Annotated in this window: 95 protein-coding genes and 4 pseudogenes (2 of these 99 cut by a window edge); 88 read left to right on the plus strand and 11 right to left on the minus strand. The window is 47.9% G+C overall.

Going from position 1 to position 115,343, the window contains the following annotated elements; translation table 11 throughout:
* The 4 genes from argH to E8L90_RS00585 all read left to right on the plus strand — a co-directional run.
* A protein-coding gene (argH, locus tag E8L90_RS00570; RefSeq protein WP_137027541.1) for an argininosuccinate lyase crosses the window boundary here: on the plus strand, positions 1 to 1,055 show its 3' portion. It extends 454 nt beyond the left edge of the window; 1,055 of the gene's 1,509 nt are visible here — the last part of the coding sequence; its start codon lies beyond the left edge, outside the window; its stop codon occupies positions 1,053 to 1,055.
* Complete coding sequence (locus tag E8L90_RS00575) at positions 1,055 to 2,071, plus strand: N-acetylglucosamine kinase (protein ID WP_137027542.1); 1,017 nt, start codon at positions 1,055 to 1,057, stop codon at positions 2,069 to 2,071. The genes argH and E8L90_RS00575 overlap by 1 nt, the downstream gene beginning before the upstream one ends.
* Before the next feature lie 10 nt (positions 2,072 to 2,081).
* Complete coding sequence (locus tag E8L90_RS00580; RefSeq protein WP_137027543.1) at positions 2,082 to 2,819, plus strand: PIG-L deacetylase family protein; 738 nt, start codon at positions 2,082 to 2,084, stop codon at positions 2,817 to 2,819.
* Between the two features lie 142 nt (positions 2,820 to 2,961).
* Positions 2,962 to 5,487 (plus strand): SEL1-like repeat protein, encoded by a 2,526-nt coding sequence (locus E8L90_RS00585; protein ID WP_137027544.1) that lies wholly within the window; start codon positions 2,962 to 2,964, stop codon positions 5,485 to 5,487.
* Positions 5,488 to 5,547: 60 nt separating this feature from the next.
* On the opposite strand, the gene E8L90_RS00590 is transcribed toward E8L90_RS00585, so the two are convergent.
* Positions 5,548 to 5,928 (minus strand): RidA family protein, encoded by a 381-nt coding sequence (locus E8L90_RS00590; protein ID WP_137027545.1) that lies wholly within the window; start codon positions 5,926 to 5,928, stop codon positions 5,548 to 5,550.
* Between the two features lie 66 nt (positions 5,929 to 5,994).
* Here E8L90_RS00590 and E8L90_RS00595 point away from each other — a divergent pair, with 66 nt between their 5' ends.
* From E8L90_RS00595 to E8L90_RS00605, 3 genes are all read left to right on the plus strand, one after another.
* Positions 5,995 to 6,255 carry a hypothetical protein gene (locus E8L90_RS00595; protein ID WP_244297117.1) on the plus strand — a complete coding sequence of 87 codons (261 nt, stop codon included), beginning with the start codon at positions 5,995 to 5,997 and terminating at the stop codon, positions 6,253 to 6,255.
* 81 nt (positions 6,256 to 6,336) lie between these two features.
* The gene (locus tag E8L90_RS00600; protein ID WP_137027546.1) at positions 6,337 to 6,894 is read left to right on the plus strand and encodes a nitroreductase family protein; all 558 of its coding nucleotides are present in this window, start codon (positions 6,337 to 6,339) and stop codon (positions 6,892 to 6,894) included.
* A 162-nt stretch (positions 6,895 to 7,056) separates the two neighbouring features.
* Entirely contained in the window at positions 7,057 to 7,671 is a 615-nt protein-coding gene (locus E8L90_RS00605; protein ID WP_064202702.1) for a PH domain-containing protein, read from the plus strand.
* A 240-nt stretch (positions 7,672 to 7,911) separates the two neighbouring features.
* On the opposite strand, the gene E8L90_RS00615 is transcribed toward E8L90_RS00605, so the two are convergent.
* Positions 7,912 to 9,606 (minus strand): PucR family transcriptional regulator, encoded by a 1,695-nt coding sequence (locus tag E8L90_RS00615; protein WP_137027548.1) that lies wholly within the window; start codon positions 9,604 to 9,606, stop codon positions 7,912 to 7,914.
* Between the two features lie 216 nt (positions 9,607 to 9,822).
* On the opposite strand from E8L90_RS00615, the gene E8L90_RS00620 reads away from it, so the two are divergent.
* The 8 genes from E8L90_RS00620 to E8L90_RS00655 all read left to right on the plus strand — a co-directional run bounded on the left by E8L90_RS00620 (position 9,823) and on the right by E8L90_RS00655 (position 18,983).
* Entirely contained in the window at positions 9,823 to 10,431 is a 609-nt protein-coding gene (locus tag E8L90_RS00620) for an ankyrin repeat domain-containing protein (RefSeq protein WP_064202704.1), read from the plus strand.
* An 8-nt stretch (positions 10,432 to 10,439) separates the two neighbouring features.
* Entirely contained in the window at positions 10,440 to 11,351 is a 912-nt protein-coding gene (locus tag E8L90_RS00625) for an oxamate carbamoyltransferase subunit AllH family protein (RefSeq protein ID WP_137027549.1), read from the plus strand.
* Complete coding sequence (gene fdrA, locus E8L90_RS00630) at positions 11,333 to 12,877, plus strand: acyl-CoA synthetase FdrA (RefSeq protein ID WP_015892751.1); 1,545 nt, start codon at positions 11,333 to 11,335, stop codon at positions 12,875 to 12,877. Before E8L90_RS00625 ends, fdrA begins: the two co-directional genes overlap by 19 nt.
* Positions 12,878 to 12,879: 2 nt before the next feature.
* Complete coding sequence (locus E8L90_RS00635) at positions 12,880 to 14,307, plus strand: YlbE family protein (protein ID WP_137027550.1); 1,428 nt, start codon at positions 12,880 to 12,882, stop codon at positions 14,305 to 14,307.
* 79 nt (positions 14,308 to 14,386) lie between these two features.
* Entirely contained in the window at positions 14,387 to 15,868 is a 1,482-nt protein-coding gene (locus E8L90_RS00640) for a cytosine permease (RefSeq protein ID WP_137033210.1), read from the plus strand.
* 18 nt (positions 15,869 to 15,886) lie between these two features.
* On the plus strand, positions 15,887 to 16,837 hold the full coding sequence (arcC, locus tag E8L90_RS00645) for a carbamate kinase (protein WP_137027551.1): 951 nt from the start codon (positions 15,887 to 15,889) through the stop codon (positions 16,835 to 16,837).
* Between the two features lie 27 nt (positions 16,838 to 16,864).
* Positions 16,865 to 17,323, plus strand: coding sequence for a nucleoside deaminase (locus E8L90_RS00650; RefSeq protein ID WP_137027552.1), 459 nt, complete (start codon positions 16,865 to 16,867; stop codon positions 17,321 to 17,323).
* 202 nt (positions 17,324 to 17,525) lie between these two features.
* Positions 17,526 to 18,983 (plus strand): YcdB/YcdC domain-containing protein, encoded by a 1,458-nt coding sequence (locus E8L90_RS00655; RefSeq protein WP_137027553.1) that lies wholly within the window; start codon positions 17,526 to 17,528, stop codon positions 18,981 to 18,983.
* A 214-nt stretch (positions 18,984 to 19,197) separates the two neighbouring features.
* Here the strand turns inward: E8L90_RS00655 and E8L90_RS00660 are convergent, their stop codons facing one another.
* Positions 19,198 to 19,623 carry a hypothetical protein gene (locus E8L90_RS00660; protein ID WP_137027554.1) on the minus strand — a complete coding sequence of 142 codons (426 nt, stop codon included), beginning with the start codon at positions 19,621 to 19,623 and terminating at the stop codon, positions 19,198 to 19,200.
* A gap of 279 nt (positions 19,624 to 19,902) precedes the next feature.
* Between E8L90_RS00660 and E8L90_RS31460 the strand changes: the two are divergent.
* The 3 genes and pseudogenes from E8L90_RS31460 to E8L90_RS00670 form a co-directional block, all read left to right on the plus strand.
* Positions 19,903 to 20,008 (plus strand): annotated as a pseudogene (locus tag E8L90_RS31460) (SLOG family protein); the annotation flags it as partial.
* Positions 20,009 to 20,086: 78 nt separating this feature from the next.
* Entirely contained in the window at positions 20,087 to 20,971 is an 885-nt protein-coding gene (locus E8L90_RS00665; RefSeq protein WP_137027555.1) for a sugar nucleotide-binding protein, read from the plus strand.
* Between the two features lie 6 nt (positions 20,972 to 20,977).
* Positions 20,978 to 21,670, plus strand: coding sequence for an aspartate/glutamate racemase family protein (locus tag E8L90_RS00670; RefSeq protein ID WP_137027556.1), 693 nt, complete (start codon positions 20,978 to 20,980; stop codon positions 21,668 to 21,670).
* 89 nt (positions 21,671 to 21,759) lie between these two features.
* Here E8L90_RS00670 and E8L90_RS00675 read toward each other — a convergent pair whose 3' ends face one another.
* Positions 21,760 to 22,230: a pentapeptide repeat-containing protein gene (locus E8L90_RS00675; RefSeq protein ID WP_137027557.1), complete on the minus strand. Its 471-nt coding sequence runs from the start codon at positions 22,228 to 22,230 to the stop codon at positions 21,760 to 21,762.
* Between the two features lie 245 nt (positions 22,231 to 22,475).
* On the opposite strand from E8L90_RS00675, the gene E8L90_RS00680 reads away from it, so the two are divergent.
* The 7 genes and pseudogenes from E8L90_RS00680 to E8L90_RS00710 all read left to right on the plus strand — a co-directional run bounded on the left by E8L90_RS00680 (position 22,476) and on the right by E8L90_RS00710 (position 29,509).
* A complete protein-coding gene (locus E8L90_RS00680) occupies positions 22,476 to 23,552 on the plus strand; it encodes a putative 2-aminoethylphosphonate ABC transporter substrate-binding protein (protein WP_137027558.1) in 1,077 nt (358 codons plus the stop codon).
* 17 nt (positions 23,553 to 23,569) lie between these two features.
* Positions 23,570 to 24,619, plus strand: coding sequence for a putative 2-aminoethylphosphonate ABC transporter ATP-binding protein (locus E8L90_RS00685; protein ID WP_137027559.1), 1,050 nt, complete (start codon positions 23,570 to 23,572; stop codon positions 24,617 to 24,619).
* 5 nt (positions 24,620 to 24,624) lie between these two features.
* Positions 24,625 to 26,334 (plus strand): putative 2-aminoethylphosphonate ABC transporter permease subunit, encoded by a 1,710-nt coding sequence (locus tag E8L90_RS00690; protein ID WP_137027560.1) that lies wholly within the window; start codon positions 24,625 to 24,627, stop codon positions 26,332 to 26,334.
* A gap of 3 nt (positions 26,335 to 26,337) precedes the next feature.
* Complete coding sequence (gene phnX / locus E8L90_RS00695; protein ID WP_137027561.1) at positions 26,338 to 27,132, plus strand: phosphonoacetaldehyde hydrolase; 795 nt, start codon at positions 26,338 to 26,340, stop codon at positions 27,130 to 27,132.
* Positions 27,129 to 28,247, plus strand: coding sequence for a 2-aminoethylphosphonate--pyruvate transaminase (gene phnW / locus E8L90_RS00700; RefSeq protein ID WP_137027562.1), 1,119 nt, complete (start codon positions 27,129 to 27,131; stop codon positions 28,245 to 28,247). Before phnX ends, phnW begins: the two co-directional genes overlap by 4 nt.
* A gap of 15 nt (positions 28,248 to 28,262) precedes the next feature.
* A pseudogene (locus E8L90_RS00705) lies at positions 28,263 to 28,697 on the plus strand (saccharopine dehydrogenase); the annotation flags it as partial.
* Positions 28,698 to 28,723: 26 nt separating this feature from the next.
* On the plus strand, positions 28,724 to 29,509 hold the full coding sequence (locus E8L90_RS00710; protein WP_137027563.1) for a DeoR/GlpR family DNA-binding transcription regulator: 786 nt from the start codon (positions 28,724 to 28,726) through the stop codon (positions 29,507 to 29,509).
* 52 nt (positions 29,510 to 29,561) lie between these two features.
* On the opposite strand, the gene E8L90_RS00715 is transcribed toward E8L90_RS00710, so the two are convergent.
* Positions 29,562 to 31,208, minus strand: coding sequence for a helix-turn-helix domain-containing protein (locus E8L90_RS00715; RefSeq protein ID WP_137027564.1), 1,647 nt, complete (start codon positions 31,206 to 31,208; stop codon positions 29,562 to 29,564).
* A gap of 101 nt (positions 31,209 to 31,309) precedes the next feature.
* The gene (locus E8L90_RS00720) at positions 31,310 to 32,266 is read right to left on the minus strand and encodes an ABC transporter substrate-binding protein (RefSeq protein ID WP_137027565.1); all 957 of its coding nucleotides are present in this window, start codon (positions 32,264 to 32,266) and stop codon (positions 31,310 to 31,312) included.
* Between the two features lie 273 nt (positions 32,267 to 32,539).
* On the opposite strand from E8L90_RS00720, the gene E8L90_RS00725 reads away from it, so the two are divergent.
* The 9 genes from E8L90_RS00725 (at position 32,540) to E8L90_RS00770 (ending at position 43,716) form a co-directional block, all read left to right on the plus strand.
* Positions 32,540 to 33,514, plus strand: coding sequence for an ABC transporter substrate-binding protein (locus E8L90_RS00725; RefSeq protein ID WP_137027566.1), 975 nt, complete (start codon positions 32,540 to 32,542; stop codon positions 33,512 to 33,514).
* Positions 33,515 to 33,645: 131 nt separating this feature from the next.
* Entirely contained in the window at positions 33,646 to 35,238 is a 1,593-nt protein-coding gene (locus E8L90_RS00730; protein WP_137027567.1) for an AraC family transcriptional regulator, read from the plus strand.
* 119 nt (positions 35,239 to 35,357) lie between these two features.
* Entirely contained in the window at positions 35,358 to 36,413 is a 1,056-nt protein-coding gene (locus E8L90_RS00735) for a FecCD family ABC transporter permease (protein ID WP_137027568.1), read from the plus strand.
* 2 nt (positions 36,414 to 36,415) lie between these two features.
* The gene (locus E8L90_RS00740; protein WP_137027569.1) at positions 36,416 to 37,447 is read left to right on the plus strand and encodes a FecCD family ABC transporter permease; all 1,032 of its coding nucleotides are present in this window, start codon (positions 36,416 to 36,418) and stop codon (positions 37,445 to 37,447) included.
* 205 nt (positions 37,448 to 37,652) lie between these two features.
* Positions 37,653 to 38,687 (plus strand): VOC family protein, encoded by a 1,035-nt coding sequence (locus tag E8L90_RS00745; RefSeq protein WP_137027570.1) that lies wholly within the window; start codon positions 37,653 to 37,655, stop codon positions 38,685 to 38,687.
* A gap of 36 nt (positions 38,688 to 38,723) precedes the next feature.
* Positions 38,724 to 39,797, plus strand: a complete 1,074-nt coding sequence (locus E8L90_RS00750; protein WP_137027571.1) for an NAD(P)H-dependent flavin oxidoreductase — start codon at positions 38,724 to 38,726, stop codon at positions 39,795 to 39,797.
* Between the two features lie 33 nt (positions 39,798 to 39,830).
* Positions 39,831 to 40,994 carry an N-acetylglucosamine-6-phosphate deacetylase gene (nagA, locus tag E8L90_RS00755; RefSeq protein WP_137027572.1) on the plus strand — a complete coding sequence of 388 codons (1,164 nt, stop codon included), beginning with the start codon at positions 39,831 to 39,833 and terminating at the stop codon, positions 40,992 to 40,994.
* Positions 40,995 to 41,135: 141 nt separating this feature from the next.
* A complete protein-coding gene (locus E8L90_RS00760; RefSeq protein ID WP_162309024.1) occupies positions 41,136 to 42,227 on the plus strand; it encodes an alpha/beta fold hydrolase in 1,092 nt (363 codons plus the stop codon).
* Between the two features lie 562 nt (positions 42,228 to 42,789).
* A complete protein-coding gene (locus E8L90_RS00770) occupies positions 42,790 to 43,716 on the plus strand; it encodes a serine/threonine protein kinase (RefSeq protein ID WP_137027575.1) in 927 nt (308 codons plus the stop codon).
* On the opposite strand, the gene E8L90_RS00775 is transcribed toward E8L90_RS00770, so the two are convergent.
* Positions 43,697 to 45,736, minus strand: a complete 2,040-nt coding sequence (locus E8L90_RS00775) for a VWA domain-containing protein (RefSeq protein WP_137027576.1) — start codon at positions 45,734 to 45,736, stop codon at positions 43,697 to 43,699. The two genes, E8L90_RS00770 and E8L90_RS00775, sit on opposite strands and share 20 nt — an antisense overlap.
* 549 nt (positions 45,737 to 46,285) lie before the next feature.
* Between E8L90_RS00775 and E8L90_RS00780 the strand changes: the two genes are divergently transcribed.
* The 23 genes from E8L90_RS00780 to E8L90_RS30520 all read left to right on the plus strand — a co-directional run bounded on the left by E8L90_RS00780 (position 46,286) and on the right by E8L90_RS30520 (position 69,690).
* Complete coding sequence (locus E8L90_RS00780) at positions 46,286 to 48,454, plus strand: transcriptional regulator (protein ID WP_137033212.1); 2,169 nt, start codon at positions 46,286 to 46,288, stop codon at positions 48,452 to 48,454.
* Positions 48,455 to 48,604: 150 nt separating this feature from the next.
* Complete coding sequence (locus E8L90_RS00785; RefSeq protein ID WP_015892720.1) at positions 48,605 to 49,030, plus strand: hypothetical protein; 426 nt, start codon at positions 48,605 to 48,607, stop codon at positions 49,028 to 49,030.
* Between the two features lie 102 nt (positions 49,031 to 49,132).
* Positions 49,133 to 49,585, plus strand: coding sequence for a J domain-containing protein (locus tag E8L90_RS00790; RefSeq protein ID WP_137027577.1), 453 nt, complete (start codon positions 49,133 to 49,135; stop codon positions 49,583 to 49,585).
* Between the two features lie 332 nt (positions 49,586 to 49,917).
* Positions 49,918 to 50,472, plus strand: a complete 555-nt coding sequence (locus E8L90_RS00795) for an FHA domain-containing protein (protein WP_137027578.1) — start codon at positions 49,918 to 49,920, stop codon at positions 50,470 to 50,472.
* 71 nt (positions 50,473 to 50,543) lie between these two features.
* The gene (locus tag E8L90_RS00800; protein WP_137027579.1) at positions 50,544 to 51,074 is read left to right on the plus strand and encodes an FHA domain-containing protein; all 531 of its coding nucleotides are present in this window, start codon (positions 50,544 to 50,546) and stop codon (positions 51,072 to 51,074) included.
* A 5-nt stretch (positions 51,075 to 51,079) separates the two neighbouring features.
* A complete protein-coding gene (locus tag E8L90_RS00805; RefSeq protein WP_137027580.1) occupies positions 51,080 to 51,919 on the plus strand; it encodes a PP2C family protein-serine/threonine phosphatase in 840 nt (279 codons plus the stop codon).
* Between the two features lie 20 nt (positions 51,920 to 51,939).
* Entirely contained in the window at positions 51,940 to 53,862 is a 1,923-nt protein-coding gene (locus E8L90_RS00810) for a PP2C family protein-serine/threonine phosphatase (RefSeq protein ID WP_137027581.1), read from the plus strand.
* On the plus strand, positions 53,859 to 55,136 hold the full coding sequence (locus E8L90_RS00815; RefSeq protein ID WP_137027582.1) for a normocyte-binding protein: 1,278 nt from the start codon (positions 53,859 to 53,861) through the stop codon (positions 55,134 to 55,136). Before E8L90_RS00810 ends, E8L90_RS00815 begins: the two co-directional genes overlap by 4 nt.
* Positions 55,127 to 55,822: an iron-dependent peroxidase gene (locus E8L90_RS00820; RefSeq protein ID WP_137027583.1), complete on the plus strand. Its 696-nt coding sequence runs from the start codon at positions 55,127 to 55,129 to the stop codon at positions 55,820 to 55,822. The genes E8L90_RS00815 and E8L90_RS00820 overlap by 10 nt, the downstream gene beginning before the upstream one ends.
* 51 nt (positions 55,823 to 55,873) lie before the next feature.
* Positions 55,874 to 58,546, plus strand: a complete 2,673-nt coding sequence (locus E8L90_RS00825; protein ID WP_137027584.1) for an acetate and sugar kinases/Hsc70/actin family protein — start codon at positions 55,874 to 55,876, stop codon at positions 58,544 to 58,546.
* A gap of 44 nt (positions 58,547 to 58,590) precedes the next feature.
* Entirely contained in the window at positions 58,591 to 59,370 is a 780-nt protein-coding gene (locus tag E8L90_RS00830) for a DNA and RNA helicase (protein WP_137027585.1), read from the plus strand.
* A 14-nt stretch (positions 59,371 to 59,384) separates the two neighbouring features.
* Positions 59,385 to 60,053, plus strand: a complete 669-nt coding sequence (locus tag E8L90_RS00835) for a hypothetical protein (RefSeq protein ID WP_137027586.1) — start codon at positions 59,385 to 59,387, stop codon at positions 60,051 to 60,053.
* On the plus strand, positions 60,050 to 61,474 hold the full coding sequence (locus tag E8L90_RS00840) for a contractile injection system protein, VgrG/Pvc8 family (protein ID WP_137027587.1): 1,425 nt from the start codon (positions 60,050 to 60,052) through the stop codon (positions 61,472 to 61,474). The genes E8L90_RS00835 and E8L90_RS00840 overlap by 4 nt, the downstream gene beginning before the upstream one ends.
* Positions 61,475 to 61,546: 72 nt before the next feature.
* Positions 61,547 to 62,692, plus strand: coding sequence for a pentapeptide repeat-containing protein (locus E8L90_RS00845; protein WP_137027588.1), 1,146 nt, complete (start codon positions 61,547 to 61,549; stop codon positions 62,690 to 62,692).
* Complete coding sequence (locus E8L90_RS00850; RefSeq protein WP_137027589.1) at positions 62,689 to 63,240, plus strand: imm11 family protein; 552 nt, start codon at positions 62,689 to 62,691, stop codon at positions 63,238 to 63,240. The genes E8L90_RS00845 and E8L90_RS00850 overlap by 4 nt, the downstream gene beginning before the upstream one ends.
* Positions 63,227 to 63,652, plus strand: coding sequence for a DUF4280 domain-containing protein (locus E8L90_RS00855; protein ID WP_137027590.1), 426 nt, complete (start codon positions 63,227 to 63,229; stop codon positions 63,650 to 63,652). The genes E8L90_RS00850 and E8L90_RS00855 overlap by 14 nt, the downstream gene beginning before the upstream one ends.
* A 10-nt stretch (positions 63,653 to 63,662) precedes the next feature.
* The gene (locus E8L90_RS00860; RefSeq protein ID WP_244297118.1) at positions 63,663 to 66,317 is read left to right on the plus strand and encodes a contractile injection system protein, VgrG/Pvc8 family; all 2,655 of its coding nucleotides are present in this window, start codon (positions 63,663 to 63,665) and stop codon (positions 66,315 to 66,317) included.
* Between the two features lie 38 nt (positions 66,318 to 66,355).
* Positions 66,356 to 66,718: a hypothetical protein gene (locus tag E8L90_RS00865; RefSeq protein WP_162309025.1), complete on the plus strand. Its 363-nt coding sequence runs from the start codon at positions 66,356 to 66,358 to the stop codon at positions 66,716 to 66,718.
* Between the two features lie 187 nt (positions 66,719 to 66,905).
* Positions 66,906 to 67,283, plus strand: a complete 378-nt coding sequence (locus tag E8L90_RS00870; RefSeq protein ID WP_244297119.1) for a hypothetical protein — start codon at positions 66,906 to 66,908, stop codon at positions 67,281 to 67,283.
* 90 nt (positions 67,284 to 67,373) lie between these two features.
* Positions 67,374 to 67,496, plus strand: a complete 123-nt coding sequence (locus tag E8L90_RS31045; RefSeq protein WP_279633642.1) for a hypothetical protein — start codon at positions 67,374 to 67,376, stop codon at positions 67,494 to 67,496.
* Between the two features lie 295 nt (positions 67,497 to 67,791).
* Positions 67,792 to 67,968 (plus strand): hypothetical protein, encoded by a 177-nt coding sequence (locus E8L90_RS29830; RefSeq protein ID WP_162309026.1) that lies wholly within the window; start codon positions 67,792 to 67,794, stop codon positions 67,966 to 67,968.
* 131 nt (positions 67,969 to 68,099) lie between these two features.
* Positions 68,100 to 68,609 (plus strand): HGGxSTG domain-containing protein, encoded by a 510-nt coding sequence (locus tag E8L90_RS00875; protein WP_137027592.1) that lies wholly within the window; start codon positions 68,100 to 68,102, stop codon positions 68,607 to 68,609.
* A gap of 187 nt (positions 68,610 to 68,796) precedes the next feature.
* Positions 68,797 to 69,690 carry a recombinase family protein gene (locus E8L90_RS30520; RefSeq protein ID WP_244297120.1) on the plus strand — a complete coding sequence of 298 codons (894 nt, stop codon included), beginning with the start codon at positions 68,797 to 68,799 and terminating at the stop codon, positions 69,688 to 69,690.
* Positions 69,691 to 69,778: 88 nt separating this feature from the next.
* Here E8L90_RS30520 and E8L90_RS31280 read toward each other — a convergent pair.
* A pseudogene (locus E8L90_RS31280) lies at positions 69,779 to 70,151 on the minus strand (endonuclease V); the annotation flags it as partial.
* Between the two features lie 41 nt (positions 70,152 to 70,192).
* Between E8L90_RS31280 and E8L90_RS00890 the strand changes: the two are divergent.
* From E8L90_RS00890 to E8L90_RS00960, 14 genes and pseudogenes are all read left to right on the plus strand, one after another.
* Positions 70,193 to 70,501, plus strand: a pseudogene (locus E8L90_RS00890) (DNA/RNA non-specific endonuclease); the annotation flags it as partial.
* Between the two features lie 18 nt (positions 70,502 to 70,519).
* Positions 70,520 to 70,975: an immunity protein YezG family protein gene (locus E8L90_RS00895; protein ID WP_137027593.1), complete on the plus strand. Its 456-nt coding sequence runs from the start codon at positions 70,520 to 70,522 to the stop codon at positions 70,973 to 70,975.
* A gap of 377 nt (positions 70,976 to 71,352) precedes the next feature.
* On the plus strand, positions 71,353 to 71,616 hold the full coding sequence (locus E8L90_RS30425) for a hypothetical protein (protein ID WP_244297121.1): 264 nt from the start codon (positions 71,353 to 71,355) through the stop codon (positions 71,614 to 71,616).
* Between the two features lie 17 nt (positions 71,617 to 71,633).
* Positions 71,634 to 72,608 (plus strand): hypothetical protein, encoded by a 975-nt coding sequence (locus tag E8L90_RS00905; protein WP_137027594.1) that lies wholly within the window; start codon positions 71,634 to 71,636, stop codon positions 72,606 to 72,608.
* Between the two features lie 22 nt (positions 72,609 to 72,630).
* Positions 72,631 to 73,086, plus strand: a complete 456-nt coding sequence (locus E8L90_RS00910) for a DUF6630 family protein (RefSeq protein ID WP_069848054.1) — start codon at positions 72,631 to 72,633, stop codon at positions 73,084 to 73,086.
* Positions 73,087 to 73,294: 208 nt separating this feature from the next.
* Positions 73,295 to 75,382, plus strand: coding sequence for a polymorphic toxin type 15 domain-containing protein (locus E8L90_RS00915; RefSeq protein ID WP_244297122.1), 2,088 nt, complete (start codon positions 73,295 to 73,297; stop codon positions 75,380 to 75,382).
* 19 nt (positions 75,383 to 75,401) lie between these two features.
* The gene (locus E8L90_RS00925) at positions 75,402 to 75,938 is read left to right on the plus strand and encodes a T6SS immunity protein Tdi1 domain-containing protein (protein ID WP_137027595.1); all 537 of its coding nucleotides are present in this window, start codon (positions 75,402 to 75,404) and stop codon (positions 75,936 to 75,938) included.
* 163 nt (positions 75,939 to 76,101) lie between these two features.
* Complete coding sequence (locus E8L90_RS00930; protein WP_137027596.1) at positions 76,102 to 76,680, plus strand: suppressor of fused domain protein; 579 nt, start codon at positions 76,102 to 76,104, stop codon at positions 76,678 to 76,680.
* Positions 76,681 to 77,026: 346 nt separating this feature from the next.
* Positions 77,027 to 77,482 carry an SMI1/KNR4 family protein gene (locus E8L90_RS00935; RefSeq protein ID WP_137027597.1) on the plus strand — a complete coding sequence of 152 codons (456 nt, stop codon included), beginning with the start codon at positions 77,027 to 77,029 and terminating at the stop codon, positions 77,480 to 77,482.
* A gap of 2 nt (positions 77,483 to 77,484) precedes the next feature.
* Positions 77,485 to 77,949: an SMI1/KNR4 family protein gene (locus E8L90_RS00940; protein WP_137027598.1), complete on the plus strand. Its 465-nt coding sequence runs from the start codon at positions 77,485 to 77,487 to the stop codon at positions 77,947 to 77,949.
* A gap of 33 nt (positions 77,950 to 77,982) precedes the next feature.
* Positions 77,983 to 78,438 (plus strand): immunity protein YezG family protein, encoded by a 456-nt coding sequence (locus E8L90_RS00945; RefSeq protein WP_137027599.1) that lies wholly within the window; start codon positions 77,983 to 77,985, stop codon positions 78,436 to 78,438.
* 406 nt (positions 78,439 to 78,844) lie between these two features.
* Entirely contained in the window at positions 78,845 to 79,312 is a 468-nt protein-coding gene (locus E8L90_RS00950) for a DUF600 domain-containing protein (RefSeq protein WP_137027600.1), read from the plus strand.
* Positions 79,313 to 79,616: 304 nt separating this feature from the next.
* Positions 79,617 to 79,961 carry a hypothetical protein gene (locus E8L90_RS00955; protein ID WP_137027601.1) on the plus strand — a complete coding sequence of 115 codons (345 nt, stop codon included), beginning with the start codon at positions 79,617 to 79,619 and terminating at the stop codon, positions 79,959 to 79,961.
* Positions 79,962 to 80,404: 443 nt separating this feature from the next.
* Positions 80,405 to 81,100: a hypothetical protein gene (locus tag E8L90_RS00960; RefSeq protein ID WP_137027602.1), complete on the plus strand. Its 696-nt coding sequence runs from the start codon at positions 80,405 to 80,407 to the stop codon at positions 81,098 to 81,100.
* A gap of 316 nt (positions 81,101 to 81,416) precedes the next feature.
* Here the strand turns inward: E8L90_RS00960 and E8L90_RS00965 are convergent, their stop codons facing one another.
* Positions 81,417 to 81,671: a hypothetical protein gene (locus E8L90_RS00965; protein ID WP_137027603.1), complete on the minus strand. Its 255-nt coding sequence runs from the start codon at positions 81,669 to 81,671 to the stop codon at positions 81,417 to 81,419.
* 120 nt (positions 81,672 to 81,791) lie between these two features.
* Here E8L90_RS00965 and E8L90_RS00970 point away from each other — a divergent pair, with 120 nt between their 5' ends.
* From E8L90_RS00970 to E8L90_RS01000, 7 genes are all read left to right on the plus strand, one after another.
* A complete protein-coding gene (locus tag E8L90_RS00970; RefSeq protein ID WP_137027604.1) occupies positions 81,792 to 82,208 on the plus strand; it encodes a hypothetical protein in 417 nt (138 codons plus the stop codon).
* A 241-nt stretch (positions 82,209 to 82,449) separates the two neighbouring features.
* The gene (locus E8L90_RS00975; RefSeq protein WP_137027605.1) at positions 82,450 to 83,919 is read left to right on the plus strand and encodes a contractile injection system protein, VgrG/Pvc8 family; all 1,470 of its coding nucleotides are present in this window, start codon (positions 82,450 to 82,452) and stop codon (positions 83,917 to 83,919) included.
* A gap of 17 nt (positions 83,920 to 83,936) precedes the next feature.
* Positions 83,937 to 85,040, plus strand: a complete 1,104-nt coding sequence (locus E8L90_RS00980; protein ID WP_137027606.1) for a pentapeptide repeat-containing protein — start codon at positions 83,937 to 83,939, stop codon at positions 85,038 to 85,040.
* A 15-nt stretch (positions 85,041 to 85,055) separates the two neighbouring features.
* Positions 85,056 to 85,577, plus strand: coding sequence for an imm11 family protein (locus E8L90_RS00985; protein ID WP_137027607.1), 522 nt, complete (start codon positions 85,056 to 85,058; stop codon positions 85,575 to 85,577).
* Complete coding sequence (locus E8L90_RS00990; RefSeq protein WP_137027608.1) at positions 85,574 to 86,203, plus strand: hypothetical protein; 630 nt, start codon at positions 85,574 to 85,576, stop codon at positions 86,201 to 86,203. Before E8L90_RS00985 ends, E8L90_RS00990 begins: the two co-directional genes overlap by 4 nt.
* A 26-nt stretch (positions 86,204 to 86,229) precedes the next feature.
* Entirely contained in the window at positions 86,230 to 86,511 is a 282-nt protein-coding gene (locus E8L90_RS00995) for a hypothetical protein (protein ID WP_137027609.1), read from the plus strand.
* A 39-nt stretch (positions 86,512 to 86,550) separates the two neighbouring features.
* Positions 86,551 to 86,823 (plus strand): hypothetical protein, encoded by a 273-nt coding sequence (locus tag E8L90_RS01000; RefSeq protein ID WP_137027610.1) that lies wholly within the window; start codon positions 86,551 to 86,553, stop codon positions 86,821 to 86,823.
* Positions 86,824 to 86,907: 84 nt separating this feature from the next.
* On the opposite strand, the gene E8L90_RS01005 is transcribed toward E8L90_RS01000, so the two are convergent.
* Positions 86,908 to 87,516: an MptD family putative ECF transporter S component gene (locus E8L90_RS01005; protein ID WP_137027611.1), complete on the minus strand. Its 609-nt coding sequence runs from the start codon at positions 87,514 to 87,516 to the stop codon at positions 86,908 to 86,910.
* A 451-nt stretch (positions 87,517 to 87,967) separates the two neighbouring features.
* Here E8L90_RS01005 and E8L90_RS01010 point away from each other — a divergent pair, with 451 nt between their 5' ends.
* The 6 genes from E8L90_RS01010 (at position 87,968) to E8L90_RS01040 (ending at position 109,919) form a co-directional block, all read left to right on the plus strand.
* Complete coding sequence (locus E8L90_RS01010) at positions 87,968 to 88,735, plus strand: thioesterase II family protein (protein ID WP_244297123.1); 768 nt, start codon at positions 87,968 to 87,970, stop codon at positions 88,733 to 88,735.
* 675 nt (positions 88,736 to 89,410) lie between these two features.
* Positions 89,411 to 92,371 carry a salicylate synthase gene (locus E8L90_RS01020; RefSeq protein ID WP_137027613.1) on the plus strand — a complete coding sequence of 987 codons (2,961 nt, stop codon included), beginning with the start codon at positions 89,411 to 89,413 and terminating at the stop codon, positions 92,369 to 92,371.
* 29 nt (positions 92,372 to 92,400) lie between these two features.
* Positions 92,401 to 101,475: a non-ribosomal peptide synthetase gene (locus E8L90_RS01025; protein ID WP_137027614.1), complete on the plus strand. Its 9,075-nt coding sequence runs from the start codon at positions 92,401 to 92,403 to the stop codon at positions 101,473 to 101,475.
* A gap of 106 nt (positions 101,476 to 101,581) precedes the next feature.
* Positions 101,582 to 102,697, plus strand: coding sequence for a saccharopine dehydrogenase family protein (locus E8L90_RS01030; RefSeq protein ID WP_137027615.1), 1,116 nt, complete (start codon positions 101,582 to 101,584; stop codon positions 102,695 to 102,697).
* Positions 102,698 to 102,706: 9 nt separating this feature from the next.
* Positions 102,707 to 105,034, plus strand: a complete 2,328-nt coding sequence (locus tag E8L90_RS01035) for a bifunctional Gfo/Idh/MocA family oxidoreductase/class I SAM-dependent methyltransferase (protein ID WP_137027616.1) — start codon at positions 102,707 to 102,709, stop codon at positions 105,032 to 105,034.
* A 16-nt stretch (positions 105,035 to 105,050) separates the two neighbouring features.
* Positions 105,051 to 109,919: a non-ribosomal peptide synthetase gene (locus tag E8L90_RS01040; RefSeq protein WP_137027617.1), complete on the plus strand. Its 4,869-nt coding sequence runs from the start codon at positions 105,051 to 105,053 to the stop codon at positions 109,917 to 109,919.
* A gap of 117 nt (positions 109,920 to 110,036) precedes the next feature.
* Here the strand turns inward: E8L90_RS01040 and nfi are convergent, their stop codons facing one another.
* Positions 110,037 to 110,723 (minus strand): deoxyribonuclease V, encoded by a 687-nt coding sequence (nfi, locus tag E8L90_RS01045; RefSeq protein WP_137027618.1) that lies wholly within the window; start codon positions 110,721 to 110,723, stop codon positions 110,037 to 110,039.
* A 167-nt stretch (positions 110,724 to 110,890) separates the two neighbouring features.
* Here nfi and rbsK point away from each other — a divergent pair, with 167 nt between their 5' ends.
* From rbsK to E8L90_RS01065, 4 genes are all read left to right on the plus strand, one after another.
* The gene (rbsK, locus tag E8L90_RS01050; RefSeq protein ID WP_137027619.1) at positions 110,891 to 111,793 is read left to right on the plus strand and encodes a ribokinase; all 903 of its coding nucleotides are present in this window, start codon (positions 110,891 to 110,893) and stop codon (positions 111,791 to 111,793) included.
* A 176-nt stretch (positions 111,794 to 111,969) separates the two neighbouring features.
* Complete coding sequence (locus E8L90_RS01055) at positions 111,970 to 112,566, plus strand: TetR/AcrR family transcriptional regulator (protein WP_137027620.1); 597 nt, start codon at positions 111,970 to 111,972, stop codon at positions 112,564 to 112,566.
* 64 nt (positions 112,567 to 112,630) lie between these two features.
* Entirely contained in the window at positions 112,631 to 113,770 is a 1,140-nt protein-coding gene (locus tag E8L90_RS01060; RefSeq protein WP_137027621.1) for an MFS transporter, read from the plus strand.
* A 118-nt stretch (positions 113,771 to 113,888) separates the two neighbouring features.
* Positions 113,889 to 115,343: the 5' portion of an ATP-dependent Clp protease ATP-binding subunit gene (locus E8L90_RS01065; RefSeq protein WP_137027622.1), read on the plus strand. Its footprint extends 678 nt past the window's final position; 1,455 of the gene's 2,133 nt are visible here — the first part of the coding sequence; the start codon lies at positions 113,889 to 113,891; its stop codon lies beyond the right edge, outside the window.

Here is a 115,343-nt window from a genome sequence, read left to right on the forward strand (position 1 = left end):
TGGATACGATTATGATTGGCTACACACATACACAGCAGGCACAGCCGACGACAATGGCGCATTATATCATGGCGGCTACTGACATGCTCAGCCGCGATATCAAGCGACTGATCCAAGCCTATCACACAGTCAATCGCTCACCAATGGGGGCAGCAGCCTTGACGACTTCTGGCTTTGCGATCAGCCGGGAGCGGATGTGCGAATTGCTCGGATTTGATGAGTTGGTGGAAAATTCCTATGATGCAGTCTGCGGCGCGGATTATTTAGGGGAGGTAGCGACAGCCGTACAATTGGCAGCCATTAATTTGGGGCGTACGGTTCAAGATATGCTGCTCTGGTGCACACAGGAATTCGCGGGGTTAAAAGTCGCGAGTCCATATGTGCAGATCAGCTCCATCATGCCGCAAAAGCGCAATCCGGTTTCCTTTGAACATATGCGCTCTCTGTTGTCCAGCGCAGCAGGCAATGCGACGACAGTGCTTACGATGATGCACAATACGCCTTTTGGCGATATCGTGGATACCGAGGATGACATGCAGCCATACGCATGGCGGAGCATGGGCGTGCTCGAGCAGATGTATCGCTTGATGGCGAGCGTTGTGGGGACGATGGAAGTGAACAAGGACGTCCTATTGGAGCGGGCAAAGGGTAGCTTTGCGACCGTCACTGAGCTAGCGGATACATTGGTGCGCACGGATCAGCTTTCATTCCGCAAATCTCATCACATCGTGAGTCGTGTGGTAAAAGAAGCGATGAGTGAGCAACTCGCTGCAAACCAAATCAGCTTGGAGCTGGTAAACCGTGCAGCCGTGGAAGTAATCGGGCGGGAGCTGTCGCTCACAGCAGAAGAGCTCAGACTGGCGCTTGACCCGGTTCATTTTGTAATGATCCGCAACCTTCCTGGTGGACCAAATCCAGAGGAAATGAAGCGCATGATCGCCGCTCGCCAAGCTGTTCTCCAGCAGGAAACAGAATGGCTGGCACAGAAAAAACAGGCGATTGCGAATGTGATGAAAGGGCTTGATCATTTGACAGCTGAATGGAGTGTGGGGTAATGGCAGTGGTGCGAATACCTCTTCTGGCAGTGGACGGAGGGGGCACCAAGTGTCTGGCGGTACTGGTGGACCGCTCCAGAAATGAAATCGGTGCAGGACGCTCCGGTTCATGCAATTATCAAGGGATCGGGGAGGAAGCGGCAGCTCGTGAGTTGGTTGCAGCGATCAACCAAGCTCTGGACGATGCGATTGCTCGTCAAACAGTTGCCCCCTTTATGAGCAGCACACCGACACCAGATGAACCAATCGAATGGGAAATCGAGTGCGCGGTGTTCGGGATCGCTGGCCTCGACACAGAGTATGATCGACAGGTAATCTCGCGGATGGTGAGCAAGGTGCTGCACCAGCTCGGCATTCGCGTCCAGCACCTGATTGTGGAAAACGACGGGTTTGCGGCATTGCTCGGTGCGACCGGAGGCAAACCCGGCATTCTGGTCATCGCAGGCACAGGCTCGATTGCCTTTGGTGTAAACGATGAACAGGAAACAGCGCGAGCAGGAGGCTGGGGGCATCGGGTCGGTGACGAGGGCAGCGGCTACTGGATCGGCAAGCAAGCGATTATGGCGGTCTTAAAAGCAGCGGATGGCCGCGGCGAGCCGACCGTACTGAAGGAGCTGCTCCTTCCACACGTTGGACTCGGACGCGTAGATGAATTATTTAACTGGACGTACAGTGAGCATTATTCCGTAGAGAAGGTAGGAGAGCTATCGCCGTTGGTCAGCCAGGCTGCACTTGCCGGAGATAAGGTGGCAGTAGCTATCTTACAGGTCGCAGGCGAGGAGCTTTTCGATGCTGCTCGGGCGGTCATTGATACGTTGCAAATGAAAGCCAAGCCGTTTCAGATGATTATGCAGGGAGGCGTTTTGCAAAACGATGATCGCGTGCGAGAGATCGTCGTAGAGCGCGTCCGAGTGTATGCTTCGCAGGTCGTCATCGAAAATGCGAAAAACGATCCGATTTACGGTGTCATAGCAAAAGGATTGGCTTATCTAGAACGCCAATCGGGCGGTAAGTGAGGTGCCAGAAATGAAAAAAGTAATGGTTGTGTTTCCCCATCCGGACGATGAGTCTTTTGCCTGCGGGGGAACTTTGGCAAAGTGCAAGGACGCCGGACATGAAACGTGTTATTTGTGCATTACTTCCGGCTGCAAAGGACGCAGCGGTCCATTCGATATCGATTGCAGAGAAAAGCTGGCAAAACATCGAGAGCTAGAGCTGAAAACAGCGGCGGAAGTGCTCGGAATCAGTCGTCTCGACTTGTTCCGGTACCCGGATGGTTCCTTGCAAAATGCCGATTTGGATGAGCTGGTGGCTAAGATTCAAGAAGCGATAGAGGAATGGAAGCCCCATGTCGTCGTTACGTTTCCGCCGGACGGGGTAACGGGTCATCCCGATCATATCGTCACGTGCGAGGCGACGACACGAGCGGTCGTACAAGCGGAAGCGAGCTTGACGCAGGCAGAATATCCAGATCTGTACTATGTTTCGATCCCGCACTACTACGATCATTGCCCGGATCATGGTCCAAAGCCAGCGGTTCCGATTACAGGCAAGGTCGATATCTCGGGCTATCGGATACAAAAAGGGGAGGCGCTGAAGGCTCACTTAAGCCAGGAGTATTCCGTGAATCGCGCTTATCCGGGTGTGATCGATGGGGACTTTGGTGTCATTGGCTGCTATGAGTACTTTACATTGGTGCGGTCGGCGGGCAAGGCGATCGAGCCCGTTAGTGCGGGTGGGAGTATTCCTCTCATTGATCTGTAACTAAAAAGTAGAAAGGGCTGACCAGCATGATTTTTGCTAGTCAGCCTTTTTCATTGGATAGACCATCCGTCGGATTGTTTTGCCCTGCTAGATTTGCTTACAATGTTGTCAGAAGCAATTGGAAATCAAAGGGAGAGAAGACATGTCACACAGAGTCTATGTATATAACGTCAGTGAGCCTTCTCAAGCACAAGACAACGATACGATGATGGTGGAATGGGGCTATGAGGTTCCCCTACTCTTGCAGCCGCTCTTCATAGAAGGTGGTTCAATCGCCGGAAATAATTACAACAACCATACCGAACCGGACAATTCCGGACTCTATTACGACGCACAGGCAGGCATCGAAAACGTGAAGCGATTCTACGATTTCCTGGAGAGACAGGAAGGTTTAATCGGTAACAAAGAAGCATTTTCGGAAGCGAGAAATCAGCTTCTGAGCTATCTGGAAAAACGAACGCTTCCGTATTTTCACATCGATGCCTGGGACGTGTTCAATATGGATGACATCCCTCATGACGAGCAGGCGGAAACCTTGCGCGCCATTATTGCCCATAACAACGAGATCATGACAAAGGCAATGGACAACGATGACATCTCACTGCTGAACTACTCCGAATTGTTGGATGTGAACCCGGGCTTCCGTTCTTTTGCCGAGCTGCTCAATTATGAGGACTACCAATACGGCTGGGGACACATCTGGCGGCCTTATGAAGAACAACCTGACGTGGAGATTTTTGAGGAAGCTGGCTTGCTTGGTCTCAAAGACGCAGAGGGAAACGTAATGCTCGCCCCTCAGTTCGATGCCTTTTACGAATTCGCTTCCGAAGATCTCGCCGTGGTTGCCCGAGATGGCAAATACGGCTATGTACATAAATCCGGGAGAATCGTCATTCCATTGGAGTGGGAGGATGCCTACGATTTTGAATACGGCTCTGCTGGTGCCATTGTCAAACGAAACGATCGATATGGTCTGATCAATCTGGAAGGGAAAACGATTTTCCCGACCCACTATGAAGAATTGGAACCGCTCGATTACCAAGGATTTTATACGGCAAAGAAAGACGGAAAGTGGGGCGTACTAGACGAAGCTGGTTCTGTAACGATAGATTTTGAGCATGAAGAAGCTTTCAAGTGCGGGGACGGCTTTTACCATACGGCGGTCAAAGGCAGGAAGAATCGGAAAATTTTTAACGAATATTGGAAATACGTCGGGGAATTTCCTCTGGCGGTGGTGGAACGGATCGATGAAGGGCTAATCCTTGTCAAACCACACAAGGATACAAATCATAGCACCTTGTACAAAAAAGACGGCACTGTCGGCGCATCCGGCTTCGATAAGCTGAATCGGCAAACCCATTCTCCGAATCTGCTCGTTCTGCGCAAGGGGAAAAAGTACGCCGCTTATGGCAAACAGCAGGAGAGCCTTTTGTTGCCGTACGAATACGATGAACTGATTGATTTGCAGGTTTATACGGAGTCTGGACATGGCGATCAGGTGCTGGCGAAAAAAGATGGAAAGCTAGGTGTTTTTCATGGAGATGCCGATCAACCAGCGTGGTTATTCCCTTTAGACGATTATGAGAACATTTTTTGGCTGCATCAGGATGCGTATGCTTTGAAGAAGTATGGATTATGGAGCATTGCCTTATCGCCGGAAAAGCGATGCAGTGATTTCGAATTCGATCTGGTGGTGAAAAAGCCACTGGTCGAGGGTTTTGCTTATGCCTTCAAGGATCACGACGTTTATTTAGTAAGCGAGTACGGCCTGTCGAGGGCAGATAAAACGCTCGTTCTGGAGGAAGTCTGCGATCGTTATTACAGCTATTATTTTGATGCCGAGATTCGCAAGCGACTGCTGGCCTATGCCAAAGGAGAGCAATCCGATGGTGACAGCGTAGATCAGTACACGCCGGTAGAAACGTTGTACAACCTGGGCATGGAAGCGTATGAAGCAGGTGACTATGAGAAAGCCATTCTGTACGATACGCTTGCGGCTAAAAAGGGCTATGACCCCTCCATGAACAACCTTGCCCATATGTATTACAGTCTGGAAGGCTTCGAGGATGCTGATAAAGCTTTTTACTGGTATGAATTAGGGGCTGCGGCAGGCAACCACCATGCTATGAATGGATTAGGCTGTTGCTATCGACACGGGATAGGCACGGAGCCTGATGCCGATCAGGCTATTTACTGGATGGGCAAGGCGGCAGAATACGGTCATGCTCTAGCTCACAACAATCTTGGCGCCACCTATTATGAGGGGGAGCTGGTGCCACAAGATTTGGACAAAGCCCTCTGGCATTATGAACAGGGAGAGGTATTAGGCTCTCCGGTTTTTGATTGGCTTGGCTATTTGCATGATTCAAAAGGGAATTACGAAAAGGCGCTGCATTATTATCAGCAGGATTACGAAGCAGGCAGCGATTTCAGTGCCTATAATTTGGGGATTTTCTACAGTAATGGGTATGGTACAGCCAAAAATATCGACGCCGCCATCACTTATTTTCATGCTGCTTTGGAAAGAGATTACCCGCATGCACATATCGAGCTGGCAAGAATTTACCGGAATGAAGCTCAATATGTGGACGAGCTTCTGGCGAAACATCACCTCGAAGAAGCAGAGAAGGCAGGGCTTGATATCCCTGAGGAGCTTGCACAATCGTAGAAAAAGCAAAAAGCGGATCGACAGGAAAAGTCGTCGGTCCGCTTCCAACTAATCAGCATGCTAAACAATGGCTTCTACTTCAATTTCAACGAGCAGACGCGGGTCAATCAATGCCTTGACCTCAACCATTGTAGCGACAGGCTGAATCTCGCGGAAAAACTCTCCATGTGCTTTTCCGATCTCTTCCCACTTGCTGATATCCGTCACAAACATCCGTGTTCTGACCACATGAGACAAATCAGCATCTAATTCTCGCAATGCTTTTTCAATCGTCTCCAGGATGAACCGCGTTTGTTCATAGGCATCGTCCACACCAACGACTTCCCCGTCCTTCATGGCCGTAGTGCCAGCCACTTCAATACGGTCGCCGACTCGAATTGCGCGGCAATAGCCCACGACAGGTTCCCAAGGTGAACCCGTGAACACTTTCCTTCGATTCATGCTAGAAAGCCCCCCTCTTTTCCGCAATAATTGGAATATACTACAAAAAGAAGGCGAGTGGGGCGGATGATGGACTTTTTTCTCACCCTTTTTTCCAAGTACAAGTGCTTGATCCACACTGCGTTTGGTCATGAAGCATACATACGCGTGGTAAACAAGCTAAGTGCTCATGGCATTCGTTTTCGCACACGCATTCATTCTCATGCAGTTCGTCATTTAGGAGGAGACATGGCGATGTTGCCCCAAGAACAAGATCATAAGCAGTATGACATCTACGTGGCGAAAGAAGACGAACACCAAGCACATTTGGCGATTCATTCTCGGTGATGGATACCTATACGATCATGACAACCTCTTATATAATGAGTGGGATCAGTAAGAAAATGGTACATCCGAGGAGGAACCAATATGTCCGTACTAGAGGCACTCAAAAACAGAAGAGCCGTGCGTAACTATATTCCAAAAGAAGTAGAAACCGAAAAAATCCAAGCGTTGCTAGATTGCGCAGTGTTAGCTCCGAACGACCGCTTGCGTCAACCGTGGCATTTTTATGTGATCAGAGGAGAAGCGAAGCTGCGGTTCGAGGAAATCGCGAAGGAGTTTTTGCTGGAGCGTTTTCCGACCAAGCCGAATCTCGTACAGGATTCCTTGGCCGTCCTGGAAAAAACACCGCTCGTCATTGTTGCCACCGCTGATGTGATCCCAGGGGATGAAGCATCCTCAGAGGATAATGAATACGCGGTTTGCTGCGCGATTCACTCCATGTGGCTGGCAGCAAAGGAACTGGGACTGGGCATGGTTTGGCGCACGAGAGGAGTCGGCTTGGTTCGCGACGAGCGCTTGCTGCAATTCCTCGGATCGCCTGAAAATAAAAAGGTCGTGGGCACGCTATTCATTGGCTATCCCGAGGCAGATACTCCTGAAACCAGTCGGGTAGCAGCGGAAGAAAAGACGACCTGGCTGTAAAATGACACCCAAGGGATGAAGATTCATTCGAAATGGATGTATTTGTTTTTCAAAAGGAAGATCATCTTCAAAAAAGAGTGAAGCACTTTGCAACTAAGCTTCCTCATGGACGTATAAATGGTAAAGGTTACACCGTACATATCGAGGGGAGTTGTTTCATTCATGTTTGGAAAGCTTGCAGCAGACGCGCTCGGCTTGAGCAATGTGGGAATTGTGGTAAAACCAGCGGATTACGACAAGGTGGACGCTGATGATTACATCATGCATGAGGACAATGAGAAAATCTATTTTTTGATCAAATCAAAGTCCGACGAATATTGCTTCACCAATCTGGGACTAGTGCATCTGGATGGAACGAGTGCCACCAGCAAAAAACGCATGTTGCGCCGCTATTCCTACCATACACACCCGATCTCTAACGTGTATCTGGAAACAGCCGGAACCGTCGATTTGGATGTGGAAATCAAGTTCACGATGGGCAATGAGCACTACTCGATCGATGTAAACAAAAAGCATTTGGAGGAATTAAAAGACCTCTACAAAGCACTTGTGAAGATCGCCTCGACTATGCACGATAACGAACTTGCGCTCCAACATGCAAAAGAAAGCCTCCACGTCGCCCAAAGCACACTGGGGCGCGTAACTGGGCAACAAGCAGACGTAGCTTCACAATTCAAGTCCATCAACCAATACACCTTCGATTGGCTGGAGGACATCCGATACAAGTATGTCGTCAAAGATTTTGGTAAAGTCTTTGAAAAATATATTCATAACTAAACAGTAGCAACTAAGAGAAAAGAGCCCCTTTAAAGAGGCTCTTTTTGTATTCAAGCGAAATCTTCGGCAAGCCCCACTCCCAATGCAGTTCGAAACGAGTGCCCCATCAGCTGTACGGGAAGGTGTGTCACATGTTTGGAAGGAGACCGCCCGAACAAAGTGAGGAAAAAGGCGACTGGAAAACATGTGGCACGCCTTCCTCCCGACCACTACAGCCTGATGACCAAGCCCTTCCGAGTTTTACTCCTTATGCAAAAGCTTACCGATCTTGAGCGCCAGCTGGATTTGCAGTAGTTCCTCCGAGTTTTTCAAATCCATGTTCAAAATCTCCTTGATCTTCTCAATTCGGTAAATAAACGTATTGCGGTGAATGAACATCGCTTTCGCCGCTTCACTGACGTTTTGATTGTACAGAAAATAATTGTCCAAGGTCACCATGAGGCTCGTACCGAACTCTTGATCATGCTCGTACAGCTTCCCCAGACGCTTCAAAAAGAAGTCTTCCAATTCAATGTCCTTAATGTTGGAACCCAGGAAATGATAGACGGAGTAATCATCGAAATGAGAGACTTCGCCCTTGCTGTTGAACTTTTGCATTAGGCGGATCGCTTCATGTGCTTCGGTAAAGCTCTTATGGAGAGAAGCGATGTTTTTATACTGACGTCCGACCCCAATAAAGAACAAGGTTTTCTTGATTTTATCCACGAGAGCGCTGTACAGCTCATTCGCGAATTGCTTGGCTTCACTTGCAGACACCACGGGTTTTTGCTCGTTTTGTCCGATGAGGATAATGATTCGATTGTTCCGATAAAAGCAGGTGATTTCTCCAGGAGCTTTACTCGAATTGTCATAGACGAGGTCAACACACTTTTTGGCGATCCGATCCAGCTCGTATTTGCGATCGATGATATCCTCCAAATTTTCCAGCTCAATCGGCTCGATATTCATGACCATACAAAAATACATGTAGCTCGATTGCAATCCGTGCAAATCACACAAGGTTTGCAGCGAGTCAGAGGACGTAATTTTACCTGTGAGCAAGTCATCGAAAAAGTCTTGCCTGATCTTCAGCTTCACTTCCTCGATTTCCCTCGCCTTGATCCGCTCCAGCGCCACGATCGTGGATGCTTGCTCTAACACGATGTAGTCAAATTCGGTAAGCTCCCAAACGGTTTGCCAGACGACGATGTATCCATAGATGTGGTTAGCTACAGCAACGGGTAGAATCCTGCATTTAACTTCATAATCCTTCGCATGGTAGATACGCTTGATCGACTTTTTGATCTGGCTAATATTTCGCGGAACGGACTCCGTGAAGTCACGGGTAAAAACAGGCCTGTTTTTGCTTAAGGTCAGGCAGGAGTCAAGCGGAATCGGATTGTGCCAGATTTCCGTGTAATGAAGCAGATGCCAGTCCTGGTCCAGTATAAGGATCGGGTTGTTGATCGTCTCAGACAGCTCGGAGGCGATGCGATCCAGTCCGCCACCTTCCAGCGCAATGCGAAACAGGGCGTTATGCATGTCCAATGTTTTGCGATTCAACAAATCGTAGCGCCCGGAGGCTTTTTCGTTAATAATGGCAATCACTTTCGACAGCGTGTATTCAAAAGGCAGGGCCAAAAGCGGCAGTCCATACTTGTTGGCATGATCAATCATGTTTTGCGGGATTTGATCGAAATAGCGATGCATCTTAATGCAGAGCCCGGAGCAGTTGATCTCCGCCAATTCCTTTATGATTGTATTTTGCAGCTCGGAATTGTCCTTGAAAATATATCCGGTGGAGAGCAGTAATTCATTAGAAGACAGCCAGTCAAAAGCATCCGGGTTCTCCATGATATTGACGATGGAGATGACGTTGTTAATGCCTTGCTCTCCTGCGATGATTTTGATGCCGTCTATGGATTGAATGGTAAGCAAATCTTTGATGGTCAGCACCTTGTTCACTCCTTTGCCACAAAGGGATTCCTGTAATTGTGCAATGTGCACAAGTGAACCTCAATTTTTTTAGTTTCCATACACAATGACGATTCCATCCACCCTGTCTAAAATAATGATGTAAGTACGTGGTGCTTGTCTAATTGTTTTTTAAAAGAGCAAGCACCGAGCCAATCTTGGCGGGTTGTTCAATCACGAGATCATGGAGGGCTTACTATGACAGACAAAAGCGTAGTACAAGCATTTCTCGAGGCAGCGGCTGAGGGGAATATCGAAGCACTGAAAAAGCATCTGGAGCAGGGCGTAGATATTAACGCAAGAAACAGACAAAAGCGTACAGCGATTCTGACTGCTGCGATGAACGACAAATTGGAAGCGGTATCGTTTTTGGTAGAAGCAGGTGCAGATGTAGATTTGCAGGATGAGACATGCTTCAACCCGTTCTTGTTCGGTTGCATCAACGGCAAGCTGGAGCTCGTCAAAATGATGATCAAGGCAGGAACAAACCTGGAGCTGTTGACTCGTTTTGGTGGCGTAGGGATTACCCCAGCGTCTGAAAAAGGTCATGTGGACATCGTACGTGAGCTCGTAACGACGACTGACATCAATGTAAACCATACGAACTTTGTGGGCTGGACACCACTGATCGAAGCGATCATCTTAGGTGATGGCGGTGAAAAGCAACAAACGATCATCAAGCTGTTGATTGAGCATGGCTGCAATGTGCACATGGTAGATAAATACGGCGTAACACCGCTTGAGCTTGCGAGAAGAAAAGGCTACACCGAAATCGAAAACATCTTGCTGGAAGCAGGAGCCAAGTAAAGCGTCCCATGTACATCCAGGCGTTGTCTGGCGATGCTGGTTTCCTTGAGCGTTTGGCACGATCAAACTTTAGCGGGACCGTACACAGTACTTTTGAGCGCACGATCAATCTGAAATGCAGCGAAAACGGGGAATTGTACACCATTGGCAACCATCAGCTAGACAATGCACCGAACACGCTCATTATTGATGTAAAAGGCTTTTCAGAGCTGGGGCTGCCCGTTAATACTCCGGTCATCACCGAAGATGGCACGCTCGTTATCGGAGCGGATTTGCGAATATGGATTCAGCAAGCAGCAAAGTGGGAAGGGGTCCTTCCTTCCTATCCTTGTGACATAGAAGCCGTAGAAGTATTGCGCCGAAATGTGGCGTTCACGAAAAACTACGTAGACGAATACGGCAAGACGGGGGGCATGAAGATGTCCTCCCAACCTGCCAGTCCGTTTGAGAAAGAGATGTCCCGTATGCTGATCCAGCGTGCAGGTATGCTTTCCAACGATCTGGCGAACAAACGCATAGAGTCAGCTACTCAGCATGCGATAAGTCTTATCGGACTGGGGCCGGGGTTAACACCATCGGGTGACGACTTTTTAGTGGGATTGTGCAGTGTATACAAGATGCAAAACATTTCCTCTTGTTTGTCATGCCCATTTTTCGATGAAATCGTCCGTTCGTCCCAAGCATTAACGAACGAAATCAGTGCGATCACGCTGAAAAAAGCAGCACATGGACAAGTAAGAGAGTCGCTAAATGACCTGCTTTCATGCATGATATCCGGCTCCTTGGAAGAGCTTGTCCCTGCTTTAGACAAAATCATCAGGATCGGCTCGTCGTCGGGTACGGATATCCTGCTTGGCATCCTATGTGGTTTGGAACGAAATCTAGAAGCTGGAGGTAATGTATGTCTACCAAAGTCGTAATCAAGCAAAGCACGTATTTTGACTCGGTATCCCTGATGTCTCTCTCTACAAAAGCGAATCAAATTGAAGGTGTCGAACAAGCGGTTATCGCGATGGGCACCGACATGAATAAAGAGGTATTGAAAAACGTCGGTTTGCTCACACCTGAGCTAGAAGCAGCGAAAACGAGCGACTTGATGATCGTGGTGAAGGCAGCGACAGACGAGCTGTGCGAGAGTGCTCTCATCGCCATCGAAGAGTTGTTCAAGAAAAAAGGCGGCAGCAAATCTGCAACGGAGATCAAATACTCCACGATTGATTCTGCGGCAGCCAGCATTCCAGAGGCAAACCTGGCTGTCATCTCGGTAAACGGCGCATTTGCAGCGAGAGAAGCGAGAAAAGCATTGGAAAACGATCTGCATGTCATGCTGTTCAGCGATAACGTGAGCATCGAGGAAGAAATCGCCCTCAAGCAATTCGCGCATGAAAAAGGTCTCTTGATGATGGGGCCTGACTGCGGTACAGCTATTATCGGCAATGTGGCGCTGTGCTTCGGAAACGCTGTGAGAAAAGGCAACATCGGGATCGTAGGTGCATCTGGTACAGGCAGCCAAGAGGTGAGCGTGCGTATCCACGACTTCGGCGGCGGTATCACGCAGCTGATCGGTACAGGCGGTCGCGACCTCTCCGAGCAAGTCGGCGGCATCATGATGCTCGATGGAATCAAAGCACTGGAAGAGGATGAGGCGACAAAGGTCATCGTACTCATTTCCAAGCCACCAGCAGCAAGTGTACAGGAAAAAGTGTTGGCGCAAGTGAAAAGCTGCAAAAAACCTGTCGTTGTGTATTTCATTGGTGGAGAAGAAACGCCAGTTCTGGAAGCAGGTGGACATTTTGCGAAGACGAGCAAGGAAGCAGCCATCAAAGCAGTTGTGCTGGCTGGTGCCAATGAAGACGAGCTTAACAAGCGCGCACTCAACTGGCCGTTGATTGAAGAAGTGCGGGCAAAGCTGACACCGGAACAAAAATACGTCCGCGGGCTGTTCTGCGGCGGTACGCTGTGCGACGAAGCCATGTACCTCGCGATGGACAAGTATGAAGACGTATACAGCAACATCCAAAAGAAAGCAGACTACAAGCTGAAAAACATCCATGAGAGCAAGGCTCACACGTTCCTCGACATGGGCGATGACGACTTTACAAATGGCAAACCGCACCCGATGATCGATCCTTCCACGCGCATCGCAAGATTTTTGGAAGAAGCAAAAGATCCTTCTGTCGGTGTCATTCTGATGGACTTCATCTTGGGCTTCGGTTCCCACGAAGATCCTGTCGGCGTGATGCTGCCAGCGATCCTGGAAGCAAAAGCGAATGCTGCCAAGGAAGGCAGACACCTGGAAATCCTGGGCTACGTGCTGGGTACAGACCTCGATACACCGAACTTTGATGAGCAAGTGAAGAAGCTGATGGATGCGGGTGTCACGATTGCAAGCAGCAGCACGAACGCAGGTCTTCTGGCTAGAGAATTTGTTGCGAAAGGGGAATAATCATGAGCAAAATCAACGAGCTGTTTAACGGGAAAATTCATGCGATCAACGTAGGGATTGAGTTTTTCAAAGACGATATCATCAAGCAAAATGCGAATGCATCTCATCTGGATTGGAAGCCACCAGGCGGCGGAAAGCCTGAGCTAATCAACGCTCTCGACAAACTGGAAAACGCTGCTGTCGCTGAGAAAATTGCTGCGGCAAACAAGCTGGCGGTAGAGCGTATCATCAACTCCCAGCCGATGCTTGTTGGCTTCGACCAAGCGATCAATGTGGTACCAGGCATGACGAAAACAACGATTCTGCACGCAGGTCCGCCGATCACTTGGGACAAAATGTGCGGCTCAATGAAAGGTGCTGTAACCGGAGCAATCGTATTCGAGGGCTTGGCAAAAGACATCGAGGAAGCTGAACAGGTAGCTGCTTCTGGCGCAATTACGTTCTCTCCATGCCACGAACACAACTGCGTAGGCTCCATGGCAGGTGTGACATCCGCTTCGATGTTCATGCATGTGGTGAAAAACAAGACGTATGGCAACGTCGCTTACACCAACCTGAGTGAGCAAATGGCTAAAATTTTGCGCATGGGTGCCAACGATGAAAGTGTTATCGCCCGCCTGAACTGGATGCGCGATGTATTGGGACCAATGCTGCGTGACGCAATGAAAATCGCTGGCGAAATCGATCTTCGTCTCATGCTGGCGCAGGCGCTGCACATGGGTGACGAATGCCACAACCGCAACAACGCAGGTACGAGCCTGTTGATTCAAGCGCTGACTCCTTACATTTTGGAGACGGATTTCACAAAAGAACAGAAGCGCGAAGTATTCGACTTCGTCGCAAGCAGCGATTACTTCTCCGGTCCGACATGGATGGCTCTGTGCAAATGCGCACTTGACGCAGCGCACGGCATCGAGAATAGCACGATTGTTACCACGATGGCGCGTAATGGCGTTGAGTTCGGTATCCGTGTAAGCGGTATGGCTGGCAACACCTGGTTTACTGGGCCAGCTCAAAAGGTAATCGGTCCGATGTTTGCAGGCTACAAGCCAGAGGATTCCGGCTTGGATATCGGGGACAGTGCGATCACCGAAACATACGGGATTGGTGGCTTCGCGATGGCGGCAGCTCCAGCGATTGTTGCACTCGTAGGCGGAACGGTTGAAGAAGCGATCGGCTTCTCCACCACGATGAAAGAAATTACGACAGCAGAAAATCCAAACGTAACGATTCCACTCCTAGACTTCCAAGGTGTCGCAACAGGAATCGATATTCGTCAGGTGATCCAAACTGGCATCCTGCCGATTATCAACACGGCTATCGCGCATAAAGACGCAGGTATCGGCATGATCGGTGCGGGTATTACCTATCCGCCAATGGAAGCTTTTGAAAAGGCATTGCTCGCAGTGACGGAAACGATTAGCCAATAGCTTTTCATCCTAGGTGACTCAGCTTTCGCAGCAAAAGAAGGTTGCGGAAAGCTGGGTCGAATGAGGAAGGTGAATGAACATGGGACAGGCAAACGTAAAGGAATCATATGAAGAATTCAAGTCCTATGGATACGCGGACGATATTTTGCCAAAGACTTCCGAAAATCGAGATTGGGGCACCTTTAACTACGTGACCGTATGGATGGGCGCTGTGCATAATCTCATGTCGTACATGACGGTAGCCGGATTCTTTGTCCTCGGATTATCCGTTCCGCAAGTCTTGTGGGCGGTCATGATTGCTGCCTTGATCGTTTCGGCGGGCTATGTGTTGAATGGCTATGCGGGAACAAAGTACGGGATTGGCTATTCGATGCTGTTGCGCAGCTCCTTTGGTGTAAAAGGCTCGATCATCCCTGCTATATGTCGTGGGCTCATCGCTGGGGTCGTGTTTTTTGGGACAAAAACAATTATTGGCGCACAATCCTTTAATGTCATTTTTGAGAAAATATTCCCTGGCTATAAGAGTATGGTTCCAGGCTTTGATTTTCTCGGATTAGATTTCCCGACCATGCTTTCTTATGTGATCCTCTGGGTCATTACTGTTGGATTGTTTTTAGGTGGAATGAAAATTCTCAGTCTGTTTAGTAAATGGTCTTCACCGATCATCTATATTTTCATCGTTGGTGCAGCGATTTGGGCGATCAGCGTTGCTGGCGGATTTGGTCCAATCTTTGCTTATGCTCCTGCCAAACCGATGGAGAATTGGCTTGTATTTATCGCATGTGTAAGTGCATTGGTATCGAACTGGGGTGGCCCGATTGTCAATATCGCAGACCTTACGCAAAGGGCAAAACACCCGAAAGCTCCGATGATTGGTCTGCCGCTTGGAATGATTGCATCCTACATCTTGTTTGGAATTACTTGTGTAGGATTGTTGGTTGGGACGCAAATCGCGTTTGGCATCAAAGACTTTAATGTCGTCGTTGCCATTGATCAAATTGGGAATCCTGTTGCCGTCATTATCTTGTTGCTGGCACTGAATATAGGTTCGACGAGCTATGTTGTATTTGGTAATTTGCTTCCATCTGGACTGCAAATGACAGCGCTTCTTCCGAAAATGTTTACAGTGAAATCAGCAGCTATCTTGACAGCTGTATTGGGGACTGTCATTTTACCTTGGAAGCTGGTAAATGGTACGGCCGCGCTGTATATGTTCTATAGCTTTATCGGCTCCATGTACGGTCCAATTACGGGGATCATGCTAGTCAGTTTCTTCATTGAAAGAAAAAGAAGGCTAGATTTATCTGCGATCTACGTAAAACCGGGTGAAAATGGAGAATTCAAGAACGGCTTTAATATGGTGGCATGCGGCGTATTGATCGTCAGCTTCTTGATTACGCTATCCGGCTCTTTCCTGCCAAATGTGCCACTATTGGCAAACATCAGCAAGTCAGCATTCCTTAGCGGGACGATCATATCCGGCGTCTTATATGCGCTGTGCTATAAATGGAACAAACCAAGCACGATCGCGCAGAGTGAAACAGCTGCAAAAGCATCTTAACAAAGGGAGAAGTGCCCAGTGGAAAAACTCGTTATTGTTGCTATCGGCGGCAACTCATTAGTTAAGGATAATGGTCGCAACACGATTCAAGACCAATATGAAGCCGTATGTGAAACCGCAGTAAATATAGCAGATATGGTGGAGGAAGGATACAACGTTGTCGTTACTCACGGCAACGGACCGCAGGTTGGATTTGCTTTGCAACGATGCGAAATCGCCAATGAAGTGTCCGGGATGCCTACGATCCCGCTGGTCAATTGCGTGGCGGATACGCAGGGCGGAATCGGCTACCAAATCCAGCAGGCACTCACCAACGAATTTGCCAAAAGAGGAATCAATAAAAAGGTTGCCAGCGTCATCACACAGGTAGAAGTCAGCAAGGATGATCCGAACTTCCAAAATCCAACGAAGCCAGTCGGCTCCTTCTTCACGCTGGAGCAAGCGGGAGAGATGCGCAAAGAGCATCCGGACTGGGTATTTATCGAGGATTCCGGTCGCGGCTACAGAAGAGTGGTTCCATCCCCTAAGCCAATCGACATCGTGGAAAAAGACGCAATCAAATCGTTGATCGAAGCGGGATATGTGGTAGTCGCTGTTGGCGGCGGGGGTATTCCGGTTGTGAAATCGGGCGAAAATACGTACGATGGGATTGATGCTGTCATCGACAAAGATTTTGCCACCAGCTTGCTGGCAGAACAAATCGATGCACAGACCTTGATCATTACGACAGGTGTTCCGCAGGTATGCATTAACTTCGGCAAGCCGAATCAAAAGGCGCTGGAGCGCATCACAGTAGAGGAAACGAAGCAATACGTTCGTGAAGAGCATTTCGCAAAAGGCAGCATGCTGCCAAAAATTGAGGCAAGCCTGAGCTTTTTGGAGAAAAACGGGTCAAGCGTGATCATTACGAATCCGGAGAGCTTAAAGGATGCAATTACGAACAAAGCAGGGACACACATCGTAAAATAAAGGCCTCTTAAGGGAGGATGCAAGGCAATGGATTACATGAAGCTGGCAGTGGAAAAAACGCTGGAAGGTATGAACAACAAGCTCGGCGGACCTTTTGGAGCGGCTGTCGTGAAAGGGAACGAAATCATCGCCGTATGCAGCAATCGCATGATGGCAGATATGGACCCGTCCCAGCACGCAGAGATGGTAGCCATTCGCGAAGCGTGCAAGACGCTCGGCACGATGGACCTGACAGGCTGCGAAATTTACGCGACATGCGAGCCTTGCCCGATGTGCGTAGGTGCTATCATTTGGTCTGGCATCAAGGTCGTTCATTACTGCTCGACTGCGGAGGATGCGCACGAGCACGGTTTTTCGGACAAGCATCTACGCGACTATTTTTCCGGTAAGGATCAGAGTGTTTTGAACATGATCAAGGTCGAGAAGCGTGAGGACTGCGATCAGTTGTTTGCGCACTATCACAAGCTGAACAAGAGAAGTAGGTAACTGAATAGCAGACAAGAAACACGGATGAAAGGGCCTTATAAGGGCCCTTTTTCTCTTTGTTATTTTCCCTGGATCTTACGCCATGATTGCTTGTCTATTAAAGGTGCGTAGGCTTGTCTCACGTAAGGCGAGGTGACAATTTTTCCCTAACGTCGTCTTATTGTGTGAGCTTCAACGACAAGTAAAGATGGAGGATATGCATATGACCTCGACCTCTCAAAGGTGTTATCCTGTACTGGCAAGTAGTGCACTCCTAACAGCCACACTGCTCCTGTCACCAGCCTCGGGCACAGTCATGGCAAATCAGGCAGGCAACCAACAAGCAGCCGCTCACCTTCAGGAAAATCAGTTAAGCGAAAAGGCAAAACGAACGGAGCAAAAGCTGCAAATGCTCTTCCCAGCGCTCGATGACACATCAAGATATATTACCTTGGAAACGAAAGACCAGCCTGTGTACGAAATTCGTTATGAAAAAAATAATGAATTCTTTGCCAGAGCCGATATCCATGCAGAAACCGGGAAACTGCTTACGTTTTATTGGGATAGCAAGGTTCAGGATGACAAGCTGGCGTATAAGAGCGCCGATACCTTCATGAAGGGTTTGATCGGTGAAATGGTCAGCCAGTACGAGGTAACGCGGGCTCCTGTAGGCGATGTCATCTATCGTCGCTATGTAAATGGCATCGAGGTATATGGCGATGATTTTCGGGTGGCGTTAAACAGTGCGGGACAGGTAACCGCATTTTGGGCAGGTGAAAACACGCTGACCAACGTCAATCCCGCTGACTTCCTCCCTCCAGCCCAGGCGATGAAGAAAGATCAGCTCAGTCGCTGTATCTCACCCCTACTACAACTCATGTACACCACTGGTGAAAATCAGACCGATCTCGTTTACTCAGCTGTATTCTCCGGTTTTGTGGACGCAGTAACAGGAGCTGAGCTGATCACTAATCAGCAGTACGTAACCTGGAGGTGGAAACCAATCTCCCTCACGCCTGGTGGAAAGGTAGTAAAGGTGAAGAATGAGCAGGAGGCAACGCGGATTTACGAAAGTGAGTTTGGTATCAGCTTGCAGGGTAGGACCTTCAACAGCAATATCGGCAAAGGCGAGATGGAAAGTTTTTATTTTTCCCCTGATGAAAAAGAGTTTTTATTTATGAAGGATGACGTTGTGATCGGATTTAAAAGCTATGCGAACGGCCAACCCCAAAAAGGGAAGGCAACATTGTCGGAGAAGCAGGTTCTTGAGAAAGCTGTTCAGTTCCTGCAAACCTATCTCAAACGGGACGAAAAGGAGTTCTACTACATGGTGCATTCTGATACGGAGAATCCACATAAGTACGAAGTAACGTTTGTGCCATCTATTGAGGGACTTCCGCTGAAACACGGACGAGGCATTGATATTAGTGTGAATGGAGTCACGGGGAAAATCATCGAGTACCATCAAAAACTTGATCAAAAGCCTACCAAGCTCCCGGATAAGAGAAAGGCTGTCTCCATAGATGCAGCAGCCCAGGCATTGCTGGCGAAACCCACTAAACTCGTATACATCTACCCATTTATTAATGGAAAGAGGTTGGCCAAACCGGTTCTTGCCTATCAAATTAATCTTAACGATATCGATATCAATGCCCTGACAGGTAAGTTTAAAGAGGATTGACCCAAATTAAAAAGCCGAATTACCCCACGGTAATCCGGCTTTTTTGACGATAACGTTCTTTAGGCCTTTGTAGGCTGAGCGGAAAGACCAGCAATATCAGTTGAACCAAATATCAGCAATGCAAGTAAAATAAGGAATAATACGGATTCTGAAAAACTTTCACCATCAAAATTTTTCACCATTGAATTCACCTCATTCCTTTCTTAAAAATTCATTAGGTACTCATTTTCTTTTTAAGAGCCGAAATGATATCATCTACGGTCATGCTCCCGTTATCATTAAGGAAATTCAGCATATTATCGACATTTTTATTATTGAGATCGCCAAGTGTAATGTACTCTCCTGTTAAGCCGACAATCATTGTAGCTTGTCTAAACAATTGAACAGAATCCACTCTTAGCTTTCCAGTTAAAAGAAGAACAGCCACGAGGATTTCTAAATTTGGGCCTGTTAGGCAATGTAAGGCCGATTGATTATTGGTTGTTGGCTTCTTCTTTTTGTTATTTGATGAACCATTGGTAGACTGCTTCTCTTTTGCATTATTATTTGATGAACCATTGGTAGACTGCTTTTCTTTTGCGTTATTTGATGAACCATTTGTAGATTGCTTCTTTTTTGCGTTATCTGATGAAGAATCCATCTACTCTTCCCCCCACCTAACAAGAAGTTGCTCATACATATTGGTGTGAGGTGAGACTGTAAACTACTATTTCCCAAGTTTCACCCTTTAGTCCAAAGAAATCCAGCGAGCTTACACACTGACTGTTTCACATAACAATCTTATTCAGTCAGCGGATTTATTGTGCCTGGTAAAATTTTTTCGTGGCGTCAGTGTGGGATGCATGATGAACAGTATAGACCTAAAGTGTACTTCCGGTTTTATGATGAACTACGAGGTGTGCAACTTCTTCAACCCACTCTAAGTAAGCTCGCCGCAAAAAATGGATATGGGCAATTATCAGTTATTTCGAATGAACGCATATGACTTACAGAACATTGCAGAGGAACAGCAGCAAGAATTTTTCTTCCATAGTCGCTCCAAATGGGACATAGTGGTATATTTGATCATAATGGAAATGGTAAGTGTTGGAGGGGGACATCTCATGGAGGAGAAACGCCGCGTATTGTTGCTAGGGGCTAGCGGCTACTTGGGAAGTCAAATCTATCAGGAGCTTTTGCGGGATAATACCATTGATCTGATAGGTACATGCTTTTCTGCACAAGCTGTCCATCAATTGCTTCGGGTCGATGTGACTGACACCCTTTCTTTTTCAGCGATCCTACATGAATTTTCACCACATGTTGTCATTTGGGCGTTGATGAGTGCTACAGATGAACGCGAGCTAATAGAAAAAGGCTTGGATGTACTGCTTTCTCAGTTGCCGGAAAAGAGCAAATTGATCTTCATCTCCACAGACGGTATTTTCGGAAAAGGAACAGGCTCTTATCGGGAAGAAGATCCGCCTGAGCCATTAGATGGGAGAAACCTGATAGCAACTTATTCGAATGCCAAAATACGAGGGGAAGCACGTATTCGCGAGCGGCATCCCAATCATGTCATCGTGCGAGTCGGCCCTATCTATGGTCGCAATTGCGTTGGGCAATGGGATAAACGCGTCGCTTCGATGTGTGCAGACCTGGAAGCTGGCCGTGAAATAAGCCGGACAGGTAATTTGTACAAGACGTTTGTCCATGTGGAAGACGTGGGGAATGCCATCCACGAATTGCTGCACGGCTCTTACCACGGAACGCTTCATCTCGGTCCAGCAAAGAAAGAGAGTTATTATTCTTTTTACAAAAAGATGGCTCTGGCATTAGGGCTGAATGCTGATGGTGTAAAAGAAACCTTGTTAACAGAAGCAGAGGCGCTAGAACGAGGGATTCCCTTGGATACTTCGTTGCGTACGAAAAAGGCGCATGAACTGCTTCAGACCCGTTTTCGTCAGGCGGGATGGGAAAACGGCAACGAGAACGACAAAGGAGTGTAGAAAACAATGAAAACAATCGGATTAATTGGCGGCATGAGCTGGGAGTCCTCCTTGGTCTACTACCGCTTGATCAATGAAACGGTCAAAGAGCGGCTGGGTGGTCTGCATTCGGCAAAAAGCGTCCTGTATTCCGTTGATTTTGCGGAGATCGAAGAAATGCAACGAGAAGGGCGTTGGGAAGAAGCAGGCGAGCGGATGGCGCTTGCCGCGAAAAGTCTGGAAGCGGCAGGAGCCGACCTGATTGTTCTCTGTACAAATACGATGCACAAGCTGGCATATGCCATCGAAGAAGCGACTAGCCTGCCTTTTCTTCATATCGCGGATGCGACAGCGCAAGCGATCATAAACCACGGGCATAAACGAGTGGCACTGCTTGCGACGCGATTTACGATGGAGCAGGATTTCTATACAGGGCGTCTGCGTGATATTCATGGATTAGAGGTACTGCTACCGGATGAACAAGAGCGAACACTCGTCCATGAGATTATTTACAATGAGCTGTGTGTCGGGATCATTCGCGAAGAATCCAAGCGTACATACCAGGCGATTATTGAACGACTGGTCAAGGAAGGCGCTGAGGCAGTCATCCTCGGTTGCACGGAAATCGGTCTATTGATCACAGCCCAAGATTGCACGGTCCCGGTCTTTGATACGACTGCGATTCATGCAGAGGCAGCTGTGGAGGCTGCTTTGCGGTAGAGCAAAGGCAAAAAATAAAAGACTGAGCTCATCCCATTTGCTACTAGAATGGATGACTGAGTCTTTTTTTGTGCAAACGTACATGTCTTTTACTTGTCCTTGATTAAATCCGAAATCAAGATACCGTTTATTTTCAATCCAGTAATGTCGCAATCCGTTATTTCCACATTAGATAAATCACAATTTCTGAATTGCCCATTTGAAAGATTGCAGCTATGAAAACTTACGGGTTTGTATTGTCCATCGGGATTATAATTTCCGTCTCCCTCCATAGGAAGAACCACATTGTGAAATTCTGTTCCAAACAAATGGACGTGGTCAATAACAGCGTGGCTGAAATCCGCATGCTGAATGCCTGCACCTGACAAGTTTGCGTTGGAGATTTTGAGTCCACCCATATTCACATCATTCAAAATCATTTGACTTATATTTGCGTTATTTATTCTGGTCTTCGCCAAGCTGACATTATCCATGTCAAGTTCCTCAGCTTTAACCTCCTGCCATTTAGACCTTGATATATCAGCCATTTGCAAGTCTAACGGTTCCGCCTTCAAGTTCATACTCATATCCCCCTTTGCATGATAATAATGAGGCATTTGTAACTTCGACATACACCTCATTTTCCCTTTATTACCCAGTTGCGTTTTCTACTCTTCCAAGGAATCTTCTGAAACCAAAAAATCACAACCAAATACACATAAAAACAATCAATTTACGTTGCGTTCATATCTACTTAATATTTTCCCCGTAAGATTGGTTTCGTAGGAATTAGGAAATGAACATTCCGCAAAGAGGAGAGGTTCTCATGAAGAAATGGCATTATCCTTTACTTGCTTCCATTCTATCAATCACGTTTTTAGCAGGATGTGGACAATCACCAGGATCACAACCAAACACACAATCTTCCACAAAGGAAAGTACAAAGGCCTCAGGAGAGATTACGGTTTATACGGCGCTGGAGGATGACCAGATCAAAACGTATTTGGAATCCTTCAAAGCGAAATATCCAGATGTAAAGGTCAATATCGTCCGCGATTCTACAGGGATCATCACAGCAAAGCTGCTGGCGGAAAAAGATAATCCACAAGCAGACGTCGTATGGGGAACAGCAGCGACAAGCCTGCTGGTACTCGAACAGCAAGGCATGCTCGAAGGGTATTCTCCGAAAGGAATCGAGAAGGTATCCCCGGAGTTTAAGGATTCCAAGGAACCTGCCAGTTGGGTAGGAATCGATGCGTGGGAGACTGCGGTCGCGGTCAACACCAAGGAGCTAGAAAAACGCAATTTGCCCATACCGCGCTCATACGAAGACCTGATCAAGCCGGAGTACAAAGGATTGGTCGTGATGCCAAATCCAGCCTCTTCTGGAACTGGGCTTCTCACCATCAACGGAATCATGCAAGTAAAAGGAGAGAAAGAAGGCTGGGCGTACCTCGACAAGCTGCATGAAAATATGGCGATTTACACGCATTCCGGCTCGAAGCCAGCCAAAATGGCCGCATCGGGCGAATATCCAATCGGCATTTCCTTTGGCTACCGTTCGATTACCGAGAAGAAAAAAGGCGCGCCTATTGAAGTCGTCTTTCCAACAGAAGGCTCGGGTTGGGATGTAGAGGCGAATGCTTTGATGAAAAAGAGTGAGATCAAGCCAGAAGCCAAGCTGTTCTTGGACTGGGCTATCTCCGATGAAGTCATGAAGGCCTATAACAAGAACTTCGCCATCGTCAGTGTCAAGCAAGAAGGAGCGACACTCCCGGAAGGCTATGCAGTAGATCCGATCAAGCAACTAATCAAGCTCGACTTGAATCAAGCCGCACAAAATCGTGACAACATCTTGGGTGAGTGGGAAAAACGATACGCGACCAAGAGCGAACCTAAGTAAGCAGCGAGGAGAACAGCATGACACAATCCTATCTATCCATTCAAGGGGTCAGTAAACGCTTTGGTTTGTTTGCCGCATTAGAGCACATTTCCATCGGAATTGACAGGAATGAATTTGTTTGTCTGCTCGGTCCCAGTGGCTGCGGTAAAACGACATTACTGAGAATGCTGGCTGGATTGGAACAGCCGACAACAGGCAAGATGATTCTGGGAGGCAGGGAGATTACTTCTCTGCCTCCTGCAAAACGAAACATTGCGATGATGTTCCAGTCGTACGCCTTGTTTCCCAATTTGACGGCTGCCGAAAACATTGCTTTTGGCCTGCAAGAAAAGAAGCTAGGGAAAAAAGAGATCGCAGCCAAAGTAGAAGAGGCGCTAGACATGGTTGATTTGTCTCATGCCGCCGCCAAATATCCCAGCCAGCTCTCAGGCGGTCAACAGCAGCGAATTGCCTTGGCGCGAGCGATTGCACTATCGCCGGATATCTTGCTTTTAGACGAACCACTATCCGCATTGGATGCAAAGGTAAGACAAAAGCTGCGCCGGGAGATTCGGCGTTTGCATGAGCAGTACGGCATGACAACAGTGATGGTCACCCATGACCAGGATGAGGCATTGACCATGGCAGACAAGATCGTCGTCATGGATCACGGAGAGGTCGTTCAGGTAGGTACACCCGAGGAGATCTATAACAGACCAGCGACTCCGTTTGTTGCTGATTTTATCGGAGCGATCAACTTTTTTGAGTACAGTCGCTTTGAGAATGCGCAATCTGATCCGAATCGCTTACTTGCGATCAGACCGGAGCATGTGCGGCTTTTGCAGCAAGAATCCGAATGCACCATGCCTGCGACTATTTCCGAAATAGAATTTCGCGGTGCTTTTTACCGAATCTTTCTGGAGTGGCAAGAGGAAGGGCAGAGAAAAAAAGAGCTTCTTACCATAGATTTAATAGCGGCCGAGGCACAAAGACTTGGAATTGCCCGAGGCAAAAAGGTGTGGCTGGAGTTTCCGCTGGAGAATTTGCTGACATTTGAGCATGCGCCAACCATAGAGGAACAGGGGTGAGCAGCATGAAGGAAATGACATCGATCTTCGATGGAAAAGCCATGCAAAAGTGGCTCATCGCTCTTGTCGTTCTTGGATTGTCAGCGAGTGTCCTGTTGCCACTTGGCCAGCTGTTTTCCAAAGCATTCTATAACAAGAACGGTCAGTTCATCGGCCTGGACAATTTCGTTACGTACTTTTCCACCCCCGCACTGGCAGGGTCGCTAACTAACACTTTGTATATTTCTGCGATGACGACGCTGATTGCAGTCACACTCGCTTTTCTGTTCGCGTATGCCTTGACGCGCAGCGGGATTCGCGGAAAACGAGTCTTTCGGGCGATCGCGCTGTTGCCGCTGTTTGCGCCCACGATGATGCACGGAATCGCCCTGACCTACCTTTTTGGGAATCAAGGGCTGGTGACGACAGGAATCTTCGGGTTGCTCCCGTTTCATTGGGACATCGATCTGTACGGCCCAGTGGGGATTATTTTGGCGGAGATCGTCTATGTTTTCCCACAAGCGTATTTGATTCTTGCTGTTTCCCTTGCTTTTGCCGACTATCAATTGTACGAAGCGGCGGATACGCTCGGGGCGAACCATTTGCGCAAGTTTTTTGTAGTGACGGTTCCCAGCGTGAAATACGGTATCGTCAGCGCCTGCTTTGTTTGTTTTACTCTCTCTTTTACTGACTTTGGGGCACCAAAGGTTGTCGGCGGACAGTTTTCCGTACTGGCGACAGACGTCTATAAGCAGGTCATCGGTCAGCAAAATATGACGATGGGCGCAACGGTTGGGCTGCTATTGATCATTCCTGCTCTCGTAGCGTTTGTCGTGGACCGGATTGTTGAGCGAAAGCAGCATGCGGCTGTAACAGCCAAGTCCAAACCGTATCGAATCAAGGAAAATCGTTTGCGCGACTTGTTTTACCTCATACTTTGTGTGAGCGTCAGCGGATTTTTGCTGCTTCTCATGGCTGCGGTGGTACTGGCTTCTTTCATCAAAGTATGGCCGTACAATCTGACTTTCGGCTTGGATCATTACGACTTTTCCAACGTAGCCGGAGAAGGGATCGAGCCACTGTGGAACAGCATTCTCGTCGCCTTGCTGACGGCAGTGATCGGGACGGCTGTCACGTTTATTACGGCCTACACGATTGAAAAGTCCCAAGTGTGGAAGGGGCTTCGCCAAGCTGGATACTTCCTGTCGATTCTCCCGCTGGCATTGCCGGGGATGGTCATTGGGCTCGCGTACATTTTCTTCTTCAATAATCCGTCGAATCCATTTCACGGCATGTACGGGACGATTTGGATTTTGATTTTGGCGAACGTCATTCATTTTTTCGCAGTCGGCTTTATTACAGCAACGAGCGCGTTGAAAAAGCTCGATCCCGAGTTCGAGCAAGCGGCAGAGTCCATGGGGATCTCGCAGACAAAGCTATTGTGGCGCGTCACGGTTCCCGTCTGTATGCCAGCGATTGTCGAGATGGCGGTGTACTTTTTCATCAACTCGATGGTGACGATCTCGGCGGTTGTTTTTCTGTACGCAGCGGATTTCAAGTTGGCATCTGTCTCTATCGTCAACATGGATGACGCCGGGGATGTGGCTCCAGCAGCAGCGATGTCGGTATTGATCGTCATCCTCAACATCCTCGCACGTGCTGTTGCAGAATGGATCGCATCCAAACTTCGCAAGCGGACAACAGGGTCCTACCAAGAGAAAGGTCAGGTGGCATAAAGCATGAAAGCAGTAGTATTTGATTGGGCAGGAACGATGGTAGATTACGGATGTTTCGCTCCTTTAGCTGTCTTTTTACAGGTGTTTAAAAAACGGGGGATCGAGCTGACAGCAGCAGAAGCGCGCGAACCGATGGGGATGCTCAAGCGCGATCATATCCAGGCGCTTTGCAAAATGGAGCGGGTAGCAGCGCTATGGCAAGAGCGTTACGGTCGACTTCCAAATGAAGCGGATGTGGACGAATTGTACGCTGACTTTGAACCGATGCTGATGGCTACGCTGCACGAGTACGCCACTCCTGTTCCGGGAGCAATTGAATTGGTAGGGCGCCTGCGTGAGCAAGGAATTAAGATCGGCTCGACCACAGGCTACACAAGAGAAATGATGAATGTTGTAGCAGCATCGGCTAAACAACAGGGCTACGAGCCGGACGCACTTGTCACTCCGAGTGAAGTGCCAGCTGGACGTCCCTATCCATGGATGTGCTATCAAAATGCGATTCTGCTGGACGTATATCCAATGAACGAGATGGTCAAGGTCGGTGATACGACGAGCGATATGAAAGAAGGCAGAAACGCCGGAATGTGGACCGTTGGCGTTCTGAAGGGTGGAAGCGAGCTCGGTTTGTCCTTGGAGGAAGTGACGAGCATGCCACAGGAAGAGCTGGATAAAAGGCTGGCTATCGCAACGGAGCGACTGATTTCAGCAGGTGCCCACTATGTCATCGAGGAGATCGGATGTTTGGATGAGGTGCTGAAAAAGATCGAGATGCGTCATGCAGGAGGAGAGAGACCATGAATCAGACAAGACCAACCGACAATCCGTACTTGCTGCTCACTCCCGGACCATTGACCACTTCCTCAACCGTACGCGAGGCAATGCTGCGGGACTGGTGCACGTGGGACCGTGATTACAATGAACTGGTGCAGGCAATCCGCCAAAAGCTCGTCCGATTGGCAACCTCCCAGGTAGAGGATTATACGAGCGTCTTGATGCAAGGCAGCGGGTCGTTTTGTGTGGAAGCGGTTGTGAGCAGTGCGATTCCCGCAGATGGCAAGCTGCTCGTCTTGACGAATGGCGCATACGGGGATCGGATCGTGGAAATGGCACAAGTCCATGGAATCGCGACGGAGGTCATTGATTTTGGCGAAGTGACCAAAGCCGATGAACAGGTATTGGAGCAGAGACTAGCGGCGGATGCCACGATCACGCATGTGGCTGTCGTGCATTCAGAAACGACTACCGGCATGCTTAATCCCATCAAAGAAATTGGTGAAGTCGTCAAGAAGTACAGAAAAGTCTATATCGTAGATGCGATGAGTAGCTTCGGTGGCATTCCAATGGATGCAGCAGAGCTCTCGATCGACTTCCTGATCTCAAGCGCGAACAAATGTATCCAAGGCGTACCTGGCTTCGGCTTTGTCATTGCCAAAACGTCTGCGCTCATCAAATGCAAAGGGATTGCCCGTACGTTGTCTCTCGATTTGTACAGCCAGTGGAAGACGATGGAGGAGCAAAACGGAAAGTGGCGCTATACTTCTCCGACTCATGTCGTGCGAGCCTTTTATCAAGCCCTGATAGAGCTTGAGGCAGAGGGCGGAGTGGAAAAACGTTACGAGCGTTACCAGCGCAATCAGCAGCTACTCGCAGAAGGCATGGAGCGCATCGGTTTTCGCGTCCTGTTGCCAAAAGAATCGCAATCGCCCTTCATCACTTCCTTTTATTATCCCGAAAGCGAGGCATTTACCTTTGCAAAGCTGTATGAGCGGCTAAAGCAGGCAGGCTTCGTCATTTATCCAGGCAAAATTTCGCAAGCGGACACGTTTCGGATTGGCAATATCGGAGAGGTTTACCCAGAGGATATCGAGAGATTAATCACCGCAATGGAAAACAATCGTTTCTGGCTGGAGTAAAGAAAGGGGGCGCTCGTTAGCCACGGTTCCTTTCGCCCGATTGCCTTTTCCAAATCAATCACAGAGACGGCGACCTAAGAGTATGATCCAGACTGGCCAGGGCGCGTCGTCTATGAAAATGGCGCGTTCATTCACGTCCCGCCATTTGCTCGCCCACGTATGGAAAACAAAGGTGGGAATCCTTGATTGTATCTCCCAATACCTCTACAATTCTAGAGAGGGAAAAGAGATCCGGCATCTATCGGCTCTGTAGCTGACCGGGCTGGGCTGCGTACTTATACCCGGAACATAGGAATCCCACTGGCGATTGCGACTGAGCAGATCGCAAAAGGAAACGTAAAAGCTACTGGCGTCATTACACCAGAAGAAGCATTTGATCCGGCAGTGATTTTTCACGAGCTGGCAAAACGTCAGATTTACATCCACGAAGTGAAGATCGTGCTGGCGTAACGTTATGATATAGGGGGACATTCGGCGTGTCGTTGTTCGGGGAAGAGCGTAAGCAAATCATTTTGCAGTTGGTCAATTCAAATGGCAAGGTGCGGACCAATGAGCTGGTCGAAAAGCTGCAAGTCTCGTCTGAGTCGATCCGCAGATATTTGGAAGAGCTAGAGACGGAGAAAAAGCTGAAGCGTGTTTATGGCGGGGCCGTAAAGCTGACAGTGGAGCGCTCTGAGCCCTCTCATATTGCCCGTGAAGTCTTGCGTGCAGAAGAAAAGAAACGGATTGGGCGGCTGGCAGCGGACTTGGTGCAAGACAACGATACCATTGTCATCGATGAAGGGACAACGCCTTTGCAAATGATCAGCTTTCTCGTGACGAAAAAAGATTTGACGATCCTCACTAGCTCAATCACGGCGCTGAATCGATTAATCGAGTACCAAAACAATGGAATGCTTGCAGCAGACATCTACTTTCTAGGTGGAAAGGTGAGTGCCAAGCATCATCGGGTAAGCGGGACCTATGCAGAGAAAATGATGAAGCAATTTTATGTGGACAAGGCGTTTATCGCAGCCGACGGTATCTTGCTCCATAAAGGCTTGACCTGCTATGAGCCGGATCGAACGGAACTCACCCGTTGTTTCATCGAAAATGCCAACGAAAGCATTGTGCTAGCGGACCACTCCAAGATCGGGGTCAGCACATTGTGCAAGATCGCAGACTTGGGAGAGGTCGACATCGTCATTAGCGATATGGCAGCACCAGCAGAATGGAATAAAGGACTCCAAGCAAACAACGTAGCATGGATGGTAGCAGAGTAGCAGTAATAAGCAGGCCAGCGATCCCCATGACAGGGAAGCTGGCCTGTTTGCTTCAGGAAGAATGGCACAGCAAAAGTGGCAGCATATGCAGTAATCTCTCTCTGGTAAGAGCAGCGCCCCAATTCCATTTTTGCGCTTCTACAAAATAGACATAACCATTTTGAACGGCAGGCAGACTGTGCCACTTATCACTTTGCATGAATTCGGCAGTAGCCTGACGCGATTCGGGGTTTTCGGACAGCAGCATAAAGATCCGATCACCCGCGTACAGGTGAATGTCCTTCTCTTGAATTTCGATAAAGCCGTAGCCAGCTTGCAATACTTCTTGCATTTTATCCACAGGAGAAAAACCGTTTGGATGGTAGAGGGCGGAGGAAAGTCCTGAAGTGCCCATTACGAACAGACTCCCGCCATGCTCATGGATAAAGACGGATGCAGTCTCACCAGGCACAAGCTCGGAGCGGAGCTGATTCCACATGGTGGCAGCATTCGTGTGGTATTTCCTGAGCCATTCTCGCGCCTCGGTCTTTTTCCCCAGCCAATCCCCGAGTGTATGCAACCGTTCCTCCAGCGAAGCAAATGAATTAAACGTGAGCGTTGGGGCAATCCGGCTCATCTGCTTGTATTTATCTTCTTCTGCGTTCGCGAAAATGATCAGATCTGGCTTCAATGTCGTCAAATGATCATAGTCAACGGGAAAGGCGATATCCTGCATGTGTCTTACCTTGTCTCGATAGATCGTTCGTTCCATCCAGGTAAAATTTCCGCCGACGATATTTTCAACATGGAGCGCGAGCAAATCATTAAACGTCTCCCCAATATAAATAATTCGTTGTGGCTGAAGGGGGATCTCTACTTCATGCCCTGTCCAGTCCTGCACGAGCTCCATGCGCTGAGTCAGCCTGGAATATTGCCTTGGCGTGTATCCGGTCGTCTTTCGAAAGCGACGATTGAAATAATACTCATCCGTGAAGCCGACCTGCGTGGCGATGTCCCGCAATGAATCGTTCGAGCTTTTCAGGAGCTTTTTCGCATGATGAATACGCAACGCTGTCACATATTCCAAAGGCTTTTTACCCGTCAACTGGCGAAAGAGCAGTGTGTACTGCCAAGACGGCACATTAGCCAGTTGTGCCAACTGCTTGACCGTCATGTTCTCTTGATAATTTTGCTGGATATAACGAATGCTGTTCTCCACCTCTTTGCTCTTGTTGGGGATATGGGTAGGAGATAAATTTTGCTCCAGCAAAAATCCGAGCAGCTTCTGGAACCGCAATTGTTGCCAAAAGCTGTCCATTTCAGAAGAAGTTGAACTGTCCAAGAGCAAAGCGTCACATAAGCGCAGGAGCTGGGCAGAGGGGTGAGCGGACAGCTCGATACGGCCATCAAGCAGTGCGTCTGGGTACGGTAGGGGCTTATTGTCTTCATCGAACAAGATGACGGTAAATGAGATTTGATAGCACTCAATCACGCTGTCGTACAAGGATTCGATCGCAAAAGGAGTAGACGGTGAAAGCAAAAAACACTTTCCTGCCAAAGGTGAAATCGTTTGGTCGTGAATGCGGAGGCTACCGTAACCTTGTGTGAAGAAGAGCAGGGTATGGAAATGAGTGGATGAAGGGCTAGCCGTCCGCTCTACTTTACACAACTGAAAATGAAGGGAACCGAGCGGGGGATGAGGTGGTATAGAGTAAAGCATCGGTTGTACCTCCTTTTTGAGAATCATTATCATTCGTTCTATCAATCGTATACAAAAAAAAGAAGCTTTTCAATCATTGTTGAAAAGCTTCTCGTGTTTCATTACTTCGCCAGGATTTCAGGAATCTTTTGCAGGAGCCATTCTCTTGTTGTCGCATCACTACTAGATTTTTCGATGTCGATAAAGTAGACATATCCGTTTTTCACCGCAGGGAGGTCTTTCCAGATGCGTGATTTTAGCAACTCCTGCGTTGATTTCTCAGCTTCCTCACTCGGCGTATTCAGAATAAAGATACGATCTCCCGCTATTTCGGGCAAACGTTCCACGGAAATGAGCTCAAATCCTTTTTGTGCATCGAGTACTCCCTGAATGGGAGCAGTGGGCTTGAATCCGTTCGTATCGTAGAGGACTTGGGAAAGCCCTGTTCTTGCCATGACAAACAGCCGATCACCCGGATAATAGGTAAAGACGGAAGCGGTTTCCCCTTCTTTCATGCTGCCAGACTCCTTCAGCTTCTTCCACATCTCCTCCGATTGGCGCTTGTAATCGGCAAGCCATTTCGTAGCTTCCTCCGGTTTCCCAAGAATATCACCGAGTTGGGTCATCCGCTCTTCCAACGGCGCGAATGTATCAAAAATGACGGTAGGGGCGATTTTGGCTAGCTGTTCATATTCTTTTTCTTCGGTATTTGCGTTGATAATCAGGTCGGGCTGTAATTCCAGGACCTTTTCGAAATTAATGGGAAAACCGACATTTTCGACATCGTGCAGTTGGTCTTCAAAGATTTGGTTGGCGTACCCGAATCCCCCAATCGGCTTCACGCCCAACGCGAGCATATCGCCAAATGTCTCACCGGAATAGATGATTCGTGTAGGGGAGACCGGGATGTTGCCTGCATGCCCGAGATAATCCGTATATGGACGCGTCTGGCTTTTCTGACTTGCCTCGCTGCTTGTTGCGTTCGTTGCTTGCGAAGCAGATGGGCTGCATCCGATGAGCAAGCTGCCAGCCAGTACGAAGATTCCTAACGTTCCGCTTATGTTGCGCATTTGTTTCATTTCTATTTTCCTCCAGTGTTCGTTTGAATCTGTTTGCTATCAATGATAATCATTATCAGATATAGCATACCAGCTCAATGGACAAACGTCAGATACTCATCATTGATTTTGTACAAAGGGAAGGATTTCACACGGAGAGTTGTGGAGTTTGGACAAAAAATAATGGAGAAAATGTATTGTCAGATAGAGAGGAAACAAATATGATCAGGATGCAAAATGTGAGAATGAGAATCAATTAGATAATCATCAACAGATGTGAGAGAGGGTAGAAAGATGGTCAGAACGGTTCGAAATGCAGGATTGGCATGGATGGCATTATTATTGATCATGATGCTCGTGTTAACTGCTTGTGCAGAAAAAGCAGCGGGGCCAACATCCACTGAGCAGAAAGTATCGACAGAAAACACCGCTGCGAAAACCAAAGTGGTGAAAGACGCCTATGGCGATGTAGAGATTCCAGTAAAGCCACAGCGGGTAGCGGCCATTTATCAGGAGGACTTTTTGACAGCACTGGGTGTGACCCCGGTAGTCCAGTGGTATCACCCGGCGTGGGGTAAACAGGATTACCTCGGTCTGGACGTGCCGCTTTTTGATATTACAGGAAGTATGGAAGCGTTACTTGCAGCCAATCCGGATATCATCATTGTGGATGGCTACGCTGATCCCAAGAAATACGAGGAATTCAGCAAGGTAGCCCCTACGTACAAGCTGCCGGATGAACTCCGTAACGACACGATTGGAAGACTCAAGAAAATCGCCGAGGTACTAGGCGTTCCAGAAAAAGCAGACGAAGCGATCCAAAAGTACAAGGAGAAAATTGCGGATACCAAGGCAAAGCTGGGAAAGGCGATTGGCAATGAAACAGTGGCTGTCATTCGTTTGAATGTGGGAAGTAAGCCGAATTTGGCCCTCTTCGGAGATGGCAATGTTTATACAGGCATGCTTTATAAGGAGCTGGGCCTTACGCCGTATTCCGCTGCCAAAAATCAGGAAACCCACGTGGTATTATCAGAAGAAGCCATCCCGGCTATCGATGCAGACCATATCATTGTGTTCCCGTCGAACGGTACGTGGACTTCCGAAGAAAACAAGGATGCGCTCAAGATTTTGGAGAGTCCCATCTGGAAATCTGTCCCTGCTGTGAAAAACGGTCATGTCTACCCAATGGAGCGGACACATTGGCAATCTGGTGCCATGCTGGCCAATATGAAGAAGGCAGACGACTTGGTCAAAGCGTTTGTAAAATAATCGAGTTCAGGAGAGAAAGCGTGTCATATCGGTGATGCGCTTTCTTTTTTTTTTATTGGTGGAGCTTGTCGTCGGGGTGTTAACTCATTATAATAAAAATGATAATCATTCTCACGATAAGGATGAGGGAGATGAATAACGAAGCATTCGGGGCCAAACTATCTCCACCATCATTCTTTGCCATGACGGCCATCCAAAAGGTCAATGTGGAAAGATGGCAGGACTATCAAGAGCTGGAAGACTACATGATGATTGTAGCAACAGATGGAGAAGGGCTCGTGGAAATCGAATCGTCGACCTATAGGTTCACTCGGGAGCGGTGCTGGATTGCAGCACCGCGTCAGAACGTTCGGATCAGTTGCACGGGTCACGTTCTCGACTACTATTCGCTTACTTTTCGTGTCGTCCACACAGAAGCTCCGACAAAGGAACAAGCTTCCGAGGCATTTTTCTGTCTGGGGGAGTTGACCTGCACGCCTTTTTCACGTGTCGTTGAATCGATTGCGGAGATTTACAAGCATCGCGAGGCCACGGAGGCGCTGCAACGATTTTATAATCACGTGCGGTTTGAGGAATTGCTATGTGTTTTGGCCCAGCAAAATATGCCAGGCAAAACAACGTTGGACGCGAGGAGAGCAGTTGAACGTTCGATTGCATATGTAGAGAAACACTATCAAGAGCGGCTGACCGTAGACCAGCTAGCACACGAAGCGAATGTGCCACGTTGGCGATATACGCAGCTCTTCAAGGAAATGACGGGAGAAATACCACTCGATTACATGAATCAGCTGCGGATCAATCGGGCGAAGCAACTCCTGCTCATGACAGGTGATCGGATCAACGAGATTGCCCAAAACGTCGGATTCAACAGCGAGTATTATTTCAATCGCCGTTTTAAGCAGAGCGTAGGGCTCGCACCAGGAAAATATCGCAACATTCATCGGGATGATTTACGAGTCGTCTCTCTTTATATGGAGGATTATTTGCTGGCCCTTGGCATTCGACCAGTCGTTCAATGGGCGCATACATATTGGGGGCAGCAGGACTACTTGGGCTTGCATGATGTACCGACGTACGATGTGCTAACTGATGACGTGCAGCTCTTGTCCAGTCGTGCCCCAGATGTCATTATGCTTCGGGAGTGCACAGGCTGGAAGGCGGATGTGTATGCCCAATGTGCCCGGATTGCCCTTACATGCGTAATTCGGCAGTTCGGCTCAGAGTGGCGAAAAACATTGCGCACCCTCGGTGATCGGTTGGGGCGAAATGAATTGGCAGAGCGGTCAATCGAGCAGTATGAACAAAAAGTGCGTGCTGCCAAAAATATAATGGGACGCGGTCTCAAAGGGCAGAAGGTAGCCTTCTTGCGCATATCGGCCGATCAAATCCTCGTGGAGAAAAACTACACATCGCAGGTGTTGTTTCAAGATTTGGAAATGGAGCCGGCCTTGCTGGTAAAAAAACAATTTGCCAAGCAGGTGAGGGAAGGGGTATCGTGGGAAGAGTTGTCTACGCTGGATGCCGATCATATTTTTTTCGCCTTTGACAAATGGCATCAGGGAAAAACAGATGCCGAACAGCTACAGCTCAACCATCCCGTGTGGCAAGAGCTTTCTGCTGTCCAAAGCAAGCGTGCGTACCAGGTGGATTTCATGACCTGGATGAATCACGGTGTGATCGCCAATGGGAAAAAAGTCGATGATGTCCTCAAGGTGTTAGCATAAATGTACACGCAATTGTCCATTGACACTATTTTCATGCATCGCCTAAAATCTATATGTGATAATAAGAATCAATATCACCAACACCTCAGCTCCAAACTAACGAAAAAAAGGTGGCACGTATGAGTCAACATGCACATTCCCCGATTGAGGGGAATAACGGAAAGCCGGTTGCGTTTCGCTCTCGCCCTTGGGCAGCGACGCTCATTTTGACCGGCGGGGTTTTCGCATTAATACTGGGGATGTTTTTGTCTGTGTCATTTGGAGCAGCCGACATCCACTTTGCTGTTGTATGGGAAGCTATTTTTCAATTTAATCCTGATAGTACGCAACACCAAATTATTCAGGAGATTCGTTTGCCGCGTCTGCTCGGTGGGGCAATGGTCGGGGCCAGCCTTGCTGTTGCAGGTGCTATCATGCAAGGGATGACACGCAACCCGTTGGCAGACTCTGGACTGCTTGGCTTGAACGCAGGTGCCGGGTTTGTTTTGGCATTATGCTTTGCTTTTTTCCCGGGGCTGCCGTTCATGTACCTGATTCTCTACAGCTTTTTGGGTGCTGGTGTAGGGGCAGGTATGGTCTACGGGATTGGTTCCTTGGCAAAAGGTGGCTTGACTCCGGTGCGCCTCGTTTTGGCGGGTGCCGCATTGACCGCGCTGTTGTCCGCGTTAAGCGAAGGGATTGCTCTTTACTTTAAAATTGGACAGGATTTAGCCTTCTGGTATGCAGGTGGTGTGGCGGGAACCAAATGGTTTCAGCTCGAAGTCATGTTTCCGTGGATTGTCGCAGCTCTTATTGGAGCGATGATGTTGTCGCGTTCCATCACGATGCTCAGTCTTGGCGAAGATGTTGCGAAAGGATTGGGTCAGCGCACGGCGTTAGTGAAACTGGCAGGCATGATCATCGTCCTGATTTTGGCTGGATCAGCAGTTGCCGTTGTTGGGGCTGTAGGTTTTGTTGGATTGATCGTTCCGCATTTGACCCGTTATTTGGTTGGAGTCGATTACCGATGGATCATTCCTTGCTCAGCTATTTTGGGCAGCTTGCTCGTCGTTTTCGCCGATTTGGCAGCAAGAATGGTAAATCCTCCGTATGAGACGCCGTTAGGGGCACTTATTGCGCTAATCGGTGTTCCGTTCTTCCTTTACTTGGCGCGTAAAGAAAGAAGGGAGATGTAATGATGCAGCAAATGGTTTCCCATTACCAAACCCGCAAAAGAAATAGAGGATTTGCGGTTATGACGATACTCGCTATCCTCATTTTCATCGCGTTTATCATCAGTATGAACACAGGCTACATACGATTGTCACCAAGCGATCTGCTGCTGACGCTAATCGGTTCTGGCACAGACAAACAAAGCTTGATCTTGTTTGAATTCCGCTTGCCGCGGATTGTGATTTCCCTCCTGATTGGGGCAGGACTTGCCGTATCCGGGTGTGTGATTCAAGGGATTTCCCGCAACGCGTTGGCTGAACCTGGTATTTTAGGGATCAACGCTGGTGCTGGCTTGATGGTGATGCTGTTCATTTCGTTTTATCCATCAACGTCTGCGGCACCTGTTTTTTTGTTGCCAGTGTTGGCGTTGCTTGGAGCCAGCGTGACAGCAGCGCTAATCTTCGCCTTGTCTTATAAAAGGCACAAGGGATTGTCTCCGACCCGTATTGTATTGACGGGGATTGCCGTGGCGGCTGGGATGAGTGCCGCGATGATCGTCTTGACGCTGAAGCTGAGCCCGGACAAGTACCAGTTTGTGGCGACTTGGCTCGCAGGAAGTATCTGGGGGACCAACTGGAAGTTCGTTCTTTCATTGCTGCCCTGGATCGCCATTTTAATCCCTTATGTTTTTTACAATGCACGTGTCATGAACGTGCTCAATTTGGGAGAAGAGTTGGCGAAAGGCTTGGGTGCCCCTGTTGCCAAAGAGCAATTGAAGCTGCTGGCTGCCGCTGTCGGGCTTGCCGCTTCCTGCGTGGCAGTGAGTGGGGGCATCGGTTTTGTCGGGTTGATCGGTCCGCATTTGGCCCGCAGACTAGTAGGGCCCAAGCACGAGCTGCTTTTGCCAACATCAGCGCTGGCGGGGGCGCTATTGGTCATCGTGGCTGATACCATCGGACGCTGGATCATGCAACCGTCAGAGATTCCGACTGGTATCGTAGTAGCCGTTATCGGTGCTCCGTATTTCTTGTACTTGCTGGCCTGTTCAAAAGCATAGTTTCGCAAATGGTGGATATAGCGAGCGTTTTCCCGTCTAGTTACGAGGGAGACGCTCGTTTTTGTATACAGCGAAGTTGCGATCAGGCAATTTGGGAATTGAAAAGAGGGAAATGTTGGAGGACAATGGGGAGAAGAAGCAACCGCCTTGTGTTTGTTATAATAACAGCATGAGCATGTATCGGGACAAGAAGGAGTAAAGGCATATGATCGATCGATTAGACCACTTGGTTTTGACGGTAAAAGACATCGAAGCAACCTGTCACTTTTACGAAAAAGTCCTGGGTATGAAGGCAGTTACCTTTGGGGACGGCAGGAGAGCCCTGCACTTCGGCCAGCAAAAAATCAATTTGCATCAAATCGGACAAGAATGGGAACCAAAAGCGATGCATCCAGTCGCAGGCTCCGCCGATCTGTGTCTTATCACATCACTTCCACTGGAGCAAGTCATCCAGCATATTCATACCTGCGGCGTCCATTTGGTGGAAGGCCCTGTTCAAAAAACAGGGGCAAATGGGCCCATTCGCTCGGTGTATTTTCGTGATCTGGATCAAAATTTAATCGAGGTCTCTCAGTACTTGCCACAGGAATCAGTGGAGGATTCCCTTGCTCCTGCCATCAAAGAGATATCCAAGAGATTGCTGGAACGTGAACGGGGGACGAGCGGCGCATACAGTGTCTTGCTTCCGCTCGTCAAAATGGCTGACAACCAGCTCGGCATTTTATTTGAAAAAAGAGCCAGCAGCATGCGGCGACAGGCAAACGAGGTTTGTTTTCCAGGAGGGCGAGCTGAGAAGAGTGACGAATCTCGTTGGGCGACGGCTGCTCGGGAAACAAGCGAGGAGCTGGGGATTCCATTGGAGCGGATTCATTTTGTAGGCGAGCTCGATCAGGTGATTGGGCCAGGCTCCTCTATTATTACGCCCTTTATCGGATACGTGGAAGGAATTCCAGATATGAAGCCGAATCCAGACGAGGTCGGAGAGGTCTTTATCCTTCCACTCGATCGTCTGTTGGCAACAGAGCCAGCGAAGTATCTTTCCTCTGTCTTGAACGAGCCCGAAGAGGATTTTCCGTTTCATCTGATCCCAGGTGGCAAGCGATATCCGTGGCGAAAAGGGACAGTGGAGCATTTGTTTTACGAAGTGGACGGGCGTGTCATCTGGGGGTTAACTGCTAGGGTGTTGGCTCAATTTCTTGAATGGACTCGCAGCGACGACCAATCAACTAGTAATCAATAAAAGCGGTTGTTCAAAAAGTTGAGGAGTGAAAAAGCCATGTGGACTAACAATCCGATCACTTCGCGTTTCCATTTGAAATGGCCGATTATTCAGGCGCCAATGGCAGGGGGAGCGACAACACCCGCCTTGGTAGCCGCTGTCTCAGAAGCAGGGGGGCTCGGAACGCTCGGTGCCGCCTATATGTCTCCTGAGCAGATTCGTGAAGCGATCAAGTCTATTCGCGCGTTAACGGACAAACCGTTTGGGGTAAATCTGTTTATTCCCGAAGATTTCTATGCCGACCAGCCGATCGCAGAAGGTGTTGCCCAGGCAATGAATGATGCGCGAGATCGATTGGGCATTCCGCACAATCCACAGGTAACGCAATTTACAGAGTCTTTTGCTGAGCAGATGGCTGTTGTCCTAGAGGAGGTGCCCGCCGTTTTCAGCTTTACCTTTGGTATTCTGGATCATCGCTTGATGGCAGAGCTGAAGCAGCGGGGAATCACTGTTATCGGAACAGCGACGACCGTTCGTGAGGCGATTGCATTGGAAGCAAGCGGAGTCGATATGATTTCTGCCCAAGGCAGCGAAGCAGGCGGGCACCGTGGTTCCTTTTTACCGGATTCACCAAGCAATATGATTGGAACCATGGCGCTCGTCCCGCAAATCGTGGACCGTGTCAAGATTCCCGTAATCGCGGCTGGAGGAATCATGGATGGGCGAGGGATCGCAGCAGCACTCGCGCTCGGGGCACAGGCGGCACAGCTCGGAACGGCCTTTCTGACGTGCAAGGAGAGCGGAGCACATGCCCTGCACAAGAAAGCCATTCTGGAGACGAGGGAAGAGTCCATCGTGATGACACGTGCTTTTTCTGGAAAATGGGCAAGGGGCATTCAAAATGAGTTTATGACAACGCTCGCCCCACTTGATCACGAGCTCCCGACCTATCCGGTTCAAAATGCCCTGACGAAAGACATTCGAGCCGCTGCGGGCAAGCAGCAGCAACGTGCGTACATGTCGATGTGGGCGGGGCAGGCAGCTCCACTCAGCCAGGAAATCAGCGCGAGTGAGCTCATTGAAAAGCTGGCAGCGGAGACGACGAGAATTTGCAGCAATCTGGGGCAATGAAGCCACGCCACGCTACAAACGGAGGAAATCAAAGTGAACCAGGAATACGCGCTTAAGGGGAAACTTGTCGCAGATGGACAGGAATTGCATAATGGTCTTGTAGTCGTGGGAAATGGAACGATCACCTATGCTGGCAAGGCTGATGAGTATGGAAAAGCTTTGCCAGATCATGTGGTGACAGTAGAGGATGGCTGGATTTGTCCTGGATTCGTCGATATGCACATGCATGGGATTGACGGATACGACACGATGGACGGGACACCGGAATCCCTTCAGGCCATCTCGACTGCACTCGCGCGGCATGGGGTGACGTCTTTTTTGGCGACGACGATGACGGCTCCCTATGTTCAATTGGAGCAGGTACTGGTAAACATCGCGCAGAACAGCAGGGAAGGGCTTCCGGCGGCACAAGTGATCGGTATCCATCTGGAAGGCCCGTGGATCAATCCTCGTTACAAGGGAGCGCAAAAGGAAGAGAACATCGCGATACCCAAGCTCGATGCCGTGCAAAAGCTCTACGGACTTTCAGAAGGTCTGATCAAGGTCGTGACGATTGCGCCTGAACAACCGGAAGCACTTGAAGCGATTGCTTGGTTAAAAGAACGCAATGTCATCGTGTCTGCTGGACATACAGGCGCTACGTTTGCCCAAGCGACGGAAGCGGTAGATGCAGGCGTACGCCATTTTACACACTGCTTCAATGCCATGACAGGGCTGCATCATCGGGAGCCGGGGGTAGTGGGTGCTGCGATGTATCATGAGCAGTTGAGCACAGAGCTGATCGCAGATGGCATCCATGTGCATCCGGCAGTCATGAAGATTTTGTATCGGGTCAAAACGGCAGAACGGCTCGCGCTCGTCAGCGATTCCATGCGAGCAGCGGCGATGGGCGAAGGGACGTACGACCTTGGTGGACAAGAGGTTCACGTTCACGACAATCAGGCGAAGCTCGCAGATGGGACACTTGCTGGAAGCATCCTGACGCTGAATCGAGCGGTCGGCAATATGGTTACGCTGAGTGGTGTGAGTTTACCGGATGCAGTGGAAATGGCTTCACTGACGCCAGCAAGCATCCTTGGCTTTGGCGAGCGTAAAGGACGTCTGACGGCAGGGTATGATGCGGATATTACGGTATTGAATACACAATTTGACGTGATCATGACTTTCGTTTCGGGTAAAGAAGTTTATCACCAGTGAAAATAGTTTCTTAATAGAAAAAAGCAGTCCAAGGTCGTACTTGGATTGCTTTTTTAAGATAGGGAAAATTTTAAATTTATAGGGAAATTGAACGTTTTTCTCTTCATAAATCAACTTGTCGGGAGCTGGAATGAATCGGATATGGTACTATCACTCAAACGTAAGCGAATACGCATTCTGCTGATTTTGCTGTCTGTAGTGTTGCTCTTTCTCTTCTTTCCATCATGGACGCCTGCGATCACGGATGAAAATGGAGCTGTGCCTCCCAACAGTATCGCGTCCTTGGAAAACATAAAACTAGGCGGCATTGAGCAGTCGATTCTCATTCGTGGAAAAGACAAGTGCAATCCGGTGCTCCTCTTTTTGCACGGTGGGCCAGGTTATCCGCAAATCGCGTATGCTAGGAAGCATCAGAGCTTGTTGGAGGAAGATTTTGTTGTCGTAAATTGGGATCAGCGTGGTGCGGGCAAGTCCTATCATTGGGGCATGACCGATCAAGACATGCAGCTCGACAAGCTTATCTCGGATACCGCGGAACTGACTGTTTTCCTCAAGAATAGATTTCAGCAGCAGAAAATATTCCTCGTCGGTCACTCGTGGGGAAGCTTGCTCGCGACGTTGACTGTACAAAAGCATCCCGAGCATTACTACTCCTATATCGGGGTAGGACAGGTAGCGAATTCTCCATTGGGGGAAGAAGTGTCCTACCAGTATGTGCTGGAGGAAGCGAAGCGGCGACAAAACGAGCAAGCTATCCGGGATCTGGAAAGCATTGGTCCGCCACCATATAAACATCCGCGAAAAGACGCGACTCTGGAACGTAAATGGGTCATGGCATTTGGCGGCTCCGAAAGAAAAACAAATTCGTACAACGATTTGATCAATGGCGTATTGTTTGCCCCCGAGTATACGTGGTTGGATGGGGTGCGTCTTGCACTCGGGGATTCTTTTTCCCGAACTACCCTACTCCCGCAAACCAGACAGATAAATTTGTCGCAAACGGTTCCCCAGCTGCAGGTTCCCGCCTATTATGGCATGGGAAGACACGATTATATGACGCCTTCCTCAGTTGCGTACGAGTACTATGAAAAACTGCTCGCGCCAGACAAGCAATTCATTTGGTTCGAGGAATCAGCGCATTTCCCGCATTTTGAAGAGCCAGAAAAGTTTCATCAGATGATGGTGCAGATCAGGGACAAGACGATGACACGCAGTCATCGCCTTTGTTCCTGATCCAGGGCATCAGCCAAGGGACGGCCATGGATTAATCCAAAGCCAATGATATATCCTGGAAAAAGCGGGAGGTATTTTCATTTTCTGAAAAGAGGGTGAGTAACGTGAAATCTAGTTCTATGTTTAGTCTATCGCTGATATGTGGTTTGCTTGCTTCTGTAGGAACAATTATTATTTGGTACATTTTGCTTTATGACAAACCAACTGTCTCTGTATTTACCGCACTTTGTTTGTTACTTCCCGCGATATTTGGTTTAATTACCTCGTTCTTAAAACAACCTCTTATCATTATTTCTTTTGTGGTCTCCTTACCTCTAAGCCTTTACTTATTGTTGACAGGAGATATGTTTACTTTATTTTTTGTTTCCTCAGTCTTGTATTTCATATCTGCGGCTTTTAAATGGAAAATATCAAAAGTAAATTCTTTTCTCTTCATCCTTCCTTAACGTTGAATGACTGATGGCGGAAAAACAGCAGGGCGCTCTACGAGAGATAATCTATTGCCAGAATCCCCCATCTTTCGTTATCCTTTTTTGAGAGGAAAGTTAGGGGAGGCCATAACATGGGACAGGTAGAACAGGAAAGAGGTCTGAAAAAAGGCACGATCCTGCAAAAAGCTTATCGGATCAAAAAGACCATTTCCACAAGTGAGCTGTCGAATGTGTATGTGGTCTACCAGATGAAAAGCAAGCGGACACTCATTCTCAAAGAGTTTTTCCCACAAGCATTGGCTATGAGAGATTTGGATCACGTGAAGGTCATTTGTCGCAGACCATCGTTAAAAGCCAAATTCGATATGCTGCTAGATAGCTTTTGGCAAGAGGCAACCCTGCACAAAGAGCTACATCATGCGAATATCATCGGATACATCGACCATTTTGCCGAAAATGGCACAGGTTATCTCGTCGTGGAATATTGCAAAGGGAAGACGCTGGATGAATATGTGTTCGCCCAAGCCGAGCTTGATCTGGGAGCATTTTTGCATCAGACGGTCCTTCCGTTATTTGACGGATTAGACTATTTGCACAAAAAGGGCATCATTCATCGCGATATCAAGCCCAAAAACCTCTTGGTCACCGAAGCTGGCCAGCCTGTGCTGATCGATTTTGGCTCGGCGATCTACTTCGAGAGTGATGAACCCAAGCAGATTGTGACGACAGAAGGATATTCACCTCTTGAGTTTTACTCGGGTCAATCAAAGCAAGGAGTAGTCTCGGATATTTACAGCCTGGCTGCCACGCTGTATTACTGTCTGACCAAAGAACGTCCCGTTGATGTGGCGGCAAGAGTCATTGAGGATACCTTGCCATCGATTCGAACACGAAACCCTGAGGTTCCGCTGCTGTTGGCGAATGTCATTATGTGGGGATTGGCCGTCGACTCGAAAAAAAGATGCCCCACACTCAAGCTGTTTGCGACAGCGATTCGTGCAGAGCATCTGATTTGGAAGGGAAAGGCTCGCTTCTCTCTTAGGAAGCTTCCTCGCTAGACGATTTCTTAAAGCGAATTTCGATCTCGGTCATCCGATCCTCGAAGGTCACATACACCTTGTCGTTGTATTGGAGAACGAGCTTTTTATGTCGGGGCATGGTTTCCTTGCCCCGCTCAACTGTGCAGTGACTATGATTGACCAAGAGCAGCGTCTGATTTTTTCCCGGCTGGAAGTAAATCTTCTGCGCTTCGGGTAAATGCTCATTCACATCCAAACTGGTGAACAGCTCCTGCAACGTGATCCTCTGCTTCTTGCCAAAGGAGGCGAGAGGCCAAAACTTGACAGGGATGTCGTTGCCACTAGCCGTGTGCATGAAATATCCCTCCAGACGACCGACAAAGTCAGGCTTGGGACGTGTAAGCAGGTAAACACCGTAGCTGATCGCGGCTACGAGCAACACAATCACGCCGATGGTGATGTAGCGATCCCATACCGAGTGCACGGTAATGACGAGCGGACCTGTGACGCTTGCTCCTTCCGTATCTGTGGCGGTAATGGTGATTTCTGATGTGCCACTTTTCTCTGGTGACAGCTTTAGAGCCGCGTCTTGAATCGTGGCGACAAATCGTTCGTCCGGATCAGCGGTGACGATGGTATAGGTCAGCTTGTCGTTATTGGCATCCGTGTAGAGCGAACCCAAATCAATAGCCTGCTCGCCGTTTTCCTTCTCGATCGTCAAGGTATTTACTGAGGCAGCAACTGGCGCGATATTCGTGATATCAAACACGCTTGAAGCCGTCTCGCGATAAAAGTCCGGGCCGTTCATAAAGATTTTCCACTCGTACTTGCCCGTGTGAGGGAAGACGTAGTCGACTGTAAAGCTATCGCCAAGGTTTTTCATCGGGATCTTCTCTTCTTTTTTCCCCGTGAGATCAGATACGATCAGTTCAGCTTGCATGGATGCGTACACATCCGTGTCATCCAGTCGTTTGCCACCCTCCAGATGGTGGAGATAGGTAGTAAACGTGGCAGGATTCCCTTTGATAACAGGTTCAGGCTTTACCTCTACACCAGCCGTCAAGCTGTAATTCCCCAGTAAATTGATTTTCACCAAATCCCCGGGTTTGCCTCTAAATTTAACGAGATAGTTTCCCTTCTTCGGCTTTTCTATTTTCATCAGCGAATATTTTTTTGACTTCATAAAATGCACATTTTGCGATTGATAGTACACTTGCGATTCCAGCAGCGGATTGTTCGACAATAGGATAATGTTCGCTTCCTGCATGCTGCTGTTAGGAATGGTCACGGTTACTTCCTGCAAGCCCCCGGTAGCTGTCATGGCCGCCACCGATACGAGCTGCGATTGAATATGCTTGGCAAAAATCTGATTGAAGATTTCGGGCAGATCATCCGTACTTTGTGTGACAAAGGAAGTTCCGTCTGTTGCCTCTGCGATTTTTTTTAGCTGATCCTTCTGGACGGAGCCATCGCTATTGAGACCAATCGTATAAATCGGATAGCCTTGCGCTTTTGCCTTCGAGATAGCTGTCTCCACGTCCTTGTTGGATGCTGCCAAACTCCTGCCACCCGCATTTTGCCGCAAATCGGTTCCCCCGTCTGACAGAAGGATCAAAAATGGCTTGCGAGCCGGGTCCTTTGCTTTTTCAATCATCTCTGCCCCTCTGCGCAAACCGAGTCCCAAATCTGAATACCCAGAGTAACGCAACCCTTGAATGGTTCGCTTGAGCTGTTCCCGATTTCTTGCTTCGGCCATATTCCATAGAGATTGAGCTTGTACAATCCGATCATTATAAGCGACAAAGCCAATGCGGGTACGCGTGGCTTCGCTCATATCAATGAACATACTCATGACCTCTGCGGCTGTCTTGCCAGGGTCTGTTTTGTTCATGGAATTACTCGTATCAATGACAAAGACCGCGTCTACTCCTGCATCTGCTGTTCCATTTGCCCCGGCAGTAAGAGGGGCGGACAAGAAGAGCATGGGAAGGAGCAGTCCGATGACCACCATTCGAAAAAGTGGCGGCAGAGAGAGGGTTGACTGACGATTTTTGTACATACATTCACCTTTTTTCTGAAAAAAATTTTAAAAAGTTCATGACTTACTAAAATGGGACAATTTACCTATAAATGGTTGTTCGTATAAAAGATCGGTTTCCTATTGCCGATGTATATAAAAGTTAATTACACCCATTTATGTAAATATGAAGTGAATGCATAATTCTCCCCAGCGGCAACTAGGGAGAATTATCTATCAGTCCTTGTGCTTCTTTCCTGGTAAGAGCGCGGACAAGGCGAGGCTTATCCCTGTTTTTTCGAAGACCTAGGAAAGGAGACTCGGTGTCTTCAGCATAAAACGGGAATCCAAGAAAAGGAAGATTCATGGAATAAAATGGGTCAAAATACTGAGATTGGTCACATCGGCATAGGAAAATCGTCACAATCCACGGAATGTTGACAAATAATGTGGGCAAAGTTTAATTTAAAGGCAAGATTTTTGTTTGTTTTTGGTATAAATGTCACGTTTTGTATTCTTGTTCGTGGAGTAGGACTCATCATCTATCAAGTAGGACTAAGTGGTTATGCAGACAACAGAAAGGGGCCATTTATGGACATTATTAACCAGACCAACCGAACCATGCTGTTCGAAGAGATCAACCCGGAAAAATTGGACCTGATCACCATTGTTGGAGATGTAAAAGGTATCGACAGTCTCAGCGACGACAAGATCAAGGAGATCAACGAGCATCTTCTCGTGCGCAGCTTCGATGAGTTTTTGGACAAGTTCTCCCCGAGCGTGTATTCGTTCTACAATGCCGCGAATCAAAAAGTGATGTACACCTTGAAAAAGCCTGACGGAATTGCAGAGGATGCGATTTCCGAGATCAAGATCGATCAGAGCAACGACTTCTTGAAAATGCTGTTTACCCTGATTGATACGAAGCGCAGCCAAGGGATCACCAACGTGGATTTCAAATTCGAGAATTTGCTCGATATGATTTCCCCGAAAAAAGTGATGGATGACATTCGTCAGGTGCGCAAAGAGATTCACTACTTGTACGGCCATTACGAAAAGCTCGATGATGGCGATCCGAAGAAGCTCGATCTCGGTGACAAGCTGAACACGATGTTCGAGGATGCCAGCAAAAACTACAACAACGTCATGGCGATGCTGCCGCTGGCGATTGAAGATATCAAAACACGACTGCTCTTGGGCGGCGCTCAAGAGGAGAACCAATCCGAGGCGATTCAGATCGGGATGCTGACGATTGGGGAAGACGGAGAACTGAAGATCATCGAGGCACCGAAGAGTGACAGCCGCGAGCTGATGGTTCTGGATGAAAACAGCGGAAACGGACTGATGAACGTTTTCGAAGAGGATTACGAGTCGATCACTGAGACGCCATCCTCCTATGTGAAAGATCTCGTGGTGCGCACCTTCTGCCCGCTGCCGACGGTACATACCGAAGTCAACATTGAGACAGAAGTACAAAACTACAATACGTATCTCGAGTTTTACAAAAACGCCAAGGACGACTTCGTAAAAACGGTGAAGCCGTTGGTTGAGAAAATTTTGGGCGTGAAGATGTTCTTCGATCAATACGTGACCAAGAACAAAGGCATGCAGCCAGCTATGCTGATCACGAATACGAAGCTCGACATGCTCGTGAAGTCCAGCAACATTCCACGTCTGGAGACTTATCTGAACACGGTCAATGCGAAAAACGACTTCACAGATACGATCTGGTTCGGAATCGTTCCATCTGTTGATATGGATTCCGCCGGAAAAGCACAAGTGACTCGCGAGCGTTTCCGTGGGAACGAAAAAGTCGTCAAGCAGGACGGCAATACGATGGAATCGCTCACCATGCTGCTCCAAGTCGTCAAGGACTTCAAAGTGCAAGTGTTCTTCAGCTTCAGTACAGGTGAAGAAACAACCTTCAACAGCATGGCGACAGCGGGCATTGATAAATACATCGACAAGTGCGGAATTCTGGTGCGCAAGGAATTCAGTGAATTCGCAATCCCGTGCATTCCGAACTTCACGATTATTCCCAAAGATAAATCAGGAGTTGTCATCGACAGCAGAATGCTGCAAACCGAAGACGGCGTGAAGCTGTCCCAGGAAAAAGAAGACATCCTGAAGCTGTGGATCGAGGGTGTTTATGTCGGTGCCAGCTATGTAGCGGCTGGTGTTGTGGCAGCGTACCAGTGTCCAGAGTACTTGCGTGAAACATTCAAAGTGGTTAGCCGCGAATATCCGGGTGTGCGCTTTGACATCGAAGCAGGTGAAAATGGATTGCGCGCCGTTACCACAATGGCCAAAGAAATCTCCGGCTTCACCAACAACATCAAAGATTCCATCAACCGCAAAAACTTTGGATTCGTCTTCTCTTCGGAAAATGCACAAATCCAAGGAAAAGATATCAAGCGCATTACGGTGTACAAGGCACGCAGCCTCGCTATGGCAGAGGACGGCTTTGATTCCATCTACAAGACACTTGTCAGCACCTATATCGAGCGGATTCTCCGCTTCCAGACGGGTGATTTCAAACACGACAACATCGTGAAGTTCTTCAGTAACAATCCGAGCAGCCAAAAAAGCAAATGGCTGGGCACACGCGGCTTCGTGAACTCCATCATTCACGACGGCGATGACATGAGCTACATCATCGATGACAAGAGCAATCTGTGCCATATCGATCTGGTGTTCAACGGCAATGTGAAAAACCTGGAGGTCACCATCACCAAAGGAACGACTCCGGTTAAAGCATAGCATTGATCCCCTGGAGAGCTGTTTATGAAACTTTTTGACACATTACGCAGGTGGTTAGAGGTGTGTTTCCCAAAACGCACCCTTACACATAAGCCTCGAAGCCAATCAGGTATTTCGAGAGCAAGATTTCATTTCAAGGAGGTTTTATTCATGGGTTTTCGACTCAAAGTAGAAGGTTCTGAAACAATTGAGCTGGGCATGGACAACATTCAAACAGTAAAGTACGACACTGACACGCCAGACGATTCCAACGCGCGCTCCACAGATGTGGGTGCAACATTGAGACTGACTGGCAAAATCATCACTGCAACAGATGGTGACAGCGCGGATGACACCATGAAGCTGGCTCTCTGGTCTTTGGTACCAGCAGAAAAAGCGGATTGCTACCGCAAAGTAACACTGGAAGTAATCGCTGCTGATCAAGTGATCCGCAAAATCTACTTCCCGAACGCATTCGTAGTAGATTACAACGAGAGCTTCGGCGATACCGAGGGTGTAGGAACATTCAGCATCTTCATCAAGCAAAAGAAAGACAAAACCGAATTCACCAAAATCGAAGGCGGCTACGCTGTTTAGGTTTTGAGAGAAGGAAGGTAGGAAGAGCCGTACCTCGAAAGCCGTGTTCGAGGTACGGCTCTACAAAATAACGAAAATCATTGCCAGACAGAGGGTGCGCACATGAAAAATTATTACGGGATTCTGGGGCTAACCAAACAAGCTTCCATGAATGACATCAAAAAAGCATACCGTCAACTGGCAAAGCAGCATCATCCGGATGTCAATGCCGGGAGCATGGAGTCAGAGCGAATCTTTAAAGAAATTACCGAGGCCTATCAGACATTGCAGGACCCGGCTTTGCGCGAGGCGTACAACGCGCGTTATGAAGCTTTTCAGCAGAAGAAGCAACAACAGACCAGTCATACAAGCAGCACAAAACAAGGACAAAGCAAGCAGCAAGCGCAGTCTGCACCAGGTGTGAACTTCGAAGATTTTGGGAGCACCTTTGAACGATTTTTTGGTTTTCATCCGAAGACAGGCGAGATTAATCCAAACACCATGAAATCTGACAAGAAAAATCCACTGGATACGACGGATATGTTTGAACAGTTTTTCCGTATGAAGAAAAAATAAGAGTGAAAAATCGGGCTTGGATGACAGCTCTTTCATGACATAGAGGTAGTAGTAACCTGCTCCTGTCTTTGGATGGATGTCCATACATACACCATTCACCCAAAGCGCGGAGCATTTTTCTTAAAAGGAAGTTCAAAAATTCGTCTTTTGATCACGAAGTCATTCTCGAAGTTAATTCGGCATCAAAATTTACGTTCACCTTTGAAGTCCGGTGCTCATGTAGGTCCCCTACACTGCGCTCCTCCTTCTTTCAGGTTCACGTAACTTTCTCGGTGCTGAAAAGACAAATTTTTGAACAAGAGCATTTTAGGTAGTTGATTGGGGGTTAAGACGTGGCGAAGAAAAAAGGGTACCAAAAGTCCATCAGAGTGAAGCTCATAGAGCTGTTGATTTCCATTCTTGTGATTAGTGCACTCATTTATGTCTTTGGTTATACAGACAGCAACGCTCTGAAAATTTTTACAGGAATTGCCTTCGGACTCTTTTTGTTCGGGGTCATAATCGTCAGATTCGGAAGCCCCGACGAACCGGAGCCAAAGAAAGCGGATGGCGTCACCAAATTGGTTCTACTGGATGAAGAGGGAGAGAGCGTAAAGGAGTGGTTCATCCAAGGGGAGACATCTCTTTTGATCGGCAAAAGCTCCGAGCAAAACGAGGTCGATATCGACTTGGCGGACGCGGAATACGCTGCCTTGATCAGCAAGCAGCATGCGGTTTTGAATCAAGCGTCCGGGGACTGGTTCATCGAGGATATTCATTCCAAAAACGGCACTGGCATCAAGCAGCCGAACAAACGTGACAAGAGCAGACTGGAGATTGAACAGCCGCATAAAGTGAAGACTGGCGACATCATTTACATAGCCAATACCCGCTTGTTGTTGAAATAACAACGGGGTAAACAGCGCTTTTACACACATACATATCGTCCTTGCACGGAACGAAACGGGGGAGCAGAAGAATGAGTTTGACAAGATGCGCGAATGGTCACATGTTTAGCACCAGAAAACACGGAAGCACCTGCCCTTATTGCAGTATGGTCGTTGAGCCTGGGGCAAAACCTGACAACAAAGCACTGGCGAGAGTGGCGGACGACGATAAGACGATGCCATACCTGGGGGAAACAGAAGGGATCGAGCCTGTTACCGGATGGCTGGTATGTATTGAGGGACCGCAACAAGGTCAAGATTACCGCATTATGGCAGAGAAGAACTTCATCGGTCGGGCAGAGGATATGCATATCCGAATCGTCGGAGACAACACGATCTCTCGCCGCAATCATGCGGTGATAGTCTACGATCCGAAAAAACGCAACTTTTATTTGCTCCCGGGTGATGCGTCGGGGCTTGCTTATCATAACAATGAAGCAGTGTACACACCAGTCGAGCTTACTGCGTACGATGTGCTCCAGCTCGGAAAGAGTACATTTATTTTCATCCCGCTATGCGGTGTTCACTTCGAGTGGGACAACTCCAACAAAGGCAAGGAATGATGAGCATGTTTCAACAGGGCGCAATCCCGTATCTGGTCGTCCTTGGCGTAATCATTGCCATTACTCTATTGTTTCGTCTGCGTGCAGCTTTGATCCAGCAAGAAAAGAATCCCGTCATCCAGATCGGAAATGGACAGACGATCGGCAGACGAGAAGAACAGGATGATTACTTTTCTACAGCAACATCGTCTCATGGGACGATTGCGGTCTTGGCTGATGGTATCAGTGGACTGGCTAACGGTAGACTTGCTTCGACGCTTGCTGTGACTACATTTATCCGCGAGTTTACAAAGCTGGACAACCCGAAGCATATGTCCCTTTTCTTTTCCCGGGCTGCTTCTCTTGCGAATTCGGAGATTTTGCAGACGCTGAGAGGAAGTCGGGGTGGAACAACGTTGGTCGCTGGCGTAATTGTAGAGGACAAGCTGTATTGGGGAGCAGTTGGAGACAGTATCATTACCGTTTTCCGGAATGGGGAATTCATCCCGATCAATCAAAAAGACATTTATGAGTCGGTGCTGGAGGCGCGTTTTCTGTCCGGTGAGATTACGAAGGACGAGGCGCTGGAGCATCCGCAGAAAAAACAGCTGATCAATTACTTGGGCTACGACAACTTTCAAAATATTGAAATTGGTCGTGAGCCATTTCCGCTTGAAAAGGGAGACAAGGTCATTCTCTGTAGTGACGGCGTCTACGATACGTTAACCGAGATGGAGCTCGAGCAGATTTTGTTCCAAAATATCGCTGCCCATGACGCGGCTGACCAAATCATTGAAGCGGTGGAAAGCAAGCAAAAAGCCAATCAGGACAACGCAACCATTCTCATCCTGGAAAAAGGCTGGTAACGGGGGAGCGGGTAGTACGAATGAGAAAGGACAACAGTGAATTCATTACCGGGTTTCTATCCGAATCAGGCAGCTTCGTTCGCAACAAGGATTACTTTGCCTACGCCGAGCTGGATGATATCGCATGCTGGGTAATCGCTCGCGGATTGGATAACGATCAGGAAGTAGAGAGTGCAGAGTTGGCGGCCAAAAGCGTTCTGGGCTACTTTTTGCAGAAGCCGTCCATCTCGCGTTATCGCATTCGCCGCTATTTGCAGGAGGCCCATCGTGTCCTGCAAGCCGAGAGCCATCGCGTCAGACTAAAAGCGAGCTTGACGGTAATCGTAACGGACTATGCCAGAGTGAGGTACGGGGTCGCTGGTAACACCCGGCTGTATCAGTTTCGCAATGGCCGACTGCAATGGCAGAGCAAGGATCAGAGTCTTGCCCAACAGATGGTGGATGGGGAGGAAATCGCAGAGGACGCGCTTGATCTGCACGAGGAGCGGCATAATCTCTTGAGCTATTTGGGGACACCCAATGAATTTCGCCCGTTTATCTCCAAGAAGTTTCCGCTCTATGACGGTGATGTTTTTCTGCTTGCGACCCCTGGCCTGTGGGAGAAGGTGAACCCGGCCGAAATGCAGGACGGGCTTCAAGAGGCGAAAGATCCGGAAGCCTGGATCGATACGTTGGAAGATGTGCTTTTGAGCAAGCAGGAGCATGTCGTTCAAAACTACACGGCCGCTGCTATTTTTGCGAATAAAATTTTCAAGACAGACCCGCAAAAAAAGTGGCGGATTATTAAACGGGTGGCACTCATCCTTCTCGTGCTTGCCTTGGCTGGAGGTGGCGCTCTGCTGTTCAAGATGAAGGAAGCGGAGCGCATCGCGGATGCTGCGACAGGGATGTTCGAGCATGAAACAGCCGGAGACGCTTTCATTGCGGAAAGTGATTATCCGAAGGCACTCAAGGCGTACAGCGAGGCCCGAAATGCTGCAAACATCGTCAAAAACAAAGTTCAGGCCGCTCTCTTGGTGAAAAAAATTCGCATTACACAGTTGATCGTGGATGGAGATACGGCTGTAAAAGATGAGCAGTACGCCAAAGCATTGGAGAAGTACGACAAGGCGCTCAAGGAAATGAAAGGGCGCGAAGATTTTAACCAAACGGAGATTTTGGAGAAAAAAGAAAAGACGCAATCGTATGTGCTCGTCATGCAGTGGAAAAAGGAAGGCGATCTCTTATTTGAGGCGCAGGATTACGCAGGCGCAGAAGCCTATTACCAAAAGGCGCGCAAGCTGGCGTTGGAAACGTCTTTTGTAACAGGAGAAAAGGAGCTTCGCACCAAGCTGGACGAGGTAGCTTCCAAAAAGACCGGCATTGACAAGGAAAAGAAGACGCTCGACGGCGACAAGCTGGAGAAGCAAGGCGACGAGAGCTATGCGGCGCAAGACTTCGAGGGAGCGATCCAATCGTATACGATGGCGCAGGAAATTTATCAAGAGATAGGTGTGCTGGAGAAGGTTTTGGCGATGGAACGCAAGGTGACAAAGGCCGAGGAGAAGCTGAATCCTCCTGCTGCTCCGCCTTCGGCAGGTGCGCCAGCAGGTCAGCCTCCTGTGCAAGGGACGGGTGCTGGGAGTCAACCTCCGGCAGTTCAGGTGAATCAAGGGGCACCAGTTAATCAGACAGCTCCTGCAAACCAGACCGCACCGGTAAATCAAACAGCTCCGGTGAATCAGACGGCACCGACGAACCAGACAGCTCCGATCAATCAGGCAGTCCCAGTCAATCCGGTGGCTCCAACGTACCAGCTAGTTCCGGTGCCCCCAGTAGTGCCGACCAATCAAGCAGCTCCGCCAGCCGCGACAGCTCCGGCGACTCAGCCAGTTCCGCCACCGCAAGCTAATCCACCAGCTACAGCCAACCCGACACAGGAGGAGGCAGCGAAAACGCCATGAAAGAGATCGTACTGGATCGTTTAAACAAAATGGAGGAGCTGGAGCAGCGCAGATTGCTCAAGCAGATCATGAACGGTGTCTTCCTCAACCTGGTCGAGTATCAGGAGGAGATGCAGAAGAAGCTGGAGGAGCGTGTGTTTTCCGAGATCGAGGACAAGGAAGATAAGCATGACATCTATGTGACCCTCTGCCACCGCGATGACTTTGACCCGATCCACGAGTATTTATACCCGATGATTCCTGGCGATGAGGAGAAGAAGGTATGTGATCGCAAAGAGTTGGCGGTCAAGCTCAGCAACCAGGAAGAAGCGGTCATGATGACGATCTTTTTAGAGTGTGAATATGACAAAATACAGGCGCTGATGATGAGCAAGCGAACCTTCAAGGGTCGTCTGAACACGTCAGGCAATCATTATCCAATCGAGGTGCGCCTCCAACAAAGCCGTATGTATATGGATGAGCTAGAAAAGCTGTACAACATGTTTCAAAAGAACGGGATGCCGTGGAAAACGGTGAATCATCCTTACGCGAGCAAGTTTTTCGATGTCATTCTGGTTGCCTGTGAGGGCACGTTTACAGAAGAGGAAGAGATACTGGAAATGTCGATTCCCCTCGATGAGTGGGAACCTTACAAAAAGCTGGATGTCATCCCGTTGTGGAACATCGAGCGCTTGGCTTTAAAAAACATCGGCTTTCCCGTACCTGCCATGGACCGGGTGAACTTCGAGCATGTCCTGTCGTTACGCAAGACGGGCAGCGAGCACGGGTATTTGGTGGATGGAGATGAAGAGCTGATTCGCTACATCAAGCGGTCACCAGAAGAGCTGACGATCGTCTCGCCTCAAGAGAAGTCGGGTGTTTGGAATGTATGCAAAATTACGCAGCCTGTCACGACCCGCATCGGAAGACTGGAGTACGAATTGGTGTCCAATCGTCGCAAAAACAGCTTCATTGGGAGCTATGCGCGAAAGCAGGCGATGACCGTACGGGCCAAAGGAGAGATTATCCGAATCGTCCATTCCTTTGAAGCCGCTGAACAATTGGAGCTAGTGAATGTGGAGATCCGGGACAAAAACAACCGGCCTCCCGCCACATACGGCTTGAATCCGTTCATTAGCGATAATGTCCGTGTAGAAAATGATAAGAAGATCATGGCTCTCGGCTTTCGGAGACGCGGGGCGAACAGCTTTCTTCTCCAAGACATGATGAGCTTCCTTGTCTCCGAGGTTCAGATGTATTTTCCGGAATACAAGTGTGAAGGAGAATGGGCTTGAATTACATCTGGGATTTGGTTATTCGTGCAAAACGCGCCGGGATCGCCCAAAAAGACATCCAGTTCCAAGCGGCCAAAGTGTACTCGCCCTACATGGAGCTGAGTCATGAGGCCATCAACGCCAAAACGGTGGACAAAACGGTAGAGGTGAATCCGTACTATCGCTTCGACGATATTTTCCGTGACCTTTTTGATGTCAATTACTCGGACGATGCAGAGCTCCGGCATACCTTGTTTGATATCATCATCCATCTGCTGGCGGAGATCGATCTGTCGCAAGGGATGAACAAGCGTGAATACCACATTCGCTTTGTATTGCGCGACTTGGAAGCGGGGCTGTTCGGCAGTCGGGTACAGGAAAATATTCGACTTTTTACCAAAGAGGAGCGAGAGATTATCGCGGGCAATATTTTGCGCTTGTATGAGACCGGTGAAGCGGTGTACCTGCTCAAGGATACGATGCGAAAAATATTCTCTCACTCTACCATTTACGCGAATTGCGAAGAAAAAGATGAGCTGCTGATTTACGTCGGGCAGTCGGAGAGTGAAACCGCACAAGCCAAGCTGGCTTTAATCAAGGATATTTTTCTGCCGGTTCGGTTCCATACAGAGATTTATTGGCGAAATCATTTCGGCATTTTGGATGTCGAGGAAACGATGCAAATCGACAGTGTTGCACTGTACTAGAGGTTTTAGAACGATTGACCCCAACGAAGGTCGGGAGAGAGGAGAGTTGGGATGACTACCTATTCATATAAGCTTCATCTCCAAAAAGGCAGCGGGGATGGAAATCAACGCAATCATCCAGGCGAAGCGACCTACACACGGGACGAGCTGATGGAGATGACGACCTTTCAGCTCCGCAATATTTGTTACAAGGAAAAGCTGGTCGGCTCTGTCGTGAACAATCTCGATCGGGAGGGACTGCTGCACACGATTCTGCGTTTTCGCGGTGCAGAAGAAAACCTCCTGATTGAGCGTGCTGTTCCAGGTGGTGTCGAACGCCTCGAAGCCGTACTCCACAAATATTTAAACACACCGATGCCGGGTGTAGATGCGATCAAAATTCCAGCGAAGATGTGCTTGTACATGGGTCTTGCCATTGACAGGCTGGACAACTATCTTGTCGAATCCTCCCAAAGCTTGTCCGAATCCAATGTGCTTTTGGTGAATGACCATATGGAGCTATGCGGTATTCTGCATCTGCGCAAAGACAAGGACGATAGGAGAGCCGGGCATTTTACGCTGCACGCTTGCCAAGATGCTCAACTGAGAAAAACGGTCAATCAAAACTACAGCCTTCTCTTTTTCCGCAAGCAGGATTCGGAGTATTTGTACAAGGCATATCATCAGGACCACCCGTTGCCGCCTGTCAATCTCCACTACTACAAAGTACCGGTGACTGACCTCGAGATCAGGGAATTGGAAGAAACAGATGCCGTTCTCGCGATTGACTTTGGTACTTCCTCGACGACAGCGGGTGCTTTTCTCGACCATCAGTATGTCAGCTCCCCTTCCAGCAACGACTTGTTGAATGGACGTATACGCTTGAATGCGATCAATTACGTCTCTTTCCCCGATACAACGCAAAAAAACGAGGAATGGATCGAGGTGCTGCCGACGGCTGTCAGCGTGGCGGATTGCTCCTCTCCACATGATGTTCGCTTTCACATCGGTTATGAAGCACTGCTGCACATGAAAAAGAACGGATACAGCACGAATGCGACCGTGTTTCAGGGCATCAAGCGCTGGGTGAATAGCTATCACAAGATCGAAGAGGTCATGGACAGCCAAGGAAATACCGCCACTGTGAAACGAAGCGACATCCTGCGCCAGTACCTTCTTCACGTCATTAAAATGGCCGAGCATCAATTCAAATGCCGCTTTCGTCATCTGCATATCACAAGTCCGGTCAAGCTGAAAACGCAGTTTCTTGAGATGTTCACCGAGATTTTGCCGGAGTATCGCATTGAATCAGAGCATGCCCTCGATGAAGGTATGGCCGTCCTGTTTAACACGATTGCGGATCAAATTGACAAAAACAGCTTTCTGGACGGGGAGACCTATCAAGCGCTCGTCATCGATTGCGGCGGTGGCACGACGGATCTGTCATCCTGCCATTTCCGGATTGAGGACGGACATATCTCCTATCGCATCGATATCGATACGACCTATGAAAACGGCGACACCAATTTTGGCGGCAACAACATTACGTATCGCATCATGCAATTTATGAAAATCGTCTTCGCGGACTATTACGGAAAAGGACGGCAAATGACCGACATCGACCAAATCATCGACATCCCTGGATCGGAAATATTCCGGTACGTGGATGAATACGGCGTCGACTCCATCTATGAACGCTTCGAGGCAAGATATCGGGAAGCCGAGGTCATTTTGCCGACTCGCTACAAGGAGTACGAGAACAAGAGCCGGGATGAGTATCAGCGTGTTCGCAACAATTTTCATTTTTTGTGGGACCTCGCTGACCATATGAAAAAAGAGTTTTTCCGTCAGACCGGCATTCTGCGCAATCGCTTCACATCCGATACAGAAAATCGTCAGGAGCCGGATCTAAAGCTGACGGCAGTCGAGCGATGGGTGTTGTCGATACGGGAGGATGGTCGCTTCCGGGATGTGTTTGATTTTCCTGATGTCGTTTTCAATGCCAAAGAGATCAATCACCTGATCAAGGCCGATATTTACGAGATTTTGCGCGTCTTCTTGGACGACTTTTATCAACAGGGAAGGCTGGCTGACTTCTCGATCATCAAGCTGACTGGGCAGTCGTGCCGTATTGATGTTTTCCGTGAAGCACTTAAAGAGTTCGTCCCTGGACGCAGTATCGAGTTCCGGCAAAAGTCAGAGGATGCGGGCAAGGTACCAGACCTGAAGCTGTCTTGCTTACGTGGAGCACTGCGCTATCAAAGTGCCAAAAAGGCCGGATTCATCGAAGCGCAAATTACGAATCATGCACCGATCGTCCCGTATTCTGTGACCGCCTTCACGCATAACAAGCAAGAGAGAGTGCTCATTCACAGTCAGGAAAAGCTGAGTCTCGTGCATGGCTCTATCTCGCGTCCCTACGGCGTGAGCGAGGTTGAGTTTTATCTCAAGGAAAATGACGGCCAGCTGCGCCAGCGGTACTTGTACATGGACGAGCCTGCTCAATACAAAAACGTGTTGTATGAGGACATCGCGAGTAAGTACGGAACGCATATCCCGCAGGATGAGACTGACTCGATTCAAAATGGCGAGTCGAAATACTTCGTTTTTGCGAGCGGCAGCGAGTGGGGATTCCATGTCGTGCCAGTAGCTCGTCTGAATGAACAGCTTGCTTTGGGGAAAAAGGTTTTCTTTGCTTTTGAGAGTGACTTGTCCGAGCTGGATTTCTTTGACGGGATGAAATGAGCAAATAACCAGGCAGCTTAAATGAACAGGAAGGGGGAACAGCGGTGTTTTCCCATCTCTATCCCAATTTTCATAAAGGTCGAATTCTCAAGCGGGAGATGCTTGAGAATCTGCGTGATTACCCGCGACATTTTGTCGATTTATACTTTCAAGATTATACAGACGGCATTATTTCCGGGATGGATGTAACGATTGGCGAAGGGCACCTCACTGTCGGTAGAGGGATCGTCAAGCATCAAGGACGGATTTACTTGTTTGAACGCGAAGAGCGTGTCCCTTATGAGGCTACAGGTATGGAGACGGTGCTCAAGATTCGCTTTCAAGAGGAGACTTCGCTGACAGACTATTACGTTTACGAGACGTCGTATGTTCTCGATCAGGAGATAGAGTCACGTCAGGATGAAAGGGAGTTGGGGCGCTTCAAGCTCAAGCAAGGAGCTAGGCTACGGGGGGATTATCAGGACTTAGCCGATATGGCGACTGAATTCAACACGTGGAATATCGTGCATGTCGAACATGCCGGGAGAAACGAGCCAACGCTTGCTCCCAACATCCTGCGGTATTTTGCGAATGAAATACTCAAAACTATCACCAATCACCCGTATGATCTCGCCTTTGCCATGCAGTGCTTGAATGCGGACAGAGTAGAGCGGACACTTATTCTTCATTATATAGGCAACAGACTGGGGACGGGTTACCGCGAGTACACGAACCTACAGATTCTCAAATACCTCGCACGTATATTGGATGACGCCAAGAGTGGCGGAAAATCTTCAAAAACGGAGTGGAAAACAGGGGGGCGTCAGCGGGTTATTGTTGATTAACGAGAGGATGGTGAATGGAAATGGCGCGTATGGATGAAAGCATTATCGGTATGTTAAATGAGCTTTCCGGTGAGGATGCACAGCCAGCAGCAATACGTTTTGGTCCCAAGGGCAGAAACCGACTGGATGTGGTGAACAAATCATTTATTACAGTCGGTGAAGAGAGAATTCCCATGGAGGACAAGCGCGTCCTCGACGATCTCGTACAGATTCGGCTCCCGAAGACATTTTCCATCATGAGTCCAGAAGTAGCAGCTCTGAAGTATCCATCGGAACGTAGGCCGTCCCTGATTTTTACGAACGAAACAGCTTCAATTAACCTGGCTTTTACCTATACCGAGAGCAAGCTGGCGGATTCTCCTGCGCAGCTAAAAGCCTTCATGGATGTCATGAAGCAGGTTTTGCGGAGAACACAGCCGCTCGCTCGTTGGCAGGAGGAAGGAATACGTGAGATTACCGGGACCAGCGTCGGATTTTTCGAGTTTGTTGCACCAGCATTGGATACAGACATTTACAACCTGATCAGCTTTGTCTCCCTACAGGGACGCGCTCTTCTCTGCACGTTCAATTGCACGGAGCAGGAGCTGTCAGATTGGAAGCCAGTAGGCTGGGGAATCATGGATTCCTTGTCGCTCGTATCCGCCAATTCAGATGAAAATGGGAAGGGAGAAGGGGAAAAGTGAGTCTTCCTGTCATTGCCTACAACAATTTGCAAATCTCTCCTTATCAATTGACGCATCTGGTAGAACTGACGATTACGAAAAAGATCAATGAGCATGCCCGCCTGATATTTACGGGGATCGTACCAGAAGAATTGAAGGACAGCTATGTAGAAATGACAGAAGCACAGACCCCGATCGAAATCAGCCAGGTGGATAACGACGGCAACGCCACGCCGCTTTTTGCGGGGATCGTTCTGGAGATAGGCATCAAAGCCGTACGAGACGTGTATTATTTGTACGTCGAAGCTGTCTCGCCTACGTACAATCTCGACGTGAAGCGCAAGAGCCGTTCGTTTCAAAACAAAGCCATGACCTACGGTGCCCTTTTGAAAACAATCGCAGGAGAATACCCAGGCATGGACATTATGGACATGGCCTCCAATGGTGGGAAGCTGGGCTCCTTTACCATGCAGTATCAGGAGACGGATTGGCAATTTCTGAAGCGACTTGCTTCGCGTTTTCAGACCGGACTGATGCCAGCATCCGTTTTTGAAAAGCCGAAGTTCAGCTTCGGTGTGCCAGAGGGTGCATCGAAAGGCAAGCTGGACGATTTTCACTATCGGGTGCGCAAAAATTTGAATGAATTCCGCCATTCCTCGGAAAACGGGGTCAAGGGCGTGGATGAAAATGACTACATCTTTTACGAGGTAGAGACGGATCGCGTGCTCGATTTGGGCAACGGTGTGGATTTTAAAGGGAAGAGCCTATATGTGTATGAGGCCCATACCGAGATGAAGAAAGGCTTGCTCAAGCACAAGTATTTGCTCGCGTCCAAAAAAGGAATGAGCCAAAAGCCGCTCCACAATTCGCTCATCGTAGGGGCATCGGTGCAGGGGAAAGTCATTGAGGTCTCCAAAGACAACGTCAAAATCCACCTCGATATCGATGAGAGCCAGAGCAAGAGCGAAGCGCACTGGTTCCCGTATTCCTCGGTTTATACAGCCGAAGGAAACAGCGGTTGGTATTGCATGCCGGAGCTCGATGACTACGTTCGCGTCTATTTTCCGAGCAACAAGGAAAGTGACGGGATTGCGATCAGCTCTGTCCGGAAAAATTCAGACGAGGGCGAAACGAACAAGCTCGGGAATCCCGATATCAAATATTTCCGCACGGCCAACGGAAAAGAACTGATGTTCAGCCCGTCGGAGGTATTACTTAGCGCAAAGGACGGGGAAATCCTCATTCGCATGACCGATGCGGACGGCATCCAGATTTTCAGCAAGAAAAATATCAAGGTTGTCTCCGAAAAGGACATCCTGATGGACTCTGCCACGAAGGTGATTATCTCGGCGAAAGAGGAGATCAGTCTCACCTGCAAAGAGAGCAACATCAAGATGGACGGAAATACAAGCATCGTCGGGCAGGAGCTCAAAACCAATTGACACACATGGTTGCCACGCGGGTAACCGTGTGTTTGGTGTATGCAAAAACGGTGAGAAGAAGGGGGGATTGGCATGGAGAGAGAGGAAGCCTTGCAGCATTTCAAGGAGGACGAGGTGCCAAAGAGAACCATCGCCAGCCTGCATGCCTTGGATGCTTACTATCAGGCGAATAAAGAGAGGCTCGCAAAAGAATTTCTTCGTTCATTTGAAGAGGTTTGCCGACGAGTCGTTGACATGCAGGAGCGAGGGGAAAAAGGCAAGCTGGCGCACTTGACCTATTCCATGCTGCGGACGGAGCTTCTTCTTGGAAGCAGTCATTATTTGCTGGAAGCTACGGACAGCAGTTGGTTTTTCGATCCGGTGGAGTGTCAAACCAGCTATGATGCGAGCTGGGCATTCCGCTTTTTGGATCGGCTCGCAGACGAATGGAGTGAGGCTGCCAGAGCGTATGCCGGACACGTAAGACTTCCCGATATCGAACGGATCAAGCTCGTGGAGGCAGAGAAGTTTCATCAATATGTCGTTCACCTGATCCGTTATGCCATGGTGCAGGCTGCTCAGCTGGAAGTCTTTCAACAGGTGGACAAGGAGCCGGCGCTGGAGGTGCGTGTCGGTGAATATTTGGATCATAGCGAGATCGTGTACTGTCTGGACACTCGCCATAAAGATTCCGAGATGATCCGTGCTTGGCTGGAAGAAAAGCAAGAGCTGGAATACGGCTACAAGGTTTTTGCTGGCCTCGATTTGGCAGAAGGGAAATTCGACGGGTTGGACCTGCGCTATTCGGACTTTTCGGACAGTCGATTCACGAATGCAACTCTTCGGGAAAGTGTTCTGGTGGGGACGAGATGGCATCGTGCACAGCTTCGAGCGGTTGATTTCGGTGACAGTCTCATACATGGATCGGATTTTACAGGAGCGAATCTACGAGGAGCGAGCTTTCGCGAAGCATCCGGTCCAAAAGGTCTGCTCGAACCAGATGGGTGGGAGATGCCCGGTTTTGATGGCCTCTCTTTCGTCGGGGCGGACTTGACCTTGACTGATTTTACCGGAGCCGACCTGCGGGGCGCGGATTTTACGGATGCGATTTTGACGGGAGCGAATTTTAGCAGAGCGCTTCTGGAGAGAGCCATATTCCCGGAGGATATCAGAGAGACGGTTCTTTTGGATGAGCTTCAGGAGCGACATGTCATTTGGCGAGAGGGGAGTAAGGCATGAATTATTTCATCTTGTCACAGGACGAGCGTATCGCGAGTGCGGTAGAGCCAACCAACGTTTTTGACGTCATCCGGCAGGAGTGGCTCACCACAGAATATCAGGAGGAGCTAGACGAGGCCGTCATCCAGTTTGACATCAAGCAAAAGAAAGAAAATGACTATCTGGATTTTCTCGACAGACCGATCCCGCTCTATTCCAACCGCTTAAAGACAATCATCCACAAGTTCGCGCCGAAGCTGTTCGTCAAATCTGTCGTACTGGTAGACAGGGAGCGGATCAAGCAGGACTTGTACTGGCTGATGATCCTGCCGCGTGTGAACTGCCTGTCCGAGCAAAGCGAGTTTCACAGGGACGGCTCACTCAAAAGGCTGGTTCTCGATCCTGAAAAGGTTGGGCGCCATACGATTTTTCAAATCGAAGGGATTCGTGAACCGTATATCATCATCGATTTGCGACTGGCGGAAGCTTTGCTGCGCAGGGACTTTTTCGGTATCCGCTTGAAAAAAGCAGAGCAAGCAGGGGGGAGAATGAGTCATGCCCATGATTGAAGATGTCGATGTTGTACCGTCGTCCGCTCCGAAGAAAAGCTACGTCGTGGCAGGCGCGATTCTCTCGTGCGACTACGGGAGCCAGAAGAACAAGCTGAAAACGCCGTTTAGTCATGGCGTGTACATTCGCAATCATGCACAGATGAACGTGAATGACTATATGCCCCAAGTGAACATCATGCCGTTCGGCAAATGCAAATACGAGAAAAATCCAACAGTTGCAGCTGCAACTGCTGCTAACAACGGTGTACTCAAGCCGATGCCATGCATTCCCATGGTTACGATGCCCTGGATAGAAGGCAAGGCAGATGTACTCGTGGAAAACCATCCCGCCCTGTTAAACACCAGCACGAACATGTGCATATATGGAGGCTGCATTCGCATCGAAGACGACGGACAGGAGCAATCGTGAGGGGGATTGTATGAATACGACAGAGAAGCTGGCTGGATACGAGAATATCCAGTTGGTCTCACCCTTTGAAATCCAAAGCCTGCAAGATGTCAGAATCGTGAAGAAAGTCAATGAGCATGCCAGATTGTTCGTCACCGGAATCATCCCGGAGGAAAAAAGTGACCGTTACATTGAGATGGCGACGAGCGAGGATACAGTCGCGCTGAATTTGGTGGAAAACGGTTCGCTTACGAAGACACTGTTCAAAGGCCTCGTGGATTCCGTCAGTGTCAATTTTGTTCACGGCGTGTACCATTTGGAGCTCGAAGCGGTCTCGCATACACAGCGAATGGATGGACAGCGCAAGATGCGCTCTTTTCAGCATAAACAAATGACCTATGCCAGTCTGCTGGATGAAATCACGAAGGACTATCCCGGCTCGGATTATTTGGATCATGCTTCGAACGGAGCGCCGCTTGGGACCATTGCCATCCAGTATCAGGAGACAGATTGGGAGTTTTTAAAGCGACTGGCCTCCCGCTTCGGCTCTATTCTCGTCGCCGAGGCAGTCGCGGATACGCCAAAGTTCTGGTTCGGCTTGCCCGAGGGACGCACGGCCCAACTGACAGACGCCAGCTACACCATTAGCAAAAGGCTTTCTCCCTATATGGAAACGACAGAAAACGGCTATGCGGCAGGTATGTCGGAAAACGATTTTCTCACCTATGAAGTAGAAAGCGGACAGGTCCTCCAGCTCGGAGATCGCGCGAACTACCAGGGCAAAGAGCTGGTAGTCGCCGGGTCTACCACGAGAATCGATCATGCCCTTCTCATTCACACCTATCAGCTCATGCCCGAAGCAGGCATCCGTCAAAACCCTATCCGCAACGATGACATATGCGGCGCTGCCCTGGAAGGCAAGATCATCGACATCCAGAAGGACACCGTCAAAATCCACCTCGACATCGATCCGAAGCAGCCCAAGGCAGAGGCGAGCTGGTTCCCGTATGCTACGGTCTATTCAGCAGAGGGCAATAGCGGTTTTCACTGCATGCCGCAAATGGGCGACTCCGTCAAGCTGTACCTCTCCACACCAGATGAAGAAGGCGCCATGGCAGTCAGCTCCGTGCGAAAAGGCGGGGGCAGCACGGCGAAAACGGGCAATCCCGGCATCAAGTACTGGGGAACCAACTTTGGCAAAGAGTTGATGATGGGCGGTAAGGAGCTCGTTCTTACAGCTAAGGAGAGCAAGGAAGGCAATATTTTTATCAAGCTACATGAAGAGGACGGCATCGAGATTCACAGCATGCATCCCATTGTTTTTTCCTCGGAAAAGGATATGGAGATTACGTCAGACACCAAGGTTGAGATCAGGGCCAAAGAAGCGATCTACCTCATGTGCAGCACCAGCAGCATGATTTTGGACGGGGAAGTGGATCTTCAAGCGCCGAAGATTGAGATGGTCGGGCTGACGAAGGCGCCTGTGGTTGTGGAGGATTTGCCGCAGGAGGAGGAAGAGGAGGAAGAGGAGCAGCAGGAAGAGGAAGAGTCTGGCTGGGGTGGATTTCTGGATGGTGTACAGTTAGCGCTGGATGTTGTGGGACTCATTCCGGGTCTGGGAGAAATAGCGGACTTAGCGAATGCAGGAATCTCGCTCGCACGAGGAGACTATGCAGGAGCAGCGCTATCTCTAGCGGCGTGTATCCCTTTTGCAGGCTGGGCGGCAACCGGAGCTAAGCTGGGAGCAAAGGCGCATAAAGCACTAAAGGGAACGAAAGTGGGACAGAGAGTGCTCGAGGTAGCAGACTCAGCGGCGGATGTAGTGAAGACGGTAGCAAATGCCGTCGAAAGTACCGTAGGGAAGGTCTGGACGGCTGCCCGCAAAACACTAGACGAGATGGATGTGATGCAAGCCGTCCAGCGAATCAAGGAGCAGTTGTACGCTAGCGTCATGGCCGCAAAAGATGCTGTCATAGCCAAGGCAACACAGATGAAAGAACAGCTCAAGCAAAAGGCTAGGAAGCTGCGCGATGATATGCAAGAAGGCTTGCAGAATTTAGCAGATAGTTTGGGCCCTCAGTTACAATCGGCGGAAGGGTTTCCAATAAAATTCTCGAATAAAAAAGATGTGGTAGAGCTTGCCCCTACGGAGAACCAACTGAAGTGGCGTGAAACATATGGGGGACCGAATGGGCAGAAGCCGAATCAAAAGCCGCCGGAGAAGCCGCCTGAGGGGACGGGAAAACCTCCAAATCGAGTTTATGATGAATTTGGGAATCCACTTCCTTTTGGTTTTTCTAACGTTAAGCAATATAATGACTTTGTAAAGTCTTTGAAAGAAGAGCTACCAGAAGGAACACAAATTTTATTCCAAGGAAGTTCCGTGACGGGAGTGAGTCACAAAAAAGGATTACCATTTGACCAAGGCAGAAAAAGTGATTTTGATATCGCTTTAGTTAATGATGATCTATTTTTGGAAGCGTTAGAGGTTGGAAGAGGTGGTGGGTTTAAAATGAAAACTGACCCAAATAGAATAGGGCCGCTCGATGAAAAGCAGCTTGATAGGCTTGGATTGTTGGAAATTATAGAAAAGAAATCGAAGGAAGCTGGTCGTCCTGTAAGTTTTATGCTCTATGAGAGTGTAGAACAAGCTCTTAAACGACCAAGTTTAATGGTGACACCATGATAAATAGGTACTTAAAGTTTGGTATAAGTGTTGATGATATGGAACTTGTGAGTAAAGACTTACAAAATCTCTTAAACATATGCTTTGAAGAGCACGAAAGTAGTTACTGGGGAGAATATAATGTTGCTCATTTATCTGAAACGGAGAGTATTAGGCTAGTTTATAATTATATTGACGATGACTGGCAGGAAGAAGAATTTAAAGAATTCCCGTTATTGCTTGAACTAAATCGGATACTCGAACCTGAAAAGATGATGTACTTTCTTTGTAAAAACCTTTCGTATATCTCTCTATTATATATGGATGAAATTGATGCAAAGGTCTCATCGAGAAGATATGTTATTGAAAACGGTCAATTTAAGCTGGTTTATGAGCATTTGAGAAAGAAAAACAATGATTAGCTGGGTCTGTCAAAAGTTTTGTGTAAACTAGATTTACAACTCCAACAAGGGGATCGTACAATACAACCAACAAACCAAACACAAAACAATTCAAACACTTGATAAACTTTCAAAGCTCTTTCCAACTTATTTTATGAGTAGGAATGAGCTTTTTTTGTATGCTCAAAATCAAAGGAGGAAAAGGAAAATGGCAAAACATGAACAGGTAGTAGAGGATGCATTGGGTTTAATTGCTCAGGCACAAGCAGAATATGAAACGATAGTGGAGCAAGTGAGGTGCTACTGTCAGAAAGCACGAGCGTTACGGCAACAGGCGGACGAGTTAAGACGATCTAGTAGTACCGACCCTCAAGTAGCAACAGAAATAAGCAAGCTACTGGAACAGGCTGATTATTATAATCATCTAGCAGATCAGAAGGACGGACACCCAAGACTGGAAATCCTGCGCCGTATAGATAGCTTGGAACGAGAAGCATCTGGATTAAGGGATACTGTACAGCACAACGCAAACGTATTAGTCCGTCAACAGATAGAACTGGAAAAAACGGAACGAGAACTGTGTTAATGGTACAACGAGCAAAGGAACAAATACAGGAAACGGAACAGCTATTGGAATCCCAACGAACAAAACTGGAAGAATTGGAGGGGAACAGAATTGAGTAGGAAGTTGATAAAAGGATTTGAACCACTAGAGGAGATTATTGAGTCGGCAAACGAGGAAGGAATCATTGAAATTGTAGATGACGAGGACATTATTGAATTGGTGATGGAGGAATAGACGTATGGAACAACTAAGCCCCTAAGATCATTGTAAGTACGCCGAGAATATAGAAGACAATACGAACGTGAGTATCGGCGCAAATGGAGACAGAAGCCGGAGAATCGTCTGAAAGCGAAGGAGTACGAGCGCAGATACTGGGAACGAAAGGTACAGCAATCCAAGGAATAACACATGCAGCCAAACGCTCGTAGGTAACGCACCCATTCAAATGTACGACCAAGGACATTTTACCACAACAGACACGAAACCACGAGAGCAACCAAATACGAAAGTCATAGGAGGAAATAGCACAATGACGAAACATGAAGAATTCTTATGGGAACTGTTACACCACGAGATCGAAACGAAAGCAGAACTAACACATATGTACTTTGACTGTTTTACGTTCATCGCTCAAACAGAACAGCTTGAGGCATTTCAGTTGCATAAGAAACAGAGGGTAGAGAGTAGGAGGAAAGCATTAAAGTAGTCATTCCTTGAAGATGATGATTAAGAATAGTGAACATGTATTGAAACAGATAGATAAACAGCTTGGAGGCAAGATGACCTCCCCCCGGTAGGGGAAACGATACCCCATGAAGTGAGGTTAGGGATATAAAAATGGAACAGAAACGATGTGGAGCCAAGACGAAAAGCGGTGAAGCTTGTAAAAAAACGGCTCTAAAGAATGGACGTTGCAAGTTGCATGGTGGAAAATCCACGGGTCCGAAGGACAGGGCGAAACATAGCGAGAGCCTGAAAGGCAACAAAAACGCCTTGAAGCACGGACTGTACGAAACGATCTGGCTAGATACGCTAACGGAGGAAGAACAAGAGTTGTACCATCAGGTTTCAATCGACCCGAATGTACAGGTGGATAGCGAGTATCGGCTTTCAGAATTACGCATTAGGCGTATGCTTATACGTATTCAGCAGGAGGAACAAAAGGATAAGCCTGACCCTGCTGAAATCAGAGCGATTGAAGACGCCATCACCAAAGTGCAGATGAATGTCGCGACACTGATTCGGGAGAACGGCAAGCTCAGGGATATGCAGAAGCAGAAAAGCGATGGCTCGTTAGACCAGTTGGTCGAGATACTACAACAAGCTAGAAGCAAGTTTCAAGGATGAAGATAGGAGCAGACAGAGCACACGCTTTGTTTCGCTCCTTTTTACTACCGCAGAAGGCGTGGCATCTAAAAATGAATGTAAAGATGTCTTACCACGATCACGGTTAACGAGCGGCAAAAAAGATAAAGAGGGTTGTAAATGCCTTCCGTAAGGTCGTATGGTGTTACAAAAAACAGGAGGCATTTACATGAAGGAAACGAAGGTCAAGAAATGGGTAGGCTATGTGCGTATCTCCTCGGACAGTCAAATGGAGAACACATCCATTAGTGAACAGGTAAGGCAGATTGAAGCGTTTTGCGTGAGTCAGGGCTGGCAACTGGCAGCGATCTTTAAGGACGAAGGAGTTAGCGGCAGCACAATAGAACGAGATGGTTATCAAGAGATGTTGCATTACATTCAGCAGCCCGAACATGAGGTTGGCGGAATTGTCGTGACGAAATCAGACCGTATCCATCGTCAATTGAATCATCTGCTGGACTTGATCGAAGAAGAACTGGAGCCAAACGGTATGGCGTTCATTAGTGTGACGGAGCGAATGGATACCTCGACTCCGCAAGGGAAAATATTTTTACAAATGCTTGGCGGTTTTGCTGAGTTTGAACGTGCCACGATCAATGAACGCACGAAAAACGGACGAATTTCCACAGCTAGAAAGAATCAATACGCTGGTGGAGGAATTCCGTATGGGTATAGACTATTGAACGTTGACACAACTTATTGTGATCAGCCTTTTACAGGTATTGGATATGTTAAATATCCTAACGGAGTGGCCAAAAGGGAGACTCACTATAAAGACGGATTTCCACATGGGTTTCGAAGAGAACGGTTTCCTAATGGAAAAATTCAAACAGAATATGAACTAAGAAGAGGGAAAGTTCACGGACGTAGGACTTACTGGCATTCAAATGATTCAATAAGATCAATCGGGCATTATGAATGGGGAGTTGAACTAGACTATACTGAATGGAGTGAGAATAGTGAGTTAATTGAAAAACGCAAGCTTGACCCTGAATCCCCAGATTCCAACTATAAAATTTTATTGAAGTTTAGAGAATACTATTCCAAATATGAAAATCTTTGAGTTAGCTAGCAACTCTAAAGAAGATTCTTTAGTCATAGTATTTATAGCGGGAGACAAGGGCAAAAATCCGCCCTTGTTTTTCTTATTTTTAATTAGGATTATCGGGGATGTTTGCTAATGCTTTATTAACAAGTTGATCCGATAGCCGAGTTGTCTCTGGCAATCGATATTTTGGTATGAGTTTTAATATCCACTTGCAAGCTGTAGTTAAGGAAATGCGATGACCAGCTGATACGAAGATAGGTTTAATGTTCTCTTGGGTTCTTAGTACACTCCCAATGATCTCCACCATTATCAACTAATGGCGAGAAAGACCCTCTTTTTGATTCAGGTTCTTTGAACTTCCCTATACTAACCTAGTTTTCCCGCATCCAATCGTTGGATATCAAACAGAATGCCTAAATGACTAGCTAACCCAAGTCTTCTAGGATGTGCGATCCCTGACCATCACAGACAATTATTAACCCAGGAGGATAATTTACAATTAACAAAGAGAACAGAAAGAGTGTCACACAGCAAAAATACACCGGGTAAAATAAAAGGGAAAGACGAAGTAGGACATTTGGCAGGTGATAGATTTGGAGGCTCACCTAAAATTGACAATTTGGTTTCACAATTATCAGATGTTAATCAGAAGAAATATAAGAAAATCGAAAATAAATGAGCTGCAGCTTTGAAAGAAGAACCTCCCAAAAAAGTAACAGTTGATGTTGAGATAGTTTACTCTGGTAATAATATGCGTCCGGACAAATTTATTGTTAAGTACACTATTGATGGTAAAGCAGGTAGTGCAAAATTCAAAAATTTTTAAAAGGAGAGGAATGTAGTTATGAAAGGATTTGAAGAAAGGTTTAGTGAATTGCAAGCAGATATGATATCTATATGTATGGAATATGTCGGAGATAGGGCCAATAAAGTATATGTTTATGCTTCATGTGAAGAAGATATGATATCGAGTAGTTTCTTTTATTTAATGAATAATAAATATGTAGAGTGTCATAAGTTGAATGTTGTATTGGAGGATGGGGACGAAAGTTATGATGTTTCTACAGAAAGACAGTTTATGGTATTAAATATTATCAATGATAATATCGAAAAAATCGAAGAATTGTGCAAAGAATTTGAAAAAGACATGCCAACTGAGATGAAATTAATATATGATGCTACGAGTGGCAAGTTTCAAGCTGAATACAAGTATGATTTAGTGCACACAAATGATGATATAAAAACGGCTGATGACTTTGCTGATGAATGGTTTGAGGAGATAAAAAGTAAATCTCTTTAATGGCTCAACTTAGAAGGCTTGGGTCTCCCAGTCTGTCAAAAATTTTGAGTATAAATGGCTTACAAGCCTAACAACAAGATCGTACAAAACCGACAAACCAAACACTAAAAAACATGAAAAACACGTTTATAAACTTTCAAAGGCTTATTCCAACTTGCCATACCAGGAGGAGTAAGCTTTTTTGTTCATGTCAATTTTGTCCTTTCACAAAAGATAAACAGTTCTAATCGACACTTTGGTGGATTGGGTAGATAAACGTAGTAGCGTTTAAGCCGGGGGATTTGCCAATAAGTCGTCTGTACCTTAAGTACTTCCAAATACTTAGGAACGGTATAGACGCGGCATTTTTATCAAAAGGGCCGCCACCTAAGTTAACAATGATTGAATCGAAAGCATCAGATTCAGCTAGCTTTAGTTATTCCGATAAACAAAAATTGGGCGGAGAAAAATATTTCCAAAATATAATTGATAGTGGTGATGCAAGGTATGCAGATTTTGCGCGGAAATTTAAAAAATTAAAAAAAGAAAATCCAGGACTTCAATATGATTTTATTAGAGTAGAAACAGATATTAAGATAACCAAAACTGGATTCGGAGTAGATGAATTAAAAGTAAAAGATTGGAGTAAAGAAATCGAGTAACCTTAAGGAGAATTAAAATGCTCAACCCAAAAAAATTAGAAATGGCGTATAAAAGATACAAGGAAAATTTTACAGAGGGTATCCGATATGAAGATATAAAAGAGGAATATGATGATAGCAAGAGTGAAATCACTGATACAGTGGAATACAATACCATAGAAAAGGATCATATTTTACTAATAAATTTAGCCTCAATTTATTCATATCACTTGTCAAAATGGAAAAACGATGTGCTGGCTAATGGCGGAAGTCAAGTGGAAGGATTAAAAAACATGCAAATGGTAGTATTTTATCAGTGCATGGGGCAAGATCTTTATAAAATCCGGTATCCTCAAATGATAGTAGAATACTCTTTTAAGGGAGTTTTAACATCTTTAATTCATTTCACGATGTTTGGGTGGGAGAAAGAAGAAAATATATTATTTGATTTTATTGTTGATCATTTCGGTGGGCCTTTAATGGAGGTTAATGATGACAACAAGCATACTTGGTTTTTACTTGAGTTATACTTGAAATATAGAAATAAAACAATTATGGGAACAAATCAAAAATTACATTTAACTGTTAAAGAAAAGTATAAGAAAGCTGGGCTACAATGCGGTTTAATATCTGAAGATCTAGATGTTTATAGTGAAGTGTTGGAAAAATGGTCAACACCTAGTTCGGAAGAAATCGAAAATTTGGTCGGGAAAATGGTGTTGTATCATTCACAATTAGCCTCAGAAATAGGACAACTAGGTGAATTTGGTGACTTCAGATACGGATTCTATCCTTTTGAAATTTTGTTCTTGCTTTATGTGAGGAAACAAATGGATTTGTATGCTCCAAAACAATTTGAAGAACTATTGATGAATACCCCAGAAGCAAAGATGGTGTTTGGAGACCCTGAACCATACCCTGAATGGGACCCTTTGTTGCTCCAGATAGATAATTTTTATCGTAAAAATTACCCAGAATATATCCCGAACAAACATGGAGTATTGTTTCGATAAATAATATACGGGGGACGTCAATATGTATGGTCAAGGTATAGCACAGCTGATATTCCCAGATAGCAAAGATTTAGAAGAATTTATTAGGGATCATGAAGAGCTGGATTTACACGAAAGCTTATTAAAATATGGACTGTCCACAAAGAAATTTTTATTTCTCGACTATAAAGGTGAGCAGTATCAAGAGATCGTCAATTATATTTTGGATTATGAATTCAATCTTCAAAATGAATTAGCTTCACAAGAAGAACTTGAAGAGCTCGGGAATTTTGAGTATGAATATGTACCTGAAAAGATAAGGGAAGCAAATAGGATACTGTCACAAAGGGGATATGGATTATTTACTTATCCGACCTCTGGTGACTTTTATGCATTATTCATCGCCCAGCTGGAGAATAAAACAAGATTACTGGAAGTAGAGCTACTTGCTGACGAAAGAATTCCTTTAAAAGAAAGATATATAAAGTATTATTCCTAAGATGGGGAAAACCGCTGATCCATGATTCAAAAGCGGCAGTGACTACGTGAAAACGAGGATTTTAAAACAAAAGAATACTATTCTAGTATTGGTAGACAGGTCAATCATGTGCATTTACTGACATGATTGACTTGTTTTTTTGTAACTTTTCTTTCCAGCCCAACTGACAGACGACAGCTACACCATCAGCAAAAGGCTGTCGCCCTATATGGAAACGACAGAAAACGGCTACGCGGCAGGCATGTCGGAAAACGATTTTCTCACCTATGAAGTAGACAGCGGACAGGTCCTCCAGCTCGGAGACCGCGTGAACTACCAAGGAAAAGAGCTGATCGTCGCCGGGTCAACAACCAGAATCGACCATGCCCTTCTCATTCACACCTATCAACTCATGCCCGAAGCAGGCATCCGGCAAAATCCTATACGCAACGACGATATATGCGGCGCTGCTCTGGAAGGCAAGATCATCGACATCCAGAAGGATACCGTCAAAATCCACCTCGACATCGATCCGAAGCAGCCCAAGGCAGAGGCGAGCTGGTCCCCGTATGCCACGGTCTATTCAGCAGAGGGCAACAGCGGCTTTCACTGCATGCCGCAAATGGGCGACTCCGTCAAGCTGTACTTCTCAACGCCAGACGAGGAAGGTGCCATGGCGGTCAGCTCTGTGCGAATAGGGGGAGGCAGCACGGCGAAAACGGGGAATCCCGGCATCAAGTACTGGGGAACCAACTTTGGCAAAGAGTTGATGATGGGCGGCAAGGAGCTTGTTCTCACAGCCAAGGAGAGCAAGGAAGGCAATATTTTTATCAAGCTACATGAAGAGGACGGCATCGAGATTCACAGCATGCATCCGATCGTATTTTCCTCGGAAAAAGATATGGAGATTACGTCAGATACGAAGGTCGAGATCAAGGCCAAGGAAGCGATCTACCTCATGTGCAGCACCAGCAGCATGATTTTGGACGGGGAAGTGGATCTCCAAGCACCGAAGATTGAGATGGTCGGGCTGACGAAGGCGCCTGTGGTTGTGGAGGATTTGCCGCAGGAGGAGGAAGAAGAGGAAGAGGAGCAGCAGGAAGAGGAAGAGTCTGGCTGGGGTGGATTTCTGGATGGTGTACAGTTAGCGCTGGATGTTGTGGGGCTCATTCCAGGTCTGGGAGAAATAGCGGACTTAGCGAATGCGGGAATCTCGCTCGCACGTGGAGACTATGCAGGAGCGGCGCTATCTTTGGCGGCGTGTATCCCTTTTGCGGGCTGGGCGGCAACGGGAGCCAAGCTGGGAGCAAAGGCGCATAAAGCACTAAAGGGAACGAAAGCGGGACAGAAAGTGCTTGAGGTAGCAGACTCAGCGGCAGATGTAGTGAAGACGGTAGCAAATGCCGTCGAAAGCACCGTCGGGAAGGTCTGGACGGCAGCCCGCAAAACACTAGACGAGATGGATGTGATGCAAGCCGTCCAGCGAATCAAGGAGCAGTTGTACACTAGCGTCATGGCCGCAAAAGATGCTGTCATAGCCAAGGCAGAACAGTTGAAGCAAAAGGCTAGGAAGCTGCGCGATGATATGCAGGAAGGCTTGCAGAATTTAGCGGATAGTTTAGGCCCTCAGTTACAATCGGCAGAAGGGTTTCCAATAAAATTCTCGAATAAAAAAGATGTAGTGGAGCTTGCCCCTACAGAGAACCAACTGAAGTGGCGCGAAACATATGGTGGACCGAATGGGCAGAAGCCTAATCAAAAGCCGCCGGAGAAGCCTCCTGAGGGTGAAAAACCCCCTAAGAATGAGGAGACTGGTAAACCTGTAACAAGAATTGCAGAAGTGGAAGTTAAGTTTAAACGTAATCCTAAGCATGATTCAGACGAGTTTGCTAGACAGCTGAAAGATCAGGAAAAAGGTCTTAATGAATTAACTGTAGATGAATTTATAAAGAATAGAGATAAATATATACAAAACGGTAGAGCTAAAGAAGGAGATGCCGCTCAAAAACTAGCTAGAAAAAAAGCATTACAGGATAAAATTGAAGAGTTACGAGAGCAAGGATTGTCTTATAAAGACGCAGAAAAAGAAGCGAATAAATGGATAAAAGACCAAGCAGCACTTCATAATCCTGACCAAATTGCTGGAGGAGATCCACTTCATATAACCGGTATGGGGGATAAAAGAATTAATTCTTCCATTGGTTCTCAATGGAAAAATAATATAGATAGCATGGATAAACAAATTAGAGATATGGCTAAAGAAATGACAGAGGAAGAACGAAAAACAACTTATTTAAATATTAAATTAAAACACTAAGACAATGGAGGCAAAATTAATGATGAATAATGATTTCGTATTTATACAGCAGCCCACTATAAGCTTGATTGAACAATATAAAGGGAGAATTCCTGACCAAGTTATTGAATCTTGGGAAAAACACGGTTTTGGAATTGCGAAAAATGGATATTTAAGATTTGTAAACCCACAAGAATATCAAGAATTATTATCTGAGGTATATGTTCGACATAATTTAGCAATCCCTTTATTTACGACAGCAATGGGTGACGTTTTGGTTTGGGAAGATGGGTATTTATTAGGGCTAAACTTTAGAAAGCACGAAGTAAATGTATTGGCGAAAAACTTTAAATTCTTTTTTGGAGATCTAGATGATGAGTATTTTTTAGAGAAGGCTCTTGATTGGTTACCGTATCCAGAAGCTAGTGTCAAATATGGAAATGTGGAGTTTGATGAATGCTTCGGTTATGTGCCGATTCTAGGATTAGGTGGACCAGAAAAAGTGGAGAACTTAAAAAAAGTAAAGCTTATTGAACATATTTATTTGATTACGCAGTTTATGGGTCCCATAGAGTAATAGAATTAATATAAATTACACCATTAATAAAACTTTCAAAAGCTTATTCCGCCTTGAATGATGAGGAGGAACGAGCTTTTTTCATGCCAAAGCTAAGGTGAAGATTTAACGGACGATTATTTTGGAGATTAAAATTAGTAAGTATTAGCAAAGGGGGAGCATAATGAAGATACCAAATGAAAGTAAATTACTTGCTAAATCAGCTTTAAAAGCATTTGGTGGCAATCCTGCTATTCACAAATTCTGGGATGACGAAAAAATAGGTAATATTGATATTTTATCAACAACGGATAGACCATGCGAAGGTGTTACATCGTATTCAACCATTGGATTATATATGCATTCAATAGGAAAAATTGTAGATGAAAAATTTTTGAGGGTAGAAATTGTGGGGACAAGTGCAACTATCCATGAAGAATTTCCTAATATATTAGCGACTTGCGCTTTTTGTATAATCAATTCCAAAATGCCGATTTATCCAGGTAAAATATTTTTGGATGTGGTGAAGATGTATTATCCTGATATTGAAATGAAGCATGTGCTCTTCGTGCCTCCATTTCTGTGGGAAGATCAGTTACAAACAATTGATCTTCAAGATAAAAAAGTTGCATGGTTACTTGCTGTCCCGATTTCAGAAAAAGAATATTTATTTGCTGAACAACATGGTTCAAATAAACTTGAAGATTTATTTGAGCAAAAGCAGATAGACATTTTCGATATGGAGCGAAAATCAGTTTTATAGTATCACTAGGTCTGTCAAAAGTTTTGTCTAAACTTGATATACAACCTCAACATTTAAGAGCGTAAGGCTTATTCCATCTTTGAACTACGAAGAGGAGTAAGCTTTTTTACATGAATATGAACTGAAAGGCTTAGAGAGGCTATGTAGTTAATACCATAGAGAGGTTAGTAGGTGAAGGAAACTATAGGGACAAATTTGAGATACAGTTGAGAATAACTAAGGTAAAACTAACAAAACAAGTTGAAGTCCTATAGTGGTAATTAGAAATCCAGTTACCATCTTTTTTGGGGGGGGGGAGAAGTGGGGAGGAAGGGAATTATAAAAAGAAAATTTTGGAGACGTTATCATGGGATTAATTAGATGGATGTTTGTAGAGAAGCCTGTTGATGAAATGACAGTAGCTTCTGTGGAGAAAAAGTTTGGTGTGAGGTTTCCGTCAGAATATAGGGAATGCGTCCAGAAATATAACGGTGGATACCCAAAACCCAATAAATTCGATTTTGACAATGGGACACAGGGAGTTTTTAATGATTTAATTAGTTTTACTGATGAAGTATTAAATATTCAAATGTTTTTTGACTTTAAAGATGATCCGTGTACCATGGGAATAGTACCATTTGGCAGAGATCCGTTTGGAAATTTACTTTGCTTTGATTTTCGCAATTCTCTAGACACACCTCATATAGTTTTTTATGATCATGAAGAAATAATAGAAAATGCAATAACTCCAATATGCAGCTCATTTAAAGAGTTATTGGAAAGAATGTATTCTTTAGAAGAAACTGAAGATACTGGAGAATAAAGATGGGGAACAAATTTGAATATTCATTTGAGGACTTAAGTAGACAGGACATCGAAAGTTTTGAGAAAAGAAATAACATAAAACTTCCTATTGACTATAAAGAATTTCTTTTAAAACATAACGGTGGAAAACCAAGTGTGAGGAGATTTGTAACTCAAGATGGTAAAATAACTTCATCAATAATGATGTTCTTTCCTTTAACAAAACAGGTAGAGATGAATTTAGAAGACAAATACAAAATGTATAATATTAGTAGAATTGTACCCTCTAACTTTCTGCCCATAGGTATTGATCCAGCCGATAGTTTAATCTGTTTATCGGTAAATGGGAATGATGTAGGAAAAGTTTATTTTTGTGACATGGATTATTTTGAGGAAGATAAGGAGTTAAAAGAAGAATTTATTGTCGTAATTGCTGAAAACTTTACAGATTTTACAAGTAAGTTGTTTGTATCTGATAACAACTAATGTAGAAAAATAGAATGGAAGAGGAATGTAGTTATGAAAGGATTTGAAGAAAGGTTTAGTGAATTGCAAGCAGATATGTTATCTATATGTATGGAATATGTTGGAGATAGGGCCAATAAAGTATATGTTTATGCTTCATGTGAAGAAGATATGATATCGAGTAGTTTCTTTTATTTAATTAATAATAAATATGTAGAGTGTCATAAGTTGAATGATGTATTGGAGGATGGGGACGAAAGTTATGATGTTTCTACAGAAAGACAGTTTATGGTATTAAATATTATCAATGATAATATCGAAAAAATCGAAGAATTGTGCAAAGAATTCGAAAAAGACATGCCAACTGAGATGAAATTAATATATGATGCTACGAGTGGCAAGTTTCAAGCTGAATACAAGTATGATTTAGTGCACACAAATGATGATATAAAAACGGCTGATGACTTTGCTGATGATTGGTTTGAGGAGATAAAAAGTAAATCTCTTTAATGGCTCACCTTAGAAGGCTTGGGCTGATCTCCCAGTCTGTCAAAAAATTTGAGTATAAATGGCTTACAAGCCTAACAACAAGATCGTACAAAACCGACAAACCAAACACTAAAAAACATGAAAAATACGTTTATAAACTTTCAAAGGCTTATTCCAACTTGCCATACCAGGAGGAGTAAGCTTTTTTGTTCATGTCAATTTTGTCCTTTCACAAAAGATAAATAGTTCTAATCGACACTTTGGTGGATTGGGTAGATAAATGTATGATATCGATAACTTTGTGTGCCTGTTGACGTAAAAGTAAATTATGAGGGGGATTCGCTACGAGCGTCTAGTATTAATATAAATTACATAACAGTTGGTGAGCTAAAAGTTTTCGATTTAATAAATCAAAGGAGATTGGATTATGACAAAAGTATTTGAAGATTATTTTTCAGAACTACAGGCAGATATGGTGTCCATTTGTCTTGAGTATGTAAATAATAAAGCTGATATGATCTATATATACGCTTCGAATGAGTATGGACAATTTAGTACGGATGTATTTTATCAGATTAACAAGGTTATTGTTAAAAAACACAAGGTTAATGATACAGTATTAGACACGAATAGTAATTCAATACCTATCTATGATATATCAAAAGAGAGACAAGTTACGTTACTCAATATTCTAAATAAAAATCTCCGTGAAATTAGTGATTTGTGTAAGAAAAATAACAGGGAAATGCCTACGGAGATGAAAGTAATTTATGATGCATTTGAGAACAAATTAAATGCTCAATATAGTTACGAGATAAAATACACTAATGATCCTGAAAAATTACCTAGTCATATATTCAATGATTGGTTCGAAGAAATGGGTGGAAAAATATAAGGGCAATGCAAGGGGGAAAAGAACCATACATTACAATAAAAAGTACCTACAATAAATAACATAACTATCACATGATAAACTTTCAAAGGCTTATTCCAACTTGAATGATGAGGAGGAAGAGGGGCCTTTTTGGCTCTTGGAGATCCATTTTCCCGTCCAGAATCATGTTGCTGGTGCTACACAGAGGTAAATAGCTTCATTTGTTGGCATGGGCGTTCCTGTAGAAGGTGTTTACCTGGTAAATCGTATGGACTAAACACTTCCAGAGGGATTTTATAGACTATTTTAGAAGGAGGCATTTTCTTTGACTAAAATAACCATAATACTCCAATCAGAAAGTACAAGCAATTTGTTAATGACTATCAAGGAACACACTGAATTAGGCCTATCAGAGATCAAAAATCATATTAGTAACAATATTCCTCTCAAGGAAGTTGATTATATTGATAATAATGAGATGGAAAAAATGAAGGGTTTAGTAGAAGGTTTAATTAAAAATAAAGCCAATTTTAAAATTTATGAACAGGACGATGATTACAAAGAAGAGTTGCCGCTGGAACATTTTATGAATAGCTTTGAATTGTCACGACAAATTGCTGAAGATAGAGAAAGATTGCATGATATTTTAGTAGAGGAAGACGACGAATAATGAAGGGATTTAGGGCTACCACTGTGCCGGAGGGTTAGATGTTTTGTGTAAACTGGACTGGAAAAGAGTCTGTCAAGAAATTAGAGTAAACCTAAGTAAACTCCAAAACATAAACATATAAGACAAAACAAGAAACAAATTGATTATCATTTGGTAAACTTTCAAAGGCTGATGTCCATCTTTCAACAATGAGATGGAATCAGTCTTTTTGCATGCGCAAAATCAAATGAGCAGTTTGCTTACCCCGGACGATCAGGAAGAGCTGTATACATAGCTTTGAATGAGTGGCAATCCAGCTCGCTCAGACCTTTTCTGGCTTTTTGCGTTTTCCCCAAATCCCACACTTTCCCCTTACTTTTCACGAGGTTATCCCGAACATTCCCGGCGCTCGTACGGTACGATTTATTTGCAAGAAACAATAGTAGAACAGGGAGTGTTCACGCATGAAAAAAATGCTTTCCGTATCTGTAATCGCAGCGAGCTTGCTGGTAACGAGTGCCGTAGGAGCTTTTGCCGCTGAGAAAGAAGGAAAAGGAGCAGGGTGGAGCAGCCTGCCTGAAGTTCAAGCACGAAAAGCACTGCAAGTGGAGCAAAAAGCTCTCCAAGATAAACTGAAAGCTCAAACCCAGATCAACAAACAAGCATGGGGCATTCTTTGGGGCGATGTGACTCCAGAAGTACGTGAAACTGTGAAAAGCGCGCTGGCAGAGACAAAGCCGCTGCGTGAACAGAACAAGACGCTATCTGCTGAATTGAAAGAAGCGAAGAAAGCAAAGGATAAAGAAAAGGTAGCGAGAATTAAGGCTGAAATAGCCGCAAACCATACCGCTATCGAAGAAAAACTGGCGCATATCCAAACAGAATTGACCCAAGTAAAAGAGAAAAAAGCTTCTTTCCAGGAGATGAATCAAGAATTGAAGCCAATTCGCACAGAAAAGAAAGCGAACAAAGAGCAAGCAAAAGAACTGAAAACAAATGAGAAAAACACAGTGAAAGAAGCAAAAGAAGTATTCAAGTCCGGCGACAAGGAGCAAGCGGCTGCATCCTTGCAAGAGGCTGCTGATCTATTGACAAAACTGACCCAGGTACAAACCGAGATTTTGGAGCAAAAGCAAGCGATTTCCGAGATTATTCAATAAGGAACGTCTACGAGAATAGTGACAGCCCGAATCCTGTTATTGACTAGACAGATGTTCCCCCTCACATAAGAGACAGAAAGCCCGTTGCACGCCAGCGGGCTTTTTTCATTCCCAATTCGTCAGACTCCTTTGAAACATCTATACTAAAATGAAAGATAAAGACATGGGGTGAGAGGAGTTTCGATGGATATTTTAGAGAGAGCGGGTACAGTTGAGAGTAGAGAGGATATGGTTCAATTCATTTCTCACTTGATTAAGGATTATCAGGAAAATAAAAAAGAGTGGGCGAACTGATGCATACGATGGATTAAAAAATTCAAGGTCCTTTGACGATATAAGGGTTATCGATTTCTTCCCCAAGATTATCTAAATCTTGCGTAATATTGATGATAATTAAGTACCTCGATTTGCCTTTATGCTTACCCAGATCGACAACTTGATGAACCTCGATAATATCGTTTTCATATTCTCTCTGAGAGTAGCATGTTTCAAACAGCGATGATGGCAGATCTGTGTTGTCCCAATTAGCTATCTCCAATTGTACAAAAACTTGGTTTTTCTTTATGTTCATCCGGCTTTTCCCCTTTATTTGTTTTCTATTTATTTCACCTTCATCCTATAAATGGTAAAACAAGTACAAATCGCATGAGAAGCGCGGCAAATTCTTAGTTCAGGACCTGTGAGGGAATCAATGAGAAGACAGCGATCATCTTATGAATTACGGATAAGAGCAGAGATCAACGAAATAATTGCAGAGGCTTATGATGACATCAATGTGATTGCATCAGCTCCTCTCGAAACGGGATTGAAAGTGCTGACGGTCTTATTGGAGTCCGCTTGCCATGGACAAAATATCGGACCGATTGTCTTGGTAAGAGATCTGCTCAAGAACATATCCAGCGAGTGGCTTTATCAACATTTGCCTGTCATTGTCCGGGAATGCATCGACCTGGATGATGAATGGGAGTATCGCAGATTGTTGGAAGTAGTACAGGAGACAGTCCCGTTACTGCTCAAAGAATACGTCCTAGCAGGATTACATTCAAAAAACGAGGAAGTGAGAGAGGCAGCGGAAGATTACGTGGTTATGTCTGGAACAGAACACTAACTTTTGTCTCAAACAACTCAAAGAAATGTCGGAAAAGGCTTCTACCAACCCGCGAAGGAATGGTAGGAAGCCTTTTGCTTTGCCTCAAAATCATATCATTCAGGACTAACGACCCATTCAAAAAATCCCAAAAAATACCGATTGTAAGATTGTGTGTAAAATAATGGTCTTATTTGGAAGCGTGAATCCATTTCCCTAGGAGCATCGGAGGAGGGGGTTCATCTGGCAAGGAGGGGATACCATGAGCAATCGAACACTCACTTATGGAGATATACAAGTTTCGCCCTATGAATTTACTCATTTGCAAACGATGAAAGTCGTGAAAAAGATGAACGAGCATGCGCGACTAACGCTTACGGGAATCATTTCTGAAGAGCGAAAAGATAGCTACGTGAACCAGACAAATGCGCAAACATTGATCAGAGTGGCACTGGCAGATGAATCGGGTAAGCCGAAAACATGGTTCCAGGGCATCGTCTTGCACGTCCATGTCAAAGCGGTTCGCGGTATTTATTATTTGTCACTGGAGGCAATTTCTCATACGTATTTGTTGGATGTCAAAACGAGAAAGCGTTCGTTTCAAAACCCGGCGATGACCTATGCGGGGCTCGTGAAAACGGTGTTGTCCGGGTATGGAAAAGCTGATTTTATTGACTCTGTTACGAACGGTAAGGCGTTGAATACGTTTGTCATGCAGTATGAAGAAACCGATTGGCAGTTCCTGAAGAGGATGGCGTCGCGCTTTTATACAGGCTTGATCCCGACAACGGCTTTTGACATTCCCAAGTTTTATTTCGGTTTGCCAAAAGGTCAAGATAAAGGAAAGCTTGCGGTTAGTCATTATACGGTGCACAAGCGTGTCGGGGATTATCAGAGTGATGCGGAGAACAAGGTTCCGGGAATCGATGACCAGGACTATACCGTGTATGAAGTGCAGAGCGAACGAGTGTTGGAGGTCGGCAATGAGGTGAACTTCAAGTCCAGACCACTTGTCGTCGGAGAAGCGGTCACGGAGGTGAAGGAAGGCATTGTCACGCACACATACAAACTTTATCCACGGCTAGGTCTGGCGCGTAAAAAGCAGTATAACCATGCTATCATCGGGGCGTCCATCCAGGGCCGGGTGCTGCAAGTCCAGAAGGACAATGTGCGGGCCAAGCTGGACATGGATGATCAGCAGGATCAGAGCACGGCATATTGGTTCCCTTACTCTACAATTTATGCCTCCGAGGATCAAACCGGATGGTATGTCATGCCAGAGTTAAACGACCAGATTCGCATTTACTTCCCGAGCAAAAAAGAAGAGGACGGTATCGCGATCAGCTCTGTTCTCAAGGAAATCCCAGATGATGACAAGCCAGCGCCCAAAAAGAAATCCACACCGAAAAGCAATGCAGGTGGAGGTGGCGGTGGAGACCGGATGAAGGACCCTGCTGTAAAGACGTTTCGTACCAAATATGGCAAGGAAATCGTGCTGGCTCCTGACAAAATTGTGATCACGGCGGGAGATATGTCGATCACGATCAGTGATTCGAGTGGAATCGATATCCAGAGTAGCAAGAATGTGAATATAACAGCGGATAAGGACATGAAGCTATCAGCTTCTTCTCTTCATATTAGTGCGGATAAAATCGAGCTGAGTGGAAAAGGAAATACGATCAAGCTGGAAGACAAGATCGAGCTGAAAGGTTCGGAAATCAAGATGAACTAGAGGGGGCACTTACATCGATGAAGAAAGAGGAAGCGCTCCAGCATCTGCACGATAACACCTTCCGGCCAGCGTTGGCTGAAAGCGTAGCGACACTCGAGCGCTATTTCCAGCAAAATAAAGATCAGCTCGTCCGGGAGTTCGTGGAGTCTTTTCGGCAAATGCTCCAGCAGATTGATTTCATGCAGAACAACCAGGAGCTTCCCCCTGTCGGTTTTATTCACTACTCATTGCTTCGGACAACCGTATTGGATGGCACGCATACATTTTTGATGGAGGCTTATACGGAGCAATGGTACTGGGAGCCAGTGGAATGCTATGCAAGGTACAATGCAGCATGGGCTTTGCAAGAGCCTTCCAAGCTCATTTCGCTACTGGACGAACGCCGAAAAATGTACATGGGGATCATACACGCTGCTGATGTAGAGTTTATGGTGCTAAAGGAAATAGAGCTTTTCAGTCAGTTTGTCACAGCCCTTGCCCGCGTAGCGATTCCGGAAGTCATTAAACTGCCTGAGTACCAGCAAATTAGGAAAGCTGAGCGTCTGTACATACGAGTGGGCGAATTCAAAGACATCAGTGAAGTGGTGCACGTAGAAGAGCGAATCAAGCGGGGGGAGAAGGAGAGCAGAAGTCTGCTTGGGCAACCGAAAGGAACATTTTGCACCCATGAAACATTCGCCCTTATGGATTTGCCGCGAAGCAATGTAGATGCACTGGATTTGCGCTATTGTGATTTTAGTGGCAGTGATTTTACAGACAGTCAGTTCCGTGAGTGTGTTCTATTTGGAACAAGGTGGGTAAAGAGCAAGCTTCCACGCACCGATTTCAGCCATTCGCTTCTTTGTGATGCCGATTTTCGTCATGCTGACTTGAGTGGAGCCATCTTCTCTTATACCGAGGGACAAGGAGTCAGTGCGGACGAGCTGCATCGTGTACCGGGCTTACTCGGTGTCCAATTTGCATATGCTGATTTGCAAGGAGCAGATTTTCGCCACTCTCGTCTGTATCATGCGAATTTTCATGGAGCCAATATGCAGAATGCCGTTTTTTTCGAAACGGACCGTGAGCGCTTTGTATTGAGCGAAGCACAGATACAGCAGATTGAATGGAAAGCGGTATAAAGGAGGCGGGAAGACATGCGCGATTATTACTTGCTAGCAGATGACAGTCGAATAGCTCAACAGGTCGTACCATCGGGTCTGGGGCTGCAAAAGGAAAATACCTTCGAGCTACTCCCGCCGATATCTGTTCTCGAGGTCAACACGGATGGGGCTCATACCTACACAGATTGGTTGGAAAAGCCACTGCCGATGATTTCGGAGCGGATGAAAACCATTACTGCCAAATACAACCCGAGCATACAATGGAAGCGTGTCGATTTGATTGACAGCGACACCAATCTGCGAAACGTCTACTGGGCCATGCAAGTACCTGCTGTAGATTGTCTTTCCATGGAGACTGCGTTTCATTTGAATGGAACGGTAAAGAGAATTGTATTAGATACCGATAAGATAAAAGCACATCATTTCTTTAAAGTTCAAGGGATTTTGGAGCCGTATATCGTGGTGAGTCTGGATACTGCAGAAAGCTTCCTACGCAGAAGCTTGAACGGATTTGTGCTGCAAAAAGTAGAGCAGGCACTGCGGAGGGAGCTATGACGATCTACTGGGATGAAAAGATTTTGGATGTATGGAACAGCATCCAGACGCGGCGTCAACTCGTTGAAATGGAAGAACAGCAGGTGCAATTGACGCTTGCGGAGTGTTTGGATGGCGTGCGAAAAGGCTACTTGGAGTACGAAGGACGCAGATTCGAATTCGTGGAGAATGTACTCTTTGACGGGCAGCTCGGCATTCAGCTGCCCCGTTCGATGCAGCTCATGCCGAAAGGACGCGGGTCAAATAGCGGAGGGAATCGTCAGCACGAGCAAATTTCCTATAAAGAGGAAGAGAGCGCGGTCATGCTCGGCATGAATCATATGGCACATCTGTTGCCGATGAGCGGCGTGGAACCTTTTGTGCAGGCGATGACAGCACAAGTCAAAAAGGCGCAGGCGGGCTTGCAGGTCGTACATCATGAGCTGATCGAGCTGGATGGATGCAGGGTTGCCTGCAGCGAATTTATCATTCCGCTCGAGGACAAAACCTACTATCAAATCTTGTTCGCGACATCGGTAAACGGGCGGGCACTACTCGGGAGCTTTCATTTTGAGTCTGAGGAAGTGCTCATGTGGCAGCCTTTGGCTCATGCGTTGATTCGCACGCTGCGGGTAGAGAACGTTTGATCATGACATAACAGGGAGGGTTCCAATTGGAACAGCAAGAGCATCAACAGCAATGGCAAGTGAGCGTGCCTGAAAATGAGCGGGTCATGTCGGTCAAGGAATGGCTGATTACTTTTTTAATTATGATGGTGCCCGTGGTCAATCTCGTGATGTATTTTGTTTGGGCATTTGGCAGTGAAGGCAATCTAAACAGAAAGAACTGGGCAAAAGCGAACTTGCTGATTATAGGCGTTTGCATCGGGTTGTACATAAGCGTATTCTTTTTACTTATGATCGTGGCATTCATTGCAACATCGGTTAAACAATAGCGAGAACAGTGAATTGGTAAAAAACGTGGAGGGTATAGAATGGATCACCAAGCGTATGTGGAAGGAAGCGTAGCGGAAAACGAAAAGGTCATGACAATGAAAGCTTGGATACCTGTCGCGTTGCTCATGATGCTTCCGTTTGTAAATATTGTTTTTTTATTTGTCTGGGCTTTTGGTTCAGATGGGAATCTAAATCGTAAAAACTTTGCCAAAGCTAGCTTGTTGTTTATGGCCATTTTTTTGGGTGTATACTTCGTCTTTGGTTCGATAACCACAATTATCACGTTTATTTTAATCGCCATGGAAAGGTAATCAGGTACGATCTAAGACGTCTACAAGGCATATTCCAACTCGAATCACCGAGGAGGAATATGCCTTGTTTTTTTACACGGAGCACTACACCAGCTTTGCTTTTTTGACGTGCTTTTTCATCAGCAGATTGCCGAAATAGCAGCCGAGCAATCCGCCGACAAACGAAATCGAGCACATGGTGAGAATCATGCTGGGGGTTTCAAAGTAATAGAGCATCGCAGAAAGCTGCTCAGGTGTATAGCTTTTTTCCAAGGTTGCGAGATACGATTCGCGGAAGAATATAAGCGGGACAACCCCGCAAAGCGAATAGCCGACATAAAAAACAGAATAGCTGATCGCATTGCGCACAGGATTCAGATAAGAGCCTTTTCCCCATAGGATCAGTTCGCAGATGAGTCCGATAACAGCTAAGGTAAGTAAATAATTCGCGTAGCCAAAACCAACGAAATACAATCCAGTCAAGACAGTTGTAAAAAATAGAGTCCCGGGCTTGGCAATTTTATTAGACATGACCATATAAATCGGACCGTTGAGTAGCGCAGTAAAGCCGCCAACCAGTAAATGAGAAACAACGGTAATAATCGGGGCAAAAGTCATCAGTATCAGCATGACGACGTTAAAGATCGCGAGTGTAATAATATCTCGCATGGTCCATCTGCCGCTTTGGGCAGCTAATGATGCTTGGGCTTGCATGTAACATCCTCCCTCAGACATAAGTAGCCGATCTGCTTGACGAACTCTCTCTACTTGCGATCCCCCTTTTGTAGGAATGCTGGAAAAAAGTTTGCTAGTGGTTCGTACGGTTGTCAGTATAATAACACAATATTGATAATGAGAATCGTTGTCAAAATATAAAAAGCCCGAATTTCAATATTTTGGGATATATTTCGAGCTTTTTCGTCTATTATCTCCGTATTTTTCCGTTTTTCTTGAACAATCGCCAAAATATTACAAGTTGAACAATCTGCAAAATAATCATTCTGGTGAACGTAGGACGAGATAATCGGGGAAAATAGCGGAAATGTACCAGAAAACGGAAAAGGAAGGACTTGTCTATATTTGGCAAAAATGCATAAGAATCATTATCATGTACGTTGTGCCAAAGCGGTACAGCAAGAGACGAAATGGAGGAGTACATATGAGCATGGATACGATAGCGAAATCATGGCTGCTTACTCAGCCGCAAGCAAAAGACAGCGTTCGCCTATTTTGTTTTCCTTACGCAGGGGGAGGGGGCTCGATTTACCGGGGATGGGCACAGGCTTTTCCTAGTGATATTGGCGTTTACCCCGTTCAGCTTCCAGGGAGGGAAAACAGAATTGCCGAGCAAGCGTACTCAGATATGGGAACGCTGGTGGAAGAGCTGGCCCAAGTGATTTATCCGTATTTGAATCGCCCGTTTCTATTTTTCGGCCACAGCATGGGCTCTCGAATTGCCTTTGAGCTGGCACGTACCGTACGGAGCAAATGGGGGCGACTTCCGCTTGGCCTCATCGTATCAGGAGGGCGAGCCCCACACTTCCCGGAGCCAAAGCCTATTTACCATTTGCCGGATGATGATTTTGTCGAAGCGCTGCGACGCTTTTCTGGGACACCAGAGGCGATCCTGCAAAGCAAGGAGCTCATGGAGTTGTTCATGCCGCTGTTGCGTGCGGACTTTACGCTCGACGAAACCTATGTGTATGCCGAGGAGCCTCCGCTTGATTGCCCGATTGCTGCGTACTGCGGGACAGAGGATCGAGAAGCCACGCAGGAAGAAATGGAGGCTTGGGCTCGCCATACAAGTGCCGGATTTACGTTGGAAATGGTAAACGGCGGACATTTTTTCCTGACGACAAACAAACAGGTGCTTCTGCAGTCTGTAATCAAAATGCTCGGACAATACCGAAGTGCGAATAACCCACTTGTCTGAGGGGACAAAATCAGCGCTGGAGGAATCGGCCTCTTTGGTACTAGCTAAAGGGGAAGTACATATTTGGCTGACGCTTGTGCAAGCATGGGAACACAGTATAGCAGGAGCTGGAAGGTGAACTGTCTGCCGAAGAGCTCGATAAACGGGCACGATTTCATTTCCACGCAGACAGGGAACGCTATGTTGTTCACATGGACTGCTGAGAAGGATGACTGGGCGGTATCAAGGAATTTCTCCTCCCGCGGTTTAATACGAGTGCAATTTGAACGGGAAACCGTTTTGTTGTGGCGGTCGCTTTTTCACGCGATCGCCTTCTCGGCGTTGACGTGTAGCATTTGCGTCACATTCCGATAGACCGTAAATCGGGGGTGTTGGAACAAGAATATTCTATTATACTGATAAATTTTATCGGGTTTAATGAAACTATATAATTGTGTAATAATATGGAAATCCTACTGTGAAAAACGAAGAAATCGTGAGAAAACGGAAGGAAACCAAACCTATATTTCCCAAATGTAGAAAAAACAGCTTATGACTGAAATTGACAATGAGAATCACTATCAATATCTTGTTGTTAGACAAACCAACATGATGCGTACATCGACAAGGCAGTACTCTGCATGATCCGGCTTCGGGCGCAAAGAGTGACCCGCAGTTACACAGGAGGAGGACGGAATGAAAGTAAGTACGGAGTGGTATGAGCAAGCTGCAATAGCTTATGAACAGCGTGGTTTTTGGGAGCCGTTGACACTTGGGCAGCAATTGCGCAAATGGGCGGAAGAGTACCAAAACAAAGAAGCGCTGGTGGAGGACGAAGAGAGACTTACTTATAGCGAGCTCGACAGCAAGGTGGATGCGCTTGCTTCCGGTTTTTATCACATGGGAATTCAAAAAGGCGACAATGTAGCTGTCCAGCTTCCGAATCGAATTTCTTTCGTACTGACTTGCTTTGCCCTGTTTCGCATCGGCGCTGTGCCGATTCTCGTATTGCCGGCTCACCGAGAGGCTGAATTGGACGGGATTTTTGCACTCGCAAGGCCAGTTGCTTATATCATTCCAACGACATTTCTCGGTTTTGATTACACGAAAATGGCAGAAGATTTAGTCAAAAGGCATGCGTCGGTCAAATTCGTCATGACGGATGGGGAAAGTCCGATCGGGAGGAACTTGGCTGAGATAAGCGGACCGCCAATCGAGCTGGAAGCCCCTTCGTACAAAGACACTGCGCTATTGCTGTTGTCTGGCGGTACGACAGGCATACCCAAGCTGATTCCTAGAACCCACGCAGATTACGTCTACAATGCAAAAGCAACGGCAGCCCGTTGCCAACTGACAGAGAAGAGCGTCTATCTAGCAGTTTTGCCGATTGCCCATAACTTCCCTCTGTGTTGCCCAGGTATCTTAGGCACACTGTCCGTTGGCGGCAAGATCGTGCTATGTAAAACGACCAGCTGCGACGAAGCTTTTCCGCTGATAGAGAAAGAGCGCGTGACCATTACCGGCCTCGTGCCTTCGATCGTGCAAGTATGGCAGGAAGTGCTGGAATGGGATACGGAAAGCGACCTGTCGAGTCTGGAGGTTCTTCAGGTTGGAGGCTCCATGCTGGATGATAATCTCGCCACCCGCATCACCCGAGAATGGAAATGCAAGCTCCAGCAAGTATTTGGAATGGCCGAGGGGCTTATCTGCTGCACATCACTGGATGATCCAGAGTCGATCATTACTAGCTGCCAGGGGCGTCCGATTTCCGAAGGGGATGAAGTGCGAATTGTGGATGAGCATGGAAACGATGTCGCGCCAGGTGAATACGGAGAACTGATTGTGCGGGGACCGTATACGATTCGAGGCTACTACAGAGCGGAGGAACAAAACCGCGAGAGCTTTACGCCTGATGGCTTTTATCGCTCTGGGGACAAGGCCAGGATCACGCCAGAAGGAAATATTCAAATCGGTGGACGGATCAAAGAGCAAATCAACCGAGCGGGCGAAAAAATCATGCCAGCTGAAGTAGAGACGTACCTGCGCATGCACCCAGCTATTAAGGACGCGGCGTTGATCACACTTCCCGATCCAGTGCTAGGCGAGAAAAGCTGCGCATTTTTGATCACCGACGACGAAAAAATTAGCTTGGCGGACGTCCATGCCTTCTTCCAGGAAAAAGGAGTAGCACGCTACAAAATGCCAGACCAAATCGAACACATCGATTACTGGCCGCTGACCAGCGTCGGAAAAGTCAATAAAGCCAAGCTAAAAGAACTGGTGTTAGCGTCGAAGTCAGAGCCGAAGCCAGCGGAAATCACTTACCTGGAAGAGACGTTTGCTTTTGTGGGTGATGCGCATATGGCAGCGGCGCTGATTGCAGAGCGCAGCGGGTATGAAAACTACCTGCTCTATGAAAACGGCGATGAGCTGTCGCTAGGAATGGGGATTCATGCGTTTCTCTACGTGGATGGGGAGCAGACGACGTTGACTTATGGGAACGAGACTCTCCGTTTCGACAACAACGAGCTGAGTGAGACGCTCGAAAAAGCAATGGCACAGGTGCCGATTCAAAACTGGCGCGCTTATGGAACTGTCAACTTTGGCATGGCGCGTTATTATCAAGGCTTGCCGCTCATGCCAGAAGAGGATTGCTTGCTCAAGCTGTTTATTCCTGAGGTCGAGCTGCGTTTTAACAAAGGCGCGGTCTTATTGAGAGCCTTGCGTGAAGAGAAGCAGAGTGAATTCAGCCAACTGCTGGGCGAGCTGTCGATGAACACGCAAGACGAGCAACAGCTGACTCAAAGAGTGGACAAGCCGAAGCTGTCCGTCCCGCAAGCCGATACATACGACGCGGAAGCCTACATGCAAAATGTGGCCGAAGCTGTACGCGAAATACAGGAACGCAAATACCACAAGGTCATCGTGTCGCGAAAAATTCCGCTTGATCACGAGCTGGATCTGGTTGCGAGCTATATCGCTGGCAGAAGAGTGAATACGCCGGCTCGCTCTTTCCTCGTTAGCTTGGATGGTCTTGGTGCGGCCGGTTTTAGCCCGGAGACGGTAGTAGAAGTCGATAGCGACGGATGGGTGAGTACTTTCCCACTCGCGGGAACACGGGCAAAAGGCAGCAGTGAAGAAGAGGCGAACAGGCTCAAAGAAGAGCTGCTGAATGACCCGAAGGAAATTGCCGAGCACGCTGTTTCCGTCAAGCTGGCATTCGAAGAGCTGAAAATCGTTTGCGACTCAACAAGTATCGTCTTGAACGATTTTATGTCAGTAGCTAGCCGAGGAACGGTTCAGCATATCGCTTCTCGCTTGAAAGGGAAACTGAAACAAGAATGCAATTCATGGGATGCCTTCCGCGCATTGTTCCCAGCTGTTACCGCTTCGGGAATCCCGAAAAAAGAATCGATCGAAGCGATTGGCAGATTAGAGACCGTGTCACGAGGTCTATACAGTGGGTGCGTCATGACTTTTGACAGCGACGGTGCCATGGATGCGGCTCTCGTGCTGCGAACGATTTATCAAAAGGACAACCAAGCTTGGCTGCATGCCGGAGCTGGTGTCGTCGAAATGTCTTTGCCGTCCAGAGAACTGGAAGAAACGCGTGAAAAACTGAGCAGCTTCTCCAGGCAGCTGATTGGAAAAGAATAGGGGCTTGCATGAGAGAGGAGGGAACGAGGATGTCCAAAATGCTCAATGACAATCAGACCGCAAGTCCCGCCGCTTCCTTGAGCTATGAGGAGATGAAGAGGCAAATTCAGGCGTTGCTGCCCGCGCCTGTCGCGTTTTCCGATGATCAAAACCTGATCGAGCTGGGGCTGGATTCTCTGCAAATGATGAGGGTGGTCAACAAATGGCGCAAGGAAGGCGTAAAGGTTACGTTTGCGGAGCTAATCAGTGCTCCCACCTTGCGTGATTGGCAGGCGTTGCTGCAAAAAAGCAGCGCCTCGCTTCCACGGGTGGACGAAAGAAAAGCAGATGTGGAAGTAGAGGTGAATGTGCCCTTTCCACTCACGGATGTGCAATACGCTTACTGGATTGGACGCCAGGATGATCAGCCTCTCGGGGGAGTCGGGTGCCATGCGTACCTGGAAATCGATGGGACAGGCGTGGAGCCGGATCGCTTGGAAACGGCGTGGGGCAAGCTGCTGATGCACCATCCGATGCTTCGGGCCAGATTTTTGGAGGATGGACAGCAAGAGGTGATGAGTGCCCCGACGTCCACTGGAGTAGTGGTTCATGATCTGCGGTCTATTTCTGAGAACGAATTGGCGCGGGAGCTAGATCGTATACGGGAGCGACTGTCTCATCGTCGTCTGGCGGTGGAAGCGGGAGAAGTTGCCGGTTTGGAGCTGAGCCTGTTGCCAGAAGGCCGGACCCGCATCCATTTTGATTTGGATTTGCTGGTCGCTGACGTACAGAGTCTGCACATCGTATTACGCGATTTGGCGGCAGCATATGCACGAGGTAGCAAGCCCCTTGCCCCGACCAACTGGAGCTTTGCCCATTATCTCGGCCAAGAGGCAGAGCGTCGGGCACAGGACAAACAGGAAGCAGCCCGCTATTGGCAGGAGCGCCTTTCCACATTGCCGGGAGCGCCAGGCTTGTCGCTGAAGGAAAAGCCGGAAATGATCAAGTCGCCTATTTTTACACGACGAACGCATTTCATGAACGTAACCGATTGGGCCCTTTTGCAAAAACGATCCGCAGCACAGCAGGTCACACCAGCGATGGTACTGTTAACGGCTTATGCAGAAGTACTGGATCGTTGGAGCACCCATTCGCAGTTTCTCATCAACATTCCGCTATTCGATCGCCAAACCGGAGAAGCTGGCATTGAAGACGTCGTTGCCGATTTTACGAATCTGCTACTGCTTGCGGTTGACATGCGGGAGCCTTCCTCATTTCTGGCGCGTGTGCGAGCTGTCCAATCGCAGTTTCACCAGGATGTAGCACATGCGGCTTATTCCGGTGTTCAGTTGCAGCGGGACTTGGCTCGTGTCCGTCAGGGAGAGCGGGATTTTGCCCCTGTGGTGTTCGCGTGCAATTTGGGTACGCCGCTGATTAATGACGAATGCCGCGACACATTGGGCAAGCTCTCTTACATGATTTCGCAAACGCCGCAAGTATGGCTCGATTTCCAGTCGTATGAAATGGACGGCGGGCTCCTGCTGGCGTGGGATGCAGTTGATCAGCTGTTTCCTGACGGGATGCTTGACCAAATGTTCGGCGCTTTTTGCCAGCTGATGGACTCCTTGGTGACCGAGGAAAATGACTGGCAAGCCGCGTCCATGCTGCTTCCCGAATTGGAACAGAAGAGGAACGATCAAGCTGTAGACGATTCACAAACACAATCGAGTCAATGCTTGCACAGTAACTTTTTTGCCTATGCAAGAGAGAATCCGCACGAGCTGGCAGTAATCGATAGTCATGCTTCCGCTACTTTTTCGTATGGCGAGTTAGCGCGGTACGCATTGCAGATTGCCGCGTATCTCCAAAAGCAAGGCGTTGAAGCAGGAGAACCTGTGGCAGTCAGCCTGCCGCGCGGAATCGATCAAGTCGCCGCGGTTCTTGGTATCGTGGCACGAGGAGCATGCTACGTCCCGGTTGGAATTGGGCAGCCATCTACAAGGCGTGAGCGCATTCATCAAAAAGCGGGGATTCGCTATGTGCTGACGGATACAGAGATAGCGCAAACTTTGGCATGGCCAAAAGACGCTGTTGTTCTGTCTGTTGTGGATGCTTTGAATGTTTTACCGCTGGCAGAATCCGTGCCGATTTCTTTTGACAGCCTTGCCTACATCATCTTTACTTCTGGCTCCACGGGTGAGCCAAAAGGGGTAGAAATCAGTCATTCCGGGGCATGGAACACCATTTCAGAAATAAACAGACGCTACGGAATCGGGCATACGGATCGGATCTTGGCGGTTTCCTCACTTGATTTTGACCTGTCTGTCTACGACCTGTTCGGATTGCTCAGTGTAGGCGGCTCGATTGTACTCATAGGCGAAGAGTTGCGACGGGATGCGGCTCATTGGGCGAGACTGGTGGACCAGCATCAGGTGACGCTGTGGAACTCTGTACCCGTGCTGCTCGATATGCTCTTAATTGCTGCGGAGAGCGGATCGTACGAGAGCTTGCCGCTTCGCTTGACCATGCTCTCCGGGGACTGGATCGGTCTCGATTTACCGCAACGACTGAATCAGCTCGCACCGAACAGCCAGCTTGTGGCGATGGGGGGAGCGACAGAAGCATCGATTTGGTCCAACTTTTTTGATGTGACACTGCCGTTGCCCGCCCATTGGACATCGATTCCGTACGGTCAACCCCTTGGGAATCAGGCTTATCGGGTTGTCGATGCGCATGGACGTGATTGCCCTGACTGGGTAGAGGGAGAATTGTGGATCGGCGGAGCAGGTGTGGCAGTAGGCTATCGGGGTGATCCTGCACTGACCGCAGAGTGCTTTGTCAACTGGAACGGTTCACGCTGGTATCGGACTGGTGATCTCGGACGTTATTGGCCGGATGGGACCATTGAATTTCTCGGGCGCAAGGACTTCCAGGTGAAAATTAGAGGGCATCGCATCGAGCTGGGTGAAATCGAATCGGTCATGAAGCAGCATCCTGGCATTCGTGATGCGGTAGTGACAGCAGTAGGTGATCCACGCGAGAACAGGCAGCTGGTTGGGTATGTGGTACCAGAACGGGAAAGCGAATCAGCGCTGTTTGATCGTGTAGAGGCCGATCCGAAAAAGAGCGAGGAACTGTGGGCAGATGTCATGGATACGGGTCGTGTGCAGACCTTATCAGATCATTTTGCAAGCGTCAGACCGGAAGATTTCACCTCGTTTTGGGCGTACATGGAGCAACTTGCCGTTCGATTCATTTACCGCGCATTGGAGAGGGCGGGAGTAAAATTTGAGCAAAATGCCAACTACTCCCTCGATGATTTGATGCAGAGCTGCGGGATTCAAGAGCGTTATCGCGGGCTGGTCAGTCAGTGGCTTCAAACATTGGAGGACGAAGGCTTTGTTCGTAAAGACAAATCGGATGTCTACAGCATCACGCAGGCGAGCATGACTGAATGGTTGGAAAAGTTGCAAGTCTCTCAGGTATCGCCCACATGGGAACCGCAGGCACAAGCCCTTTTACGTTATTTGGAAAAAGTCAATGACGAGAGTGTTGCGCTGTTGCGTGGCGAGCTAGACCCGTTGGCCCATTTCTTCTCGGAGGAAGTAAGCCTGACTCCGAATGATCTGATGCAGACACTCCCTGGCACAAAGCATCGTGACAGCGCAGCGCTGGCGTTGGTCGAAAGGCTGGTCCATCGTCTTGGAGAAAGGTCTGAATCAAAACCAATACGTGTGCTGGAAATCGGGGCGAGGAGCCTAGCACTGACGGAATCATTGCTGGCTGTACTCCCGACAGATGCGACACATTTTACATGCACAGACACCTCGACTTTCTTTACGAATGCAGCAAAAACGAGGTTCCGGGAGTACCCGTTTGTGCACGATCAACTGCTGGATATCAATCAAGATCCACTATCCCAAGGCTTTGAAGCACATCAGTTCGACGTTGTGATTGCCTCTGATTCCCTGCATCGTGCGAAAAATATCGGGATGGCCCTCTCGCATGTTCAAAGCCTTTTGGCTCCGGGAGGCATGTTGATTTTGCTGGAGATGACCCGTAACAGCCGATTGCAGCAAATCAGCACGGCATATCTCGAAGATGGCTTTACACATTTCGAGGATGAGCGGCGTAATGAACAGCTCCCCTTGTTATCCGTGGAAGCATGGCAGCAGGTCTTGCAGCAGCAAGCCTTTGCAAAAGTGGCAGCTTTCCCAGAAGACAACGATTTTGGTCAGCATGTACTGGTTGCACAGGCGCCACTTCAAGTCAAGCGCTTCAACGCTGCACAACTATCTGGCTTCCTGAGTCAAAAGCTGCCTGATTACATGGTTCCGACTGCTTTTCTTTTGTTGAGTGAACTGCCGCTTTCTGCAAACGGCAAGGTAGATCGGCAAGCCCTGCCGACTCCTGACAGTCTGATGAAGGCAAAGGGAGAAAAAGCGTATACAGCTCCAACGACACCAATCGAAACAGCACTCGCGGCTATTTGGTGCCAGCTATTTGAACTGGAGCGGGTAGGCGTTACAGACAACTACTTCGAGCTCGGCGGGGATTCGCTCTTGGCAACCAGACTCAGTGCGATGATTCGCAGCAAGCTTGCGGTAGAGCTGTCGTTAGGGCGAATTTTTGAAAAGCCGACAATTGCCGGACTTGCCCAGCATGTGCAGATGCTTCTGGAGGAAAAAGGAACGACGTCAGGCTTGCCAGCAATGGTACTGGCTCCACAAGACAGGCATCAGCCTTTCCCGCTCACGGATATCCAGCAAGCCTATTGGGTCGGGCGCAGTGGTGTTTACGCCCTGGGTCATGTCTCCACGCATTGCTATTTCGAAATCGAAGGGCAGCACTTGGACCTGGAGCGGATCAACCTGGCTTGGCAACGATTAATTGACCACCATGAAATGATGCGGGCCGTGATTTTGTCGGATGGCTGGCGTCAGCAGATTTTGGAGCAGGTTCCTGCTTACCGGATCGAGGTGGCTGATTTGCGGAACCAATCGGACGAAGAAGCTGAGTCCGAGCTGCAAGCCATTCGGGAAGAAATGTCCCATCAGGTATTGTCTACGGATGTGTGGCCGTTGTTTGAGGTGCGCGCTTCCCGCTTTGGAGACGAACGGGTTCGCCTGCATATCAGCTTTGACAACCTGATTTTTGATGGATGGAGCATGTTTCACCTCTTGAGCGAGTGGACGAGGCTGTATCATGAGCCAGATGTGCCTATGACACCACTGGATCTGAGCTTCCGCGATTATGTACTGGCCCAAGAAGCGCTCAAGTCTACTGAGCTGTACCAACGCGATCTGGACTATTGGATGGATCGATTGCCGGATTTGCCGCCAGCACCGCAGCTGCCTTTGGCGAAAAATCCTGACACGATTACCGAGCAGCGTTTCCATCGTTTGGAAGCCAGAATCAATCGAGAAGCATGGCAGCGGCTCAAAAAGCGGACAGCAGAGGTCGGTCTGACGCCTTCCGGGATTTTGCTGACAGCGTATGCCGAGACCCTCGGTGCATGGAGCAAGAGTTCGCGTTTTACGATCAACCTAACGCAATTCAATCGATTGCCCTTGCACGCGCAGGTAGCCGAAATCGTAGGTGACTTTACTACGCTGACCTTACTGGCAGTCGAGTTGTCCGCTGGCGAGACGATTTTGGAACGCGGCAGGAATTTGCAGCAGCAGCTATGGCGTGATTTGGACCATCCTTATGTGGGTGGAGTCCAAGTCCAGCGCGAATTGGCGAAGCAAACAGGAGAGCACAACGGTGTTGCCATGCCGATTGTCTTTACGAGCGCATTGGGTGTAGAGCAGTGGAGCGGGTCTGACTCCGATGGCAAATGGCTGGGCAAGCTCGTTTACAACATTACGCAGACGCCGCAGGTATGGCTGGACCATCAAGTGGTTGAGCAAGACGGAGAACTGCTGCTGATCTGGGATGCCGTAGAAGGGCTGTTTCCAGAAGGACTCCTTGCTGACATGTTTACGGCCTATTGCGAGCTGCTGCATCGACTGACGGAAGAGGATGCGGTATGGCAAGAGTCGGCACCGAGCCAGATTGCTGTTCCCCGACTGGAAGCAAGAATCGCCGCAAACGATACGGCTGCGCCTATATCCGCAGAAACACTCGTCAGACTATTTGACAAACAAGCTGCATGCCAAACGGATCAACCTGCCGTGATCGCTACTCAGCGGACGTTGACTTATGGGGAGCTTGCCGACGCTGCTGACCAAATCGCGAAGTGGCTGCGTTCCCAAGGAGTCCAACCGAATACGTTGGTCGCTGTCGTGATGGAAAAAGGCTGGGAGCAGGTCGCAGCCACGCTCGGGATTATGAAATCCGGGGCCGCTTATTTGCCGATCGATCCGCTGCACCCAGAGGAAAGACGCTCGCAGCTTTTGCATGATGGACAAGTACAGTTCGTGCTGACACAGTCGTGGCTGGATGAGCAATTGGGCTGGCCTCTGGATGTGGAGCGGCTCATTGTCGACCAGATGACGGTAAGGGACGAGGCAAGCACGGTAAATTCAGTGACATCAGCTGTCGGGCAGCCGGAGGATTTGGCCTATGTCATCTATACATCCGGGTCAACAGGCCTGCCAAAAGGAGTCATGATCGACCATCGAGGCGCGGTCAACACGATTGAAGATATCAATCAACGATTTGCAGTGGGGGCGCAAGATCGGGTGCTCGCTTTGTCCAATTTGAATTTCGATTTGTCGGTCTATGACATTTTCGGCATGCTTGCCGCGGGTGGAACGATCGTCATGCCGGATGCGGATAAAGCCAAAGACCCTGCCCACTGGCTTGCGTGGCTGGAAGCCGAGCAGGTGACGGTGTGGAACACAGTTCCAGCGTTGATGCAGATGCTGATCGAATACGCGGTGGGGAGAAACCTTCAATTGCCGCATTCGTTGCGTCTCGTCTTGCTGAGCGGTGATTGGATTCCACTAGATTTGCCAGACAAGATCAAGTCGTTTTTCCCTCACGTTCAGGTGATTGGTTTGGGTGGCGCAACAGAGGCCTCGATCTGGTCAAACCTTTTCGCAATCGAAGACGTCGACCCTAGCTGGAAAAGCATTCCGTACGGTCGTCCCATGCTCAATCAGCGCTACCATGTGCTGAACGAAGCGATGGAGGATTGCCCTGTTTGGGTGCCGGGACAGCTGTTTATCAGTGGCATTGGGCTTGCAAAAGGCTACTGGAGAGATGAAACCAGGACGAATGAAAAATTCATCACGCATCCGCGGACAGGAGAAAGACTGTACCGCACGGGGGATTTGGGCCGTTACTTGCCAGATGGCTCGTTGGAGTTCCTCGGTCGGGAAGATTTCCAGGTGAAAATCAGAGGGCATCGGATTGAGCTGGGCGAGATCGAGACGGTACTAAAACGCCATGAAGGGCTCAAAGACGTTGTCGTGGCCGTGCCAGATGACGGTACGGATGAAAAGCGCTTGGTCGGGTATGTGGTGCTGGATCGTGAAAAGGATTCCGCGTTATTCGAAACAGAGCAGGCCGACCCCGCTGCAAGTGCTGCTCGTTGGCAGGCGATCAACAGCATGGGTCACGCACAAGCCGATACCATTCCCGAGAGTATAGATGTGAAAGCCGTCACGCAATTCCTGATGGAGGCTGACCGTATAAGCACCGCCTACATGTGCCGCACGCTGGAGCATATGGGAATGTTCGCCCAAGTAGGAGAAAGCACTTCAATTACGGAGCTCATGCATCGTTTTCAGATTCATCCTCGTTATCAGACCTTGCTTGCGCATTGGCTGGAAGTGCTGGTAGAAGAGGGCTTGCTGGAAAAACGTGCTGCGGGTACGTACGTGAGTCTGCGTGCATTGCGTGAAGGTGTGCCGGATGTTGTTCTGTCAGCTTCCTCGCTTCGTACGGAAGCAGCACGAGAGCTCGAAGGCGTTTTCCGCCGCGACTATCTGTTGTTTATTGGTCTGTTAACGGGTGAGCTCGATCCGTTGGAGCTCTTTCTAGCAGACGATGCTTTCTTAACACCTGCTGGCTTGAGCCGCTTTGACCTGACGCGGGAGTTTTACAGCAGCCTTGCCGGGACGGTATTCGGCAGTATCGTAAGCCACCATCCGTCTGAGAAAACACTGCGGGTGCTAGAGCTTGGCACGAGAGCCGGAAGCTTGACGCAAACGCTGGTGTCCACCTTGCCTGCAGAACGCAGTCGTTATTTATACGTCGACGAATCCTCCTTTTTTACCGACAGGGCAAAGAAGGAGTGGGGAGAGCAGGCTCCGTTGGAATACGGTCAGCTTGACATGAACGTAGCACCGCTTGCACAAGGCTATGATCCGCATTCGTTTGACGTCATCGTTGCGGACAATACGCTGCATCGCTCTCGTGATATAGGAAAAACGCTGGCGTACTTGAAAGGGTTGCTCGCACCTGGGGGGCTTCTGTTCCTGATCGAGTCGACGCGCAACAGTCGTCTGCTGCTAACGACTGTCGGCTTCTTCGAGGATGGGTTTAGCCATCTGGCGGATGAGCGCAAAGCCAATCATCTTCCTCTGCTTACGGTAGAGCAATGGCGAGCGGGCTTGGAACAACAAGGCTTCGCAAACGTCCTTGCCATTCCAGATAAAGCTCAGGTTGCAGATGCGTTCGAGCGCCATTTGATCGTGGCACAAGCACCGGAGACGGTTCGTTTGTTCCGGCCCGAAAAATTGTCCGAAGCCCTGCGAAATAGCTTGCCTGAGTACATGGTGCCAAGCGAGTACGTACTGCTAGATGAACTGCCGCTATCCGCCAATGGAAAAGTAGATCGGAAGGCAATCACAAAGCTTGGCAAAAGAAGGGCAAGCATGCCGAAAAAGACGCATGTTGCGCCTTCCAATGAGCTCGAAGTCAAGCTCGCCAAGGTATGGGAAGAGGTGCTTGGTGTAGCGGAAATCGGCATCCACGACAGCTTTTTTGCACGGGGTGGAGACTCATTGCGCGCGATCCAATGCCTCAATCTTTTGAGAGAGAGATACCAGATTGATTTGTCTCTGCAAAGCTTGTTTGAAGCTTCTACGATCTGCACCCTTGCTGAGCTGATCAAGACAAGCACACAGGCAGCGGAAGATATTGCAGCTGATTTTGACGAGGGGACCATTTAAAAAGAAAAACCGCAGATGAGTAGGTAGGGCTGCGACTCAGTGGCAGGCGCAGCCCCGCCTTTTCTTGGAAGAAGAATGCGGAGAGCAGGCCAGGAGGAAGAGAACATTGGGTATCAAAAAGATTGGCATTTTGGGAGCGACTGGTGTTGTAGGTCATGCTGCCTTTCAAACGATATTGTCTAGGACGAGCTATCCGATTTTGCTGGGCGGCAGAAATCCTGAGAAGCTACGTGAGCTTTTTACTGGGACGGACGTCAGGCTGGAATACCAGCAGGTGGATGTCTTCAACGAGGGTGAGTTGCATGACTTTTGCGGCCGAGTCGATCTCGTCATTAATTGTGCAGGGCCCTCCAAGCAAATCGTTGATAAGGTTGCGGTCGCATGCCTCAAGCATGAGGTTCATTACGTCGATGTGTCCGGAGATGAGCATCTGTATCAACAATTGCTCACACGAAAGCAGGAAATCGAGGAAAAGGGACTGCTGTTTATCATCTCTGCTGGCGTCTACCCGGGGCTGTCGGAAGTCTTCCCGGCTTATGTGGCTGAAAATGATTTGGACGAAATCGATTTGCTCGAAGTTTTTTTTGCAGGGCAGGGCGGATTTTCACTCAATGCAGCATATGACATCGTTTGCAGCATTGAAGAAGATACCGGATGGGGAATGTCTTACTTCAAGCAAGGTGAGCTTAAAAAAATAGACGGGTCGTTCCATCGCAACTACACACTGCCGCATCCCGCTGGCAAGCGCGACACGTATCCGGTAGTGACAAAGGAATTCGGCCTCATGACCAAGGAGCATAAAATCGAATCCGCCTATTTTTACAGCAGCTATCAAAGCAATGCCATCCTGAATCAATTTGTGATGATCAAGGCTTTGCAGCAATACAAAACCGAGGAACAAAAAAGAGCGTCAGCCAAGCTGCTGCTGGAACAGTTTGAGGCGAAGAAGCCAGGTGTGAAGGATTTTACGATGTTCCACCTGCATGCGACCGGAGGCCGTGACGGTAAAAAAGTGCGGGTCGTCTCCACACTTCTGTACCCGGGCGACTGGAATCGGATATCTGGCATCATCGCGGCCTCAGTGGCTCATTTGATCGCGGAAGATCCGAACAGAAAAACAGGCTGCTTTTTCGTGGCAGAAGGCGTATCGGCGACAGGTTTGATTGAAGCGCTTCGCGAGCAGCAGGTCGAACTCATGCATTCCATCATGGAAATGAAGTAGGGGTGACGTATGACAAAAAATCGTAAGTTGCGTACCGTGGTATGCGGTTCCCGCTTTGGACAGTTCTACTTGGAAGCGGTGAAGGCATTGTCTGAACAGTTTGAATTGGTAGGGCTCTTGGCAAAAGGAAGTGAACGCTCGCGACAATGCGCCGAGCGAAATGGCATCCCGCTGTACACCGATGTCAATCAATTACCTGCTGACATTGATCTGGCTTGCGTCGTATTGCGCTCCACCGTGATGGGTGGCAATGGAACAGAGCTGTCGATCCAATTGCTTGCCAAGGGCATTCACGTCATTTCGGAAGAGCCGATCCACCATAAGGATTTGGCGCTTTGCCTAAAGCATGCCAAACAGAACGATGTTCATTTTATGACGGGCGATCTCTACGTACATTTGCCTGCCGTTCGCCGCTTTATTGCTTGCGCTCGTACGATGCTGGCTGTGCAGCCTGCGTTGTACATCGAGGCTGCTTGCGCTACACAGGTGTCCTTCCCGCTTATGCACATTTTGCAGGAAGCCCTCCCTTCTATTCGTCCGTGGAAAATCAGTCATGTCATCAAGGATGAGGGGCCTTTTCAAGTGTTGATCGGACAGCTGGGCAAAATTCCGATTACGCTGCGCGCCCACAATGAAGTCGATCCAGATGATCCAGACAACCATCTGCATTTATTGCATCGCGTGACGATTGGTGTGGCTGGCGGGAGCTTGTCCCTTACGGACACGCATGGTCCCGTCGTGTGGCAGCCGCGTCTGCACGTACCGGATCTTCCCGACATTCACGGTGAGCTGACAGTGTCTCCACCCGCACACATGCTGGAAAACAGTACACACATATTGGGACCGCAGGAGACGCCGACCTATCGGGACATTCTTACGAAGCAGTGGCCGCAAGCTATCGGGCGCGATTTACTCATCATGCGAGATAGGATCATGGAGCAGGTCGACAAGACTGCGGTGGAAACGCGTGCGCAGCAGGAGCTATTGTGCTCACGACAGTGGCAAGAATGGACGCAGGCATTGGGATATCCCGTGCTGCGCTCGCATGGCAGCCATGAGCCGTTGACGTTAGCGTCTCTCGAACAAGCAGCCTGGAGCATTCCGGACGACGAATTCCACAACACGGCGTCACCTAACGATGCGACTGTGACGGACAACAACGATGTTTTTGCATGCACGGCGCCTGCCGAGAGCGAGCTAAAAGGGATCGATGCTGTGCAGGTAAATACGTGCATTGAGCGCCTGGATGCAGCAGCGGTGGCCTCCATGCTGCTTGCGCTGCAATCTCAAGGGGCACTGACAGCGGGACAACATTGCTATACGGCGTTAGACATTTTCACTGCTGCAAATGTAGCAGAACGCCATCAGCCGGTCATCAAGCGCTGGCTATCCATCTTGACGGATCGTGGCTACCTAAAATATGCCGCTGGCGAGTATCAATGCGGCATTCAGATGACGCGAGAGGAAGTAGAACGACGGTGGGATTTAGCCAAAAACGCTTGGAATGGCAAGCTGGGCTCACCACTCGTCACAGACTATCTCAAGGACAATGCGGATCGGCTACCACAGCTGATGAATGATACCCAACAAGCTGCTTTGCTGCTATTTCCTGAGGGCCGCATGCATGTTGCCAATGCGCTTTATCGGGACACCCTAGTGGCACGCTATTTGAACAAGTCAGTGGCAGAAGCAGTAGCAAGGATCGCGTCTACGACCAACTCGCTTCGTATCCTAGAGGTAGGTGCTGGGACTGGAGCGACTAGTGATGTGGTCGTGGACCGCCTAAGGGCGTCTGTTTCCAAAGGACTGAATGTGGAGTATGTGTACACGGATGTGTCCCACTTTTTCTTATCCTCTGCACGTGAACGGTACAAAGCTTGCCCGTGGATGAAATATCAAGTGGTTGATATCGACAAAGAGTTGTTTGCACAAGGCCTCACAGAAGGCAGCTTCGATATCGTGATTGCGGCTGGGATGTTGAACAACGCGCGGGACACGGATGCAGTCATCCAGGGGCTGTTGAAGACCCTTGTGCAAGGAGGCTGGATGATCATTACCGAGCCAACTCGAGAATTCGTAGAAATGCTCATCTCCCAAGCTTTCATGATGACTCCACCAGTAGATGACAGGAAAAATACGCAATCGACCTTCATGACTGTCCAGCAGTGGCTCGATGTTTTTGAACGGGCAGGCGTCAAGGAGCTTGCGGTCTTGCCTGAGGAGTCTCACCCACTGGCACCACTTGGACAAAAGCTGTTCCTCATCAAGAACAACATCGATGTTGGCGTACGTCAGCAGCTTTCCCCAACCGAAAACGAATTGGCCAAGCTCATTTAAATAGGAGAGTGTGCATATGCCTCAAAACCTCAAGAAGAATAGCGTCGAGCTCTTGATGCGCCTGCGCAGAGATGGAATTTTTTTATGGGAGGAAAATGGGAGCCTGCGTTACAGAGCCCCACGAGGAACCCTTGCAGCCGATGATTTACAGGCGTTAAAAGAACAAAAAGCAGAGATTCTCGCTCTTTTGCGAGCCGAATCCCAACCGGTGACGGTGGTACCAGATCCAGCAGCGCGATTTGTGCCTTTTCCCCTGACAGATGTGCAGTCTGCTTATTTGCTGGGAAGGTATGAGCTGTTTGGCTATGGTGGAGTGGCGTGCCATATCTACATGGAGCTGGACTATCCCGAGCTCGATCCGAAACGGGCGGAGGATGCATGGAACCTGCTCATTGCAAGACATGACATGCTGCGTTCAACCATTGATCAGAACGGTCAGCAGCGCATTCTGGAGAAGGTTCCGCATTTGACGATTACCTATACAGATACAAGTGGCATGGATGAGCAGGAGGCAGGAAGAAGGCTCAATGACAGACGCGAAGCGATGGGACATCGTGTGTATGATACTGCCCAATGGCCGCTGTTTGATATCGGCTTGACGAAAACGAGTGACAAGGCTGTGCTCCATGTATCGATGGAATTTCTCATCGCGGATTGGGCGAGCATTTGGCTCTTGTTGGGTGAGTTTGAGGCCCTTTACAAAGAACCGGGAAAAACATTGCCCGCGTTGCCGATTACGTTTCGCGATTACGTCTTCGCTGAACGCAGCCTAAGAGAGACCACGGCATATGGCAGAGACAAAGCCTACTGGCAGCAACGGATCGATGCATTGCCACAAGCTCCAGACCTGCCAATGGCGAGACAGCAGATGCAGGAGGGAAACGCACGTTTTCGCCGTCGCTTCCTTCGGTTAGATAATACTTCGTGGGATACCTTCAAAAAGCGGGCCCAGCAGCGAGGGTTGACGCCAACCGCCGCCGTGATGACAGCCTTTGCCGGTGTGATCGAGCGCTGGAGTCGAAATCGTGCGTTTTGCCTGAATTTGACGTTGCTGAACAGACAGCCGTTGCATGAGCGCGTCCATGAGATTGTCGGGGATTTCACATCTGTCAATTTGCTTGCGGTTGATTGGGGAGTGGAACGTTCTTTTCAGGGGCGGGCGAAAACCATTCAAAAGCAGTTGTTTGAAGATTTGGACCACCGTTTGTTTTCCGGTGTGGAGGTCATGCGCGAGCTAGCACGTAGGCGTGGGCGTGAAGCCGCTTTGATGCCAATCGTCTTTACGAGCGCGATTGGGTTAGTGGAACCAGCGGAAGGCGCTCAGCTACAGGGCAAAATTGCTGGGCACGGAATCAGTCAAACGCCGCAGGTTTTCATCGATTGCCAAGCCATGGACAGCTCGGCAGGCTTACAGGTGAACTGGGATGTGCGGGAGGGTGTTTTCCCTGAGCATGTCGTTGACGAGATGTTTGATGCTTTTGCAAAATTACTGCAATCTTTGGTGGACGCAGAGCAGGTGTGGGAGGGAGCTGACGAAATGGCGTTGCCAGACTGGCAGCGGGAAGAGCGTGAGCAGGTGAATGCGACCACCGCAGCTTTACCAGAGTACGCCTTGCATCAGCCAATCGTTGCGCAAGCCATGTCGACGCCAGATCGTCCGGCTGTGATTGACAGTGAAGGACAGATTTCCTACGCGGAGCTGGTCAAACGAGCTGCCGCAGTAGCAGGGAAGCTGAAAGAGATGGGCTGCCGCGAGCAAGACCGCGTTGCCATCGTGATGGAAAAAAGCGCGCATCAAGTCACAGCTGTACTCGGTACATTGTTTGCCGGAGCCGTCTATGTACCTATTGATCCGAAGCAACCCGAGATGCGCCGACAGGTCATGATGGAACAGGCGGACATCCGTTATGCCTTGACGGTATCTGCCAATCCGGTGCAATGGCCAGACTCTATTCAAACGATTGCGGTGGATCAAGTAAGCCCGCAGCATGAACCATTGATACTGCCTGACCTAAACCCGTATTTGCCTGCGTACATCATCTATACATCTGGTTCCACGGGACAGCCCAAAGGGGTCGTTATCAGCCACCGTGCAGCAGCAAATACGATCGAGGACATGCTTCGTCGCTTTTCGATCACAGAGAATGACCGCGTGCTTGGCCTTGCCCAGCTGAGCTTTGATTTATCTGTCTACGATATTTTTGCCACGCTCTCTGTGGGTGGTGCGGTCGTGTATCCTCATCCCGACCGTCAGTCCGATCCGTCCCATTGGAGTGAGCTGATAGCCAGGCATGACATTACCGTGTGGAATTCCGTGCCGGCCCTTATGCAAATGCTGGTCACGTATTTGGATTCCACGCCAACTGTAAAAGTAGACAGCCTGCGACTGGCCCTGCTTTCTGGGGACTGGATTCCGTTGACGCTGCCTGATCGGATGCAAAAATATCTGCCTGCTGCACAGATCGTCAGTCTCGGCGGTGCCACGGAAGCATCGATCTGGTCGAACTACCATTTGTACAATGGACTGGAAGCAGACTGGAACAGTATTCCGTATGGCCGACCGCTCGCCAACCAAGGCTTCCGCATCCTCGATTCACAGATGCGCGATTGCCCGGTGTGGGTGATCGGGGATCTGTATATTACCGGAGCTGGCTTGGCGGAGGGCTATATAGGAGATCAACGGCTCACGGAGGAAAGATTCTTCCCCCACCCTGTCGATGGAGAGAGACTGTACCGAACCGGTGATTTGGGTCGCTACACACCGGGGGGCGAAATCGAGTTCATCGGTCGCGAAGACAATCAGGTCAAAATCAGAGGGCATCGGATCGAGCTAGGTGAAATTGAATCGGCCCTGCTCAAACACCCTGCTGTCGCCGCAGCTGGTGTCGTGCTGGATGGAGCGAGTGACGAGCCTGTTTTATTAGGGATTGTGGAAAGCACCCGCAAGATGGAGCGGGACCTTGAAGCGGAAAGAGCGGAATTCGCGATGCTCGTAAATGAGATCGGTGAAGAAGCGGACATCGAGGTCAACCAGCGCATTGTCATGCTTTTGCAACAGATTGCGAGACAGTCGAGCAAGCCTCTTCGGATATTGCAAGTCGGCGCAGGGAACAGGGCATTGACAGAGCAAGCCTCGCAAGCGTTGGAAGGCTATGGTGCAGCGTATATAAGCATGGATACAGTGGAAGAAGAGTATCGGGCACAAGGATTGACACCGAACTCGTTCGATGTGGTGTTGGCAGCGGGAGCAATAGATAGCGCCGACATGAACAAGCTGAAAGAACTGATTTGCCCGGGCGGGTGGCTCATTCTTACCAAGTGGACAGAGGATTCATGGATAAGGGAGTGGCAGAAGGAAGAAGATGGTCTTGTGTTTGTGTTGCAAGAGGAGGAAGAGAATTATCTGCTCGCTCATCGGGTGAAGCCGGATAGGGTGAAAGTTAGTGCCGCAGAGCTGGAAAAATTCCTTTCCCTACACCTGCCTACCTATATGCTACCTGCCCACTTGCAAGTCGTAGACGCACTGCCGCTTACCGGAAATGGAAAAATAGATCGCCGCGAGCTGGCAAAATGGCGCCCTGCATCGTCGATCGGACAAAATGCTTCTCTGGACGCTACAGAGGGGACTGAATCTGATCCGTTGGAAGCGCAGCTTGCTCACATCTGGTCAGAAGCATTGGGAGTCTCGAAAATCGGCCGAACACAAAGCTTTTATGAGTACGGTGCAGATTCCCTCATCATGGCACAGGTAGCCGGCAAGCTGCGCGACAAGCTGGCGGAGGACCCGACGCACGATACCATCCCTTTTGATGTCTTGCTCCGACAAATGCTTAACTGCCCGACCGTGGAAGCACTGGCTGGCTTCATACACATCCGCAATCAGGAGAGGCTGCAGAGTGAGGAAGTCGCATTGCCGAAAAAACGCAACAAGTCGAGCAATGCCGTGTTGATTCCATATGGCGGTGACGAATCTGGGCCGCTGAGGGTTGTGTTCCATGCCGTTTTGGGGACGATGGACAGTTTTCGCCCATTGATTGAACAGTTAAAAGCCCAGCAGACAGGAAGCATCGTCGGAATCGCCATTGACGATAGCGAGCGTTATTGCGCGCTAGAGCCGTCTGAGCTGATAGAAACCGTTGCCGATGATTATGCTGAATGCTTGATCGACGTCTTACGTGAAGGAGCGCAAAGGCCTGTACAGCTCATTGGCTATTCCTTGGGCGGATTGATTGCCATTGAAGTGGCGAGAAGACTCGGGGAGCAGGGCGTCCCTATTCTGGACTTGGTTTTGATCGACATTCCCCCGATCCTGACAGAAGTGAATGACGATCTCTTGATCGAGGCACTCTTTGTTCCGAATCTGAACATCACCCTGGAACAGGCTGATTTTGGGAAAGTGGATGAGCATGATTTTGCCCGTGCGATTTTGCAGCTAGTAGAAAAATACAGGGACTGCATCCCGCAAGGCTCAGCGTGCACCATCAGGGGAGACGAGGGGCTTGACCAGGTGGGAGAGATGTTCCGCAAATTATCCACGTTTGACAGAAGAGAACGCTTCACTGCTTATGTCCATGCGCAAGGAAAAGCAACAGGGGAACAGATGCCAGTGGAAATGGCAGAGGGCTTGTGCAAGGTGTTTGGGCAGAGCTTTAAAGCAGCACGCTATACTCCATTGCCTTATATGGGAGACATTCGCTTCCTGCTGGCTCGCGAGCCGTTTCAATTTTTGCCAAGCACGAGCGAAGAGACCATCGCTTTTTGGCAAGATATATGCATTGGTGAACTGGAAGTGACAGAAATCGCCGGAAACCATTACAGCTGCATGACAGGAGAGAATGCGATCAAGCTGGCGGAGCTGTTGGCAGTACCACTCGGCACCAAATAACCTCTTTGGTAACTATCAAGATAGCGGCAGACAAGGACGACAAAATAACGTCCATTGTCTACCGCTGCTCCTTTTCCACCTGCCAACGCTCCAAACAGATTTATAAACAAATGTCCATTAGCTGCTGCTTGTTAACTCCGCCGATACTTTATTCACGAGCTGATCCGCTTGCCGTGTCGTTTCGGGTAAACGATATTTGGGAGAGAGCTTGGTGATCCATGCGCATGCAGTTGGCAAAGAGATTCCGTGCCCAATCGAGACGAATATCGGTTTGATATTCGGTTGTGTCCGCAAGACTCCACCGATGATTTCATCCTGATCGATTAAAGGGGAATACACGCCTCTATCCTGTGCTGGTTCTTCGTATTCACCTAGCAGTCTCGTTTTTCCACAGCCAATGGTAGGAATGTCAAACAGGACGCCCAAATGACTGGCTAGTCCGAATCTTCGCGGGTGAGCGATTCCTTGCCCATCGCAGACGACGAGCTGTGGTGCTGTTTTTAGCTCCTTGAATGCACGTACTAGTGGAGGCAGCTCTCGAAAAGAAAACAAGCCGGGAATATACGGAAATTCGGCGGTGTCTTGAATGACGACAGTCTCGACGACTTGCAGGGAAGTAGCGTCGAGGATCACGACACCAGCGACTAACAAATCAGACTCGGCATGATAGGCGACATCTACTCCAGCGACGTAGCGTATATCCGTTAGTTGATCTGCTTTTTTCACTTGCTGGGCGAGTTGTCGCTGTAAGTTGATGGCCTCTTGCTCATCAATGTTCCAAGGATGTTGGATAATCGGCTCCATCTGGTTACCTCCGGATGATAGAAGATTTGTTCATTATATCCAATGGAGGCATTGCGCTCCAAGTCTTTGGAACAATCCTGAGAAAATACGTTGACTTCTCGGATGAAAAGCACTATTTTGTAACCGACAGAAAGATCATGTTCGAGATGGAACGAGGAGGGCTCGTCGTGAAAATCGCAGTAGTAGGAAGCATCAATATGGATCTCGTAACCCATGTACATCATTTACCCAAAGCAGGAGAAACGATTGCAAGCCATCACTTCGAGCTGATCCCGGGTGGAAAGGGAGCGAATCAGGCAGTAGCGGCTTCTCGCCTGGGTGCGCATGTCTCCATGATTGGAATGGTAGGAGAGGATGAGAACGGCCGGGTTATGCTGGGAGGGCTAACGGATGCGCACGTTCACATAGAGGGCATCAAATGCTCGGGTACGACAGGCATGGCTTTTATCAATGTAAGTGATGATGGGGAAAATAACATCGTGCTCGTTCCGGGGGCGAATGCGCTCGTCAGCACCGAGCATATTGCAGACAATCTGTCCATTTTAAAGGACAGCGACGTCGTATTGCTCCAACTGGAAATCCCGATGCCTGTCGTGGAATATACAGTCAAAGAGGCTGCCAGACTCGGCAAGCTGGTCATTTTAAATCCGGCACCTGCACGCGAGCTATCCAGTGAGCTATTAGCCCATGTACATACCTTAACCCCAAATGAAACAGAGCTTTCTATTCTCACGGGAATGCCTGTATCCACGATAGACGAAGTGCATGCAGCAGCCCAAAAGCTTTTGTCTGGTGGACCAAAACGCGTCATCGTGACATTGGGGGAAAAGGGCGCTCTCATAGTAACCGCCGATGAGGCGACCCATATCCCGGCTTTCCGCGTAGAGCCAGTAGATACAACTGCGGCAGGCGATTCCTTTACAGCAGCTTTTGCGGTTGGGATCACACAAGGAATGACCGAAACCGAAGCGGCCACTTTTGCCAGCAAAGTTGCAGCGATTGTCGTGACAAGGAACGGTGCTCAACCATCCCTGCCTACTTTCGATGAAGTACAAGCATACTCTTTTTAATGGGGAAGATTTAGAGACAATATAATCAATGATCGAGCCTATTTTGAAAGATGATTTTCAAAATGGGCTTTTTCTATAGGCATGTTTTGTACAGTTGCAGACATTTTATTTGTTGACCGAACGGTACATAATGTGTAAGATTTTCCATAACAGTTGGAAACGAAAGGAGGATTCCGGTGAGCAAACGCGGCAGACCACGTGATTTTGATTACACGTCCATCGTAGATGTGGCCATGAAAACATTTTGGACAAAAGGCTACAATGGTTGTTCTACGCACGATTTATGCAGTGATACTGGACTGGGTAAAGGCAGCTTGTACAATACGTTTGGCAGCAAACAGGACCTTTACCAAGCAGTGGTGGAACACTATCACGAAACTGGGATTCGTGAACAGCAGGCATTATTGGACAGTCCGGGTTCCGTGAAAGAACGGTTGCAAAATTTTTTAACTTGGGCATTGGTGGAAGACTTCGAATCTACGAATCCAAAGGGATGTTTGCTGATCAATGCGGGATTGGAACGGGCAAAAGACGATCCCAAGATTGAAGAAATATTCTCCAGACATGTTGAACTTCTAAAGCAAACTATGGAAAAAGTGATGGAGGAAGGCTTGCGAACGGGCGAAATCTCCAAAAAACGAACTGCTGTGGATTTGGCTAGCCTATTTTTAAGCAGTTACTATGGCTTCCGTGTGTTGAATACGTCCACACAAAATCGGACATTGGCGGAACAAATCATGAACGGCACTATGGAATCTATCTTCGGCGCGTAATGCGCTCTTTTTTTGAGTGATTTTTGTACCGGATGTTACAAAAATGAGTAGGGAGTGTTCCTTGATGCCGTCGATGATTTATTTGTTAGCGGTAGCGATTTTTGCGATGACGACTTCTGAATTTATGGTGGCTGGCATGATGAATGAGCTTGCCGATGATTTCGGTGTATCGATCCCATCCATCGGGTATTTCATTACGGCGTATGCGGGTGCAATGGTCATAGGAGGCCCGATACTAACGGCAACTCTCCTGCACATTCGCCGAAAACAAGCGTTACTTTCATTGGTTGTCTTCTTCTTCTTAGGCCAATCGTTAGGAGCAATGGCTTGGAATTACGAATCGATGATGCTTGCACGTATCCTAACCGGTATTGCTTCATCCGCAGCGTTTGGCATCTCCGTCAGTATTTCAGCCAGCTTGGTTCCTCCTCATTCACGTGGAAAGGCAGCTTCGATTGTTTTGGCAGGCTTAATGATTGCTACTGTCATCGGTCTCCCGCTGACAACCGTGATTGCACAATATTTCGGCTGGAGAATGAGCTTTTGGGCAGTTGCCGTCGTCGTATTGCTATCAGGGGTATTGATTCAATGGTTGCTCCCTTCCGACGCACACAAAGACCAGATGAACGTAAAGGATGAGCTTGCCAGTTTTCAAAATCCGCACCTTTGGGCCGCGTATGCAACGAGTATGCTGATTATTGGCGGTACCTTCGCAGCGTTTAGTTATTTTACTCCGATTCTTACGGATGTAACGGCTTTTTCGGAAGGGAGTATCCCGTATTTGCTTGCCCTTTATGGCATCGCGACCGTGATCGGAAATATCGTGATTGGCAGACTTGCTGATCGTTTTGCCATGCGAATCCTTGTATCGGGATTAAGCATACTCTTAGCAGCATTGGTTCTGTTTGCCGTAGGCGCCGAAAATAAATGGATCGCTGTGCTGTCCATTGTTCTGATTGGGTTGACAGGTGTTGCGATGAATCCGGCCATGATCGCACGAGTTATGAATACAGCAGGCAGTGGGACAATGGTAAACACTGTGCATACTTCCTTTATTACATTAGGTGTTGCCATTGGTTCTTCCTTAGGCGGGATCGGAATTAGTAGTGGTTACGGACTTATTTCACCATTGTGGGTAGGCGCTTGTTTAGCTGCTATTGGGTTACTTTCAATCGTTCCCTATCTGCAAAAGAGCAAAGTGTAAAAAACCATACAATCCCTCTTGAAAGTCAAAGAAGGTCAAACTATAATAAAGTCAACGAAGGTCAGGAAAGGTCAAAGATCTTCTGAATTCCAAAACAACGCTTTTGGGGGGATTGAATATGCATTGTGAAATCTGCAAACAACGAGAAGCAACTGTGACTGTTCATATACGTGTACAAAATCAGCAGCAAAAATACGATCTGTGCAAAGACTGCCAGACAAAACTGACCAACAAAATGGGGGTGGGCATGGGTTTTAGTCCGTTCTCCTCCTTCTCTGGATTGGATGAGTTTCTGCAAGGCTTTGCCCAAGGTCGGGTGAGTCCGGGAAAATCTTCCAGTCAACCACAAGCACCAGAGCGTGGCGGAGGTATTCTCGATGACCTAGGCCGTAATTTAAACGATGCGGCACGTGCAGGACTGATTGACCCTGTGATTGGTCGCGAACAAGAAATTGAGCGTGTCATTGAGATTTTGAACCGACGCAACAAGAACAATCCGGTTCTGATCGGGGAACCAGGGGTCGGGAAGACCGCGATTGCGGAAGGCCTCGCTCTGCGTATTACGGAAGGGCAAGTACCGACCAAGCTGAAAAACAAGCAGGTATACATTTTAGATGTCGCCTCTCTGGTTGCAGGGACAGGAATTCGCGGACAGTTCGAGGAAAAAATGAAGCAAGTAATTGCCGAGCTGCAAAAACGCAAAAACGTCATCTTGTTTGTGGATGAGATTCATCTCTTGGTAGGGGCAGGCTCTGCGGAAGGATCGATGGATGCAGGGAACATCCTGAAGCCTACACTGGCTCGTGGTGAGTTGCAGCTGATTGGGGCAACTACGTTAAAAGAGTATCGTGTGATTGAAAAAGACGCTGCTCTGGAGCGCCGCCTGCAGCCAGTCATGGTCAAGGAACCAACCGTAGAACAAGCCATCGAGATTTTGAAAGGTTTGCGTCCGAAATACGAAGCATTCCACCAAGTCGCTTACTCGGATGAAGTCATCCGTGCCTCCGTGGAATACTCCCATCGTTACATCCAGGATCGATTCTTGCCCGACAAGGCGATTGATCTCATGGATGAAGTGGGCTCGCGTTTGAACCTAAGATCCTCCGTGGTGGATACGTCAGAGTTACATGAGCGTCTGGCGCAAATCAATCAGGAGAAAAAGGAAGCGACGGAGCAAGAAGCGTACGAACGAGCTGCCCGTCTGCGAGACGAAGAAGCGGGCATTTTAGAGAAGCTGGATCAAATCGAAGGCAAGGAACAACGCGTCAAGGTTGATGTCACAGACATCCAAGCCTTGATCGAGCAAAAGACGGGGATTCCTGTTACCAAACTGCAAAGTGATGAGCAGATGAAAATGAAAAACCTGGCAGCTCATTTGGAAGCAAAAGTCATTGGTCAATCCGAGGCGGTCACACAAGTCGCGAAGGCGATTCGACGCAGTCGTGCAGGTCTGAAACCGAAAAACAGACCGATTGCTTCCTTCCTGTTCGTCGGTCCGACTGGCGTAGGGAAGACAGAGCTGTCCAAAGCGCTAGCAGAGGAGCTGTTTGGTACCCGCGATTCCATGATCCGC

This window comes from Brevibacillus antibioticus (assembly GCF_005217615.1).
Lineage (GTDB): Bacteria > Bacillota > Bacilli > Brevibacillales > Brevibacillaceae > Brevibacillus > Brevibacillus antibioticus.

Excerpts from the sequence above, each read along its gene's own strand:
- E8L90_RS00575 (WP_137027542.1), top strand. The coding sequence starts at position 1,055 with ATGGCAGTGGTGCGAATACCTCTTCTGGCAGTGGACGGAGGGGGCACC.
- E8L90_RS00580 (WP_137027543.1), top strand. The coding sequence starts at position 2,082 with ATGAAAAAAGTAATGGTTGTGTTTCCCCATCCGGACGATGAGTCTTTT.
- E8L90_RS00585 (WP_137027544.1), top strand. The coding sequence starts at position 2,962 with ATGTCACACAGAGTCTATGTATATAACGTCAGTGAGCCTTCTCAAGCA.
- E8L90_RS00590 (WP_137027545.1), bottom strand. The coding sequence starts at position 5,928 with ATGAATCGAAGGAAAGTGTTCACGGGTTCACCTTGGGAACCTGTCGTG.
- E8L90_RS00595 (WP_244297117.1), top strand. The coding sequence starts at position 5,995 with ATGATGGACTTTTTTCTCACCCTTTTTTCCAAGTACAAGTGCTTGATC.
- E8L90_RS00600 (WP_137027546.1), top strand. The coding sequence starts at position 6,337 with ATGTCCGTACTAGAGGCACTCAAAAACAGAAGAGCCGTGCGTAACTAT.
- E8L90_RS00605 (WP_064202702.1), top strand. The coding sequence starts at position 7,057 with ATGTTTGGAAAGCTTGCAGCAGACGCGCTCGGCTTGAGCAATGTGGGA.
- E8L90_RS00620 (WP_064202704.1), top strand. The coding sequence starts at position 9,823 with ATGACAGACAAAAGCGTAGTACAAGCATTTCTCGAGGCAGCGGCTGAG.
- E8L90_RS00625 (WP_137027549.1), top strand. The coding sequence starts at position 10,440 with ATGTACATCCAGGCGTTGTCTGGCGATGCTGGTTTCCTTGAGCGTTTG.
- fdrA (WP_015892751.1), top strand. The coding sequence starts at position 11,333 with ATGTCTACCAAAGTCGTAATCAAGCAAAGCACGTATTTTGACTCGGTA.
- E8L90_RS00635 (WP_137027550.1), top strand. The coding sequence starts at position 12,880 with ATGAGCAAAATCAACGAGCTGTTTAACGGGAAAATTCATGCGATCAAC.
- E8L90_RS00640 (WP_137033210.1), top strand. The coding sequence starts at position 14,387 with ATGGGACAGGCAAACGTAAAGGAATCATATGAAGAATTCAAGTCCTAT.
- E8L90_RS00650 (WP_137027552.1), top strand. The coding sequence starts at position 16,865 with ATGGATTACATGAAGCTGGCAGTGGAAAAAACGCTGGAAGGTATGAAC.
- E8L90_RS00655 (WP_137027553.1), top strand. The coding sequence starts at position 17,526 with ATGACCTCGACCTCTCAAAGGTGTTATCCTGTACTGGCAAGTAGTGCA.
- E8L90_RS00660 (WP_137027554.1), bottom strand. The coding sequence starts at position 19,623 with ATGGATTCTTCATCAGATAACGCAAAAAAGAAGCAATCTACAAATGGT.
- E8L90_RS00665 (WP_137027555.1), top strand. The coding sequence starts at position 20,087 with ATGGAGGAGAAACGCCGCGTATTGTTGCTAGGGGCTAGCGGCTACTTG.
- E8L90_RS00670 (WP_137027556.1), top strand. The coding sequence starts at position 20,978 with ATGAAAACAATCGGATTAATTGGCGGCATGAGCTGGGAGTCCTCCTTG.
- E8L90_RS00675 (WP_137027557.1), bottom strand. The coding sequence starts at position 22,230 with ATGAACTTGAAGGCGGAACCGTTAGACTTGCAAATGGCTGATATATCA.
- E8L90_RS00680 (WP_137027558.1), top strand. The coding sequence starts at position 22,476 with ATGAAGAAATGGCATTATCCTTTACTTGCTTCCATTCTATCAATCACG.
- E8L90_RS00685 (WP_137027559.1), top strand. The coding sequence starts at position 23,570 with ATGACACAATCCTATCTATCCATTCAAGGGGTCAGTAAACGCTTTGGT.
- E8L90_RS00690 (WP_137027560.1), top strand. The coding sequence starts at position 24,625 with ATGAAGGAAATGACATCGATCTTCGATGGAAAAGCCATGCAAAAGTGG.
- phnX (WP_137027561.1), top strand. The coding sequence starts at position 26,338 with ATGAAAGCAGTAGTATTTGATTGGGCAGGAACGATGGTAGATTACGGA.
- phnW (WP_137027562.1), top strand. The coding sequence starts at position 27,129 with ATGAATCAGACAAGACCAACCGACAATCCGTACTTGCTGCTCACTCCC.
- E8L90_RS00715 (WP_137027564.1), bottom strand. The coding sequence starts at position 31,208 with ATGCTTTACTCTATACCACCTCATCCCCCGCTCGGTTCCCTTCATTTT.
- E8L90_RS00720 (WP_137027565.1), bottom strand. The coding sequence starts at position 32,266 with ATGAAACAAATGCGCAACATAAGCGGAACGTTAGGAATCTTCGTACTG.
- E8L90_RS00725 (WP_137027566.1), top strand. The coding sequence starts at position 32,540 with ATGGTCAGAACGGTTCGAAATGCAGGATTGGCATGGATGGCATTATTA.
- E8L90_RS00730 (WP_137027567.1), top strand. The coding sequence starts at position 33,646 with ATGAATAACGAAGCATTCGGGGCCAAACTATCTCCACCATCATTCTTT.
- E8L90_RS00735 (WP_137027568.1), top strand. The coding sequence starts at position 35,358 with ATGAGTCAACATGCACATTCCCCGATTGAGGGGAATAACGGAAAGCCG.
- E8L90_RS00740 (WP_137027569.1), top strand. The coding sequence starts at position 36,416 with ATGCAGCAAATGGTTTCCCATTACCAAACCCGCAAAAGAAATAGAGGA.
- E8L90_RS00745 (WP_137027570.1), top strand. The coding sequence starts at position 37,653 with ATGATCGATCGATTAGACCACTTGGTTTTGACGGTAAAAGACATCGAA.
- E8L90_RS00750 (WP_137027571.1), top strand. The coding sequence starts at position 38,724 with ATGTGGACTAACAATCCGATCACTTCGCGTTTCCATTTGAAATGGCCG.
- E8L90_RS00760 (WP_162309024.1), top strand. The coding sequence starts at position 41,136 with ATGGTACTATCACTCAAACGTAAGCGAATACGCATTCTGCTGATTTTG.
- E8L90_RS00770 (WP_137027575.1), top strand. The coding sequence starts at position 42,790 with ATGGGACAGGTAGAACAGGAAAGAGGTCTGAAAAAAGGCACGATCCTG.
- E8L90_RS00775 (WP_137027576.1), bottom strand. The coding sequence starts at position 45,736 with ATGTACAAAAATCGTCAGTCAACCCTCTCTCTGCCGCCACTTTTTCGA.
- E8L90_RS00780 (WP_137033212.1), top strand. The coding sequence starts at position 46,286 with ATGGACATTATTAACCAGACCAACCGAACCATGCTGTTCGAAGAGATC.
- E8L90_RS00785 (WP_015892720.1), top strand. The coding sequence starts at position 48,605 with ATGGGTTTTCGACTCAAAGTAGAAGGTTCTGAAACAATTGAGCTGGGC.
- E8L90_RS00790 (WP_137027577.1), top strand. The coding sequence starts at position 49,133 with ATGAAAAATTATTACGGGATTCTGGGGCTAACCAAACAAGCTTCCATG.
- E8L90_RS00800 (WP_137027579.1), top strand. The coding sequence starts at position 50,544 with ATGAGTTTGACAAGATGCGCGAATGGTCACATGTTTAGCACCAGAAAA.
- E8L90_RS00805 (WP_137027580.1), top strand. The coding sequence starts at position 51,080 with ATGTTTCAACAGGGCGCAATCCCGTATCTGGTCGTCCTTGGCGTAATC.
- E8L90_RS00810 (WP_137027581.1), top strand. The coding sequence starts at position 51,940 with ATGAGAAAGGACAACAGTGAATTCATTACCGGGTTTCTATCCGAATCA.
- E8L90_RS00815 (WP_137027582.1), top strand. The coding sequence starts at position 53,859 with ATGAAAGAGATCGTACTGGATCGTTTAAACAAAATGGAGGAGCTGGAG.
- E8L90_RS00820 (WP_137027583.1), top strand. The coding sequence starts at position 55,127 with ATGGGCTTGAATTACATCTGGGATTTGGTTATTCGTGCAAAACGCGCC.
- E8L90_RS00825 (WP_137027584.1), top strand. The coding sequence starts at position 55,874 with ATGACTACCTATTCATATAAGCTTCATCTCCAAAAAGGCAGCGGGGAT.
- E8L90_RS00835 (WP_137027586.1), top strand. The coding sequence starts at position 59,385 with ATGGAAATGGCGCGTATGGATGAAAGCATTATCGGTATGTTAAATGAG.
- E8L90_RS00845 (WP_137027588.1), top strand. The coding sequence starts at position 61,547 with ATGGAGAGAGAGGAAGCCTTGCAGCATTTCAAGGAGGACGAGGTGCCA.
- E8L90_RS00850 (WP_137027589.1), top strand. The coding sequence starts at position 62,689 with ATGAATTATTTCATCTTGTCACAGGACGAGCGTATCGCGAGTGCGGTA.
- E8L90_RS00855 (WP_137027590.1), top strand. The coding sequence starts at position 63,227 with ATGCCCATGATTGAAGATGTCGATGTTGTACCGTCGTCCGCTCCGAAG.
- E8L90_RS00860 (WP_244297118.1), top strand. The coding sequence starts at position 63,663 with ATGAATACGACAGAGAAGCTGGCTGGATACGAGAATATCCAGTTGGTC.
- E8L90_RS00865 (WP_162309025.1), top strand. The coding sequence starts at position 66,356 with ATGGAACTTGTGAGTAAAGACTTACAAAATCTCTTAAACATATGCTTT.
- E8L90_RS00870 (WP_244297119.1), top strand. The coding sequence starts at position 66,906 with ATGGCAAAACATGAACAGGTAGTAGAGGATGCATTGGGTTTAATTGCT.
- E8L90_RS29830 (WP_162309026.1), top strand. The coding sequence starts at position 67,792 with ATGACGAAACATGAAGAATTCTTATGGGAACTGTTACACCACGAGATC.
- E8L90_RS00875 (WP_137027592.1), top strand. The coding sequence starts at position 68,100 with ATGGAACAGAAACGATGTGGAGCCAAGACGAAAAGCGGTGAAGCTTGT.
- E8L90_RS30520 (WP_244297120.1), top strand. The coding sequence starts at position 68,797 with ATGAAGGAAACGAAGGTCAAGAAATGGGTAGGCTATGTGCGTATCTCC.
- E8L90_RS00895 (WP_137027593.1), top strand. The coding sequence starts at position 70,520 with ATGAAAGGATTTGAAGAAAGGTTTAGTGAATTGCAAGCAGATATGATA.
- E8L90_RS30425 (WP_244297121.1), top strand. The coding sequence starts at position 71,353 with ATGATTGAATCGAAAGCATCAGATTCAGCTAGCTTTAGTTATTCCGAT.
- E8L90_RS00905 (WP_137027594.1), top strand. The coding sequence starts at position 71,634 with ATGCTCAACCCAAAAAAATTAGAAATGGCGTATAAAAGATACAAGGAA.
- E8L90_RS00910 (WP_069848054.1), top strand. The coding sequence starts at position 72,631 with ATGTATGGTCAAGGTATAGCACAGCTGATATTCCCAGATAGCAAAGAT.
- E8L90_RS00915 (WP_244297122.1), top strand. The coding sequence starts at position 73,295 with ATGGAAACGACAGAAAACGGCTACGCGGCAGGCATGTCGGAAAACGAT.
- E8L90_RS00925 (WP_137027595.1), top strand. The coding sequence starts at position 75,402 with ATGATGAATAATGATTTCGTATTTATACAGCAGCCCACTATAAGCTTG.
- E8L90_RS00930 (WP_137027596.1), top strand. The coding sequence starts at position 76,102 with ATGAAGATACCAAATGAAAGTAAATTACTTGCTAAATCAGCTTTAAAA.
- E8L90_RS00935 (WP_137027597.1), top strand. The coding sequence starts at position 77,027 with ATGGGATTAATTAGATGGATGTTTGTAGAGAAGCCTGTTGATGAAATG.
- E8L90_RS00940 (WP_137027598.1), top strand. The coding sequence starts at position 77,485 with ATGGGGAACAAATTTGAATATTCATTTGAGGACTTAAGTAGACAGGAC.
- E8L90_RS00945 (WP_137027599.1), top strand. The coding sequence starts at position 77,983 with ATGAAAGGATTTGAAGAAAGGTTTAGTGAATTGCAAGCAGATATGTTA.
- E8L90_RS00950 (WP_137027600.1), top strand. The coding sequence starts at position 78,845 with ATGACAAAAGTATTTGAAGATTATTTTTCAGAACTACAGGCAGATATG.
- E8L90_RS00960 (WP_137027602.1), top strand. The coding sequence starts at position 80,405 with ATGAAAAAAATGCTTTCCGTATCTGTAATCGCAGCGAGCTTGCTGGTA.
- E8L90_RS00965 (WP_137027603.1), bottom strand. The coding sequence starts at position 81,671 with ATGAACATAAAGAAAAACCAAGTTTTTGTACAATTGGAGATAGCTAAT.
- E8L90_RS00970 (WP_137027604.1), top strand. The coding sequence starts at position 81,792 with ATGAGAAGACAGCGATCATCTTATGAATTACGGATAAGAGCAGAGATC.
- E8L90_RS00975 (WP_137027605.1), top strand. The coding sequence starts at position 82,450 with ATGAGCAATCGAACACTCACTTATGGAGATATACAAGTTTCGCCCTAT.
- E8L90_RS00980 (WP_137027606.1), top strand. The coding sequence starts at position 83,937 with ATGAAGAAAGAGGAAGCGCTCCAGCATCTGCACGATAACACCTTCCGG.
- E8L90_RS00985 (WP_137027607.1), top strand. The coding sequence starts at position 85,056 with ATGCGCGATTATTACTTGCTAGCAGATGACAGTCGAATAGCTCAACAG.
- E8L90_RS00990 (WP_137027608.1), top strand. The coding sequence starts at position 85,574 with ATGACGATCTACTGGGATGAAAAGATTTTGGATGTATGGAACAGCATC.
- E8L90_RS01000 (WP_137027610.1), top strand. The coding sequence starts at position 86,551 with ATGGATCACCAAGCGTATGTGGAAGGAAGCGTAGCGGAAAACGAAAAG.
- E8L90_RS01005 (WP_137027611.1), bottom strand. The coding sequence starts at position 87,516 with ATGCAAGCCCAAGCATCATTAGCTGCCCAAAGCGGCAGATGGACCATG.
- E8L90_RS01010 (WP_244297123.1), top strand. The coding sequence starts at position 87,968 with ATGGATACGATAGCGAAATCATGGCTGCTTACTCAGCCGCAAGCAAAA.
- E8L90_RS01020 (WP_137027613.1), top strand. The coding sequence starts at position 89,411 with ATGAAAGTAAGTACGGAGTGGTATGAGCAAGCTGCAATAGCTTATGAA.
- E8L90_RS01025 (WP_137027614.1), top strand. The coding sequence starts at position 92,401 with ATGTCCAAAATGCTCAATGACAATCAGACCGCAAGTCCCGCCGCTTCC.
- E8L90_RS01035 (WP_137027616.1), top strand. The coding sequence starts at position 102,707 with ATGACAAAAAATCGTAAGTTGCGTACCGTGGTATGCGGTTCCCGCTTT.
- E8L90_RS01040 (WP_137027617.1), top strand. The coding sequence starts at position 105,051 with ATGCCTCAAAACCTCAAGAAGAATAGCGTCGAGCTCTTGATGCGCCTG.
- nfi (WP_137027618.1), bottom strand. The coding sequence starts at position 110,723 with ATGGAGCCGATTATCCAACATCCTTGGAACATTGATGAGCAAGAGGCC.
- E8L90_RS01060 (WP_137027621.1), top strand. The coding sequence starts at position 112,631 with ATGCCGTCGATGATTTATTTGTTAGCGGTAGCGATTTTTGCGATGACG.